Here is a 92,158-nt window from a genome sequence, read left to right on the forward strand (position 1 = left end):
TTAATATATACGGAAATGTTAAGGGGAGCTTTTCGTATATGTATATTGTTTCTTTAGAAACAATTAGGTGGCGAGAATAAAGTTTTTAAATAAGGGGTGTGAACATGGATTACGAAGTGATTGTAGTAGGCGGCGGACCTGTTGGGATGTGGTTAGCTGCTGAATTGGCATTGGCGAGGGTAAGCGTATGTGTAATTGAACGTTTAGAGGAGCCTATTGGCCAGTCGCGTGCGCTTACGCTACATCCACGGACGCTTGAGATGTTTGATATGCGTGGATTAAAGGAGCGGTTTATGAAGCGCGGCAGACCTATACGTACAGGTCACTTTTCAATGCTGAATACCCGCTTGGACTTTTCTGTGCTTGATAGTTCCTCCAATTATACGTTGTTTATTCCACAGGTGATTACAGAGCAAGTGATCGAGGAGCATGCGCTCAAGCTGGGAGTTGTCGTTCACCGTGGTATGGAAGTGGTATCTGTGCGAGAGCAAGGGCAGGGCGTAGAGGTGGTTAGTGTATGTGCATCTGGAGCACAAGCCAATGTATCGGTGATGACTGCTGCCTATGTCGTAGGAGCGGATGGGGCCGGGAGTATCGTGCGAAAACAAGCCGGGATTGCTTTTCCGGGCACGGATACGACTCTGACCGCTGTATTAGCGGATGTAGAGTTAGCCAATCCGCCTGAAAATGGCGTACATTCCGAATATAGTGAACGAGGTGGGGTGATGATTGCCCCTGTGTCTCCAGATATTTATCGGGTTATTTTGACTACACCTCGACTGATAAATGTCCCCAAAGACGTACCTGTGACGCTGGAAGAAGTGCGGACAGAACTGCGCGATCTGCTTGGTACAGATCTTGGCGTCACCAATCCTCGCTGGTTATCCCGATTCGGGAATGCAACGCGGCAAGCGCAGACATATCGAAAAGGAAGAATCCTACTAGCAGGTGATGCTGCGCATATTCACTTCCCGGCAGGTGGACAGGGAATGAATGTTGGCTTGCAAGAGGCGGCGAATCTGGGATGGAAGCTGGCAGGAGTGATTCGTGGCTGGGCTCCAGACACGCTGCTGAATAGTTATCATGACGAACGTTATCCGGTTAATACGCAGTTTTTACGGAATACCGAGGTTCAGACTCGCTTATTGGATTTTACGCCTGCTGTATTGGCACACCGCCAATTACACGAGGAATGGTTCCGCCATCCGGAAATTAATCGGTCTATGGCAGAGCAGATTAGTGCACTGGATGTATGTTATCCAGCGGCTGGCAATATACCGCAGCATCCGCTGAACGGAAAACGGTTTGCGGATTTTGAATTGCAGTTGCCTGACGGAGTGACATCGTATGCTTACGATCTTCTTCATGAAGGCCGCTTTGTACTTCTCCATCTTGCACAGGATTCTAAGGTATCGAATGAGTTTCGCCATATCTTCCTTTCACATATTTCATATGTGGAGGCCATAGCCGAAGAATTGCCCGTTGGATGGAGAGGTGTGCATACGGTTTTCATCCGTCCCGATGGGTATATCGCCTGGGCCATTTCGGTGGAACAAACGGATATAGCGAGTGTTATTAAGGATGGCATTGTCACGTTAATATAAAGGAAAAAGGTATGATCATGACCATATTGTTTCCTGTGAAACAAATGTGGGCTATAATGAAAGGAGGAGTATGCCAAAGGAGTGACTACTTGTTCGTATGGAGAAGGCGACATCGGTTCAGCATGTCTATGATTTGCTTATTAAGATGAATCACCAGCTGGAGCAGCATCAGCAGAGAGAGAGCATGACCTTTCTCGAAGAAATCCGCGAGCACTTTGACGGAATGACTTCGCTCAATATGACGGATGTGCACGTTATGGATTGTATTGGGAGGCATGAGCCGATCAATGTTACGACATTAGCGGAACGAATGGAGCTGAGCAAAGGTACCATTTCGAAAGTTAGCACCAAGCTGCTCAAGGAAGGCTGGATTCGCAGAACCCAGCTGAACGACAACAAGAAAGAAATTTATTTTCGGCTAACCCCGTTAGGGAAAAAGCTCTTTCTTGTACATGAGCGGCTGCATGCTAAGGTACAGCATCAGTTATTTCAATTTTTAGATCGTTATAGCTCGGAAGAACTACATGTCTTGAAGCGTCTGCTGTCCGATGGCGTAGGTTTCTTGGAAGCTATGGAGTAGCAGAACAAGAATCTTAATACAAGAGACATTTAAATCATCGACAATGTGCACCTGTTTCATCTCTGTGTGATAGCCACATGGGGAGATGCAGGTGCTTTTCTTTTAATGCAATAGTCGTTTTGCTTCCATATAGAGCACCTGGACGAACTTTTTCGTATTAATGCGGGCTTGGGACAGTGAAGGCTCCACATTGTTTTGCAACTCCAGCATTTTTTTGCGGATTTCTGTAAAATCAAAAAATTTGGATGCATAATTTTCAAACTTAGGATGGGTATAGTCGGTCAATCCGAGCGATACTATATGGCTTAATGTCTGGAAAATGGCGCGGCGGACACGCTGCTCCGATGCCTTGATTTCCTTGCTCAACTCTATTGCTGAGGCCGAGTCTCCTAATCGTTTGGACGCTATATTCGCAAATATATCCTTTAGCGAGGGAAACAGATAGGGCGATAGATTGCCGGTTTCTTCCTCATATTGCTCCAGATATTCCAGCATATCCAGTAAATCCACACTTCCGGCTTCGCCGATCATTCCCATCTCGGAGAGCAGAAACTGCCCTGAACTGACAATGTTTCGGGTCGGTTCCAGTGTCGCTGATGGGCTATTCGATGTGAACATCGACAGTCCTTGCAGTGTGCGCTGGATATCTGTAATGGACTGTTGCATGCGCAGGCGTTCGGTCACCTTTTGGATAACTGCAATAATTTCCAGTCGATTCAAGGGCTTGGCAATATAATATTCAATACCTAGCGAGTATGCCTCACCGATCATGTTTTTGGATTCAATCCGAGAAATCATAATGATTTTTCCGCTAAATTGATCACCAAGTGCACGCACGGTCTGAATGCCGTCACGAAGCGGCATCAGCAGATCAATCAGTAACACATCAATTCGGTTCAACTCCAGCAGGCTGCTATTCACGTAGGAACCGTCCTCCGCTTCCCCAACGACCTCCCCTAAACCCTCGTCTTCAATAATGTCTGCCAGCATAGAACGAATCCCCTGATCGTCATCTACTATATAAAAACGCATCCGGGCTATCTTCCTTTCTCCGTCAGTTTCCGTAAAGGCAATATGACTCTAAAAGTGGTCTGTGATCTATCTGTGTGCTCATCTTCATTTTGTAGTAGTTCAAGCGTTCCATCAAGGCTCTCCGCGACTTCACGCACATAAAATAAACCCATGCCGGTCGAAGGTTGTCCTCCCTCATCATACTTGGTCGTGTATCCCGGTGTGAAGATCATTTCCCGTTTACGCTGAGGAATACCTGGACCGTTATCGGTGACACTAAAGGATATTATATCCTCTTGTCCCGGTAGAAAATGAATGGAAACGTCAATCCTTCCGCTGTCCTTCATCGCTTCCACTGAATTGGATGTCAGATTGTTAATCAGCGTGAGAACTGTATAAACATGCAGTTTAGGCAACAAAGGATCGAAATTCAGCGTGAAACGGATAGACTTGCCCAGCGATTGGGCGTATTTGCTGTTCGTTCGGACGATCAGCTCACCAAGTTCCTGTGAAGTCATATAATGCACGTCGCTTTCCGAATCAATGAGCTTGGACAAACCGGCAAAGATCCGCTGGCTGTCTTTTTTAATCTCATGGACCTGTCCGGAAATACGTAGCGCCTGTCTGGCGTAATGCTCTCTATCTTTCAGAGATTCATCCTGCTGCAGTTCACGGTAGAGTTCATAGCTTTCACGGGTAATCCGCTCTGCGTGCGATAGAGTTTTGCCTAACTGGACTGACTCCTCGTACAGGTCCGACACCAGAAGTAAAATTCGCTCTGTCTGCTGTCTTTGTGCCTCTTCATGCTGAACAGATTGATTTAATCGAATCATATTATAGAACCCAAGCACGAAGAAGCTGCGGATCATGGCCATAAAAGCCACTTTGCTGATCTTCATGATGTCCCAGAAATCGCCGTCAATGCTTCGCCGGACACTAAGTTCCGCCACACTTGCGGCAACCTCAATCCCCACCGAGAGGAGGCCTACGCGCAGTGCGCGGTAAGGCTCGGCATTAATGTTAAGGACCTGAAAGAGCAGGCCATAAACCATGTAATAAAAAAAGGTAGGTCCATGCAAGGTCACCAACGCTTCAAAGGAAGACCCGGGATGGAGATAATGATTGAGTGAAATGCGAAAAGCGACTACTGCGATCCCGACAAGCACACCCGAGAGTGCAGGCGGAATTTGACGTATGGATAACAGAAAGAAAAAAAACACAGGCGTACCGAAGCTGAGACGAAATGTATTATCGAACGGGTGAATATTCAACTCACCTGCCAGTGGTACAAAGATAAGCATCAGCAGGAAAAGAAGGGTATTTAGCTTCATCCCAATTCACCTCCGGATATTTGTTTCAGAAAGGCAATGTAAGATAAATTCACAGGCTCAACATTAATGTTTGTGAATTTATAGAAAAAAAGAAATACATGTGTAGATAACTGTCGGTTTTTATAGTTCGGATTGTAGTATAAATAACATCATTTGAATATTAAGAGCTGCATACTGCAAAAATATACAAACCAGCCAGGGGGGACATGAAGTGAAAAAGATTAATTTAACAATGCAAATCTTTATCGGTCTGGCTTTAGGTATTATTGTTGGTGCCTTATTTTACGGCAATTCAGGGGTGGAAGTCTACTTAAAGCCGATCGGTGATATTTTCATCCGCTTAATTAAGATGATTGTCGTACCTATTGTGATCTCAACGCTCATTATCGGTGTAGCCGGCGTCGGAGATATGAAGAAACTGGGGAAACTCGGCGGGAAGTCGATTCTGTACTTTGAAATTGTAACAACCATTGCAATCCTATTTGGTCTGCTTGTTGCCAATCTGGTTCGACCCGGTGAGGGCGTGGACATGTCCCACCTGGCCAAAAGCGATATCCATTCCTATGTGGAGACTGCAGAAAAGTCTGGCCATAACTTTATAGATACAATTGTGCATATTGTACCTACCAATGTTATTCAAGCTCTGGGCGAAGGAGATATGCTGGCTATTATATTCTTCTCCGTGTTGTTTGGACTAGGAGTAGCTGCGATTGGTAACAAGGGCAAGCCTGTGCTGAACTTCTTTGAAGGTGTAGCCGACGCCATGTTCTGGGTAACCAATCAGGTTATGCGCTTGGCTCCGTTTGGCGTATTTGCACTGATTGGAACGACAGTGGCCAAGTTTGGATTAGCTTCGTTATGGCCGTTATTGAAGCTTGTCCTGTCAGTGTACGGCTCCATGTTACTGTTCATTGTGATTGTTTTTGGAATTATCGCCAAGCTTTGCGGTACCCGTCTCTGGACCATGGTTAAAATTTTGAAAAGTGAGCTGTTGCTTGCGTATTCGACGGCCAGCTCGGAAAGTGTCCTGCCTAAGATCATGGAGAAGATGGAGAAATTCGGATGTCCGAAGGGAATCACGTCCTTTGTCATTCCGATCGGATATTCTTTTAATCTGGATGGCTCCACTCTGTATCAGGCACTAGCTGCCATTTTTATTGCCCAAATGTATGGCATTGATATGCCGATCACGACCCAAATCACGCTTGTACTCGTACTGATTATTTCCTCCAAAGGGATTGCTGGTGTGCCGGGTGCTTCCTTTGTCGTGTTGCTCGCTACGCTGGGAGCAGTGAATCTCCCGCTGGAAGGTCTGGCCTTTATCGCTGGTATTGATCGTATTCTGGATATGGCGCGTACGGTAGTCAATGTTTTAGGGAACTCACTTGCGGCTGTAGTCATGTCCAAATGGGAAGGCCAATATGATAAAGAAAAAGGCGAGGAATACGTTGCCTCAATTAAATAAGATACATTGAACCGTATAGTGGATAAAAAGAGCACCTTTGCGAAGTAATGCAGAGGTGTTCTTTTTGTTTCCAGACTTGTTAACACACTTCCTTTTTCGACATTTTTCGATGTTTTTTGTATGGATATATAGGTATATGGGCATGAAAAATAAGCCTTAGTACCTATGTGATTATAGAATTATTTATAATGATTCTTAATAAAATACCGATATTAAATTATACCGTTTTATATATTGGCTTAGAAGGGAAGATCATGCATGTTTCTCAAGAAAAATGAGTCTCAATCACTTGCTCCTTTAGTAGAAGAAAGCCGCAAACTTTCACAGAGAATACAGCAAAAGGATTATGCTGCTGCAATACAAGTCTCCTCAGCATCTCCTGAGGTTCAAGAAATCGCAAACAATGTTAACCAAGCGATAGAGTCCATGAAAAATGATGCTCAGCATGTTGATATCCGTTTGAAGCTTGTTACCAAGGCGATAGAGATTGGATTATGGGACATGGAGGTCATTGCGGGTGATCCTGTCAATCCCAATAATACGTTCACATGGTCGGAAGAATTCCGTTCTATGCTGGGATATCAGAGCGAAAAAGAATTCCCCAATGTATTGGACAGCTGGTCATCTCGACTGCACCCCGAAGATTATGACAGGTCTTTGGCAGAATTGTCTGATCATTTGCTGGATTTTACGGGAAAGACGCCATATGACGTACAGTATCGTTTGAAGCTGAAGCATGGAGAATACCGCTGGTTCCGGGCTACCGGAACGACGATCCGCGACGAGAAGGGAGTGCCGCTTCGGATTGCGGGCGCTCTGCTGGATGTGCACGATCAGAAGATTAAGTCGGAGGAGCTTCAGGCTCTAGTTACAAGATACGACCTCATTAACCTCGTGTTGGTTGAAGCTCCTTACGATGTAAATATTATCGGAGGGGACATAGAGAATCCGGATAATACATTTTGGTGGTCACCGCAATTCCGCGAAACGCTGGGTTTTAAGGACGAGCAGGATTTTCCAAGCAAGCTTAGCAGCTGGGCTTCAATCCTGTATCCTGAGGATGCTGAAATGGCGATTAAAGTTTTGAATGATCATTTAAATGATTATACGGGGCGCACACCGTACGAAATGGAATGCCGTTTAGTGCGTAAGAATGGTGAACATCGCTGGTACTATTGCAGTGGGAAAACATTGCGCGATAGCAGGGGAGTACCTATTCGCATTGCCGGAACAATCCGTGATATCACAGTGGAAAAGGAAAAGCAGGCTGTGGCGGATGAGCTTACGCTCAAAATTCAGCATCTCTCTGATTCCATTACAGAAATGGTGAACGGTGTTAACTCGGTTAGTAACCAGGCACAGGAATTGGCTACCGCTCAAGAGCAATCGACAGAGGCAGCGAATCAAGCCAAAGTCAGTGCAGAAGAGACGCAAAACATTTCGAACTTCATTAAAGAGATTGCGAATCAAACGAATCTGTTGGGTCTGAATGCTGCAATCGAGGCATCGCGAGCAGGCGAGCAGGGACGTGGTTTTGCAGTAGTTGCAGATGAAGTGAGAAAACTTGCCATCCATAGTGCTGATGCGACCGGGAATATCGAGACCAGCCTGGACGAAATGAAAACACTCATTGAGCGAATTCTGCACAACATCGGGAACATGTCTACGCTGACACAAACACAAGCCGCGCTAACGCAGCAAGTGAATGCATCTACGGACGAGATCAACAGTATGTCCAAAGCTTTGTTGGATTTTGCGAGAACGATGTAAGGTTTTAGATTTCAGGTGAATATTAGACCGGGCCATAGGCTCGGTCTCTTTACTGTTTTTGGTAGATGAACTATACTTTTGACGATCGATCTAAAAATGACCTCATAGTAACTTCATGTGGAAAAGAGGAAACGATTTGAGCCTACTTAGTTCAATATTGGTTGGAATTGTAGCGCTGGAGCACGTGTACATTTTAGTGTTGGAAATGTTTCTGTGGACGACTCCACGCGCGATTCGTACGTTCGGTACCTCGAAGGAACTGGCAGGAGTGACCAAATCTCTGGCAGCCAATCAGGGGCTGTATAACGGATTTCTGGCTGCTGGATTGGTCTGGGGCTTGTTCTATCCCGATCCTGTGATCGGGCGGCAAATCCAATTATTTTTTGTCATTTGCGTGGTAGTGGCTGCGGTGTATGGTGCATTAACTGCCAATAAATCTATTTTACTAAAGCAAGGCTTGCCTGCCATTCTGGCATTAATCAGTTTGCTGGTCTTCTAAATGACACTCTTAACGGGTGTCTTTTTTGCTCATTCGATCACATTTCGTTCATTAAAATGGGCATGGGACAAGGATAGCAGCGATACCGGCGAGCTGAAAGAAATTAGTCCCGGCCATTATGTGGCGTACCCGGTTGGCCGTTAGGTTAAGATCGATGGTACGGTGCACATAACCCATAGGAGGTAAAAAACGATGACTGAATCGACGAAAAGAGTACGTATTTCCCAGTGGGACGCGCTCATGCTGGAATCTTTACGTTCATTAGGCTGGTCCCATGAGGAACTCATCCATCGGGCGCAGCAAAATGAGCTGCCAACGGACGGACAGTTTGATTATACGGAACTGGCCACCGGGCTGGCGTCCAAAGAGCCGGAGGTGTTTGTCAACGCGGTAACAGACGGGTATCAGATCAAATATAATACGATCCGTGGCATTCGTTCGTGGATTGCCGTGGCGCCCGGACGTGAGCCTGAGCTGTCTCTGGAAGAAGGAAGCGAAGCTGTGACATCCGAACTGACGCAGGCTGAGTATGATCGGCTGGAGCAGGTGCTGTCGTTAGGCTGGGTCATTCAGGAAGCACGTCCCGCGACTGGCGATACTGCAGGATTGTACCGAATTGTGCCTGCTGCAAAGACGAATTAAATCGTGGGGAGGGAGTAACCCACTTTACCAGAAATTGAAACGAGCTGGCCAGGGAGGCCAGCTCGTTTTTTAATGCGATTCTTCTTCATCATTTTCATACTTGAGAAGATACGGTTACGGCTTGGCGCCTCATTCACAACCTTTCCATCTTTTCTCATACGGATATCATCGATTGAAATGATTAGAAAGGTTACATTTTTCACCATATATGACCGATAAAAGTATAGTAGTATTTATATTTTATGGAAAGTGAGGAAAGGGGATATTTTAAAACTGATGAGTGAACAAGAAATACATAGGAGTGAATATGGAGGTGGGACGATCGTCGCTGAACCGAACGCAATTTCACCACGTCCACAAAGAATTGTTTTGACCCTGGTTGCAGGATTGGCTTTCTTGATCTTTAGTTTCTCCCTTTCTCTAATCACAGGCATATTCCCTATCAGCTATGCGGAGTTATGGGAAGTTTTGTTTTCTTCCAATCCCGATCCCATATTAAAGGAAGTTGTATACCAAACTCGTATGCCATTTGCCTTGGATATGTTGTTGCTCGGAGGATGTCTGGCCGTATCAGGAACTCTTTTACAATTACGAACAGTTAATCGATTTGCATCACCAACCTTAACCGGACTTATGCCTGGGGCAATGGTGGGGCTATGTGTTGTCCTTTTATTGGGATTAGACATAGACTCTTTTGGTAGTATGGCCCTTTGTATTGCAGGAGCGGTATTTGGGGGATTCATTGTATTTAAATTAAATAGAATCCGTTTCATTCGAGGGCGGTCTGCGGGAATTCATTTATTCATGATTGGTTTCATTATGGATGTAGCCCTTCGTTCAATCTCTGGGTTTATTGTGCTACTTGGAGAAAATCAGCAAGAGTGGGCAATTTCTGTGGGAGGCTGGGGAATAAGGGAAGGATCATTCACGTTTTGGCTTGCCTTGGTTACACTTCTCGTTGCAGGATCTGTCTCCGCATTCCCCAAGCAGCTTAGACCACTGTACATTCCCTTTGCAATGGTGTTGACCGCCGCTACGGTGTGGGCGTGTGGTGCCATCGGATATATAGGACTTATTGTGCCTTATTTCATGCGTTGTATGATAGGAAACCGTCCGCGGCTTCTCATTTTGGGCTCCATCCTTTGGGGGGGAGGCCTATTAATGCTGGCCAAAGTCATTTCCGCTAGAATCAACGAGCCGGTTGGGTTGCCCTTAACCCCGGTGCTGGCCTGCGTTGGCATACCCTTCTTGGTCTTTATGGTGCGGGGAGAATGGAAAAGAAGCTCTCTGCTTGAGAAGTACTAGATTATCAAACGTAATATTTACCGGACAGCTAGACTGTTATCATACTGCTCTGCCAGCTCATCATACTCTCTTTTTTATGCTATATTTTATACATTAATAAAATAATCAGAGGGTTGAGGTGCAGCATGACATCAATGACTATTGTCGATCCATCCGTCAAACCAGGATTAACAGCTTTTCAGGCAAGTGCTGAAGATCAGGCTGAGGTTCACGAATTAATTTTAAAGACGGCTAGATGGCTGCACAGCAAGGGCTCCACGCAATGGGGCAAATTACTAAAAGGAGAAGATGATCACAATCTGGGTGGTGCTATTGCACGCGGAGAAGTGGTTATTTTCCGAACGTCAGAGGATCATCGCTTGGCAGGTGCAGTAATTTTGCAGCAGCAGCCCAGTGCTTGGGATAGTAGATTGTGGGGATTAGAGGAGACAGATTCTGAGGAAGGAACTTCCGTATATCTGCATCGTTTGGTTGTAGATCGAGATAATAGTGGGAAGGGACTGGGCCGTGAGCTCATGCAGTGGATTGAGCAAGGCATCCGTTTTGCAGGCAAGGATCGAATCCGTCTAGATTGTATTGCGGGCAATGACAAGCTTAGTGGGTTTTACAAACAATGCGGCTATACTTATATGGGCGAAACGAATGGCTATAACACTTTTGAAAAGATGCTAATAAAGTCATAGAAAAACGAATCCTAATTGAAGGAATACAAAAGAAGGAAGCAGGTGATCTGCATTCTTCTTTTTTTGTTGTGCAGACCTTTACGTCCTCGTGATGTCTTTCTTCTGGATTGCTGTCATATCAGATCCACTCAAAAGAAAAAAAATTATATAAAAATGAAAATGGGGATATCGCGCTTTCTCCTTCTACATATGATGATAGGGAAAGTTTGTAAGCGCTTCAAATGAAGGGTGATATACAACCATGCGAAGCTACAGGAGGCGGTTAAGGTGGATAATTACATGAGCTGGATAAAGATTGGATTTTTCCTCAGCGTTCTGTTTTTACTTGCAGCGGCATGCAGCACTTCTCCCAAGATAGAGAACACAGCTGGGCAAAAAGTGCGGCTTACGATGCAGGTTTGGGGTAATCCTGCGGAGGTGAAGGTGTATCAGCGGGCACTGGATGCATTTGAAAAAGAGAATCCGAATATCGAGGTTAAGCTGGTACCTGTACCAGGAGACCAATATGAGCAAAAGCTGTTGACACAGTTACAGGGAAGCCGCGGACCGGATGTCTTTTATTCCTATGAATCGACGATGGCGCGTTTGATCGGAGCAAAACAGGTGCAGCCTTTGGGTGAATTTTTAAAAAGTGACGCAAGTGACGTGAAGGCCGAGCATTTTCCGGAAGGATTATGGGGGCCGGCCAAGCGTGATGGGGAAATCTATGGAGTCACTCCTGACTCCAACCCGATGGTCATGTACTACAACAAAAAAGTATTCAAGGAAGCAGGCGTGAAGACACCGCAGGAATACTATGATGAGGGCAAGTGGAACTGGGACGCCTTTGAGGAGGTTACATCCAAGCTGAAGGCCGCCGGAAAGCAGGGCTATATTGCGGAAAACTGGTGGGCTCACTGGTATTCATGGGTGTGGTCGAATGGTGGCCGGATCTTTGATGAACAAGGCAAATATGTGCTGGACCACAATGAAAAGGGTAAGGAAGCCTTCGCTTTCATGCACGATATGGTGAAAAAGGGAAATGCGGTATACCTTGGTTCGCTTCCGAAAGGGCAGGGGGCAGATGCGATGTTCATGTCCAATCAAGTCGGCATGCTGGCGGCAGGAAGATGGCTGGAGCCCTTGTTTAGCCAAAATAAAAGCCTCGACTTTGATTATATCTACTGGCCCTCTAACACCGGTAAAAATGAACCTGTTGCCATTCCGGTTGCATATGTAGCTGTAAACAAAAATAGTCCGCATGTGCAAGAGGCCATGAAACTGGCAGCCTTCTACGTCTCTGTGAAAGGGCAGGAGGAGCGGCTGGTTGAAGGTGGCAATGCCATGGGTACGCTTGCTGCCGCAGACGAGAGCATCATGAAAAAGGCGACGATTGAGCACTCGGGCTATCTGACTGAGGGACGAGATAAAGGGCATGCTTATGGTTCTGCATTGGCGTATGATGCACAGGTGCCGGGGTTGAACTCCGATATCACGGAAACCATTGACCTGATGTTCCTGGGCAAGCAGGATGCTGCGACAACCATTGAAAAGTTGAATCAGATCATATCCAAGGCGGTCAAGTAAACACGGGATCGGCCGTGACCAGGGAGGAAGGTGACAAGATGCAGAAAAAGTATCAAGCGCTGTGGGGCTATCTGTTCATTGGCCCCCAGTTTCTTGGTCTGTTATGTTTTTCGCTGTTGCCCTTGCTATATGCGTTTTACTTAAGTTTTGTAAATTGGGATGGTTTCGGGGTACCTTTGTTTGTCGGCTTGGACAATTTTAAAGGTCAATTATCTGATCCTGACTTTTGGAAGGCACTTATCAATACGGTCTACTATATGGTGCTGGTCATTCCGGTGGGGATTGTGTTGGCTCTGCTCGTAGCCATCGTACTCAATAAAGTGAAGGGCAGGGAAATCTATCGCTTGTTTTTTTTCATGCCTGTCGTAACCAGTTCGGTATCGGTTGGGGTCATCTGGATGTGGATACTGAACGGCGAATTCGGCATTTTAAACCACTTGCTGCGAACGATTGGGATTGTAGGCCCGATGTGGCTTACCGATACGCATTGGGTAATCCCATCGATTGCTCTACTTAGCATATGGCTGGGACTGGGATACAACATGGTCATTTTTTTGGCAGGACTTCAGGGCATCTCCAAAAGCTATTACGAGGCAGCCGAAATTGACGGGGCCAGCAAGTTCCAGCAGCTAAGGTATATCACATTGCCGCTATTATCACCAACAACCTTTTTCGTCACCATTATGATGGTCATCAGCTCTTTCCAGGTGTTCGATCAGGCGTTCGTCATGACAAATGGCGGGCCGGCCAAAGCAAGCTATACGCTTGTGTATCACATTTACGATCAGGCATTCATAGATTTCACGATGGGAGAAAGTGCGGCAGCGGCAATGATTTTGTTCGTGATCATTCTCATATTTACACTGCTGCAATTTAAAATGCAAAAGAGGTGGGTGCACTATGGAGATTAGTTGCAGAGGCAGGATGTTCCTGCGCCATGTGCTGCTCGCTGTCGGCTCTTTAATCATGTTTTTTCCATTTCTGTGGACCATCCTCAGTTCTCTAAAGGATATCTCTCAAATTTTTGTCGTTCCGCCGCAATGGATTCCCGATCCGTTTGTATGGAGTAACTATCCGGCTTCGCTAGAGGCCATGCCCTTCGTGCAGGCTTACATGAATAGCTTTTACATTACGTTTATCATCGTGACAGCAACCCTGATTAGCGCTTCTATGGCGGCGTATGCTTTTGCTAAAATCCGTTTTCCAGGTTCAGATATATTGTTTATTTTGTTCCTCGCTACGATGATGGTGCCTAAGCAGGTAACGATGATTCCGTTATACTTGGTGATGGATCGTATCGGTTGGCTGGATACGCATTGGTCGCTGATCGTACCTGGAGCCTTGTTTAATGCATTCGCGGTCTTTTTGCTCCGTCAATTCGTCATGGGTATTCCACGCGATCTGGAGGAAGCAGCAGTCATGGACGGGGCGGGATACATTCGCATTTACTGGAGTGTCATTCTGCCACTCGTTCGTCCAGCATTGGCGGCGATCGGAATTTTCACCTTTTTGGGTGCCTGGAATAGCTTTCTTGATCCGCTGATCTATCTCAATACACCGGAGAAATTTACGGTTCCGCTTTTGCTCAACAATTTCAAAGGACTATATACCGCCGATTGGTCACTGATGATGGCAGGCACCACCATCTCTGTCGTTCCAGTGCTCATCGTCTACATCATTGCCCAAAAGCAAATTATTGAAGGCATTACCTTAACAGGCATCAAGGGGTAGGGGCGTTTCCCTACTCCTTTTTGTGCGATTTCCGATACTGTAACGGAGTACGCCCGGTGAAATGCTTGAATACACGGCCAAAGTGAGCGATGCTGTCAAAGCCCGTTTTTTCAGCAATGGCGGTCACTTTCCAGTTTGTTTCCTTCAAATATGCCCGAGCCTGCTGGACCCGTACATCCTGAAGATACTCGACCAGGGTAAAACCTGTGGTCTGCTTGAAGATGCGACACAGATATGTGCTGCTAATATAAAAATGTCCTGCCAGTTGCTCCAACGACAGCTTCTCGGCATAGTGGGCATGCAGGTACTCAATCACCGAGTACACACGTTGCTGCTGCTCGCTGCGTTCCGGCGCTATGGTGTCAGGAGCCGCTGATTGTATGCGGCGGATTCGGATCAGTAGCTGTAGCAACAGGCTTTGAAGATACATATGACGGTATGCATGCTCTTGATGGTATTCATCCAGCATTTGCTGGAACAGATGCTCCAGCTCGCGTTGTTCTTCCGCGGAGGGGCGAAGCAAAAAGCTTTTTTCAGGCAAAAGCAGGTGGCTCTGATCGCTGGATGGAGTAACAGACGTGGACGAGGCTACAAACGCTTCATCAAAGTTGATTAAAATTCGCTCATGGCTGCCGCTCCCCTTGTTACTCGTACGGTGAAAATCATGTTTGCTAATCCAGATCAGATCGCCCTTTTGTAGCGCGTATACACGTTGATTAATGTAATAGTAGCGCTCTCCTGCCAGCAGATAATAGATTTCATGCGCTTGATGGACATGGTCGGCAGACATGCTAAAAGGCACCATCCGAAGCGCTCGCTCGATGGCAAAAAGGGGTGTAGCGATCATAGCAGCGTTCTCCTTTATGAAAGCATTCATGAGAATAATATATGCATACTTTTTGGATGAATTCACAATAAAAGTGAAGATTTTGCTCTTTCTTATACTATAAAATATAAGTAATTCATGTAAAGGGTGTGAACCAATTGGCTAAAATCAAATATGCGCTTGTGGGCACCGGAGGAAGAGCTGAATTTTTTTACGGTGAAGTTGTTACCGTTTTCAAAGATACATCAGAGCTGGTCGCGTTCTGTGACGTCAATCAGACGAGAATGGATTATGCCAATCGGCTGTTGCAGGAGAAATACGAACACCATCCGATTCCAACCTATAAAGCCCACGAATTTGACCGAATGATCGCGGAGACGAAGCCGGATATCGTCATCGTCACCACCATTGACCGGGTGCATCATCGGTATATTATCCGGGCGATGGAGTTGGGCTGTGATGTCATTTCCGAGAAGCCGATGACGGTCGACGAAGACAAATGCCAAGACATTCTGGATGCCATAGACCGCACGGGACGGAAGCTGCGCGTCACCTTTAACTATCGCTATGCCCCGCATAATACGAAAATCCGTGAGGTTATCATGGACGGGACGCTGGGTGACATCTTGTCAGTCAATTTTGAATGGCTGCTGAATACCCAGCATGGCGCAGATTATTTCCGCCGCTGGCACCGGGACAAGCGCAATAGCGGCGGTCTGCTGGTGCATAAATCGACGCATCATTTTGATCTGATGAACTTCTGGCTTGGCTCAAAGCCGGAGACGGTATATGCGATGGGCGACTTGAAATTTTACGGCCGGGAAAATGCGGAGCAGCGTGGCGTGACGGAGTTCTATCAACGCGCTTACGGCAGCAAGGCGGCGGAAAATGACCCATTTGCCTTACACTTGGATCGTAACGAACATCTAAAAAACATGTATCTGGATGCGGAGCATGAGGATGGGTACGTGCGGGACCAAAGCGTATTTGGCGACAATATCAGTATCGAGGATACGCTGAGTGTCATGGTGAAGTATCAGAATAAAACGGTAATGAACTACTCACTGAACGCTTATATGCCTTGGGAGGGCTTTATCATCGTATTTAACGGCACCAAGGGACGGATGGAAGTTCGGGTATCCGAGCAATCCTATGTCAATTCCGGTGGCAGCAAGGCAGATGAGGGGGCGTTAAAAGAGAAAACCATCACGATCTATCCTCACTTTGCAGCACCTTACGAGGTCGAAGTAGAGGAAGGCGTGGGGGGACATGGCGGAGGAGATCCGGTCATGCTACGGGATATTTTCGATAAGCCGGCAGAGGATCGGTTTCATCGTGCGGCCTCTCATATCGACGGCGCGTGGTCCATTTTAACAGGCATCGCCGCCAACCGCTCTATGCGTACAGGCCAGCCGGTGAAGGTGGAGCAACTGGTGCGATTATAACGATTGTAAGCTAGGAAGCACCTTTAATAACAAGAAGCCCCTCCATTCAGATGAACAGAGGAGGCTTCTTGTTTGTATTAGATATAAATGCACTTTACATCGTAGGGCACTATATTTTATTATTTATCGGCCTTCAGCTCACGGGTTCCCAGTTGTTGTACAGGACGATGGTTATCGGGAAAAATGGCAGCAAACTGTTTAATTTGGTCTGCCGACATTTCAATAGGCTGTTCCAATACCGTCCAATTTACATGTTCTGTGCATGGCGGGGTAGTCAGCGACCCGTTGTAGCGAACGGAGTGCAGGTCTTTTGGCAGCAGCGCAGCGAGATTTACATCCTCATCCAGAACCGCTTCTTGGGAAATATCTTTTGGCAGTTTGGACCAGATGCGATTGAAAGCCTTGTTTTCTTTGCCGCTTTGAATAAGAACGCCTAAGACGGCTGTGCTTCCGGTGTCGCTTTGATGAACAAAATGAAGCTCCATTTCAGCATTTTTGCCATCTATTTGATGTTCGCTTGGATGATGAAAATGAAACTGCTTTAAAGTGAATGTAGTGCCGTCCACGACAATATCATTGCTGGGACTAGCTGCATTGACTTGGACGGTGTGCCCATTATTCAGTATGGATACTTTAGTGGTTGAATAATGAACCTGTAGCGGTTGCTGCGTATGCGAAGCTTCTAGATGGGAATGCTCTATGTTGATGGGAGACTGTTCCTGACCATTACCACAAGCAACAAAATCCTTTTCCAGCTCCCCCCAATGATCGGGTCCTTCATCCCCTTCGTAGGACCAGTGCGGGCTTTTCTGAACAACTGCATGTACGTTGTTAGCGGATGATGATGATGTTGCGCTAGTAGTACGAGAAGTGGCGGATGGTGTACATCCTGTTACCGACAATGCCAAGATTATGGAAAATATGCTGAACAAGCAACCTCTCCAGTGTTTTTTCATGTTTCTTTATCCTTCTTCCAAATAGATTATGTGAAACTTTTTACATTGTAAATTATTGTACAAAGTTCCTGCAAGGGTACAAGGACTTAGGAAAAAGGTAGAACTGGTTGCTTATTATTACCGGGTGTAGAGAGAATAATGGAGTGGTGAAATATTTGTTTGTCCTCTTTGGGGGAAGTAACTATAATAGTGGGGTGTGCATTACAAATTAATTCCATATCCACTCAAAGGAGAGATCTACATGAAAGCAGCGATTGTTACAAAAGACAAGAAAGTTAGTGTAGAAGAGAAACCTTTGCGCTCCCTGAAACATGGGGAAGCGTTAGTCCAAGTTGAATATTGCGGGGTTTGCCACACAGATTTACACGTAAAAAATGCAGATTTCGGTGATGTCACAGGCAGAGTTCTGGGACATGAAGGTATTGGGAAAGTCATTGAATTAGGTGAAGGAGTAACCAGCCTTAAAGTTGGCGATCGCGTAAGTATTGCCTGGATGTTCGAAAGCTGCGGTCACTGCGAATATTGTTTAACCGGACGAGAAACTTTGTGTCGTGAAGTTAAAAATGCCGGATACACGGTAGATGGTGCAATGGCAGAACAATGTATTGTCACAGCTGACTATGCGGTCAAAGTACCAGATAATCTTGATCCTGCTGCTGCAAGCAGTGTAACTTGCGCAGGGGTTACAACCTATAAAGCTGTTAAAGTGAGTGATATCAGACCAGGGCAATGGATCGGTATCTTCGGTATTGGCGGTTTGGGTAACCTGGCTGTACAATACGCCAAAAATGTGTTCAATGCTAAAGTTGTAGCCTTTGACATCAGTGATGAAAAACTCGAACTGGCCAAAAAAATTGGTGCTGACTATATTGTTAACAGCATGAAAGAAGATCCAGTCGCCCGAGCTAAGGAATTAACCAACGGTGCTGGTCTGGATGCAACCGTGGTTACTGCTGTTGCCAAAACACCTTTCAACCAAGCCATTGACGTTGTAAAGGCTGGCGCGCGTGTCGTAGCTGTAGGTCTTCCAACTGATAAGATGGATCTCGACATTCCGCGTCTGGTTCTGGACGGCATTCAAGTAATCGGCTCCTTGGTCGGTACTCGTGAAGACCTTAAAGAAGCATTCCAGTTCGCTGCAGAAGGTAAAGTTGTACCTCTTGTACAAAAACGTCCGCTTGAAGACATCAATGAGATCTTCGAAGAGATGGAGCATGGCAAAATCCAAGGACGTATGGTCATTGATTTCACAAAATAAAATGATGTCCAATTCGTAACTCTTGGAATTCTAAGAGAGAGAAAGCGCCTGCTGATCTATTGCAGACGCTTTTTTTACTTTACAGCTTATTCAGAATATTATCCTCCAAAACCGCGGATTTATCCCCGTATTCTTTAATAATATGTCTTTCTCCCCAGGCACAAAGTGAATCCAAAATGCTTTTCAAACTACATCCATATTCACTAAGCTCGTACTCCACTTTGGGTGGAACCTGATTATAGCTAATTCGATTGACAATGCCGTCTTCCTCTAATTCACGAAGCTGTTGAGTCAGCATTTTTTGTGTTATAGAAGGCATCATTCGCTTTAATTCACTTGTCCGCATTTTTCCATGGGTCAAATGACACAGAATCACACACTTCCATTTTCCCCCGATTACCTCTAATGTCGCCTCAACAGAGATATTGTATTTTTTCTTTCCCAATGCCGATCCCTCCGTGTATGTCACCTGTAGGGTACTTTTTGGTACCTATATCACTAAAAAGTACGTACTGTTCATAATTGATTGAATAACTCATAATAACATCTGCTGGTCGAAGATTACTATAGATAGGAGTGAAAAACATGTCGCCAGAATCCAAGCGAAGTATCTGGCCATTACTGGCTTTAGCCGTAAGCGCCTTTGCCATTGGGACAACTGAGTTCATCAGCGTAGGACTGCTTCCCCTGATCGCTGAAGACTTGCACATATCCGTAACGATGTCCGCACTAACCGTAACGCTGTATGCATTAGGGGTTACCATTGGGGCACCTGTGTTGACCTCATTAACATCGAGTGTTCCTCGTAAAACGCTGCTGCTGTGGATCATGATTGTATTTATAGCAGGCAACAGCCTTGCTGCGGTTTCTAGCGGAATCACCCTGCTGCTGATTGCACGTGTAATCTCGGCGTTCTCCCATGGGGTGTTCATGTCCATCGGGTCCACCATCGCGGCCGACCTTGTTCCCGATGATCGGCGGGCGAGTGCTATTTCTATTATGTTCTCTGGCTTGACCGTTGCCACCGTCACAGGGGTACCGTTGGGCACCTACGTTGGGCAGCAATGGGGTTGGCGGGCTGCATTTATGGCTATTGTGGTCGTCGGTGTTGTGGCCCTCATTGCCAATCTGATTCTGCTGCCCTCTACGCTTCGAAAAGGAAATAAGACTCCTTTCAGCGAGCAGGTCAAACTGGTTACGAATGGTCGCTTGCTACTTGCATTTATCATTACTGCCTTGGGATATGGTGGCACATTCGTCGTGTTTACTTATTTATCTCCATTACTTCATGACATAACCGGTTTTGGACAAAATACGGTAACGTTCATTCTCTTATTGTATGGAATCGCCATTGCTATCGGGAATGTTATCGGTGGAAAAGCTGCGAATCGCAGACCGCTTTCAGCTTTATTTTATATGTTTCTCATTCAAGCCGTGATCCTGTTTCTGCTGTGGTTTACCGTGCCATTTCAAACAGCAGGCCTGATAACGATTTTCTTTATGGGATTGCTTGCGTTTATGAATGTGCCTGGTCTACAGGTATATGTAGTCATGTTAGCCGAACGTTTTGCACCCAAAGCTGTCGATGTCGCCTCTGCTGTTAATATTGCGGCCTTCAACGCAGGGATCGCAATTGGAGCATATGTGGGAGGAATGGTGACGGATTCACTGGGTCTTATGCATACGACTTGGGTCGGTGGGGTAATGGTTTTTGTTGCGGTTCTACTGACAGCCTGGAGTCGTTTGCTCGAAAAAAGGGATACAACCGCCTTGGCAGGCTAAAACTTTTAAAAAATAGAGAGGAAGATACACAATGACACAAAACCTACAAAGCACAACAACATTGCACAACGGAGTTCGCATGCCTTGGTTTGGCATCGGAGTATTTAAAGTGGAAGAAGGTTCAGAGCTGGTCAATGCTGTAAAGGCTGCTGTAAAGCATGGCTACCGCAGTATAGATACAGCGGCAATCTATGCGAATGAAAACAGTGTAGGACAGGCTATTCAGGAAGCCCTCTCGGAGAATAATCTGTCGAGAGAAGATCTGTTCGTCACGTCCAAAGTGTGGAATGCAGATTTAGGCTATGAAGAGACACGAGCAGCTTATGAAGCGAGCCTGGACAAGTTGGGACTGGACTATCTGGATCTATATCTAATTCATTGGCCGGTTCAAGGGAAGTACAAAGAAGCATGGAGAGCGTTGGAGTCCTTGTATAAAGAAGGACGGATTAAGGCAATTGGACTCAGCAACTTCCAAATTCATCATTTGGAAGATCTCATGAAGGATGCAGAAATCAAGCCAATGGTCAATCAGGTGGAATTCCACCCGCAATTAACTCAAGCCGAGCTGCTGCAATTCTGTCAAAAGAACAACATCCAAATGGAAGCCTGGTCCCCGCTCATGCAAGGCCAATTGCTCGATCATCCGGTACTGCAAGACATAGCGAACAAGTACGGTAAATCGGTGGCTCAAGTGATTTTACGCTGGGATGTACAGCAAGGAGTCGTCACTATTCCCAAGTCCACCAAGGCACATCGAATCGTCGAAAATGCCGATATTTTTGACTTTGAATTGACGCGTGAGGATATGGATCAAATTCAGGCGTTAAATGCCAATCTTCGGGTAGGTCCAGATCCGGATAACTTCGATTTTTAAATTCAGTTCATCATGAAACGCCGTTTCCTTCTTCATGGAAGGGACGGCTTTTTGTGTATGATGAGTTTGGAGCTACAGCAATCCAATCCCGCCATATGGTATTATAGATTTATGTAAAATGAGAAGTTTTGGACACTTATGAAAATGAAAATCTCCGGGGGACCTCATGAATAAGACGATTGCAGATATAGCCCAAATGGCTGGTGTATCCAAAAGCACCGTATCCCGCTTTTTGAACGGCGGATCTGTCAGCCTGGATACAAAGCGTAAAATTGAAAAGGTGGTCAAAGCCACGGGGTATGTGCCCAATACCTTTGCCCAGAGTCTAAAGGCAAAACGAACCAACATTATCGGAACCGTCGTGCCACGGCTGGATTCTTTTGCCACATCTCATACGTTAATGGGGATTGATGAGGAGCTGCGTTCCCAGCATTACCAGATGTTGATCTCTAATACGAGTCAGGATGTAAAACGTGAAATCGAAGCGATCTATGAGTTCGCACGGCAAAAAATTTCAGGTATCATTCTGCTGGCTGCTCAAATTACAGACGACCATCTGACCGCGATTCGAGACATCAGTATTCCGGTATTGCTGGTGGGCCAACAACATGAGCAGATCCATAGTCTTATCCATGATGATTATCGTGCCGGATATGATATCGGTGCATATGTCCTGTCACAGGGCCACCGTGAAATTGCCTATGTCGGTGTGACTGAAAGGGATGTTGCTGTCGGTGTACAACGCAAAGAGGGCTTTAGGCAGGCTGTTCGCGATGCATTACCTGCTGCGTGTTATACGGACGAGGCGATGCGAGCCGCAGGATATGATATCAGATACTATGAAACCGGGTTTAAAATGTCCGATGCACGGATTGCTGCATCCGCTATTTTGGACAAATTCAAACCATCGTTAATGGTGTGTGCTACAGATAATATCGCGCTTGGGGTAATCAACGCGGCTTATTCCAGAGGAATTACCATTCCGTCGGATTTGTCGGTAACTGGCTTTGGGGGATACGATATTACGGAGGTCATTCACCCTGCGCTAACAACTGTTCAATATCCGTATATGGAGGCTGGACGTGTAGCAGCACAAAATATTGTACGGCTGGTAGAACATAAAACGGTAGAGCAAGTAACAGTCATGGATTATTCCCTTATTGAAAGAGAAAGCGTTGACAAACGTTAAACAAGTGGATTATAATTTCTTCGAAACCGGTTCCATTTTACTCTTGCAAATTGGAATCGGTTGCAAATCCATGGATGAGTATTTTTTTAATCGTATAGGAACCGGTTCCGTTATAATATTTTTTTCGTTTATTTGGAACCGGTTCCCTAAATCTAAGTTTTTAAAAAATGAGGTACACCTATGAAAATGACAAAAGAACAAAAGTATCGATTGATCGAGCAGGCAGAGCCTGGCGAAATAGCAAGCTTGCAGAAAAAGGTGGAGCAATGTCAGTGGCGACAGTCGTTTCATATCCAGCCACCGACAGGTTTACTCAATGATCCGAATGGATTTTCATATTATCAAGGTGAATACCATTTATTTTATCAGTGGTTCCCGCTCGGAACCGATCATGGGATGAAATATTGGTATCATTTGAAATCCAAAGATTTGGTCACATGGCATAGTGCAGGCATTGGCATCACACCTGGGGACGATTTCGACTCGCATGGGGCTTATTCCGGCAGCGCGCTAGAGCATGAGGACAAGTTATACATGATGTATACAGGAAATACAAGAGACGAAAACTGGATTAGACATCCTTATCAATGCATGGCTGTGATGGATGAGAGCGGTCGCATTACCAAGTGGGAGCATCCTGTTATTGACCATGTACCAGAAGGCTATACAGATCATTTTCGTGATCCCAAGCTGTGGAAGGACGGCGATAGTTTCTATTGTGTGATTGGTGCCCAGAGAACGAATTCAACAGGCTGCGTTGTCCTTTACCGTTCAACCGATCTTCATACTTGGCAGTTCGAGGGGGAACTGAACACTGGGCTGGAATTGTTTGGATATATGTGGGAATGTCCGGATTATTTTGAACTGAACGGAGCAGGGGTCTTGGTCTTTTCTCCACAGGGCTTGGAGCCTTCAGGGGACGAAAACCACAATATTTATCAATCGGGCTACGTCATCGGCAAACTGCTGAATACAGAGACAAGAACACTGGAGCATGGCGCATTCCACGAGCTCGATAGAGGCTTTGATTTCTATGCACCACAGACGATGATTGACCCGCAGGGGCGGCGTATTATGGTGGCCTGGATGGGGCTGCCGGATATCGAATACCCGACAGATCCGAACGGATGGGCCCATTGTCTGACGTTACCGAGAGAACTTACGCTTCATGAGGGAAAACTCTTGCAGCGGCCAATCCCAGAACTAACCACATTGCGTAGAAATAGTGAGGATCGGGTAGCTGATACGTTGTCTTCAGAGAGCAAAACCTATGAAGGATTTAAAGGTACAGCGTATGAGCTGATCTGTGAAGTAGATCTTTTGGATGCGAAGGCATTTGGTATCGAATTCCGTGCGAGTGAGACGGAGAAAACGGTGATAAAATATAACGCCGTCAGCCGCAAACTTGTATTGGACCGTTCGCAATCGGGTGAGCCTGTAGCCGCTGAGTATGGTGAAGTGCGGCAGTGTGCATGGGATAAAGATCATATCAAACTTCATCTGTTTGTAGATACATCTTCGGTTGAGATTTTCATCAATGATGGGGAAGAAGTGTTCACCAGTCGTATTTTTCCGCACCCAGAGAGTGACGAAATACGCTTTTTTGCCGACAAGGGAGAGGCTCTCTTCCAAGCGGTAAAATGGAATTTTACATGAGTAGGCTAATTCATCAAGTGGATCGTTAATCATCAAACATAACGGAATGAACGAGGGGATGAACATCATGGCGGAAAACAGAGAGATAGCTAAAGAAGTGATCGAGGCGATCGGTGGAAAGGAGAATATCGCTTCGTTTGCTCACTGTGCAACGCGCTTACGGATTATGGTGCATGATAAAGAGAAGATTGATCAGAAAAAAGTTGAAGAGATCGACAAGGTTAAGGGTGCTTTCTTCAATTCAGGTCAATATCAGATTATTTTTGGTACAGGAACGGTAAATCGGATTTTTGAAGAGGTTGAGAAGCTTGGCGTGACGGGTTCATCTAAAGAAGAGGTGAAGAGTCAGGCGAAAAAGGAGGGCAACGTCTTCCAGCGGTCCATTCGTACCTTTGGCGATGTGTTTGTACCGATTATTCCAGTGCTGGTCGCTACGGGGTTGTTCATGGGACTGCGCGGTTTGCTTACTCAGCCGCAAATTCTCGCTCTGCTCGGTATGACGCCGCAGGATATTTCACCTAACTTTTTATTATATACACAGGTATTAACGGATACGGCTTTTGCCTTTCTGCCTGCGTTAGTCGCATGGTCAGCCTTTAGAGTATTCGGCGGTAGTCCGGTGCTGGGTATCGTTCTCGGTCTGATGCTGGTAAACCCGGCTCTCCCTAACGCGTATAGTGTTGCGGACGGCTCAGCTCATCCGTTGACGATGTTCGGATTCATTCCAGTGGTGGGCTATCAGGGCTCAGTATTGCCAGCCTTCTTCGTGGGTTTGATCGGAGCCAAACTGGAGCGGGCGCTGCGTAAACGGGTGCCTGAAGCGCTGGATCTGATTCTGACACCGTTTTTAACACTGTTGATTATGATCACTTTGGGACTGTTTGCTATCGGTCCAGTGTTCCATTCACTTGAAGAATGGGTGCTGCACGGAACAATATTTGTACTTGATTTGCCTTTCGGTATTGCAGGGATCGTCATCGGCTTTTTGCATCAGATTATCGTCGTTACAGGTGTGCATCATATATTTAATTTTCTGGAGATCCAACTGCTTGAAAAGAACGGCGTAAATGCCTTCAATGCTATTATTACCTGCGCAATGGCTGCACAGGGAGCTGCCTGCCTGGCGGTTGGTCTGAAAACGAAGGACAGCAAGCTGAAAGCGTTGGCGCTTCCTTCTTCGTTCTCTGCTTTCCTGGGGATTACAGAGCCGGCTATCTTCGGAGTCAATCTGAGATATATGAAGCCTTTTGTCATGGGTCTCATCGGCGGAGCGGTTGGTGGTTTTATTGCTTCAGTCTTCCATTTGGCGGCTACAGGGATGGCGGTTACAGTTATTCCGGGTACGTTGCTCTACATGAACCATCAGCTTCCGCTTTACATTTTGGCGAACTTGGCTGCTATGGCTGTATCTTTTGTCCTGACTTGGATGTTTGGCTTTAGCGATAAAATGCTGGATAAAGTCAAAACAGCGGGTTCCTCCAAATAATATCATCCAGTCAGCCCAAATACACGCAGATTTATCGCGTAAGTATAATGATAATGGTCGCTTTTACATGAACTCCATGTAGGGCGACCATTTTTTTATCTATGATATTCCGCTTCAGGCTATCAGATTAGACGATGGAGGAACGTTCATCCAGAAATTCGGACGGCGAGCAGCCTGTTAAGCGTTTGAAGATCCGATGAAAATAGGAAACATCGCTATAGCCCACATACTCCGAAATTTCACGAATCGTTAGCCGCGACTCGGTTAGCATGTAGATGGCGGTTTTAATACGTTGCGTATGTACATGCTCGCTAATCGTTTGGCGTGTGACCTCACGCAGCAGTGTCGCCGCATAGTTGGGGGTTTTGCGGATGGCGTCGCCAAGCTCTTCTTTGGTTACCTTTTCCCTGTAGTGATTCTGTATATACTGTTTCATATGTTCCACATGCCGCTCTTTATCGCAAGAAATGGCGCCTTTGTCCCATTCCTGGTTCATATAAATCATGGCCTCGGTCAGCAGACAGTCAGCCATCAGAGTATAGTAGCTTGGGTGTTCTGTCCATTGATAATACATCGATTTGATCCGTTCATGCAGCATATCGTAGCATCCTGGTTTGATCAATAACGGCTGGTCTGTATTCAGTATGGGAAGTGCGCTGTTCGTACATGTTTTGCGGCAATGTATCACATACTTGGTATGGAAAAGCGTAGGGATACTCTTACCATAGTAATTCAGATGAGCGGGTAAAAGCAGTGCTTCACCCTTGCCAAGAATGAACTTGCAATCGTTCACCCAATATACACATTTGCCAAAGGTGACCAAAATGAACAGTAAGTCATCGTGGCCGCTATTTGCACCAGTCTTTTCATACCAGTCCACACCGTTGTCCTGCCGTATATCCACCAATGTAATCACGAAACTCACTCCCCGATGTCTTCAACATTCACTATACTGTAGTACATTCATCATACTATAGTTCATAGTCTTGGTGCACGGGTACAGGTAGAATAGAAGCATATAAGTTTAATGTAGATAGAGAAGCAAAGTGGAATAGAAGCCATACAGTAAAGACATTCAGGAGGATGACATTACTATGCTTAAAACGAAAATTATTTGTACTATGGGACCTGCCTGCGACTCCATTGATTTGTTAAAAGAAATGATCCAGGCTGGTATGACGGTAGCTCGCTTAAACATGGCTCATGGGGAGCTGGAGGATCATGTTAAACGTATTGAAAATGTAAGACAGGCAGCGAAGGAAATGAATACCTGTATCCCTGTCATGATGGATATTAAAGGACCGGAAATACGGATTGGCAAGCTGAAAGAGGCATCTGTTCTACTGAAGCCAGGCAGCCAGCTCATTCTGACCACGGAAGAGATTTTGGGGGACGAGCATCGTATTTCGGTGAATTACCCAGATATGCCGAAGGATATCAAAGCAGGTGACCGCATTCTCATCGACGACGGTTTGGTTGATCTGACTGTAACCTCCATCGAAGGAACCGAGATGATTTGTAATATCGTAAGCGGCGGTATTTTGAAGCCGAGAAAAGGTGTGAATCTGCCAGGGATTCATACAACTCTTCCAGGCGTGACAGAGCGCGACGTGAAGCACATTCAATTTGGGGTGGAGCAGCGTATCGAGCTTATTGCGGCTTCTTTTGTGCGTAAAGGCGACGACATCCGTGAAATCCGTGAGATTTTGAAGGGACATCATGCCGAGCACGTACAGATTTATTCCAAAATTGAAAATGCCGAGGGCATGGAAAACCTGGATGATATCATCGAAGCTTCGGACGGTATTATGGTAGCTCGTGGCGACCTGGGCGTGGAAGTGCCGATTCAAGACGTGCCTGTGATGCAAAAAGAAATGATCGACAAGTGTAATCTGGTCGGTAAGCCCGTTATTGTCGCTACTCACATGTTGGAGTCCATGCAGGTGAACCCGCGTCCGACGAGAGCTGAAGTTAGTGACGTGTTCAATGCCGTTATGCAGGGAGCTGACGTAGTGATGCTGTCGGGCGAATCTGCTGCAGGTAAATACCCTGTTGAATCCGTACGGACCATGGCTGCGGTAGCTGCCAGTGCAGAATCCCAATTGGATTACCAGGAGCAGTTCGATAAGCGCAGAGCACGCCAAAGCACCAACATTACTGAAGTCATTAGTCAGGGTGCGGTGAGTTCGTCTCTGGAGCTGGATGCCAAAGCGATTATTACCTCGACTGCCAGTGGATTCACGGCTCGTATGGTGTCCAAATATCGTCCGAAGGCACCGATCATTGCGGTTACTCCGAATAACACAGTATTCGCTAAAATTTGCCTCTTGTCCGGTGTATTCCCGATTAAAGGGGATAAGGTAGCCACAACGGATGAAATGTTCGAATCTTCCATCCGTAACGCGCTGAATGCAGGCTATATCCATAAAGGAGATACTGTAGTCCTGTCAGCAGGTGTTCCTGTCGCTGAGGCGGGCACTACCAATCTGATTCGGGTATATCAAGCGTAAGTTACATCAAATACAAAAAAAGGCGCTGATCCTCTATGGATTCAGCGCCTTTTTTATGTTCGGTCGTGTCCTAGGCTTATAGGCCGAACACACTTTTGGCAACGACTTGTGTCAGTTCTGCCTTATGGGCTTGGTATTGCTCAAGGGTAATGCTCTTATTGGCCAGTCGTTGATCCAACTGCTCCGTCAACTGAGCTACCTGTAAATCAACGATAGCCTGAGCATCCTGATTATTGGTTTGTGCAATATCAGCCAAGGTTTGACCATTATATAACGCATCATATAATTGCTCATCAGAGGATATACCCAGTGTTTTCAACAAGTCATCATCCTTGGAAGCTTCATTGTCCTGTACATGAAGGGCTCTCTCTGGAGCCAGTGCAGCAGCATTAGTCCGACTTCCCCAAGTGGATGACTGCCCAATAGATAACGCCAGCAACAGTGTGCAGATGACCAACATTCGTTTTCGATTCATAAGTGTAAATCTCCTTTTGTGTTTCATTAAATTTCTGACGGGGTGGAACGGTATATGGATATCCAACGGGAGTGATGTTTATGCCTTTAGCCCATCCGGCCTATGTAGTTACCAGATTCTTAAATACATCATACACGCCCAATCTTAGCGCCAGCTTAATACTCGTTTAAAATAAACTAAAAGAGAAGATTGTAAACAGGTAGCGCTAAAAAAATTCGCAGATGACAAAAAGAGGATATGAAAAAAACCTCCTTCACAAAAGTGAAAGAGGTTTTAGACAACTACATCAAATTACAATTTAGGGTTTTGCCCATACTTATTGTCGCCAGGCTGACTGTCTAGACATGTGAATACAAGCAGCACAATGCTCCCAAAAGGAACCAAAGCGATCAGAATCCACCACCCGGTTTTGCCCGTGTCGTGTAGTCTGCGGAAAAGAACTGCCAGAGACGGTAACAAAACAGCCAAGCCATAGATAAATGACAATACGAAAGGAAGTCCTAAGAGGAAATCCAACAAGTATAATACCAGGCCAGCTATCGCATTGAACAAAGTAAACATCCAGTATTCTGTACGTCTTGCTCTACCTTGGAATCCTACATAGTTTTGCAGCACTTTTAAATACCATTGCATAAATTTTCACCTCCTCATAAAATGTAAATATTTGTATTACAATTATCATAAAACAGTTATTTTTAAATATATCGGCAGGTAACATATAGGATTTTACTTGTCAAATTATAACTTTAAACTAGGAATTAAAGCAACACATTTATTAATGTTAATAATTAAATGAATTATTTATAAAAATATAAAATTACATATTGAATTTTCTATACCCATTGAATAATATAGAGATACGATTACCATCTGGTTTGAATCGTCCTTCTTAATAGAAGGAGGTTTTATTTTTCGAATTATTTGAAAGCGCTTTAATACAAAGGAGGAGATGATCAACATTTAATTTGAGAGTGAGGAAGTTAATACAAACATAATCCTGACCGTCTTATTCATTATTGTTTTATGTTATCAGGAATGTTCAAAACGAGAGGAGATTGATTTATGAAGCAATTATTTGTTCGTAAAGTAACGGCCGCTTCTCTGGCAGGTGCGCTGTTGTTGCCTGCTTCTCTGGTGGGCGCCGAGTCAACACTCAATTCAGATACAGCTGGGATTCAAAGTGTAGAGCAAACTTCCCTTCAAGCTCAAGGTCTGGAAAATGTTTTAAGCCAAAGTAAAAAGGCCGTCTCCTTCAAGGAGACTTCCGTACATGATCCATCCATCCTGAAAGTGAAAGACACATTTTACATTTTTGGCTCACATCTGGCGGCTGCCAAGTCCAAGGACCTTATGAATTGGGATACAATTGCGACAGGTGTGGCAAATGGTAATGCATTGATTCCCAACGTCAAAGAGGAATTAAAGGAAGCGCTGGATTGGGCGCAGACAGACACGCTGTGGGCAGCTGATGTCATTCAACTGGCGGATGGCAAGTTCTATATGTACTATAACGCTTGCAAAGGTGACTCCCCGCGTTCAGCTATGGGCCTAGCAGTTGCTGATAAAATTGAAGGACCTTATAAGAATAAAGGGATTTTTCTGAAATCCGGCATGTGGGGTCAACCGAGTGAAGATGGGACGATCTATGACGCAACCAAGCATCCCAATGCCGTAGACCCTGACACTTTCTATGATAAGAACGGCAAGCTGTGGATGGTATATGGCTCCTACTCCGGAGGCATTTTCATTTTGCAGATGGATGAAAAAACAGGGAAGCCTCTGCCAGGCCAAAGCTACGGGAAAAAGCTGACGGGCGGTAACCATGCTCGTATGGAGGGGCCGTACATACAATACAGTCCACAAACGGACTACTATTACTTGTTCCTATCCTATGGCGGATTGTCAGCGGATGGCGGATACAACCTGCGTGTGGCTCGGTCCAAAACACCAGATGGCCCTTTCTACGATGCTGAGGGCAACGACATGATCAAGGTTAAAGCGAATCCTGATAAACCTCTTTTTGATGACGCTTCCATTGAGCCATATGGTGTCAAGTTAATAGGTAATTACTTGATTCCAAGAGAAATTGGCGATCCGGGAACAGGGCTGGGTATGGGCTATGTGTCGCCTGGACACAACTCGGCTTATTATGATCCCAAGACGAAAAAGCATTTTGTCATTTTTCACTCCCGTTTTCCGGGGAGAGGCGAGCAGTTTGAAGTACGTGTACATGAAATGTTCATGAACGCCGACGGTTGGCCTGTAGTTGCTCCTTATCGCTATACAGGAGATGAGGATTCACTGAAAAAGCTGTCAGAGAAGGATGTCATCGGTCAATACTCGTATGTAAATCACGGGAAGGAAATTTCGGCCAATATTAAGCAAGCTGTTACCGTCAGTCTGGATCGCGGTGGCAAACTGTCTGGCGGAGTGAACGGTACATGGAAGCTGGGGGCAGACAATCAGCTGGAAATTACAGCAGATGGTGCGAAGTACAAAGGGGTATTCCTGCGGCACCGTGATCCAGACACGGGAGCCAAGACGCTTGCTTTTACCGCATTGTCCTCCAAGGGTGTTGCGGTATGGGGTTCGCTAAAGCCTGACCTGAAGGCCAGCAAGATTGTAGCTGCGGTGCAGAAGGATTTGAGCCTAGGCGATACGAGCAACGTTTTTTATGATCTCACGTTACCTACTCAAGCTGCACAAGATACCACTATTTCGTGGGAATCTTCCCGCCCCGAGATTATTTCTGTCACTGGTGAAGTGTACCGTCCAGAAGCTGGTTCCCAGCCTGCAGCAGTTACATTGACAGCGACTATTAAAAAGGACAAAGCGACTGCAAAGAAAAGTTTTACAGCCATTGTTCCTGAACAGGCTCAGGGTCCTCAGCTCGCATGTTACTCGTGGAGTGAGGATCAAGGCACCTCGGTTGTTGACAGCACATACAACCAACTCGACGGTAAGACCTATGGCGGTGCCACATGGGACAAAGACGGGAAGCTTGGCGGTGCTCTTGCCCTGAACGGCAAGGATGGTTACGTGCAGCTGCCCAATACGGTAACGGATGCGAAAGACTTTACCTTTTCCGCTTGGGTGAACTGGAAGGGCGGAGCAGCTTGGCAACGGATTTTTGACTTCGGCAACGGCCAGGCTCGCCATATGTTCCTCACCCCTTCTCAAGGAAGCGGTGTACTCCAGTTTACAATCCATGAAGGTACGGATCAGAGCTTGCTTTCCAAATCATCATTACCTCTAAACCAGTGGACCCATGTGGCGGTTACACTGGAGGGGAATACAGGGAAGCTGTATGTAAATGGTGAAGAAGTAGCTGTAAATGACGGTATTACCTTTAACCCCAATGAGTTGCTGACGAACGAGGCGTATCTTGGTAAAAGCCGCTTTGTTGCCGATGCCTACTTTAACGGTAGCCTGGATGAGGTACAGTTATATAACAAAGCGCTGACAGCAGAGGAAATTAAAGCACTGGCGGATTTGTAATTAAAATGAGCAAATAAAGCAGAAGATGAACTTTTTCTCAAGAAGTTCATCTCCTGCGCAACGTTGTGTATATTTATTTCTTGATTACTGGTATAATAGGAGGTAATTGCGGATATAATGTTTTAAGTAGGCGTTGATGATTCACTCTTGTCTGATGAAGACAGGTTGAAGCAGCAATAGATGACATGAGCACTCTGCATAAATTAAATTCTCCAGTGCTTGCGTTTTCAATACACTTATGGTAATATGAGTATATTGAAATTGTGACCTGAGATTCACATATTGTAGAGGGTTATTGTTTTAGGTTGAAATAACCTTGTGCAATATGTGAATTTTTATTTGTAAAAAATAAAGGTCATATAAATATATTTTGGAGGTAATTCCATGCAAACAGGTACAGTTAAATGGTTTAACGCAGAAAAAGGTTTCGGTTTCATCGAAGTTGAAGGTGGAAGCGATGTATTCGTACACTTCTCCGCAATCCAAGGCGAAGGTTTCAAATCTTTGGACGAAGGCCAACGCGTAGAATTCAACGTAGTTGAAGGAAACCGTGGACCACAAGCTGAGAACGTTGTAAAACTGTAATTTTAAATTACAGCCTACTTCAGATGCCCCGAACATAGCGTTTGGGGCATTTGTTTTTATCTGTTCACAAGACCGTTTTTGAACTGATTACATCTTATCGCTTTATAAATCATGAAGAAAGAGGGATGTTTATGTACAATTCACGGAAAAAGCCAATGGATGAGATTCCTGAGGAAATAACAACAGTTTGGAATTGCGCCAGTGATACATGCAACGGCTGGATGCGGGATAACTTCGCTTTTTCTGTCGAGCCGACATGCCCCATTTGCGGTTCTGCCATGGTGAAGGGCGAGAAAAAGCTGGCTGTTTTGAATAATACGAGCTTTAATCATACCAAACAATCCTAAGCGGATACATGTTTGTAGTGAAAGATGCCCCATAGCCATAACGGCGCTGAGGCGTCTTTTTTGTTTTTCTGAGAACAGGCTTTCAATTAGGGTGTAAAGAGGATGGGGATAGTATGCTCAGTAAGGTGGAATTAAATTCAGGTAGTGCTTCATAAAATACACCATGACCACTTCGTTCGAAAGGAATAAGCCTGGAACCGGCAATTCCTTTTTGAGTTTGGATCGCTAGGGGGAAGGGGCAGACTCGATCCAGCTTGCCGTGCAGAATCCACGTAGGCACGTGTATACATGGCAAATCGGGCCGTAAATCAGAGTCACGCAGTGAATACAAAGTACAAGCCATGCTATGAACCGAAGCCGCAAAGCCCTGATCACGTAACCAGTCACGTAAACTCTGGCTGACAGGATTGGCGAATAACATTTCGCCAAATGATGTTACCAGTTGCGGGCGATCTGTATAGGCTTGTTTGATGAGTTTATCTACCTCAGCGACAGGAGTACCGTAAGGAAAGTCGCTGGTTGGGGTGAATCGAGGCGTGGCAGCTCCGATCAAAATCAGCTGGTCAACACCCCATCCCCGGTGCCTACTCATGTAGCGCGTAACAATAGCTCCCCCCATGGAAAAGCCGATCAGTCGTATATGGCTTAATTGAAGGGCCTGTATAACAGCCAGGAGATCGTCTGCCAGTCGATCATAATGGTAGCCATGCCATGGTCGATCAGACTTCCCGAACCCCCTAAGATCTACTTGAATACAGCGGTATCCGTAAGCAGGCAACAGGGCGACCTGGTATTCGTACATTCGATGGTCCAGCGGCCAGCCGTGCACCATCAGAACAGGGATGCCTTCTCCTATATCTTCTACATACAGCTTAACGCCACGTTCCACTTCAATATAATATCCCATGATGCTCCCCCCTTTAAAAATCACGAAATTTCGTTCTCTCTCACATATATGTAGCCAGGGCTTAGCTCATTCGAAAAAGGGGTGAGATCGTCGCTATGCAGGTATGAAATTAGTAAAATATGTATGTCATCCTGCATGGGGATAGGATATACTTATGGAATGAAACAGCATTGGGAGAGTGGAACAATGACACCATCAAAAACATTAAAATGGATCACAGGCGGATTGGAGCTATTTTTTGCTATTCCTGTTTTGGGCGGGCTGCTCGTCATAAATTCTGCGTATACTGTATTGTTCTTTATGTTGATTTTCCACATTGTTACGTTGGTGCTATCGGTGACTAATAAAGAGGCTTATTATGGATCTATTTTAGGGATCGTGACCTCAGTTGTTGGGTGGATTCCATTTGTGGGCTGGTTAATGCACTTGCTCTCAGGCATATTTTTGATGATTACCGCAGCCCAACAGCCGCGAGATCACTATCGTAATCGCAATCCCTACGATGATTATCGCTACTAGGGTCAATATCGCGCCGAAATGATGAAAGATCCTGTGGAACAGGATCTTTTTTAGTTATGAAATCTTCCCATGATTATGGTGTTGTAGTATTGACCATCTGAGAGAATCTTGTCGTTTTTTAATAACCCTTCGATTTCAAACCCATGCTTTTTATAAAGCTCAATAGCTTTATTATTGGTTTCCAAAACTTGTAGAGTCATTTTCTGGATACCGTTGGAGTCTGCCCAGGAAATAGATTTTTTCAAAAGATTCGTACCGATTCCATAACCCCAGAAATCCTTTAGTACACACACACCGAATTCAACTTTATGAGCGAATCGACGCAGAAGATGACCTTCACATCTTGAAAATCCAACGACTTTATCATGAACGACCGCAACTAAAAATAGATTTTTGGCATGCTCTGTATCGGCTTTAATAAGCTGTTCAAAACCGGATGTACTTATGAATGCTTCTCCCTTCTCTCTGTCTAAATTTTCAGTCTCTCCATCAATTAGCACGCGGATTTCCGACAAGTTCATCGCATCCTGAATCATAGCCGATCTGATGGTATAGCTTACTCCTTGTACATTAAATTCCTGTTTATTTATTTTCATTACATACTCCCTTTACCTGAATCAGGATAAAAAATGTGATCTCTGGTTTATGTTAGTTTACCACATATTGTATGTAATGCATGAAAAATAAGCCTGTCCTCTTCTGTTGTATCGCAGTAGAGGACAGGCTTATTCATTCTCGATCCGTACAGGGAAGCCGGATGGAGATTTTATTATTATGGAGTGGCTGTATCAGATTAACAAATGGTTTTTACGAATATGACTTATCGAGCTACAGCTTTTGGAAAACAGAAGCTGTAGCTATTCTTGCTTAGCAGAGGCTTTAGCTGTATTTGTTTTGGCGGGAGCCTTGGCCGCCGCATCTGTTTTAGCAGGAGCTTTACCTGTTTCTCCTTTAGCCCCGTCTACTGGTGGCTTAGAGGGCTTAACGCCATTCACCATATCGGTAATCATTTGCTTCAGGTTGGAAACACGTTGATTATATTCGCTTGCGGTAATCTTGCCGTTTTGTTTTTCCGTAGCGAGTTTTGACTTCATATCCGAAACCATCACATCAATCACGGAGTTTACGCTCACGCCTTGTGCTTTGGCGATCGTAGCAAGGGATTTACCGGCTTTCAGCTGTGTATCCAACTGACTGGAGGACAATTTTAATAGTTTCAGGAGAGCCTTTTTCTCAGCATAGTTTCCTCCTGCGATTTGTGGACCGTTAGCATCACCGGGGTTTCCCTTAGGTGCCTGTGCTTTGTTTGCAGTGGAAGCCTTATCAGGTGTAGTTGAAGCAGCATGGGCTGCGCTTGTGGAGTACAGCGCTCCGCCTCCTAAAAATGCCAACGCCAACGTTCCGGCCAAAATTGCTTTCTTGGTGCTCTTCATCTTCATTTTCCACCTTTCGGTTATGGTTTGTTTGGTACGTGATACATCATAAGGGATTAACTTGAATGCTATCTGAGCGCAAGCTGAGCATTTACTGAATGAAATTTGGATGGCAGGACTAACTAACATTTTAACGAATTGTACTTGTATTAAGTGTATTAAGTGATATAATACACTACAGGCACGATAGATACAGCCTAATTAGGGGGAAACACCCATGGAAGAACAACGGGTTGGCTCGTTCCGATTTTTAATTGACTTTAGCCAGCCATTATATGAACAAATATTAAATCAAGTACGAAGCTCCATTGCTAAAGGGGAGATCGAAATGGGAAGCAAAATGCCATCTGTTCGTGATCTGGCGCAGGAATTGCGTATGAATCCGAATACTGTGATGCGGGCGTATCAGGAGTTGGAGCGGGACGGATTGACTGAGAAGCGGCGCGGCCTGGGTACGTATGTAACTTCGTCCAGTGAACGGATTGCCAGCTTTCGCGAACAATTGGCTATGACGTATATAGACCAGTTTCTCGGACAGATGAGCAGCCTGGGATTATCCTGGGAAGATGTACAGCATTATATAGAAAGCCGACAGGACGAAGATCACGAGGAAGGAGGCAAAAAGGCATGACAGAGTCTGTGGTAACCGCAAAGAAGCTGATAAAGCAATATGGAAATAAAAAAGCATTAGACCAACTGGATGTCGTCATTCCGACAGGACGTATTGTAGGTGTGCTTGGGCCCAATGGCTGCGGGAAGTCCAGCTTCTTTCGAGCCATCACGGGGTTGATTCAGCCGGACGGGGGCGAGCTTCAGGTGCTGGGCCAACAGCCAGGCTGGGAAACCAACCGGAATATATCCTATCTTCCTGACCGGGCACGCTGGTATCCCAATCATACAGTTCAGCAGACGCTGGAATGGGGGAAGTCCTTTTTGCCTGGCTTCAATATAAAGGATGCCTATAAACTTGCTGACCATATGGATGTGGAATTGGAGCTAAAGATGGCCGGGTTGAGTCGCGGACAGGAGGCACGTGTGCTGCTGATTCTGTGCCTGGCACGAGAAGTACCGCTTATGATCCTGGATGAACCTTTTGTAGGCATAGATGTTCTCTCTAGAGAAGCGATCGTAGCTGGGATTATTGATTATTTGGAGGATCGGCAACAATCCATACTCATTAGCACACATGATATTCAGGAAGTGGAAGGCTTGTTTGATTACACGGTCATGATGGACCGCGGGCGAGTGATATGGTCTGGTGAATCGGATGATCTGCGTGCAGAGCATGGCTCGCTGAATCAGGTGTTCCGCAATTTGTACAAAAGGGAGTGGAAGGCGTGAATTCATCCGGGCTGTTCAAAGATTTAATACGCCATGAATTTCGGAATAAAGGAAGTTGGAGAAAGCAAAGCCGTAATCGACTGCCCAGATCGTGGAGACTTGTATATTTCTCACTATTTCTAATTGCGGCGTTCGCGATTTCCTTGTACTTCGCTCTTCACAACCAACTCGAATTGACAAGGCTGTGGTATGTCACCCTGGGCCTGCCGTACATGATCGTTTTTATGGGTGTGGGAACACTCAGAAGAGAATGGGAAAATGATACCTACGGCTGGTGGCTGACCCTTCCTTATCCGCGTATGTGGTTGATTAGCGCCAAATGGATTGCTGCTATTTTACAAACCATTGTCGTGATATTGATCCTGTTTGTGGTAGGTTCTCTATACGCGCTGTTTATCTCATCGACCATACAGGCTTATACGTTTGCGGATGCAGCGTCTTTTATGATAGCCGGCTTGAACTGGTTTGTGATGATTATTGGTTTTACTCCGTTGGTTATTGCGGTGGGTCTGCTGACGGCTAGTACCAAATACAGCACTTTGCGGCCACTTAGCCCGATTCTGTGGATTCTTTTGATGGGTGGAGGGAGTATCTTTTATTGGTCAGGCGATCAGCGGATTTATGAGCAGTTTGATCGTGTCCAAAACGGACATTGGTTTCCTTTTACCTGGCATTTCCCGGTTGCGGTGTTGATTAGTTGGGTTGCTGCATATGCATTGATCCGCTTGAACGCTTATTTGCTGGAGAAAAAGCTGTCGATTTAACTTTGGATAAATGACTATATATTAGAAAGGAATTTCACCATGACGACAATCTTTATTTATGCGTTGATGGCTGTTCTGGTGGGGCTAATGATCTGGTTGAGAACCAAGAGACGAAGGGGCCCGGTAAAAGGAAATGGATTCCGGATTTTGCTTCCCATGTTTATTGCTTTCCCAGCTATGATGATATCGGTATATCAATTGATGCATATTCCTGGTCAAACGTACGCGCTCCCCGCCTTTTGGGAACTGTTGGTTGCTGGGTTATTAGGGGCTCTGTTTGGCTACGTTATTTTGCTGCATACGGCCTATGAAAGACGGGATGACGGTCTCATCTATCCCAAGCCGAACCAATATTTTAAATATATTATTATCGCTATTATTTTGATTCGCGTTGTTCTGACCCAATACCTCAGTAGTCTGGGTACGACCGAAATTAGCATGCTGGCTATTACGATGGCGCTGGTATATATCTCAATCTGGCGAATTGGGAGCTTTATCAAGTTCCGGAGAACGTTGTCCGTATAACAATATTAATGAGGTTAATAGCGGCTTTCTATTCAAAAAGCGTCTATTCGCTTGGTGATAGGAGCCGTTTTTTTGAGCTAACTTTATTAGTGCATGTTATTCATAATAAAATTATGGAGAGTATCATACATTGTTATTGCTTTCCATATCCTTTATTCTAAGGTTTGTGATTTGCGTGGCAACAGTCATAAGTATAAAAATTCAAAGGAGGGTTATTAAGGTTTCAAATGATTTAAATGGGGTTTAAAGTTAGATAGGGGGGAATGTTTATACTTCCGCGGTTAACTGCAACTATATTGATTACATAAAATTTCATTTCATACTCTATTTTACAGGTTGAGAGGGGCTTACATTCATGAAAAAACATACGGTTACTGCTGCACTTGCTGGCTTGCTTGTTCTGTCTTCTGCTGTACCGGCTTTAGCAGCCGACGTAAAACCTGCTACGGGTATCCAGGTTTGGGTAGATGGCAAGAAGGAGGCTTACAAAATTGCGCCTATCGTGAGAAACAAGCAGGTGTTGATCCCCCTGAGACAGTTGGCCACCAGTTTAGGAATTCCACTGGACGCCAAGCATATTACATTCAATACGGTGCGTCAAAGTACGACGATTCGTTATGATCAAGCGACGGTTGTACTAGTATCCGGCAGTCCGGAAGCACAAATCAACGGGATTAAGGTACCACTGTCCACCTCGACCATCTTGACCAAGCAAGGGGTAACCTATGTGCCGGTCGATGTCGTCAAAGAAGCGTGGGGCAAGCAAGTGATTTGGGATCCGGCCAGCCAAACCTTGCAAATCGGGGTGAGTAATAAGGATAAGGTTGTAGAGATTCTGAAAAGCTTTGAAACGGGTGATACGAAAGCAGCTGAGGCTTGGATCAGCAAAGATCAGTACATTCAGCATAATCCGAGCTTTGCTAGCGGGAGAGATGCCTTTTTGCAAGGGATTAGCCAATCGAAGGGAGCCAACGTACTGGTTGAAGTCCAGCGGGTTATTCAGGACGGCAATGATGTAGCAGTACATTATAAAAAGTCTATTGCAGGGAAAACGAGTATTGGTTTTGATATTTTCCGCTTCGATAGCAATGGTAAAATTGTTGAGCATTGGGACAACATGCAGGACTCAGCTCCAACCAATCCAAGTGGACATACCATGATTGACGGAACAACACAAATCACGGATCTCAACCAAACCGAGACGAACAAAACGCTGATCCGCAAGTTTGTAGATGATGTGCTGGTTGGCAAAAATCGTGCAGCATTGGAAAGCTATTATAGTGGGGATCAGTATATTCAGCATAATCCTCTTTTTGGTGATGGTGTATCCAGTCTGAAGCAAGCATTATCGGCAGCAGGTCAGGGAGCTTCTATTGGATATGATCAGGTGCATATGGTTCTTGGAGAAGGCAACTTCGTGCTGGTTGTAAGTGAATTGAAATCTCCTAAGGGGACTTCAGCTGCTGTCTATGATCTGTTTCGTGTGGAGAACGGCAAAATAGCCGAGCATTGGGATGTAGTTCAGGAGATTCCAGCTAAAACAGAGTGGAAAAATACGAACGGTAAATTTTAAAAATTGCCCATATAGTGCGATCTGATTGGCACTTTCCAGACCGTCCTGTTCTTGTTAAAATGATGCAAACATAGATCAGGGGGATGACGATGGAAGGTTTGAAGGAACGTGTGGGTTGCCTGCATGCGCATCACTCGAATATAGCTTATGTGGAACGGGCTTTTGCTTCTTATGAGGTGGAACTGGTACATTTTGTGGAACCGGGACTTATGCGCCGGGTCTCATCGGACCGGCACTTTTCTGCGGATGATGCCAGTCGCAAGGTAGAAGAGCAACTGAGTTGGATGTCTCAAAGCGATCTAGACGTTATTTTGATAACGTGCACGAATTATATTGCTTTGGCGGAGAAGGCTCAAGGGGCCGTGTCTACACCAATAGTCGCACTGGATGAACCCTTTTTTCATGAGATGTGCGATGATTTGCTGCCACGAACCTTGGTATTCACGAATCCAGCTACTGTAGAGGGCACGATGAAGCGTCTTTATCATACGGCCACTCTATTAGGCAAGCCGGAACTCTCTTCACTGATAGAGGTCAAGGTGGTGGAGAGCGCTTTTGAACTGATTATGCAGGGACGTAAAGATGAGTATGAGGAATTGCTGGTTCGCTCATTGCATGAGCTGAGGAATGCTGATCCAAGCAGAGAGCTGGCTGTCGCACAGCTATCCATGGTTGATGCTGCTTTGCAGGTGGAGCTGGAGACGGGGCGGACGATTGCCAATCCCTTACGGTCGTTGGCGAATTTAATTAAGGTTTTGTTAGGTTAAATAAGTATAGCTAAAAGAACTTCCAACCCATTTTTGGGACAGTGGAAGTTCTTTTTTTGGAGGTTGGCGGGTGGGGCACCTCTTTTGCTGTTCATTAGAGATTCTGTTGGTCTTGGGTGATGAATGCTGCGCCTGCCGATTCTCTTTGAACAAGCGTAACGTACAACCGCTCATGCTCCACGTCTTCCCCGGCAATGATTTTGAGAACCTGTTCGGCGGCTACAGCGCCCCATTTTCGTTTGGAATAGTCAATCGTTGTCAGCCGGGGCTGAATATATTGCGCTAGCTCGATATTATCAAAGCCGACGATATGAACATCCTTGCCAATGGTAAGATCTGACTGAGCCATTCGATTGTAAAAGCCTACGGCCATTTCATCATTGAGACAAAATACGGCTACAGGCTCCGAATCCGGGTCAGCCTGCTGCTGTAAAATGATCTCAGCCGCCTGCTCGCCGCCGGATTTCTCGAAATTGCCGCCTATTTCGACCATCTCGGCGACACCGCTGCGTTCAATGGTCTGCTTGACCGCCTGCATCCGCTGCCAGGAATCATAAGAACCTTCTGGTCCGGTCACAACATATAACTTGCGGTGTCCCAATTCCAATAGATGCTCTACTGCGAGCGCGGCACCTGCTTTGTTATCCAGCAGCACCTGATTAATGTTAGGATGATTCAGTTCACGGTCCAATACGACAATTTTATGTCCCCGCTCGGCGTAGTTTAGCAGCTCCTGACTATCAAACGTCTGATCCAGTACAATGGCTCCATCAATCATGCGTTCTGGCAGCATTCGATGTGATTGCTTTCCGCTGCATACAATGAGGTCATAGCCCTTTCGGTTCAATATTTCCTTGATGCCGTACAGCAAATCTCCATAAACGTCTCCGCGAAAATCAGTCAGGAATACGCCAATAATTTTGGTTTGCCTTTTTTTGAGATTCCGTGCGGCGGCATTTGGCACATAGTTAAGCTCTTTGGCAATGGCTAAAATACGTGCGCAAGTCTCTTCTGTTACCTTATCGCTACCGTTCAAAGCATATGAAACGGTAGATATGGAAACGCCCGCCTGTTTGGCGATATCTTTAATGCTGACCACAGCGTCACCTCCTTGTGTCCGTCTTATATCTGCTATTGTATATTCATTATTAACCACATATCTATTCCAAATGTCGTAGTTCTACATGCAAGCAGCAAAGGGCGATCCCGCAAGATCGCCATCCCTTTGTTGCCTATACCAGATTTCGCTTATGCATCATTCGATTTTATAAAATAATCTCCAGGCGGTGTACACCATCATGTTCTGCTAACGCCTGCTCGAAAGTCACGCGTTTGATACGCAAGGCACCGGAACGATAGCGATTATCATCGGCTGGCTCGCTTTCCAGAGGGGCACCGTTCAATACTGTACGACCTTGCTCACCGCTCGTATGCTCTTGCAGCATGCAATAGACGAAGGTGATTGGCTTCCCTGCAAAGGAAAATTTAAATTCCAATCCGTCGAGATCGTCTGGCAGCACAGGGTCCAGGATCAGGTCCTCGCCTGACTGACGAATACCAAGGACATTCGATATGAGCTGATTCATGTAGATTCCCGGACCGCTGGAATAGATTCTCCAGCCACCCTTGACGGGCACGGCTCCTTCCCGCAGTTCACCAAAGCGTTCCTGTGCTTCATAGCGGGTGTTAAATTTACCGTCCGAGCTGCTGAAATACGCGTTGCTTTGGCGCCATTCGGCATTCGGTACGGTCGCACGGATGCCGACCGGATTGATGAGCTTCAGGCTATGCCAAGCGTCATCCTTGCGTCCTAATTTGGCCATAGCTTCCACAAAGCGGATATGAGCATGCACATATTGCAGCCCGACCTCACGTCCAAAGTTGGCCGCTTGCTCTGCACGCTTGAAGTGCGAACTCACACCGCCGTCATATTGTGCAGGGCGGTTCATCAGACGCACACCATCCGGGCAGAGGAACTGCTCGCGGATGAGCTGCTCGTGAGCCAATGCTTGCTCAGGCGTGAGCAACTGGCTAATCATGCTGCGTGTCATCGGCAGCAAGCGGTAGTGGATTCCCGTCTCGGTGTCGGACGGATGGAGCATCAGCTTGGGTTGACCGGGCTCTTCCATATATACGAAGCCTGGAATAATTCCACTCTCCAGCATGTAGCGATTGAAGTCTTTACGGATGCCGTTCGCCATCTGATGTAGATCTTGTGCGATCTTATCAGCTTCGCTTACTACATCTGCAGGAGCTTGCTCCAACGCAGCAGCAAAGTTACGAACCACTTGGTAGGTGAGGGCAACCGTCCAGCTGCTCGCCATGTATTGCTTCAGCTGCGCATTGGCTGGCTGGAGCGTGTCGTCCCAATCGCCATCGCCATAAGCCGATAAGTACGTGTCATGCAGGAAATTTTCCCGAATATATTCGATTTCCTTCAGGGCATGTTCCATAAGGGTCGCAGTCTGCTTGGTATAATCGAAAGTATGCCGATGAGTGTAAGGCACATTTTCTCCCAGAATACTGTAATCACGGGTAGCGGTCAAATAATCGCCCAGTACCTTGAGTGGCCAAACGATAATATCCCCATGGCTTTCTTCTTGCTGCACGTGAGTATAGTTGTCAAACATAAACCATTGCGGCCAGTTTCCGCTGTCTTCATACTGATGGCTGAATACAGTTAACAAAATGGAACGAACCTCATCAAACTTTTGCACCGCCGAAAAATATTCCACAGGCCCCTGACATACATCGCGTGTTCCCCAGGCTGCTCCGCCGTATTGCTCCAGACCGTGAGGCACAGAGTAGTGGACGAGCATATTGTGGGTGTACCACCAAGCCACTGCGTTCACACGGAATAGCTCGCTGGTTTCCTGTTGGCCAAGCGTCAGATGGAAGCCATTCATAAGCTCGGCAAAATATTCCCGGTAGCGCTCACGCTCATCTTCAAAGGAGGCGTGAAGCTCTTTATGTGCTCGGTCCTTCCCGGTCGAACGGCCATGCAGCCAGCCCTGTACAGTGCAGGTCCATTCGCTGCTGTCGCCCAGTTCCAAAACGACCAGTGACGCATCAGGAGAGGCTCCACCCTGTAGCAGTGCTTGAGCATCACTCACCTGCTGTAACGAAGCGCCTGCTACGTGCATGCGGTACAAAAGGTCCGGATAAGCCTCGGCGCTTAGGGAGGCGGAATCAGCTCTAAAGAGCAGGTCGTCACCTTCGCGTTCCATATGAAACGGAAGCTCGTATTCGTTCACATGCATAGACATTTGCTGAGTGATCAGGAATGGGTAAGCTTTGCCGCTTGCCGAGCGCATGTGAAGCCGCACTTCTGGGCGATCGGCATTCGTATGGTTTGTAATAATGAATGTATCGTCAGCCGTTTTGTAATACCAGCGCACATAATTAAAGCCAATCTCGAACAGGGAAGGCATGGTGAGCAGGCGGTATTTTCCTTGAATTCCGACGTAGATACGTTGACCGGATGTCTTGGGAATATTGAGCGCATTACGCACGTTGGTGATCATTTTGTTGAAATTGGTATTACCGATCACGAGTTGGGAATTGAATACCCCGTACATATAGGAGGTGGTTGTAATGGTTTCTTCCTTACCTCCAGAGTAATGCCCACCCATTAAAATGTGCCCGTGAGGACGCTCTACACGAAGCTCTTTGGATTTGAGTACAACATGCTCATAGCTATCCGTAAAAAAGGAAAGTAGTTCATCGCCATCCCGTTCTTCTTCCTGGCGTTTCGGGAAAAGCTGATCCACTTCGGCATCGGTCAAGTCCAGCGTGCGCAGCGGTTCACCGATGGTTTGCGCTGTAGCTACACGTTCTGCCTGGAAGTCACTTGCGATGCGCGCTGGTATGATGGTCGCGGAAGCGTCCGCTAGAACGCCAACTACTTCATCGCGTGCTTTGGTTACCAGGTCCTGATACTCCAGCTTCGTCACTGCAGCCGGATGGCTCGGCTGGAACAGACCGTAAAACGTAAAGCGTGCTTCCCCGGCGAGTTTTACCCGCTCAGATTGCAGCGCTGTATAAGCGAATTCGTATTGATACACTTCATTGGCGAGCGAGTCGCGGCGCAGTGCTTCCGGCTCATTCGTTTCCTTGTAAGAAAGTCCAAAGAACTGAAATCCGTCAGTCGAGTATCCGACAGTACGAGTTAACGAGCCTTGTTGAATGTAAGGGAATGCCTGGCTTTGCGGCTGATTCTGACGTGAGCAAACGGTATAGCCTCTTTGTTCATCATGATAGACAGTATGGTCAATATATTGAGACAAATAAGCTTCATTACTGCGCACAGCAGCGGTATCGGCAATACCGATATCCTGACCGTACACAATATCTGCTTCAACGTCATCGCCCTGTAGGGTTACATCCCAGAACCATACTCCCAGGCGGCTTAGTGTGAAGGTCACCTGATAGCCTACACCGGCGGTGAAGCCTTCCCAAATAATCTGCTGATCCGTTTGTCTGATTACGCCGGGCGAACGAACTCCAAGCAGTGGAGTGATGCTTACGCCAGAAGGACGATACAGTCTCAGGTACAGATTATTCAAGGAACCATCGACTGAATTGGTCAACAGCTGGTTGATCATCGTTGAGCCGTGAGCGATCTTGTACACATCACCGCTGCTTAAGAAGGTAAAAGACAGGTCTCCGGCTCGCAGCAAAATATTTTGATCTAGACTTGTATTCATCAAAGGGAACGCCTCACTTTCCTGTTTCTTTTACTAACCGAAAACGGCCTTCTGTAGTATCTCGGCTGTTAGGTCCTGTAAAGACGGCAAATTCACCGCTGTCACTGTCGAAGCTCAAATCTGCATGATGATAGCGCAGCTGAGGCTCGGTCACTGTAAATTCCACTTCCTGGCTTTCGCCTGGGGCAAGCAGGACTTTGCAGAAATCTTTCAGTTCTTTCATCGGACGAACCGTATCACCGCTGATATCACGGACATAGAACTGAACCGTTTCCTCGACTGGACGTGTTCCTGTGTTCGTTACTTGTACTCTAACGGTCAGTTCTTGACCGGGAATAAGGGTATCGCCGGAAAGCTGTAAGCTGTCATAGGCTACATCGGTGTAGCTCAGGCCATAGCCGAACGGGAATAAAGGTTCGTTCGGTATATCTAGATACTGGGACACATAGCGTTCTGTCGTGTTCGGATCTAACTGTGGACGTCCTGTATTAAAATGATTGTAATACACAGGCACCTGCCCGACCGATTGCGGGAAGGACATCGTCAGACGACCCGTAGGTTGGGCATCACCGTATAACAAATCGGCAATTGCTGCGCCGCCTTCGCCACCAGGGAACCAGGCTTCCAGTACAGCGTCTGCTTCTTCGATGACACCGTGCAGATCCAATGGACGACCATTAAACAGTACGGCTACCATTGGTTTATTCAGTGTCTTCAGGCGCTTCACCAATTCCAATTGGGCCTGTGGCAGGCGAATATTCGAACGGCTGCCTGCTTCACCACTCATATCCGAGCGCTCACCAAGCGCTAATACGATGACCTCTGCTTGACTGGCAGCATGCAGAGCTTCTGTATATTGCTCCTCTGTTATGTCGTCTACAGAGCATCCTGCCGCTACGGTGAGCAGCGAGGAGGATATTTTCGAATGAAACCCGTCGACAACACGAATGGCTTCCTCTTGTGAACCGCTCCACGACCAAGAACCCAAAATATCGCCGCTCTCTGCAAAAGGTCCGATCAATGCAATACGTTGATTGCGATTCAATGGAAGCACGGAATCATTTTTGAGCAGCACGCATGATTTAATGGCTAGTTCTTTGGCAACCGCACGATGGGCTTCGCAGAACACAACTTCACGTTCACGCTCAGGGTCTGCGCCGCGTAGCGGATTCTCGAACAAGCCCAGCTTTTGCTTGAGCTTCAATATACGCATCACTGCTTCATCAACGAGGGCTTCATCCAGCTGTCCGCTGCGAATCAGCTCAGGCAGGTGTCCATTATAGCAGGAGGTCATCATTTCAATATCTACGCCTGCCAGCAATGCTTTCTTTGCTGCCTCCCGCTCATCTTCGGCGATGCCATGAGGAATAAGCTCTTTGATCGCGGCCCAATCCGAAATGAGTACACCGTCAAATCCCCATTCATCACGAAGCAGATCACGCATCAGGCGCTTATTGCCCGTTGCCGCTACGCCTTCTACGGTATTGAAGGACGTCATCACCATTTCGCAGCCTTCATCTAAAGCAGCTTTGTAGGAGGGGAGATAATACTCTCGCAGCTGCCATGCGGATACATCTACGGTATTGTAATCTCGTCCGCCTTCACCGGCTCCATATGCAGCAAAGTGCTTCACGCATGCGGCTACCCGCTCGGTATCATTCGTCAGATCTTTACCCTGAAATCCGCGCACAAACGCACGGGCAAATTGACTGTTGAGATAAGGGTCTTCCCCAGTGGATTCCATTACACGACCCCAGCGGGGGTCACGTACCAGATCGACCATAGGAGCGAATGTGACGTGAACACCAGATACGGCTGCTTCCCGGGCAGCGATAGTAGCGCTCTCTTCTGCAAGTTCCATATCCCATGAGCAACCAATAGCCAGCGGGATCGGGAAAATCGTTTTGAAGCCGTGTACAATATCTGCCATAATTAAAAGCGGAATACCCAGACGATTTTTACTCAAATGAGCCTGCTGAACACGAATCGCTTCCTGAGCTCCTGCAAGGCCGAGCACGGAACCAACATTGTGAACCGTTTGCTCGGTAATGCCGAGAGAAGCCATAGGACCAGTAATTTGGCCCTCTGTACCCGCTTCTTCAAAAAAGCCACCCACAAGCTGTAGCAGTTGGTCAACTTTTTCTTCAAGCGTCATGTTTTGTAAATAGGAATTCAGGTGTTGTTCCATCATAATCCTCCATAAGCTGTATGGTTGGTAGAACAGCTCTCTTTTTCAGATTCATGAGATTTTTTGGATAAGTTGATTCAAAAAAGTGCTGAACAGGCTAATAGCTAGTATAGAAGCATAATATTCTGTTGTATTATTAATCGAAACGTTTCTATTGTTGAACTCAGTTGGATTATATACGCTTTCAAATAGAGAGTCAAATGCAAAACGGAGGTCTTTTTATAGGATAAGTAGCGTAATAAAGATAAAATAAATGAAAAAAAGATGCGATTCTAAGTAAATAAAAAATAATATCCCTATTGAATACGGTTTCAATTTGTTCTATAATGACTATCGAAACGTTTCTATTGATGAGTATGGTCCTTAGGCTTTAAACATAATTGTTATAACGGTATGCTTTAACTGCTATGTATTTGCATGTATCAGAATTTTGCAAAACTCATGTACTTGAATCCGTTATTATATTGCATGATCGGTAAACAGATCATCTCGGGAGGAATTCGTATGATGAAAAGAACATTGGGGATCGTTTTGGCAAGCACCTTATTACTGGGGGGAGCGCTGGCAGGCTGTTCATCCAAGGATGATTCGTCAGGCAAAGATGCAAATGGTAAGACGACCATCACCATGTGGGGCATGGGAGCGGAAGGAAAGCTGCTGCCTGAGATCGTAAAAGATTTTGAGAAAGAAAATCCAGATATTCACGTTGATGTACAGGCGTTGCCTTGGGATAACGCTCATGACAAATTGCTCACAGCGGTTGCTTCAAAATCCGGTCCGGATGTTGTTCAGTTAGGTACGTCATGGGTGCCGGAATTAGCATCTGCGGGTGCATTAACAGATATCACGCCTTACATCAGCAAATACCCTGAGCTTGAAGCGAGAAATTTCTTCAAGGGCGCTGTGAGTACGGCTCAATTTGAAGGTAAACCGGTCGCCGTACCTTGGTACACTGAAACGCGAGTTTTATTCTATCGTTCGGACCTACTGAAACAGGTTGGATATAATGTAGCACCTAAAACGTGGGAGGAACTGTCCGATGCTGCTCAAAAGCTAGCGGCTCGGGGTAAAGGCAAATATGGTATCTCCTTTAGTGCAAAGGAGCAGTCCATGGGCTTTATGTTTGCTCTCCAGAACGGTTCCAAGCTGGTTGACGAGCAGGGCAATCCGCTATTTAACCAAGCACCGTTTGTAGATGCTGTGAAGTATGTAAATACCTTTTTCCAAAATGGCTCTAACGCAGTGGATATTGGAATTGATTCCGTTCAAGGTTTGCAAGGCGAGGGTATTGTTCCAATGTTTATCAGCGGTCCTTTCATGATTAAAGAAATCAAGAGCAAGGCACCAGAATTGGAAGGTAAGTGGAATATAGCGGAGCTTCCTGGCAAAGTAAACAACCTGTCCGTTTTGGGTGGAGCCAACCTTTCAATTATGAAATTCAGCAAGCACCCAGAGGAGTCGGCCAAATTCCTGGCTTACATGAGCAAACCAGAAACACAGCTGAAATGGATGGATCTGTCCAGTAACTTGCCTGCGACTACTAAATCGTGGGAAGATGCCAAACTGAAGAGTGATCCGATGCTTCGGACGATTCGCAAACAGTTGGATCATTCCGCAGCATTGCCGCAACTGGCCGCATGGGAAGAGGTTTCTCAACAATTCATCAAGAGCTTCGAACGTATTTACCGCGGTCATGCCGATGTACAGAAGGAAATGGATGACTTTAATCAGCAGGCTGCAAGTATAATGAAAAAATAATGATCCATATCCGTCATTGTCAAAGGGAGTGAAGGCATGAAAGGAAGCTCGCAGAAGCTTGCGCCATACTTGTTTATCGGTCCCTCCATCATCCTGTTAACGCTGTTTTCGTTGTTGCCGATACTACTGGCGCTCGTGATCAGCTTCACGGATATGGATCTGTCCGGACTCGTTAATTATGAAAGTATTCGCTTTATAGGATTGGAAAATTACACGAACGTGCTTTTGGACCCTTCCTTTTTGAAGTCCATTGGTAATACGTTGTTCTTTGTCATCATTGGTGTTCCGTTGGTGCTGATATTTTCGCTCAGCATCGCGATCCTGATTAACATGGGTAAATCACGTGCTTTCAAAATATTCCGCGTCGTGTTCTATCTGCCGTCCGTAACGAATGTAGTTGCGGTCGCAGTCGTTTGGAGCTATCTGTATAATCCGACGCTTGGATTATTCAACTACGTACTTGGTCTGATGAATTTAGGTCCCGTCCCATGGCTGACCGATCCAACAGTAGCGAAAATTTCGCTGATTGTGTTAGCGGTTTGGCGGGGCATCGGCTTAAACATGATTATTTTTATTGCGGCTATTAAAGGGATTCCGGGCTCTTATTATGAAGCGGCACAGCTTGACGGGGCCAATACATGGCAGCAAATTCGTTATATTACGCTTCCGCAGCTTCGTTACGCTATTTTCTTCGTGTCCATCACAACGATGATCGGCTGGCTGCAATTTTTCGAGGAACCTTTTGTCATGACCAAAGGGAAACCGCTGGACGGCACGCTAACGGCATCCTTGTTCATTTACAATAACGGCTTCCAATTTAGTAAATTCGGGTATGCCGCGGCGGGATCGTTCATTCTGTTCTTTGCGATCATCGCGGTAACGCTGATTCAGTTCCGTTTGCAAAATAAAGCGGAGTCCTGATAGAGAGAGGTGATGAACGTGAAAACAGCTGTTCAGCAAGCCCGCGCCAATACGCGCAGTGGTGAAAAAACATTTCAATGGTTCGTGGCGATTCTCCTGACTGTGGGAGGTCTGTTGATGGTGCTGCCTTTTGCGTGGATGATTTTATCCTCCTTTAAGACAGAGGGCGAGGTAACCAAAATTCCTCCAACCATCTGGCCGGAGCATTTTACACTGGATAATTTTAAAATCCTATTCGATAGCATGGCGTTTGGAACCTATCTGACGAATACGCTGATCATTGTCCTAGCTTCCTTCTTCGGATTATTCCTTAACGCCATGGCGGGTTATGGTTTTGCCAAATTTCAGTTTAAGGGCAAGGGCTTCCTGTTCTATTTGGTGCTGGCAACCATGATGATTCCAGGTCAAGTGACGATGATTCCCGTCTATTTGATTCTGAACCAGATGGGGTTGACCAACTCTATGCTGGGGATTGTCCTTCCTGGATTGGTGGGCGCGTTTGCGATCTTCCTCTTCCGGCAGTTCATGTCCGATATCCCAGAAGAACTGCTGGAGGCGACCCGTCTTGATGGAGCAGGTGAGTTCCGCACTTTTTTACAAATCGTGCTACCCATTTCGACGCCGATTATCGCGGTACAGGCCATCCTGACCTTCATCGGCGGCTGGAACAGCTTCTTATGGCCGCTCATTATTGCGAACGATGAAAAGCTGTACACCTTGTCCGTCGGTCTGTCACTGCTCAAGGGACAGAACGAAAGTCAATTTGCTCTGCAAATGGCGGGCTCGACCTTCATGGTCGTTCCGATCATGATTATCTTCATTATTTTCCAAAAGTATATTATCGAGAATTATACGATTTCGGGGATTAAGTAATAGCTTAATACGTAAATTGATAAAAACACAAAAACGGAGGACTTCCTAGTTTGGGCAAAAGAAGCCCTCCGTTTTTTGTGTATAAAAAAACGAAAATTCCTGGTCAGCTCATGTTCATTCTTAGAGAAGCTGCATCAGGATTTTGTTTATATATGGGGAACGGAAAAATGAAAGAATTAGAATTCAGATTGAGTGTTACGAAGGTGAATAAAAGTTTCGGTCTCCAGAATCATTAGGGTATGCATTACATTAACAACGACCGGCTTTTTTCAGCAAAGTGAACTATACTTTTATTATATTTATTTGAAAATATTTCAAAAATAATATGTTAACAAATTTTACATAATTACTTCAAAAAAAGTATAGAGGCCAATTAAAAAAATGATTATATTGGAAAAAAAATAAAAAAATACAAAAAATGAGGTGAATCAAATTGTTTGATCCTATTAACCAAGCAGCTGAAGGCAGTGTTTCTCCTATGACGTGTGTTTTTTGTGATACACGTGATCGTTGTGTAGGTTGTGATGCTACCGACTGGTTTTGTAGCAAAGAAAGTGGTCATTGGTGTACTAATAATGATAGCGATAAATTCGATTAATTGAAGTAAAACTCGCAACGATAGAGCTTTCAAACACAGGTAGTCAACTTAGGAGGTCTGGGAACTAATCTTCTTGGACTTCCTCCTATTTTGTAACTTTGAGAGGATGATTAATAGTGATTAGTGCTCCATTTGAAAAAAATCCCGTCAAAATCATAGAACAAAATGAAAAGTTACACTTATACAATATAAAAAACAAATGGGCTTTTTCAGATTGATGATGTCGTAGTAGATATATGCAATAGCGAAGGTAAGGAAATTGAAGAAATATATGAATTACTTAAGCATCGTTCTAGTAGAGAAGAGGTAGATAGGTTATTAGCCAGTCTGAAGGAAGCATCGGTTATATATAATAAAGATTTGTCTGTTCAAAAGGAATGTAAAAGTTGCAATGATGAGCAAGTGAGTCTATCATCTATAATCCTTATGCTGGTTCAAGAGTGTAATCTAAGATGCTCTTACTGTTATGGAGGAGACGGAGAATATAATGATCGAGGACGCATGGACACAGAGACCGCATTAAAAGCAGTTGATTATCTGTTTAATCATTCTGGCGAGGAAGAAGAACTGAATATTTGCTTTTTTGGAGGGGAGCCACTTCTGAACATTGAAGTGATTAAAGAAGTTGTAGCCTACACTAAGCTAAAACAAGAAAAATCAAATAAACGTGTTACATATAGTATGACAACGAACGGCACCTTGATTCCCAAAGAAATTGAAAATTTCTTATTAGATCATCATGTTTCTATTCAGATAAGTCTAGATGGTGATCAAATGACGCACGATTTCAATCGATATTATCAGAACAGAAAAGGTACCTATGAAATCATTTTAAATAGAACAGAAAGTTTAAGAAAAAAAGGTGCCATAACAGCAAGAGCTACGATTTCACCAGTACAATTGGATATAACACATACACTTACACATTTATTGGGGATTGGTATCCGCCATGTTGCGATGTATCCTGCAGTCGAGATGCTTAGTGAGGATGACTTTGAGAAGTATGCACAAGAATTCACCAAATTGGTTGTTCATTTTGAATCTTTGCTTCAGGTCAAAAAATATGGGGAAGCACGTCAAATATCGAACATTCTAAAATACTTGAAGATGATTCATTCTTCTTCTAAGCGAGATTATTTTTGTGGAGCGGTCTCGCATATGCTTGCCGTTGATGTGCATGGTAATCTTTATCCTTGTCAACGATTTGTTAATGAAAAGGATTACTCTTTAGGAAATGTAAGGGAAGGGATGGATGTAAGAAAGAAGAGTGGCATGCTTAGTGAGATGCGTTTAGAGAAGAGAACTGTATGCGGAGAATGTTGGGCTAAGAATCTATGTGGTGGAGGTTGTCCTCAAGAAAATATGGTGCTTAGTGGTTCAATTAATGAGCCAGTGGATAAATACTGTAACTTTACTCGTAGTGCAATAATGGATTGTATGAAATTGTATTTACGATTAACTAAAGAAGACAAGAAAAACCTGTTCTCTGCTAAGCGGCAGCGAGAGCAACTATTGGAGGATGCCTCATTTGACAATTGATATTCAAGCTTTAAGTAAGTCATATGGTTCTCACCAAGTACTTAACGAGCTTCATTTTCACATTGATAATGGTATATTCGGACTGCTCGGAGACAATGGAGCGGGTAAGACCACTTTAATGAAAATTCTTGCCACTTTACTTAGATTCGACCGAGGGGAAGTTGAAATATTCGGACATTCTTTGAAAAAAGAACCTGATGCTATTCGTTCTTTACTAGGTTACTTGCCTCAGTATTTTGATTTTTTTCCAAATGTGACTATTTTGGAATCCATGAACTATTTTGCGGCTTTAAAAGGTATTCAAGGTAAACATCATATTCAAGAGGAGACATCACAGCGATTAATTGAGGTGGGACTTATCGATCAAGTTGATAAAAAAATAAAACAGCTGTCTGGGGGAATGAAGCAGCGCTTAGGAATTGCTCAAGCTATGTTAGGACAGCCTAAGTTGTTAATTGTTGATGAGCCTACGGTTGGACTGGACCCCAAAGAACGAATTGCTTTTCGAAACTTGCTTCAAAATTATGGAGAAGACAGGATTATATTGTTATCTACTCATATTGTTCCTGACGTTTCAAGCACATGTGACAAACTACTCGTTTTAAAAGAAGGCCGTTGTCTGTACCAAGGGGCTATAGACGATATGATTCGAACTGTCGAGGGTAAAGTGTGGTTGGTTGATGTTGGAAAGCGTCAATTGGAACAATTAAGCCAACAAGCTCGAATCACTTCCATTGTGCGGAAGGAAGGAAGAGTTCAGGCTCGATTATTGTGTAACTACCCTCCAGATTGTTGTACAGAAGTCACACCCGAAACGGCTAATCTTGAGGATGCGTATCTGTACATTTCCGATCCGGAGGAGAGTTAGCAGAATGGGACAAGTAATCAGAGCCCTAGTTCAATTTGAAGTTTTGCTTATGAAAAAGAGTGTAGTGTTTTTTATAGCACTAACGTTCTCTTGTTTTTTAATTCCTTTATTTTTATATCTAGGAGCAGGGAATAAGAATAACACGTTATGGATATTTTTGCATCATGGACAAATGTTCTTTACCATATTACTAATGCCGTTAATGTATTCTGTTCTTTATGATGGCGAGAAGCAAAAAATGATCTCTTCTGTTATTATGCCTAAATTGCCTAAAGGAGCCCAATATTTTTATTGTAAGAGTTGTGTATTATGGGGAGTGGTTTGCTTATTTCAATTTGTCGCTTTAGCTATATTTTGTGTGGTTCAATGGACGACTCATGGTAAGGCTCCATTCTTGATACTGCTTCATCTAACAGTAGCAGGTGTAGCAACTATGGGATATTCTGTTCAAATTACTGTCATATTGAACTTGCTCTTACGTAAACAACTGTATGTGAACATTGTAATGCTCGTTTACCTTTTAATCAGTATTACTATCAACTTGCCTTACATTTCAATCTGGTTTAATCCAGATTGGATTATTTCCAATTTCTTCACACAGTCGTTTGCTTTTGGGCGAGTATTCCTATTTTTGCTTATGTGGGTATTGATGAAAGTCAGTAATCATCTATGGATGGCGAGGGTACAAGAATGAATGGAATTATAGTTCGTTTCTGGCTACAGCTTTTACTTCGAAGAGAACAAGCAGTAACCTTGCTGGTTTCCTTTAGTGTGGTTCTTTTATTCAATTTAATAATGAATGAAGGTATTGCAATAACTTATAGTGTTAACTTGTTATTTGTAGCTTTTTTTTCTTTACAGATTGCGAGTATACACAATCGTAATCATACAGAACCGTATATATATATTTCTGTCTTTCCTAATTATCGTCTAATCGCTTACCAGCTTTATGTTTCTTTAATTCTTTCGTTTCCTCTCTTGCTCATGATGGTAGGACTTTTATGGAAATCATTCGCTGATGTATCATTATGGAATTTGGTTATCATTGTATTTTTTTCTAGTGTTTTTTCATCGATGTTGGGTCTCTTCCTGGGGCAGGTAGTAAAGCATTATGGGTTGGCCTTCACTTTTCTCATTGCTTTTTACCTTCCTATAGGTTTAGTTTCCTGGTCTTTTAATGAAAAGTTACGTTACATATCTCCTGTAGTGAATATATTCAACCCCTATATGATCAACTGGCGAAATCTCTTTGGACTCTTAGGCTGTAGTTTATTATTTTACGGATTAGGCACATTGTTATCCAGTCGGCGCGGAGGCGGCAAAAAGTCTATAATCCCTTGGATTAGTACGGTCCTTGCTTGTAGTATATTGATGGGCGTATGGGGATATGAGAGGCTATTTAATGAGAATGTACAGACATCGTCGTTTCAAAAAATAACTGTGGGACAAACACAAGTAGAGTATAAGGGGATTAGTTCGTATCAGGCTAGGCAATTTGCCACCCTTTTTGAAACGCTGTATCAAGTGGCTAAGAAAAAGGAGACACACCCGATTCACTATACCTTGGAAATCACCCGAATACACTCCATGTCATCGTTCGAGCCGAAAATAATAGTGCAAAATCATAATAAACTTCAAATCAATATTTATTCAAATAAGCTTTTAGAGTTTAATTTCGGAATGGATTGGGCGAGTAAGTGGATTGATTACATTTTGCCACAATTGACCCACTTGTCCAATGAGCAAGTTGACGCTTTTAAACGCCTCAAAAATGAAATTATTTTGGAAGTTAGAGAAAAAAATCCCGAAAATATCTATACAATTCAGGTGACTGAGAGCTAAAATAGTGAGATTTCATGAAGAACGAATAATAGTAGATAAAAAGAAAGGGATGGATGCATGGAACGTTCGGAAAAACAAGTATTTAAACAATTTCAAAAATTCGTTGATAATAGACTGTGCCTCTACATATCTCATCGCTATACCTCTGTTTTATATGCAGATAAAATTTTAGTTATGGAAAAGGGTCAGATAGTAGAAGAAGGAACCCACCAAGAACTAATTGAAAGTAGAGGGTTTTACTATAATTTATTTTCTGACGAAATTCATACATTCCAGAAAGCGCTAGTTATTAATGATGTACGCTAACTGTGTATTGAGATTCAGGCAAATAGTGGGACTGCGAACAGAATTGTTTTTTACCTTATGAGAAGTAGACTATAACAAAAAAAAGCGGAGCTTCCCTTCGAGAGGCCCCGCTTTTGGGCTTCACATTGGACATTTTCTATATGAGTTAGCCAATATTGATGGGATAGTGCACGAATCTTTCTTTTCAGTCTGTAGATGCGGGTCGTTGTCGCCGTAACTGAAATATTATATTTGTCAGCGAGGAAGGACATAGACAGCGTTATATTGGGAGAGGTTGCTTACATATAACAAATTGATAGACGATAAAGGACTGCTTAACAGTGAAAAGGGAATGAAGAATTTGTGAAAAGCGATGATAAAATATACAAAAAAATACAAAAAAACCGATATACCTCTAGAATTACTATTTAGAAGAGAAATGGAGGTTTTAAGATGAATGTATCTTTTACATCATCTCACCAATCGTCGTTCCACACCACAGATAACAACCGACTTGAACTACGGCATCCCCTTTCCCCTCAGGCTGAAAGGAAGAGTATAGGCAAGCCGCAAAACAAGATTATTCAGCAATTGATAGAGCAGAAGCAAAATCTGATGGAGAGGCGTTCGGACTATATAAGTAATGCTCTAAAACGTGGCCTCGGTTCGGAAGCTGTAAAAGCCGAAATGGAAAAGATAGATAAGCAGATTCAACAAATTGACGAGAATATTCAGAAGCAATCAATAGAAGAACAAAAAAAAGCATTTGGAATGGATGAGGAAAGTAAAAAAGAAGCCCAGGAAGATAAAAAGGAACAATATACGCACAAGACTGCAGAGGAGCAGAAGCAAAGTCTCATGACTTATACGATGCATAGTATTGTATCAGCAAACAACCAGCTGAAGAATTCCAAAATCACTAAAAGGGCACAAATTACATTAGAAAGCGAAGCTAAAGGTTGGGAAAACACTAACCCTTCAAGATCAACTACTTTGCGTGAGAAGGCAGAAGGCCTTAATGAGAAAATTATGGAGATTGCCTCAAATATCAATGAGTGCATTAGAAAAGAAGTGAATGAGGAAGCGACGATAATAGATCGAGATGAACCAAAGGATGAGAAAGAATCAAGTATAGAGGTTGGTAGGGTGTGGACTGAACAAGAGATCAATGCCTATGTGGATTCGGCTAAAGACAAAGCTAAGAATGCAGGTGTGAAGATTAATATTGCAGTTTAATCGGACTATTATTGCTATTTAGTAAAGAGGCTATTTGCTCAATAGGTTTGTTTATAAAATGAAGTGTTCAAAAATACGTAACCAAATGCTTATCGTTTATTATTAAATACTTAATATATATATTAAGTATTTAATAATAATATTGACTATTCTAATTACGGTGTGTTATATTGGAAGCGTTAATAAAATGGCTTGTTAATTTTAGGTACAACAAATTTTATTTTCGCATTCAGAGAGGATGGTTTAGGTGGCAGCAGCTGTAAAAGCAAAGATGATTGTAGACAAATCTTTTCGTATTGCTGAAGTCGATAAACGCATTTATGGTTCTTTTGTAGAGCATCTCGGGCGTGCTGTATATGGTGGAATTTATGAGCCTACTCATTCGACTAGTGATGAAAGCGGTTTCCGTAATGATGTTAAAGAGCTGGTAAAAGAGCTGGATGTTCCTATTATACGCTATCCGGGCGGCAATTTTGTATCCGGTTACAATTGGGAGGATGGTGTCGGCCCTGTTGCATCCAGACCTAGACAGTTGGAGCTGGCGTGGAGAACAGTGGAGCCGAATGAAGTAGGAACGAATGAATTTTTTAAATGGGCCAAGGATGTTGGCTCTGAAGTAATGATGGCGGTAAATCTGGGTACGCGTGGAATTGATGCGGCGCGTAATCTGGTGGAATATTGCAATCATCAAGGAGGCTCCTATTGGAGTGATTTACGTCGTAGTCACGGTATAGAGCAGCCACATAAGATTAAAACCTGGTGTCTTGGCAATGAGATGGACGGACCGTGGCAGATTGGGCACAAGACAGCGGAGGAATATGGTCGTCTGGCTGTAGAATCTGCAAAAGCCATGAGGCTGATTGATCCTGACATTGAACTTGTATCCTGTGGAAGCTCCAGCTCCACGATGCCGACGTTCCCGGAATGGGAGGCAACCACACTGGATCATACGTACGAGGTAGCCGACTATATTTCCCTGCACCAATACTACGGCAACCATGACAATGATACGGCTAATTATCTGGCACGTTCCATGGACATGGATCATTTTATTCATACTGTCATTTCGACTTGTGATTATATCAAAGCGAAGAAACGTAGCAAGAAAAAAATGATGCTCAGCTTTGACGAATGGAACGTATGGTACCACTCCAATGATGCAGACAAAAAAATCGATCCATGGTCTGTGGCACCACCGCAGCTTGAGGATATTTACAACTTTGAGGATGCATTGTTGGTGGGCAGCATGTTGATTACGTTCTTCCGTCACGCGGACCGTGTAAAAATGGCTTGCCTGGCTCAACTGGTCAACGTTATTGCGCCAATCATGACCGAGAATAACGGAAAAGCGTGGAAGCAAACGATCTTCTATCCGTATCTGCATGCTTCCCGTTATGGTCGTGGGGTATCACTGATGCCTGTAGTGGATTCCGAAAAATACGATTCCAAGGACTTTACAGACATTCCTTATCTGGATAGCGCTGTGGTTTATGATGAAGAGGGAGACGCGCTGACTGTCTTTGCAGTGAACCGTCACTTGTCTGAATCGCTGGAGCTGACGGTAGATGTACGCAGTTTCGAAGGCTACCGTATTGTCGAGCATACCGTGCTGGAGCATGATGATCTCAAAGCGACCAATAGCCCAGCTGGAGAAAAGGTTACGCCTCATAACGGTGGCAATGCCAAGCTTGAAGACGGAATTGTAAAAGCTCATTTGGGCAAAGCCTCGTGGAATGTTATCCGTCTTGCTAAGTCTCATTAATTCTTTTGTATAAAAGGAACGGACTGGGTTATACCTAAAAAGCCCGCATTCTCTCTTGTAAGGCTTCTACAAGAGCAGGAATGCGGGTTTTTGTATAAAAATGAGCCATTTGTCCCTCCATCGATATAGTGCTCAAAAGGAAGAGGTAATTCCAATAAATATTATATTTATTCCTAAATTTAACTAGGCAAAGATGATCCTTAATCACTAAGTGTTCGTGCCTCGTACATTTTTATGAAGTTAATTAGACCCAGTGCCCACACTCCTGGGTGAAAAAAGACCCTGTTATACCGTTGTCAATGAATTGATATCTGAAATGAAGGTGTGTAATCCGACTTAAATCCACGTTATACTTTAAAAGATAGCTATTTTAAATAAAAGATGGCTGTAGCATTTCGTGAAAGGAATGATCTCTATGAGTCAAACAGACGAATATCGTTTTCAAGTAAATTTGGGCGGCATGATTGATATTTTGGCCAATCATTTATATAGCAGTCCACGGGTGTTTATACGTGAAATACTACAAAATGCAACAGATGCGATCACGGCTCGCAAGGAGCTACGAAAGACTGAAGCTGAAAGTAGATCATTGAAAGAAGACAATACCCTTGAAGATACAGTTTCTGAGAGTAACGACTATGAAGGCAAAGTCATCGTAGAGCTATCCGGTGCCGGGGATCAGCAGGTATTGATGATTCAGGATAACGGTATTGGATTGTCTGAAGAAGACATTCATCGGTTTCTGTCGATCATCGGGCAGTCTTCCAAGAAGGGGGCTGATTTGCTAACCTCGGAGACTTCATTTATCGGGCGTTTTGGGATTGGCTTGCTGTCTTGTTTTATGGTGAGCGATGAAATTGTAGTACTGACCCGTTCGGTGAAGGAAGGCATCTCTATGGAGTGGAGAGGGAAGCCGGATGGGACGTATACGATTCGTCGGTTAGAGACTGAGCTGCCTATAGGGACGCAAATTTATTTGCGCTGTAAGCCGGGGAGCGAGTTTTATTATGAGCCAGCGCAGGTGAAAGACTCCTTATTTTATTATGGAGCCTTGCTGCCATATCCTGTCCTGCTGTCTGTAGAAGGGGAGACTAAGCAGGTCAATCTTCCATCGACAAGCTGGATGCAGGACCCGGAACAATTACGGAGTCGACGCGGTGAGGTGCTGGATTTAGGTTATCGCCTAATGGGTGAGCGCTTCAGTGATTTTATACCGCTACGAACAGCATCGGGCAGAACCGGCGGGATTGCATTCATTTTGCCTCGCAGTGTTAATCTGAACAGCAAGCGGCTGCATCGGGTGTATCTGAAGCATATGCTCGTGTCCGACAAAGCGGAAAATGTATTGCCAGAATGGGCATTTTTCATTAAAAGCCTGATTTGGACAGACGAATTGCAACCAACGGCATCTCGTGAATACTTTTATGAAAATGAGCAGCTTGATGTGGTTCGTTCCGAATTGGGAACCTGTATTCGGGAAGAACTGCTTCGCATGGCGCAATATGAGCCAGACCGCTTGCAGCACTGGATTCGTTTGCACGAGCTATCCATGAAGGCGCTCGCGGTCGAGGATGATGAATTTCTGCGGATTATGCACCGCTGGTTTTCCTTCGAAAGTACTTTTGGGCGGCGCGAGCTGAGTGAACTGATCCGAGAGGCGGGCGGGCGTCCGCTCCATTACACGGCGACTGTGGATGAGTATCGCCAGATTACGCATGTGGCGGCAGCGCAATCGATGCTGGTGATCAACGGCGGATATATCTATGATTCAGAAATTTTGGATAAGCTGCACTGGATCGACGCTACCCTGCAAACAGAGCGACTCAGCCCTGAGGATGTATCTTTATCATTTACCGGGTTGACGCAGGAAGAGCACACCAAGTATTACGATGTGCTACGTGTGATGGATGCTGCTTTGCAGCCGATGCGCTGCCGTGCTGAGTTGAAGCGTTTTGAGCCTGCGAGCTTGCCTGTGCTGTACACCATTTCACAGGATGCACTAACCTTGCGCTCCATGGAACACACAGTTGAAGAGACCACTTCGCTTTTTTCCAATGTGCTCGATAGTCTAAAAGCGGGAGTCCAGCAGAACGCGGGCTATTCGACCTTGTATTTTAATTTAAGCAACCCGGTAGTGGCGCGGATTTTTGAAGCTACCGATACACAGATGATTACGGCTGCAACCGAAATGATGTATGTGAATGCGCTTATGATGGGTCACTATCCGATGAACCGCAGTGAGCTAGGGCTGATGAACCGGAGTGTGCTGCATTTTATCAATTGGGGATTAGGGAACGGACAGAATACGTAATTGCGTAATTAAAGGAGGATTCAAATGGAAGAGACGATATATGAAATGATGGAGCAGGCGCAGGATATGCACGGAGGGGCGGCAAAGCTGGCGATTCTGGAAGAGGCTGTTCGCCTGGCGGATACTTCAGGTTTGAAGGAGCTCGCTTATGAAATTCGGGGAGAGATTGTAGACTGTGCTATTTTTAACGGATATCCATTGAAGTCGCTGATTGCTTTTTCATGGCAGCTGGGTCAATTTGACCAAAATCCAGAGGAATACGACCCCGTTGAGCTGTTGTGGAACTATAAATGGATACTTGGAAAGGTGTGCAGTTTTCCGAATATATCAAAAACTCAAATCGAGGATCTGGTAGAGGATATGCGCAGACGTTATGCTGAATACGGGTATAATGAGCGACCATATTACTATTATAAGTTCCGCATCGCGATGGACATGGGTGAACTGGATGAAGCACGGCGGTATCTGGATATGTTCCGCGTAATTGAGCCAGACAGTATGAGTGATTGTGAAGCCTGTGAGCAGAGCCAGATGGTGCGATTCTATTACTTGACCGGAGAAGACGAGCAGGCGCTTGCCGTGGCAAAACCGATTTTATCGGGACGGATGAGATGTGCAGAAGTGCCGCATGTGACGCTCTCGCAGGTGCTATTGCCGCTGTATCGTCAAGGCGAGGTTGATCAGGCGAAGGAGCAGTATCGCAAAGGCTATCGCCTGGTTCGTGATGACCGTGACTTCCTGAAAACGATAGCAGAGCATATTGAGTATTTGACGGTTGCAAATCCGATTGAAGGAATCGGAGTGGTGGAACGTCATTTGCACATCGCATTGGACTATGAGAGCGGATTGGAGCAAATGTATTTTTACGCAGCGATGGTAGGGCTGCTGCAAAAGCTGGATACTTCGAGAAAACTTCGTTTGATTCGGATGCCTGCATCTTTTGAATGGGGCAAACAGGAACGTACGTTAGAAGAGATCATTGCGTACTTCAGACCACTGGCAGAGTCTGCGGCAGCTGAATTTGATCGACGGAATGGAAATGCATTTTATTCGAAATGGATTGGGAAGATTGTTCAACCGGCGTAGAAGAACAGGCGACTGTGGCGAATATTTTATACAGCCCAAACAATGAACGAGTAGAATATTCTTGTTTGAAATGACAGGAGGGATTATATCGTGACTATGACCCAGAAGGTAATTAATTTTGCGCATCGCGGAGCTTCCGGGGTATGTCCTGAAAATACGATGGCGGCTTTCCACCACGCGTTGGAACTGGGAGCAACAGGCATTGAAACGGATGTGCAGCGTACCCAAGATGGGCATTTGGTGCTGATTCACGATGAGTCGCTGGAGCGCACGACAGGTTGCCGGCTGGATGTAAGAGATATCACGCTGGAAGAATTAAATAAACTGGATGCAGGCAGTTGGTTTGATGAGAAATTTCGAGGCGAGCGGGTACCGATGCTGGATGAGTTACTGGAACTGGCCCAGTCCTCGGATACCATTATTAATCTGGAACTGAAAAATAGCATTCATCTCTATCCGGGGATGGAGGAAGAGGTCATTGCCGCTGTGAAGCGCTTTGGATTGGAAGAGCGGGTGATCTTATCCAGCTTCAATCATGAATCGCTCGCGCTCTGTGCGCAGATTGCCCCCGAGATCAAGACGGGAGCGCTCTATATTGAGATTATGGTTCGCCCATCGGAGTATGCAACCCAATTCGGGGCTACAGCACTTCATGCCTACAAGCAAGTGGTTACACCGGAAGCGGTGTCCGAGGCTTTGGCATTAGGCGTCGTCTACCACCCATGGACGGTGAATGAGCCGGAGGAAATGGAGCGTCTGCTGGAGGCCGGAGTGAACGGCATCATCACAGACTATCCTGATCGGTTGGCGCACATTCTAGCTGTCCACTCTTCCTAAGAGGAAGACGCAGTAAACCTACAGCTAAGGATTGTAGGGAAGTAGATGTAGCTATGTATTGAAAGAAAAAAGACTCTCCTACGTATTCGCTTTCACGAGACAAGGAGAGTCTTTTTTTGGCTTGAGCCGAAGTGAATATCATCACGACGATTTTGATTCCGTTCTACTTGATGCCGAGTCTCATACGATAGCTGAACAGGATATCCAGTGTTCTGCCTTCAAAATGATTCTCAACCAGCTTCACGAAGCGGGCTATATCGTCGTCAAGCGTTCGATTGCCAAGTTTGAACAGGCTCTGAATTCCTCCCTGGCTAAGAGCGAGCCCAGTATAACGAGCAGCGTCACATTGCTCACGATTGTGGAAGACAATCTCCCGAATATAGCGGAATTGCCCGCTATGATGAAGATTAGCTAGATGCTGATCCTTGCTCCATTTATGAGCCTGTTGCTCTACAGGAGCTTCCTGTTCCAAAACGGTATCAGCTTTGGTGATAAGCTCTGTATAAGCTTGCTCTATCTGCCATTGCAGCACAGGAGGCCAGTCACAGTCAAAGGCTGCGAACACGCCGCCTTGTGCCAAGACCCTGCCTGCTTCCTGGAGTGTGCTCTCGGGGTCCATCCAGTGAAAGGACTGAGAACAGGTGATGACATCTACAGTGCCGTCCTCAAAGGGCAGGTTGTTGGAGAACCCGCTTTCGAAGGAAATGGTACCTGTCATTGTCGTTCCTGCTCTCTCCAGCTTGCGCTGCGCTATTCCTCTCATGTCCGGGTTAGGCTCGATGCCGACGATTCGACGAGCGGTGTCTTTCCATATGAAAGTAGAGAGCCCAGTACCGCAACCAATATCGGCAACTAGCGCTACGTTCCGATCCAGATAGCGGCTGATGATTTCCACGACGAGTGATGGCGCTTCTGGACGGTGTTGATCGTAGTTGTCGGCAAAGCCATTGAAACGATCCACATTACTTTGCAGATTTCCCTCAGGTATCATCGGGGCTTTTCCTCCTTAGTTTCGGCCGGGCGACCGCGTAAATTCCGATGCTCTGTACTTTTACATTGTACAAGTTTATGTGCTTAACCAGCTACTTTCGTGATTTCACAACATCATCGGATTTCGGTAGGAGGAAATTTGTCTATTTAATCATTGAAGCAAGCGCCCACTCACGCATCATGGAGTCAAGCATTGGACGCAAATCTTCGCGCTGCATGCCCATGTGGAGCACTGCTTCCAGATAGCCAGCTTTATCACCAATATCGTAGCGTGTGCCCTCCAGTTCCAATGCAAGCAGCTGGTTTTGCAATGCTACTTGATGCAGAGCATCTGTCAATTGGTATTCACCGCCCGCTCCTGTGGACATGTTCTCCAATATGGAGAAAATAGAAGGCTCCAATACATAGCGACCAATGACGGCCTGCCGCGAAGGAGCATCTGCCGGGGATGGTTTTTCAACAAGTCCGCCGACTTCATGAATAAGGCCATTTTGGTGAGTGGAGTCAATAATGCCGTATTTACTTACATCCTGTTCTTCTACCGTGCGCACGCCGACTACTTGCTTGCCAGTGGCTTCGTATACATCCATCATCTGACGAATCGCCGGAGTGGAGGAATTCATAATATCATCGCCCAATAACACGGCGAAGGGCTCATCGCCAATGAACTGACGGGCGCAGCGTACCGCATGTCCTAAGCCGAGCGGTTCTTTTTGACGGATATAGTGGATGACTGCCTTGCCTCCGATGCTTTGAACTTCACGCAGAAGATCATATTTTCCCTTGCTCTCCAGTACTTGCTCCAGCTCTACAGACTTGTCAAAATGGTCTTCGATGGCTTTTTTATTACGCCCCGTAACGATAATGATGCTCTCAATTCCAGATTTGATGGCTTCTTCAACGATATATTGAATGGCTGGTTTATCTACGATTGGAAGCATCTCTTTTGGTAAAGCTTTCGTAGCTGGCAAAAAACGGGTTCCCAAACCGGCGGCAGGGATAACGGCTTTTGTAATTTTTCTCATAGAGATTCACTTTCCTTTCGGGATGGGGAACCGAACACCCAGTATCGGCTCCCGATATAATTGATGATCATTCCGGCTGCGGTGGCGATCAGCTTGCCTAAAGCAAGCGGCAGCTCGGTTTCAGTGTGAAGCACTTGCAGCAATAAGGAGGTTATCCCCAATACGATGAGGTTGATGACGATAAATTTGAGTAATTGACCTTTGTTTGTGTTGTTTGCTTGTTGTTTGCTGAATGTCCATTTGCTATTCAAAATATAACTGTTGGCTGTGCCGCAGCTGTACGAAATGATCTGCGCCACCACGACCGGCACTCCGGTCCAAGCCAGTAGCATAAAAATGATATAATCTACTCCTGTATTCACCAGACCTACGATGCCAAATCGGATCATAGGAAGCAGCTGGGCCATGCGACTTTTCATAGATTAGGCCCCATGACCGGATTGGGGTCCAGTATATACCGCGCTGTTGTCGCGTACTGTACGTCCGCCCGAAATCAGACTGTCACGGGCTCCTTTCATGTATAGGGACTCGCGTTGTTCAGGAACCTTCATAGCATGTGTCGGACCGTTATCGTATTGTCCACCCAGACGCTCACGGACAATGTAGAGTGGACGTGCTTTGGTTTCGTCATAAATCCGTCCAATATATTCACCCATAATACCGAGAATAATCAGAATCACTCCGTCGAAGATCAGGCTGATGCTAATCATGGATGACCAGCCTTTCATCACATAGGAATCGGTGAAAAAGTTAAGAAACAACACATACATCAGATACAGGAAGCCGGACATGGACAAAAGTGCGCCGATATAACCTGCCAGCTTGAGCGGCTTAATCGAAAAGGATGTGATCCCGTCGAGACTGAGCTTGATCATGCGTTTTAGCGGATACTTGGTTTCGCCTGCGAGCCGCTCATCGCGCTCATATTCAACAGCAGTTTGTTTAAAACCGATCCAACTGACCAGACCGCGTACGAATCGGTTATTTTCAGGCAGACGTTTCAATTCATCAATGACCTTGCGATCCATTAGGCGGAAGTCCCCGGTGTCGACCGGGATATTAATATCCGTTGATGCTTTAAGTACGCGGTAAAAGAGGCTGGCAGACCATTTCTTGAAGCGAGTTTCGCCATTGCGTTTGAGCCGTTTGGCGTAGACGACTTCATAGCCTTCCTTCCACTTGTTAGCCATCTCAACAATCAGTTCCGGCGGGTCCTGGAGGTCAGCGTCAATGACGACGACTGCCTCTCCAACCGCATAATCCATCCCGGCGGTAATTGCTAGCTGATGACCAAAGTTGCGAGAGAAATCAATCAATACAATCGTGTCATCTCTGAGACTGAATTCCTTGATGAGTTGGACGCTGCGGTCCGAACTTCCATCATTGACGAAGATCAGCTCGTAGGGCTCGCCCATTGAGCCCATGACTTGTTTCAGCCTCCGGTAGGTTTCCGTAATAACGGCTTCCTCGTTGTACATCGGGATAACTATGGAATAACGGATAGGTTCACTCATTCGTAGTTCCTCCTCATTTATAATGTGATTTCGTATAAAGTACCGCTTCCGCCACGCTCGTCTCCGCCAAATCCACCTTGACCATCCTGAGCGCTTGCGTTGGTGTTCGTGGTGTCGTTTCCGCTGTTCGTTGCTTTCACTGCTGTACTTGTTTCTGCTGTGGTTGTTGTTTTCCATTCATCTGTAGGGATTACTTTGCCGTGTTCCTTGATCCAAGCAGTGACTTCGGAGTTGCCGCCGTCCGGTCCACCGCCGCCACCAGAAATCATAAAGTATTTCACTTGCCCACTTTCGACCAGCGCCTTGATTTTATCGACGGTATAGACCGGATCGGAAGACACAAAACCGTTCATAATAATTACTTTTTGTCCGGCCTCGACCAGGTAAGGAGCGGCTGTTGAATAATTGCTTGCTGCGAAAAGATAGGTTTCACCTGTGTTATTTTTTTGCAAGTAGCTCAACGTTTTTTGATCTAAACTTTGGCTACCGTTCGGGCCTCCCATTCCTCTGGTACGGGTAAAAGCTTTTTGTTCCGTGTCTGTACTTGTTTGTGTGCTTGAAGTATTTCCAACAGAGTTGGAATTCTCTGCATTTTGAGTCTGGTTATTCATTTGAGTTCCTTCGGCTTGTTGACCATTGAAGCTTGCACCTCTATTGCCATCATTGCGGCCTGGCATTCCGCCACCGCCGTCGCCAAATTGAGTCGGTCCAGCTTGTGGGATCATGCTGTTCCCCCCGTAGACGATTGGTGTCAATGCCCAGTACACAGGGCCGATAAACATAGCGAGTACACTTGCGATAATGGCATATCTTGTGAACTTCTCGGATTTCATTCGTGCTACCACCAGGAGTGCTGTGCCGATGATCCCTAGGATCAATACCGCGATGGACCAGCCACTGCCGATGGTATCGTTGTAATTTTGTAGAATGAACCAGCTAAATACCGATGTTGCTAATACTGCCACGGGTAACAGCCAGGAGAGCCAGTTGGAACGCTCACGATACTGCTGCCACAATTCTACGAATCCTGCTCCGAAGAGCGCTGCAATCGGTGGTGCGAGCATAATTAGGTAATAATGATGGAAGAAACCTGCTACGCTGAAAAATGCAGCTACGGGAATCAACCAGGCGAGCCAGAAGATAACTTCTTTATGTTTCCGTGTGATATTACGGCGTCGAATACTGGCAAGCAGGCCGATGGAAGCAATGATTGCGAACGGAAGCAGCCAGCTGGCTTGGCCTGACAGGGAAGATTGGAACAACCGCAAAGGTCCCTTTTCACCAGTACCGAACATGCCGCCACCGGAATTTCCACCCGGGCCACCGCCTGGACCACCCTGGCCCTCTCCACCTTGTCCGTTCCCCCCGAATCCGCCGGGTGGTATTTGACCACCTGCACCGGGTCCGCCTGCTGCCATATTGTTGGCACCAGAGTCATCCGTAGTGGTAGTGCTGTTGGAGGATGTAGTCGTCTGGATCTGATCCGTGTTCGTAATGTTGCTATTCGTTGCAGCGTTATTGTTTTGCTCTGAGCGTTGACCGCCACGATTGCCACCTGTTCCCTGATCTCCTGTCAGGCGAGACAGGCCGTTATAACCGAAGGCCAAATTCAGTACAGAGTTGGTTCCGCTACTCCCCATATAAGGACGTTCATCGGCCGGAGTGGAATCCACTACGACTGCCCAAGAGAGCGATACAATCAGGAGAACCACTGCCGATCCTGCCAACGTTATTGCTTTTCGTTTCCAGTTATACTTGGAAGCCAGCAGATAGAACAGGCCCAACGCAGGAACGATCATATAGGCTTGCAACATTTTTTCGTTAAAGGCAATGCCGACGACTGCGAAAGCAGCCAGGATCAGCCCGGTTTTGCTATTTTTAAGGCCTCTGAACAATAGCCAAGTTGCGAGCAATAATGTGAAGACCAACATGGCGTCAATGTTATTCGTGCGGCTAACCGCTACGGCTATCGGTGTTGTTGCCATGGCGAAGGCAGCCAAACGTGCGGCCAGTGTACCAAAGCTCGGTTTGACGAGTAAGTAAACGAGCAAGACCGATCCGACCTGAGCCAGTGCCTGCGGCAGGATCACGCTCCATCCGTGAAGTCCGAATATATAGGCGCTCAACGTCTGAATCCAGAACACCACAGGCGGTTTGTCTACCGTTACCGATCCTGCAGAATCAAGTGAGGCGAAAAAGAAATTGTGAAAACTCTGCAGCATGCTTGCTACTGCCGTCGTGTAGTAGGTGTTTACGTACTTGTCTTGCCAGATGTTGTATCCGTTCAAAAATGCGGATATCAGCATAATGATGATCAGGGGGATGTCCGCCCTGGTCTTAAACCATTTCTTAATCATGTTCATTCCACTCCCTGTGAAAGTTTCTTTGTATTTATTCCGATCTTGGCCCGGTGAACTACCGGCTTGCTATTATCATGCCAGACGTACCTTAATGGGTTCTGAGCGCTCCCTGAACGTTAGCTGAAAGCTGGGGTGAAGTGCTTTTTTTACGGCAGGATTCAGGTATATTAGATACAGGTAAAAATGAATCGACTTTTAATATGATAAAAATGAAGCAATATGAAAGGGAAGATTAATAATGAATCCAATACACGGAGTTAAGATTATGCTGGCGGACGACGAGCCTCATATTTTGCAATTTTTAGAGCTTGGACTGATTAATGAAGGATATGAAGTCAGAACCGCTGAGAACGGGAGTGATGCACTCGATCTGGCAAGAGAGTTTCGTCCGCATGTAGCGGTGCTGGATGTAATGATGCCTGAAATGAACGGATTTGAGGTATGCCAAAGTCTCAAGGAGACAGAGGATAACATCGCAGTTATTATGCTGACCGCCAAGGATGATGTGGACGATCGGGTAAAAGGGCTCAAGCTCGGCGCGGATGATTATATCGTTAAGCCCTTCAGTTTTAATGAGCTGCTGGCTCGTATTGAAGCGCGTTTGCGAAATCAGTTCCCTGACCTGTTGGGGGAAGTGGTTCACGGACCCTTTCAAGTGGATGACCGACGAAAGGAGATTCGCTATCAGAGTCAGGTGCTGGAGCTATCGCCTACCGAATACGAACTATTGAAGTTTTTGGTGTTAAACCATGGAATCGTGCTGAGTAAAAGTCGTATTCTGGACCGAGTCTGGGGGTATGACTTTGGGGGAGAGGATAATATTGTGGAAGTGTACATTCGCTCCTTGCGAGAAAAACTCAAAGATAAGGAGCATCGGGTCATTCGGACGCTGCGTGGTGTTGGGTACCGAGTGGATCTGTTATGAAGGCGGGGAGGAAAAAACGGAGAAAATATGCGCTTCGTTCTCTCCGGTCCCAGCTTTTGGCCAGAACCTTACTCATTTTGGCATTGCTGCTGGTGTTGATCGGTTTTCTCCAATACTTTCTAATGAAAGATTTTCTGTATCGCAGTCGAGCAGACGCTATGAATACACAGCTGAATTCAATTCCTGTCGACTTATTGATTAAGGATTCACAGGAAAATAGTGGGGATGGAATCGCCGCTCCCCAAGATGATACCAATCGGAGAGGTAATCGACCGGGGCCGTTTCTGTTTTGGCCGGATATGTCGCTTGCTTCTATAGGTATAGACGGCACCTTCCAGAGCTTGTCCAACGAAAATGGGCTTAAACCGCCGCGCCTCACCACTCAGCAGTATCAAGCAATGCAGCAGAGCAAGCGCATGCGTCACGGCTATCAATTAATTACGGATGCACAGGGAAAAGAGCAGCTAGTTGTATTTCGTCCGCTCGGTCCACCAGACCGTTCGTCAGGGTTACTGCAAATGGGCGTATCCACGAATTCCATGCAAGAGCAGCTGATTAATCAACTCCGCACCTTTATTTTATTGTCTCTGATTGCACTTGCGATTGGTTTGGCGCTTATGCTTCCTGTGCTTCGCCGTACATTGGTGCCCCTTTCCAGAATGGTCGAGGCAGTCAAACGTATTGATGCGGGCAATTTGGACGAGCGCTTTGACGCAGAGCAGGGTCAGTATGAAGTAGATCGCCTGGCAGTTTCATTTAATGGAATGCTGGAGCGGCTGGAGCATTCTTTTGCTGCCGAGCGGGAATTGCAGATGCAAATGCGACGATTTATTGCGGATGCTTCTCATGAACTGCGTACCCCGCTCACATCCATCCACGGGTTTTTGGAAGTGCTACTTCGTGGAGCAGCATCCAATCCGAAGCAACTCCAATCAGCACTAGAAAGTATGTATGGTGAATCCAAGCGCATGAACAAGCTTGTCTCTGATTTGCTATTGTTGGCTAAGCTGGACCGAACACCGGAGTTGAAGCTGGAAGATATATCGCTAGATGCATTGCTGCTGGAAATGAAGCCACAGCTCCTTATGCTGGCAGGCACACGTAAGGTATTTTTTGATATGACGGCAGGTGTTCGGGTATTGGCAGAAGGCGATAAGATCAAACAGGTCGTACTTAACCTGTTTCACAATGCTGTTCAACATACCGATATAGAGCAGGGCGTGATCCATGTCAACCTATCGGCTGGTAAGAAGCTGGCAGATATTCAAATTCGTGATAATGGACCCGGCATGGGGAAGGAACAGCTGGAGCGGATATTTGAGCGATTTTATCGTGGAGATGAATCGCGTACACGCAGCTCAGGCGGAGCGGGCCTTGGTCTGGCTATTACGCAATCCATCGTGGAAGCACACGGAGGGAGCATTACAGCTGAAAGTACACTGGGAACGGGAAGTATATTTAAAGTAACGCTGCCTTTAGCAGGAACAGTATAGTATCGCAGATTATGGTCTAACATAAGAATAGCCCCCCGAACCGCGACTTTGGTTAAATAACGGCTCGGGGGGCTTTGTAATTGTTAGTTAATGAGTGCAGCTTTTTGTAAGAGCACATGCAGTACTTTGGCAGATGCCTCACGTGTTGTAGGTGCATTCGGTTGGAAGTAGGAAGAGCCTTTAATCGTGGCTCCGTTAATAATACCTGCCGCACTTACTTTTTCAATACTGTCCTTGGCATAGCCTGCAAAGGATGAAGTATCATGGTATGGTGTGCGTGCAGGACCATCGGCTGCTGTTTTGATTTGAAGCAGGTCTACTGCTTTGCCCAGCACAACAGCAATTTCTTGACGACTGATATTTGCTTGCGGATCAAACTTGTCGTTGTTGCGACCTGTAATCAATCCGGCCTCATAAGCGGCCGCCACATCCCCGGCATACCAGCTACCTGCCGAAATATCACTAAATGGTGCAGCAGTACCTGGTGTCAGGCCAAGTGCCCGGGTGACCAAGGCTGCAAATTCTGCACGCGTCACGTTTTGCTTCGGTGAAAATTTCGTGTCGGTTGTGCCGTTAATGAGCAATTTATTTGCAAGCGATTGAATCTCGGATTGGGCATACGACGATGAAATATCTTCAAAGCTAACAGGTCGTGTCGCCGCTGCATACGTCGAGAAGCCCGGACGGCTTACCTTAACGACGGTAGATCCATCAACTTGCTTGGTGAAGACGGATGGGACGGGATAGACATTTCCGTTCGCTGTATAGAGCACACCGGCTGTATTAGGATCAATTTGACCAGGTACGGTAAAGGATCGGCTAATAAATTGTCCTGGCGCAACTTTGAGCGGTTGGCTCTTACCGCCAGTGATTACGTTGGCCTCAAACCCTACCGGGGTGCCGATCACATTCGAGCCTTTAAGCTTGCTTGTAAATGTGCCGCTCGCCTCTGCTTGGCTACTGATGACCACTTCAATGCCCGCACCTTCAGGTGCATTTTTTAGAACAGATACTGGCAATGCCAGGGAAGAACCTGTATTACTCACAACCAGGCTGCTTCCTGCTGCGGCTTTGCCCAGCGTTGCCAGCTGTGACGAAGTGAGTGATGCTTTAGTCGTTTGGCCTGCTTGGCTAGTAGCCGACAATACAATAGCTGTCGGACTGGAGCCAGCTGTTGTCACAGCAGCCTGCAGGTCTGCATCAGCTACTGTCAGTGACTGTACATTATTGTTTAACGCAACGGCTGTAGGCACAGCTTTTACAGCTTGTCCTTGCTTCACTACGCTTTGCAGTGAAGGTGCAGATGTAGCGACAGGGGTGGATGTATTAGTTGCAGCAGAAGGTGTAGTATTGCTTCTGCCGCCACCTCCACCCCCTCCGCCGCCACTACTACCACCGGATGGGGCACTATTATCCACACGGATCGATTTAGTGGCAGTGAACAGTCTAGGACCATCGGTATTGCGTTCGACTTCTCCCTTTTCATTCAGTTCTGGAGAGCTGACTTCCAGCTTGTACACGCCATCCTTCAAGTGCTGAATAACAGGCTGACCGTTAGCATCCAGAACAGGCTTGCCATTGTCATCAAATTCAACGTAACTTCCGTTAATCCCCTTGAAGGAATATGCGCCTTGTTTGAGGCGAGCGTTAGCACCTTGTTCCTTGGTAGTGGCAATCCCATCAATCAGACCGATCAGCTTATCATCTAATCCATATACATAGAGCGCGATCTGATTGGTTTTATCTGTGGTCAGACGGAAAGTCAAATCTGTTGTGCGTTGCGCACCTGTGCGATTTGGGTAAATAATCGGGTTCGTGAAACTCAGGTCCTGCAAGCCGAAGCCTGTCGTTGGATTTTCTTTGCCGACATGCACAACGAAAGGAAGATGAAGTGTCGGCTGTCCAGCGCTTTTTAGAATAACCTCTCCTTCATATACACCAGTAGCTGCATTCGCACTGGGTTGTACAGACAGGAAGAACGGTTGCGATTTGCCCGGTTCTGCCGAGATGGCTCCATTCGCGCCAATACCCTGCAACTGAACGCTAATATTGCTCACATCGGGGGTAGCAATAGGCTTAGTCGGATCAGAGGTGACATTATCATGTAAAACGTAGCTGGCTTCATACTGCACAGGGTTTGCGGACAAGTTTTTGAGTTGAAGCTGGATCTGCTTCGCATCACTACCAGGTCGTAACAGCCCGAAGCTGGCGGAAGGATTATAATTCACAACCTCCTGCCGATTAAAGTTCTTGTCAAGAATCGTAATCTTTTCAACGGTTTCCAGCAGGGCTGGAGTCTGAATCGCATTCGCAATGTTTACAAGACCCGCACCTTGGGAATACACATCATATTGAGTTTTATCCTCATTAAAGAGTGTAACCGAAGTGTTTGCCAGAGCAGCGCGGATATCAAACGGTGTCCAGTTCGGATGCTGCTGCTTCAGCAGCACAGCCAGTCCAGCTACATGTGGGGATGCCATACTCGTTCCGTTGCTGCGTTTGTAAGCTTGCGCATAAGATGCATCCGGATAGAACTTGGCAAAGGCAGGGTACGTTGACATAATGCCAACCCCTGGTGCGCTCACATCCGGCTTGATGCTCAGCAGTTCATCGCCATTTGGTCCGCGGGAGCTAAATCCGGCCATGGTATTACCAGGATTGTCAGTACGACGATACTCTTCACCAAAAGTAATAAAGAATTTTTGTTTGTGGTTTTGGCTTTCAATGATTTGTCTTGCCAGTGCTCTACCTTCTTTTCCTATCATGTCAAAGGTAGGAATATAATCTACATTGTCTCCTTGATTCAAATTAATGTAACCGTCGTAACCAGGGATAGCTTCACTCAGATTGGCTTGTGTACTGTCGCTAGATTTCGCTTGACCATTAAAAATAATAATAGCCTTTGCACCATTTAGTTGTGCGTTCGCGATTTTATCTACGAAGCCCAAGACGCCACGCGATACGATTACAACCTTACCTTTTACATCTTTAGAAGTGAAATCATCTGGATATCCCAAGTTGGCATAAACTAATTCCAATGGTTCTGTCCCCAAAATAGAAGAAAAATCCTCGTGAAATGTTTGCCAACCCATCATGTTAAAATTGTAATAGGTATCTGATGTAACTGTTATCGGCTTTTCATCATCACCATAGGTTACAAGATTGACGGATGCTTTATTGGAATAGCTGTGGCTGGGGGAAGTGGCTGCACCAACGGAAATCGCCAGCTGAGATGTTGCGGGAGAACCCATGGAGTAAAAATAGGGCCCTTGTTGTGCAGCGTTACCGTTTGCGATGACCGCGACTACCCCAGAAAGTACCGCATTATTGATGGCAATGGCGTCTGGGGAGTTAGGATCTTTTTCAGAATCCGAGCCTAGCGACAAGTTGATGACATTCATGCCATCCTTGACAGCACGTTCAATACCGTCAATGACCTGTGCCGAGGAACCGGAGGAACGACCGGTCTTGGTATTGCGTCCAAGCACCTTATATACGTATAAGTCCGATTTATAGGCAATCCCTTTTTGTACAATATCTGAGGATTTATTCGCGGCTTTCCCGGCAATTGTACCGGAGACGTGAGTACCATGTGTCGTTCCACTAAAACCTGTGCCGTATGGATCATTCTCTTTTTCAAGGAACGGTTCCTCGTAAGGGTCGTTGTCCTGTTCAAAAGAGTCATAACCGCCTTTGTAGGCTTCTTTCAAATCCGGATGCTCATAATCGATACCGGTATCAATAACCCCGACCTTGATTCCCTCGCCATTCAATCCTTTGGCCCAGGCTTCAGGAACACCAATTTGGTCCAGTGGCGCATTGTCATAAGTGGCTTCGTTGGCTGTAAGTGTTGGCGGGTCCTGCACGGGGATGGAATAATACGTTTTGTTTTCGTGAATGGATTTAACGCCTGGCAGTTTAGCCAACTCTGGAATTTTATTGGCTGGCACCGTAACCTCCAGTCCGTTAAGCACCGTGTTGTACTGGTAATTAACTTGAAGAGAAATACCGTGCTCAGCGGCTTGGTCTACGAACGTGGTTTGCTCGGTGGCGATCGCAGATTCGGCCTTTTGCTCGGATTGAGCGGTGAAAGCTTTGGCGCTTGAACGTGCCGCATATTTGTCCACAGCTAGCGGCTCACCATCAAGCTGTACGATGACTCTGACCTGACGGGAGGAGTCTGTGCTCAGCTCAGGTGAGATAAAGGCCGGAGCCGCCTCAATAGTTAATGCTTCCTGAGCTTTTAAAAATGAATTGATTTGCAGATCTGCAGGAGCGGCAGAACTGAAAGACGGCAGAGATAAGCTTACCGTCAGGGCAAGAGCGAGTGATACGACAGGTATTTTTTGCAAAATGATCGGCTTTTTCAAAGATTTCCCTCTTTTCAATCAAAATATGATATCTCTACATACTAGGATTTGAAGCCACTGCCGTTGTTCTCACGCCTCCCTTAATATCTAAAATAATAGAATTGACCACTGGTGACTAACTTGCCAGTTTTGAGGCATATCTTACCATATTGGTGGGATATATTACTATATGTTTTTTATATTTTTAGAAAAAATAAGGTTAACTTCACATATAGATTCCATGGAAATGTTATGAATTTACTAGATTATTTTTGAAATCAATCGAAGGGGAATGGGAGAATGCAAGATTTAATGATATAATCTGCATTGGAATTGTTGAGGTTACACAATCACGTAAAATGCTTAAGGTGAAGGAGTCGATTATGTTGGCAAAAACATTGATTTTCGGGCATAAAAATCCGGATACGGATACCATTTGCTCAGCTATTGCTTATGCAGACTTGAAAACCAAACTGGGCGCGGACGTAGAGCCGGTTCGTCTGGGAGAGGTTAACGGGGAAACGCAGTATGCGCTGGATTATTTCAAAGTGAGCGCGCCGCGTCTGGTTGAGCAGGTTGCTACTGAAACAGACAGCGTCATTCTGGTCGATCATAATGAACGCCAGCAAAGCGCAACGGACATTGACAAGGTGCGCGTAACTGAAGTCATCGATCACCACCGGATCGCTAACTTTGAAACAAGCCAGCCGCTGTACTTCCGCGCTGAGCCAGTAGGTTGCACAGCCACCATTTTGAACAAGCTCTACAAGGAAAACGGTGTAGCCATTCCCAAAGAAATCGCAGGTCTGATGTTGTCCGCGATTATTTCTGATTCCCTGTTGTTCAAGTCTCCGACCTGCACAGATCAGGACGTAGCCGCTGCTCGCGAACTGGCTGAAATTGCTGGTGTGGATGCAGATCGTTACGGTTTTGACTTGCTTAAAGCGGGTGCTGATTTGAGTGGTCACACGATTGAGCAGTTAGTAAGCTTGGACGCAAAAGAATTCCAGATGAATGGACGCAAAGTAGAAATTGCACAAGTGAACGCAGTAGACGTAAACGATGTGCTGTCCCGTCAAGCTGATTTGGAAGCTGCATTGGCCCAAACCATTGCAGCTAAAAATCTTGATCTGTTCTTGTTCGTCGTAACAGACATTGTGAACAGTGATTCCATTGGTATTGCGCTGGGAAGCCAAGCCCAAGCAGTTGAAAAAGCCTACAATGTACAGTTGGATGACAATAAAGCTGTTCTGAAAGGCGTCGTATCGCGCAAATCGCAAATTGTGCCTGTATTGACAGAAGCTTTTAACAGTTTGTAATGATATAAAATAAGCCTCCTGAACCCGACTGCATGAAGGCAGTGGTAGCAGGAGGCTTATTTTTATTTCCTCAGATCTTCCAGAACGTCCTCGATACGAAATTCAAATGTCAATTTCAACTGATCGCTCATCAGGTGCCAGGCACTTTCAGCTACAGCGAGATCCCCGCTATGAGTAAAAGCATGTGCGGCACCCATGTATTTCTTATACATTACGGGTACATCCGCTTCAATCAGCCGCTTGGCATACAACTCAGCTTCATCAGCCAAGGAGTCCAGCTCGGCCGTTATGATCAGCGCAGGAGGGAGATCATGTAGCGATTCTGCATAAATAGGAGAAGCCAACGGATTTCGCGCCTCATCTAGCGAGCGCAAATAGCTTTCATTGAAGATTTTTGCCACGCGAGGCGGAATCGCCTTCTCAAATTGGGGCTTCAGCTTGGGATCTGTAGCGATATCCAGTGATGGGTAATCCAGCACCTGATACACAATCGGGAATTCCTTGCGGTCTCGGGCCATAAGACACAGTGCTGCTGCAAGATTACCTCCTGCGCTATGTCCGCCGACCGCAATGCGTTGAGGATCGATGTTCAGCACGTTAGGATGCTTGTACACCCATTGGGTCACATCATAGCTTTCCTGTAGCGGAATAGGGAATTTGTGCTCCGGGGCCAAGCGATAATCAACATTAACGACGACACAATTCGCACGTTCGGCAATGACCGGGCACCAGGGGTCATCCATTTCAGCGCTGCCCATAATGAATCCGCTACCATGAAAATTGACGAATACTGGGAGTGGATCAGCAGACCTGAGGGAAGGCTCATATACAATCACCCTGGAATCACCTACAGAGGTGGGGATCATCCTCTCTGTCCGATGTACTTTGGGAGAATGCGAAGGTTTAAAATCGGATGCTGTTATCATCCGGCCAGCCGATCTGCGGGCAAGTTTGACGAACAGATTTTGTCTCAGTCTTCGCACTACTTGTCTTTCTCCTCTCTGAGGGCGCTGGGGGTGGTTAGACGCGAACCTTTAACATCTTCAAAAGCATCTCGTACGCGTGACAAATAGGTCTGAAACTGGCAGAGTTCCGCTTCAGTAAAGTCTGACATCAGACGTGAAGCCAGCCCTATAAAAAAAGGGTCCATCTGCTGAATTTTACTTCTTCCTTTATCATTCAGGGAAACAAACACTCCCCGCTTGTCATTGGGATCGTCGTATTTATTAATGAATCCTTCTTGTTCAAGAGAAATGACCATAGAACTGATTGCTGCTCGGCTGACACCCATCTTTTCAGCTAAAGCAGAAGGAGAGGACATTTCATCTCTTTGCGCAGAAAGTACACAAAGTGCAATATATTGCCCGTAGGAGAGACCAAATTCACGCGAACGTTTTTCCATATTTTTTCTTATTTCGTACGTTATAGAAAATAAATCTACCAAAACACCAATCGGCTTATTGCCACCTGGAAATAGATTATAGGCCAGTTGACGAATTTCGGAGTCCAAAAAAAAGAACATGCGATCCACCTCGATGTAGTTAATTAGTTAACTGTAATTTAATTAACCACTGGTTGCAATGATTTATACAAACTTTGTTCTGCATTTTTTGAAAAAGTATCGGTAAAACGTCACTTCCAAGGTCCGATGCACTGTTCAATACCTTGATCCACAAGAGCTTGGATGGAGGGCTGCCGCAAGGTACGTCCTTCTTGCCAGCGCCACTCACTATATTGAATCTTGGCGGTAAACATGGGCTTTACCCAAAATGCGTCTTGATGCCGATCCGGTTTATTAATAAAAGGTCGCTCCGATATGGTATGTGGCAAGAGGCGCTCAGTTAGCTGACGCCAATCTCCACGAGTCAGCTTACCTGTACCCACGTGCCCGATATAGCGCAGCATTCCTTGTCTATCATACTGGCCCAGCAATACAGCGTTGATAACGCCTCCGTTTAGGGTATAGCCACCGATAACGGCAATGATATCACCATAATTTTTGACCTTGACCCATCGTCTGTCCTGTCCGCCCAATGTGTATGGACTATCCAGTTTTTTGCACACAATACCTTCCATTCCTTGGCTGCACATAACCTGAAATAGAGCTTGTCCATCAGGATGAGCGGGAGCCAGTTGGATCCGTTCATTCGGTAGGATGATCTGATGCAGCAGTTCAAGCCTTTCCTGTAACGGTTTGCGATGAACCCATTCCCCATTTAGATAAACAATATCGAACAACATGTAAGTAGCGGGTACGGCTGTATAGGCTGCCTGAATTCGATCCGTCCGGCGAATCAGATCCCGGCGCATAATTTCATGGAACGACGGTTTACCGTCGGCACCAAGTGCGATCATCTCCCCGTCCAGTATGACTGAATCTGCCCTGCAGTAGGAGGAGAAGTGAGCAAGCTCCGGATACAATAGCGTTCGTTCATGCTGCTTGCGATTGAACAGACGCGTGCTGCCCTGATCGTGATACGTTAAAATTCTTGTACCGTCCCATTTTATTTCGTAACGCCAAAGGCCTGCATCTACAGGGACTTTTTCGCTCAGTTCCGGTTCAAACGGGATGACAGGCTTCATTTCCGTGCCCAACACAGCACCTCCCTTTACCTTAATTGGAATAAATATAGTGTCGACGATAGTTCCTTTTTTATGTATGTGATGTTTCGTCGTCCCCTAAATAGGGGAATGATAAGGATATCTAGCGTGGGCATCAAGTGATTGCAGTATTCGTTCGCATGGAGTTGTACCGGCATTTTCTTCAGTCAGAAAGGGGATTGGTCTCATGAGACAAATTCGCGAGGAGGACCATGCAGTAGTCATGGTGGATGATGGACAGGTAGTTGCAGAAGTAGGTTATAAATCCGTAGATGACCACTCTTTGGTCATTGACCATACATTTGTATCCGAGCAGTTACGGGGTCAAAAAATTGGCAAGGAGCTTATCGACAAAGTTGTTGCTATGGCAAGGGAACAGCATAAAAAGGTGATCCCTGCTTGCTCGTACGCGCTGGCTCTGTTCAAGCGTCATCAGGAATACAGTGACGTCTGGCAGCAATAGATATGATATCATGGCAGCGTATTGCATAGCCGACACAACACCGGAGTGGGGAACGATCCCTTTTCGGTGTTTTTTTATGTGCATAAAGCTTGTAAAATGAATGCATTCTACCGTTGATATGGGGAGATAAGAGCGATTCCCAAATGATGAAGCATATTTTCAGGAGAATCGCTGTGAAATTGTTCATACTGTTGTCACTTCACAGGCTATCTATGAGTTCTATATAATATATTATGGTTATGACCGCAAAAATAACGAAAACCTGATATTTAAACGAAGGAGACGCTCATGATGAATAAAGCGAGTGAGGACAAGCAGTACGTTCCAACGAGCAATCGTAATTTTACAGCCTTGATTATCACCGTTTCCATTATAGCCAATGTGATTATTTTGCTGCTGTTCTTTTCGCCGATCGGATACCAGGGGAGTGTTAGTTTTGATCTCACTATTTTCCCGAGGTTGAATGCGATTTTTAACAGCTTCACATTTATTTTCCTGGTGGCTGCATTGGTTGCGATTTTCAAGAAAAACATTAAGGTGCATAAAACCTTTATTCTGCTGGCCTTCGCCAGTACCGTTTTGTTTTTATTTTCCTACCTAACCTTCCATTACATTTCGCCGGAAACTGCAAAATATGGTGGTGTGGGTATCCTGCGGCCGATTTACTTTACGCTGTTGATTTCGCACAGTATACTGGCTGCGATTATCGTACCGCTGGCGCTATTCACAGTTGTATGGGGATGGACGATGCAGGTAGCAAAACATCGTAAAATTGCCCGTTGGACGATGCCTATTTGGCTATATGTGAGCTTGACTGGGGTTTTGGTGTACGTTTTCATGGCTCCATATTATTAATAGATGTCAATCCTCTGTAGGTTGATTTGGAAAACATGGCGTCTCTGTTGAAGAGGCGTCTTTTTTGTATCCAATAAAAGAAAAATTATTCCTTCTAAATTTATTTTATTGAAAAAATGTTCCTTCTATAACGGTATTTCTGTTATAATTTACCTTAATCAACTAAGAACAAGGGGGTCACCATGTGACAAAGAAAGCGAAAGGCAGGTTACGGTTGCTTGTATCTATGCTGGCACTGGTTGTACTGCTGAGCGGCTGCGGTGGCGGAGGCTCAAAGCCGGAAAAGGTAGACGGAGGGAAAGTGACACTGCAATTTTGGACCATTGCGCTACAACCTACATTTACCCCGTATTTTAATCGGGTCATTGCCGATTATGAGCAGAAGAACCCTAATGTCAAAATTGATTGGAAGGATTACCCGTATGATGCAGTGACCAATAAGTTATTGACGAGTATTGCTAGCAACAGCAGCCCGGATGTAGTGAATCTCAATACGGAATTTGCCAGCCAAATGGGCTCTAAGGGTGCTGTTGTTGATATGAATGAACACTTGTCGCCCGAGGAAAAGGCTGCTTATTTCGAGGGTATTTATAATTCTACGGTTATTAACGGTAAAGCTTATGCACTACCCTGGTATACCGGCACGGAAGTACTTTACATGAATACAAAGCTGGTTAAAGCTGCTGGATTGGACCCTGCTCATCCGCCCAAAACGCGGGAGGAATTGTCAGAATGGGGCCGCCAAATCAATAGAAAAATCGGTAAGGCTGGCTATGCTCAGCAGCTCGTATCCAAGCTTTTTGCGGTTGATGGTATTCCCATTCTAAATAAAGAGAAGACAGCAGCTGCATTCAACACTCCAGACGCAGTCACCATGATTGATAATCTAAAAAAACAGATGGAAGATGGTGTCGTGCTCAAGGAAGATGCTGATTTTTCACAGCAAGTGAAATATTATGCCGGCGAGCAGGTTGCCTTTGAGCTGGCAGGTCCGACGTTCATCAATTTTATCAAAACGGCGGCGCCGGACGTATATAAGAATACGATTGCTGTTCCGGTCCCAACCGGCAAAGCTGATGTGCGACTCTCCAACTCTATGGACCTGGTCGTACCTACCAAGTCTGCACATATAGACGAGGCGGTGAAATTTGCTGTTTTCTTAACAAATGCTGAGAGTCAAACGGCTTTTTCTAAAGAGGCCAATACCCTACCTTCCACGAAAGAATCCATTAAAGACTCGTATTTTACTCAGTCTGACCAATCATTAGAAGCACAAGCCAAGGTAGTATCTGCACAAAGCTTGGATAAGGCGACAGATTATATGGTCGGTGTGCCTAATGCCAAGGATGTGAACAGCGCGATCGCGCGAGCCTTGCAAAATATTTTATTGAACGGAAGAGATACGAAGGAGACGCTTACTGCCCTGGAGCAGGAAGTAAACGATATTTTAAAGCAATAGGTATGACAGGGGAGTAATGCGAATACTCCCCTGTTCATTTATCAAAATCAGGTGGTGATGCAGCATGATCAAATGGTTGAGGTCGGAGTCCTTTACGGCCTGGGCCTTTATGACGCCGGGACTGTTATTGCTTGCCGTCTTTGTATTTTGGCCTATTATTTACAGCATTCCGCTGGCATTGACGGACTACTCTGTCATATCAGATACCCATTTTGTCGGCTTGGATAATTTTGAAGCAGCGTTTAAGGACCGTAACTTTCTTATTTCGATTTGGAATTCATTGTTATACGTGCTCATTGTCCCCTTTCTTCAACTTTTCTCTATCCTGATGGCTGTGCTGGTGAACAGCCGTATCCCTGGAATTAAAATATTTCGTACGACCTACTACATCCCTGTTGTGACTTCGATGGTAGCTGTGGCCTTAATTTGGAGTTGGCTGTTGGGCAATAACAGCGTAGTGAACTATTTGCTTATACAAGCAGGTTTGATAAGCAAAGACATACACTGGCTATCGGACAGTAATTTAGCCTTGTATGTACTGATGTTCATCACGATGTGGAAGGGACTCGGGTATTATATGATGCTCTATCTGGCAGGATTACAAAACATTCCTCATGATCTATACGAAGCCGCTAGGGTGGACGGAGCAAGTCGATGGCGTTTGATTATTCATATTACGCTTCCGCTGCTAAAACCTTACGTTTTATTCTGTACCCTCATATCGCTTATGGCAGCTATTCGTGTTTTTGATGAGGTATATGTGTTAACCAAGGGTGGACCGGGAACGGCCACGTTGACATCCAGCTTGTATATTTTTCAAAAGGGGATGGAGCAGTTTAATTTTGGGTACGCTTCGGCACTTGGCTTAATTGTCGGTGCAATGATTGCAGTACTTAGTATTATCGTATTCCGATTCAATAGGAAAGGCGGTGTCAATCCCTATTGATGAATCTACAGAATGATAAAATGCTACACTCGTCTCTTCCTAAAAAGGAGAGCAGTCGCATCATGCGTAGTCTTGGTCGAGTGCTCAGAATGACGATAATGTATTTGCTTTTAGTGCTGCTAGCCCTCTTTTTAATGGGACCGTTTCTATGGCTGCTTAGTGTATCCCTCATGCCAGGCCGTAATATTTTTTCAACGCCGCCTGCAATCTTCCCGACCTTTATTGATTTCGACAACTATGTTCAGGTGTGGCAGTTCATGGATTTTCCTAAATATATGCTGAATACAGTCATCATTACGGTGTTGGGCGTTGTGCTCAATGTGATACTGGCCAGTTTGACGGGATATCCCCTGGCTGTATTTCGTTTTAAAGGTAAAAATGTGGTGTTTACGTTGCTGATTGCTACAATGATTATTCCTTCTTATACGGCATTTATTGTGCATTATCTGACCATTCAAGGACTTCATCTGGGCAATACATATATGGGTGTAGTGTTGCCTGGGGCAGTCTCTGTATTCAACATTTTTCTAATGCGGCAGACGTTTATTCATATCCCCGCCGACGTGCGTGATTCGGGTAAAATGGACGGTGCTTCGGAGTTTCGAATCTGGTGGCAGTTGGTGCTTCCGCTGGTCAAGCCGGCGCTTGCTGTTATTTCTCTGTTGGAGGCCATGTCGTTCTGGAACAGCTTCCTGTGGCCTATCGTTATTCTGAACGATACGGAGCTATACCCGCTGGCAGCTGCACTTACGTATCTCAATGGTCAGTTTGCTTATAATTTTGGCTGGATTGCTGCAGGCACAATGATTTCGGTATTGCCGATCATTATATTGTTCCTGTTCACACAGCGCTATTATATGGAAGGCTTGGCGGGAGCGGTAAAAGGATAATTAAGAAGTCTCGGCTACGGAGAGTCCGTAAATGGAAGGAGACGATTGCGATGGAACTGTCCAAAGGAATGCGGCCTAATTCGGGTGTAGGGCTAACACCGCAGGAGATTCAATATTATTTTCGTGATGTGTATGACAGTGGGGACAAACTGGTTATCTCTGAACCGAACCTGATCTGTGAACTGTCCTCGCGCTTCGCAATGAACCAGAAATATGAAGGTGCACTGGACCCCGAGGGACCGATCAGGCTCATTGCACCTCCGGGACCCGGTGTTCCGACTGAAACAAGGGGAAGCGTGCAGTTGGTACTTGAATATGACGGAACGCTTACTGCAGATGGATATCGTTTGGACATTCAGAAGGAAGGTAGAATTGAAATCCATGCGTCCAATAAAAGAGGGCTCAAGTACGGCATGGATGCCCTGCATCTCCTGCTTCAAGTAGAACAGGAACGATGTACGCTACCGGTGATATCTATTCGAGATGAGCCTTCCTTTCCGGTCAGAGGAATCATTGAAGGCTTCTACGGAAAACCGTGGAGTTTCGCGGATCGGTTGGATGCCGTCCATTTTATGGCTGCGCATCGGATGAACACGTTCATGTACGCTCCCAAGGACGATCCATATCATCGTGAGCTATGGAGGGAACCGTACCCTGAGGAGACGTTTGCCCAAATCCGCGAATTAAAGGAAGCCTGTGAACGGCACGAGGTTGATTTTCATTATTGTATCAGTCCAGGGAATGACCTGAGTTTTGGCAGCGATGAAGATTTCCTCAAATTAACGGAAAAGCTGGCGGCCATGATGGCGATTGGCGTGCGCCATTTTTCTATATTAATGGATGACATTGATTATGTCCTTAAAGGAGAAAATCGACATTTGCTGGGCCGCTCGGGCCACGCCCATGTCTTTTTGACGAATAAGGTTCATACATGGTTGGCTGAACGGCTGCCTGAATTTACGCTGACAGTCTGTCCTTCGGAATATTGGTCCTATTGGGATACCGAATACAAAAAGGATTTCCGGGAGCGATTGCATCCGGAGATTAAGGTGTTCTGGACGGGATACTTTGTTTTTGCTCCACAGATTAGTCGCCAGCATGCTGCCGATAATCATGCGTTCTATGGGCATGAGCTGTGGTTGTGGGATAACATCCCGGTGAATGATTGTGACCATGATCGGTTATTCCTCGATCCACTGCGCGGACGGTATTCCGGTCTTCCAGATTGCGGACATACCGGCATGGTAGCCAACCCGATGAACCAGTGGGAGTGCTCCAAAGTGACGCTCATTACGATGTCCCACTATATGTGGAACAGTGAGCGGTATATGCCAGAGCTGTCCTGGGAATGGGCTGTGCGGGAGTTAGCGGGGGAGCATACAGATGAACTGATGTTTTTCTGTCGCCAAAACAAGAACAGCCGACTGGGCGGCAGCACGTATGAGGATGTGGACCTTGCCTTGCAAATGCGCGATATCCCTGCGCTGGATATATACTTCGAGCGGCTGCTTTACGTCGTGAGCGTCCTACAGAATATATCTGCCGATGATCCGGCGGCAGGCTTCGTGGCACAGGCTGCGCCTTGGCTGGAACGTGCCGAGTTGGACGTGAGCCTGTGGCAAGTGCTGCGCCAAGCTGCGCTCGGTAGCGAGCGCCAGAAGGATGTGCAGTCGCTAGGAAATCTCATGCAGAGCGAAGCAACTGACGGACAAGAACCGCCGCCTCTGACGGACGAGGTCGTGGACGAACTACGACGCAGTATTACGGCTTGCCTGGAAGCGGAGGCTCGGCTGGGAAGCAATCCGGCGATCCGTGCCGCCGTGCAGTGGGGCTATGTCGATCAGGATGAACAAGGCAAACATCGACTGATCTTGTGAGAATTTGTATGGAATAAAGAACCAAGGCAGCATAGCTGCCCTGAAAATAACCATTTGCCGTTAGGATAACGGTAATTTTCAGGAGAGGTGGAGCGTATGGTGAAGCCAAATACTCGATTACTTTTTGTGCCGCTGGATGAGCGGCCCTGTAATTATCAATTTCCTTACTTACTGGCACAGGGCACAGACCTTGAAATGGAGCGCCCTCCATTGGAATGGATGGGACAAAAGAAAACCCCTGGCGATACGACCAGATTATGGGCATGGCTCGAAGAACGTGCGGCGAGTGCTGATGGAGCTATTATTGCGATGGATACGCTGCTGTACGGGGGGATCGTACCCTCTCGGCTGCACGGAATGTCGAGTGGGCAGGTCAGGAACAGGGCTAATCGTCTTCGCAGGTTAAAGCAACTATACCCGCAACTGACTCTGTATGCATTTCAATTGATTATGCGTTGTCCGCAGTACTCTTTAGCTGATGAGGAACCAGACTACTATGCTGATTGGGGCCGTGAGATATTCAGAAAGGGTTTCATTGAGCATCGTCAGGAGCTAGCGATTGCTACCGCAGAAGAGTTGCTGGAATTAGCGGACATCGATGAGCGTTTGCCTATAGAGATTTTGGATGATTATCTAGGGCGTCGCCGTGTGAATTTGGAAGCCAATCAAGTAGCACTGGAACTGGTAGCAGAAGGCGTGATTGATTTTATGATCATCCCACAGGATGATTCGGCTCCCTACGGCTATACCGCCAAGGATCAACAACGGCTAAGAAGTCGTATTTCCGAGCTTGGGTTAGATTTGAAAGTATATATGTACCCAGGGGCAGACGAAGTGGGTTGTACGTTGCTAGCTCGTTGGGTGAATCAGACGAATCATGTAGTTCCACTGGTGTATCCTCGATTGTCTGCTTTGCAGGGAGCATTTGTAGTCCCGCTTTTTGAGGATCGTTATTTTTACGAGACGTTAAAGTATCAGATTATAGCGGCAGGTGGGCTGATTGCTTCCTCAGCAGCGGAGGCTGATTTGATTTTGCTGGCGAACACGCCCGGAGACACGATGGCAGAAGCTTCATCCCAGCAGCATGCGATGGCCGGATATGATGTACATCGGAATCTGGTAGAGCTAGTTGAGTACGGTGCTCATATGCAGCATGATGCCAATAAAAATATTGCAATTGCGGATGTAGCCTACGCCAACGGAGCCGATCTCAAGCTACTTAGACTATTGAGGCAAAAGGGATTGCTATTTAAGCTGGCAGGCTATGCAGGCTGGAATACTAGTTCTAACACGCTCGGTACTGTCATTGCTCAGTCTATGCTTTATGTCCGCTATGGTCCTACGGAGGAACACCTGGATTTTCTGGGGCTACGCTACGCTGAGGATGCCTGTTATTGCGCCGTGGTACGTACAGCTATGAATAATGGAATTGTGGAGCAGATGGGTTTTAACAAGTTTATGCTCGATGGCTCTAGAGGGTCGGTAGCTGCAGTCATTCGCGGACGGCTGGAGCAGGCACTCGATGAATATGTAAACGGGCCGGAAGGTCGCGTGGAAATTACAGATTGCTACATGCCGTGGAACCGTACCTTTGAAGTTGGATTGACTGTACGGCATTATGCCGAGGGGAGGGAGTGAATCCTATGGGAATGGAAGGTGTATTATCCAAGGTTCGGCATGGACTGATCGTTTCCTGTCAGGCGCTACCAGGCGAACCGTTGCATGGAGCAGATTCTATGGTCAAAATGGCGCGTGCTGCACAGGAGGGTGGAGCTGTAGCGATTCGTGCCAATGGTGCATCGGATGTACGTGCGATTAAACAGGCGATCCCTCTACCAGTCATTGGTTTGATTAAACGGGATTATAATGATTCTGATATTTACATTACGCCTACCCTCCGTGAAATGGAGGAACTGGTGGAGGCAGGTGCGGATATCATTGCGCTGGATGCCACATTGAGACCGCGCCCAGCGGGGTGTAAGTTGAAACACCTCATAGATTACGCCCATGAGCACGGAGTCGCTTCCATGGCGGATATATCGACACTAGAGGAAGCACTTCATGCGGCTTCCCTTGGTATAGGCTGCGTATCCACGACGTTATCCGGTTATACGCCATATTCTACTCAGATAGAGGGTCCGGATCTGGAATTGGTTCGGAGAGCATCAGAGCTGGTTCCTGTTCCTGTCATTGCAGAGGGCAGAATCCATGATCCGGCACAAGTAGAGGAAGCGTTTCGGCTGGGTGCACATGCAGTGGTTGTAGGCTCGGCGATTACTAGACCCCAATTGATTACGCAGCGGTTTGCCGATGCCGCAAGGAAGGCAGTGAAATGCATCTATGGAGATGAACGACCGAATTAACACGTATTATCCTTCATTAACGAAATCGGAGCAAAAGGTCGCTTTGTGCGTACTGGAGTGCCCCGCTGACATCATATATTTCTCCGTGACGGAGCTGGCTGACTTTGCAGGTACAGGCGAAACGACTGTTATGCGTTTTTGCCGGAAAATTGGTTTTAAAGGGTATCAGGATTTCCGACTGTCGTTGGCGCAAAACCAGACTTATCGCAAAACCGATATGAGCGAGGAGAACAACGACCCAGATAACGAACATGATATTACCCGCACGGTGTATCACAATATGCTCGATATATTGCATTCCAGTATGGGGCTCTTGGATCGTTCGGAGCTTAGTCGTGCGATAGCGTGTCTCGATCAAGCGGGTTATGTTCAATTTTTCGGGGTAGGTGCATCGGGCATTTCCGCGCAGGATGCTAAAAACCGCTTCTTGCGGATTGGGCGGCGCGCCGAGGCTGTGGCAGACGGACATATTCAGTCGATGATGGCGGTGTCCATGAGCGCTGGTGATGTCGCTATTGGCATCAGTGTATCAGGAAGTACACTGGATACCAACGACATGCTGTACAAGGCCAAGCAGAACGGTGCAACAGTTATCGCAATTACGAATTATGCAAAATCACCTATTACCTCCATTGCAGATATTGTTTTACTGACCGCAGGGAAGGAAGCTCCGATAGAAGGCGGTTCAATCGGCGCCAAAATCTCACAGCTATTCGTGATTGACCTCATCTGTGAAGGACTTGCTCGCAAGCACACGAGTCACACCAAACAAATGAAGGAAAAAACAGCGAGAGCGGTGATTGAACGAAGTTATTAAAATTCTGCGATTGTGGATTGGAATACGGCACGCTCCGACAGTTCATCATGTTTTTCTATCTATAGAAGGTTTGTGCTAAGAGCTCGTAAGCTTTTATGTGGGGGAACAAGGAGGATATGGTGGTGGCAGTTGCATTGAACAAAGTCATTGGGATCGACATTGGAGGGACTTCCGTAAAGGCCGCCATAGTGGCACGGGATGGATCGTTACTTGATGAAATTCGAATGGATACAGATGCCTCCCGTGGGCGTGAATGGGTGTTGTCGCGTGTGTCTGAGTCTGTATTCAGACTGATGCGTTCTTTTGGAGATACCAGTGTGAGTACCCCTGTAGGTATAGGCGCTTTAGGTATTGCTACTGCTGGCAGAGTGAATGTGGAGAGCGGTGAAGTTGTGTACGCTACAGATAACCTACCTGGCTGGCAGGGTACATCCTTGGTGAGGTGGGCTAGAGAAAAGCTGGCTTTACGTGCGGTTGCTGATAATGATGCGAACGCTGCGTTACTTGGAGAAGCTTGGCAGGGGGCCGGGAAGGGTAAGCAACGCCTGGCCATGCTCACCTTGGGAACAGGGGTCGGAGGCGCGTATATGGAAAATGGCCTCTTGTGTAGAGGTGCTCATTGGAGCGGCGGCGATTGGGGGCACAGTATTTTGTTTCCTGGAGGTCACCCCTGCAATTGCGGGAAAAAGGGATGTGCTGAGCAATACGTATCAGGTAGCGCCCTGTTACGTCGAGGTAGTGAATGCACCGGAAAACTGTATTGTTCTGGGAACGAGATTGTGGAAGAGGCCGCTCACGGCAACCTGAAGACAATTCAGGCACTAGATGACTACACAGCAGATTTAGCTGTTCTTCTGGCTAATATATCGGTGACTCTTGATCCTGAGTTGATCATTGTTGGGGGAGGAGTAGCGGACGCGGGAGATGTCTGGTGGCCCTTGCTGGAAAAGCATCTGAACCGACTGGGAGTTCAGACAGAAGTAAGTCGGGCAATGTTGGGAAACCGCGCTGGATTCATTGGCGCTGCCAGGCTTGCTTTTGAGATGACGGAATCTTAGTAAAAATGAAAGGGGAACGAACCATGACGCAAAAACGGCTTGATGCCGATATTGTTGTGATTGGCGGAGGTCTGGGTGGGACATCGGCAGCCCTTGCAGCGGCGAAAGCTGGTATGAGAGTCATCATGACAGAGGAGACGGACTGGCTGGGAGGGCAATTAACTTCACAGGCTGTTCCTCCGGATGAGCACCGCTGGATCGAACAGTTTGGTTGCACAGCAACGTATCGTGAGTTCCGCAATCGTGTACGCGACTACTACCGTCAGAACTATCCATTAACTGAAGAAGCGTACAATGATCCGATTCTTAATCCTGGGAACGGCTGGGTAAGTCGTCTGGCTCATGAACCACGGGTAGCTCTACAGGTGCTTGAGGATATGCTTGCTCCTTATTTAAATACGGGACGTGTTCGTGTATATTATCACACCGTGCCTATTGCTGCTCAGACAGATGGAGATTCTATCACTTCTGTTACCGTCCGCACCTCGTATAATCCTGATCATAAGAGTGGCCTCAGAGTGCTGCATGGAACGTTTTATCTGGATGCCACAGAGTGTGGTGATCTCCTTCCCATGGCGGGTGTGGAGCATACGAGTGGAGCGGAGTCCCGAGCTGCAACGGGGGAGCCTCATGCACTGGAGTATGCTAATCCTCTTGATATGCAATCTATCACGCATGTGGCTGCTGTAGACTACATTCCTCAGGAAAGCTTCATTATAGAGCGACCGCAACAATACGATTTCTGGAGAAATTATATCCCGTCCTTTTCCCGTTTTCCGATTTTGAGCTGGTTTGCAACAGATGCAGATGATACCAGTAAGCTGAAACAGTTCACATTATTCCCTAACGATCAGGGTATTGTATCCTTATGGGATTATCGTCGTATCGTAGATCCTTCCATATGGAGCGAACCGCTAAACGATGGTGAGGTTACTCTTTTAAACTGGGCTCAAAATGATTATTACCTGGGACCATTGATTGGTGTCACCGCTCAGGAGCAGGTAAGGCATCGAGAAGGAGCGCGTGAGTTGACTCGTTCATTAATATATTGGCTTCAAACTGAGGCTCCCCGATTAGATGGAGGTTTCGGCTATCCAGGAATTCGACCACGGGGTGATTTTCTTGGCACTTCTGACGGTCT

Annotated in this window: 79 protein-coding genes (1 of these 79 running past the window's edge); 56 read left to right on the forward strand and 23 right to left on the reverse strand. The window is 45.9% G+C overall.

Going from position 1 to position 92,158, the window contains the following annotated elements:
• The first annotated feature begins 104 nt into the window (after window positions 1-104).
• Both EGM68_RS01775 and EGM68_RS01780 read left to right on the forward strand, forming a co-directional pair.
• Entirely contained in the window at window positions 105-1,604 is a 1,500-nt protein-coding gene (locus EGM68_RS01775; RefSeq protein WP_129548562.1) for a monooxygenase, read from the forward strand.
• A 97-nt stretch (window positions 1,605-1,701) separates the two neighbouring features.
• A complete protein-coding gene (locus EGM68_RS01780) occupies window positions 1,702-2,184 on the forward strand; it encodes a MarR family transcriptional regulator (RefSeq protein ID WP_013368941.1) in 483 nt (160 codons plus the stop codon).
• Window positions 2,185-2,286: 102 nt separating this feature from the next.
• On the opposite strand, the gene EGM68_RS01785 is transcribed toward EGM68_RS01780, so the two are convergent.
• Both EGM68_RS01785 and EGM68_RS01790 read right to left on the reverse strand, forming a co-directional pair.
• On the reverse strand, window positions 2,287-3,216 hold the full coding sequence (locus EGM68_RS01785) for a response regulator (protein WP_013368942.1): 930 nt from the start codon (window positions 3,214-3,216) through the stop codon (window positions 2,287-2,289).
• A gap of 5 nt (window positions 3,217-3,221) precedes the next feature.
• Entirely contained in the window at window positions 3,222-4,526 is a 1,305-nt protein-coding gene (locus EGM68_RS01790; protein ID WP_040102352.1) for a sensor histidine kinase, read from the reverse strand.
• A 211-nt stretch (window positions 4,527-4,737) separates the two neighbouring features.
• Here EGM68_RS01790 and EGM68_RS01795 point away from each other — a divergent pair, with 211 nt between their 5' ends.
• The 9 genes from EGM68_RS01795 (at window position 4,738) to EGM68_RS01840 (ending at window position 14,187) form a co-directional block, all read left to right on the forward strand.
• Window positions 4,738-5,991 (forward strand): cation:dicarboxylate symporter family transporter, encoded by a 1,254-nt coding sequence (locus tag EGM68_RS01795; protein WP_040102351.1) that lies wholly within the window; start codon window positions 4,738-4,740, stop codon window positions 5,989-5,991.
• Window positions 5,992-6,249: 258 nt separating this feature from the next.
• Window positions 6,250-7,761, forward strand: coding sequence for a methyl-accepting chemotaxis protein (locus tag EGM68_RS26335; RefSeq protein WP_090737345.1), 1,512 nt, complete (start codon window positions 6,250-6,252; stop codon window positions 7,759-7,761).
• 136 nt (window positions 7,762-7,897) lie between these two features.
• Window positions 7,898-8,260 (forward strand): DUF1304 domain-containing protein, encoded by a 363-nt coding sequence (locus EGM68_RS01805; protein WP_013368946.1) that lies wholly within the window; start codon window positions 7,898-7,900, stop codon window positions 8,258-8,260.
• A gap of 192 nt (window positions 8,261-8,452) precedes the next feature.
• Window positions 8,453-8,902 carry a hypothetical protein gene (locus tag EGM68_RS01810; RefSeq protein ID WP_090737344.1) on the forward strand — a complete coding sequence of 150 codons (450 nt, stop codon included), beginning with the start codon at window positions 8,453-8,455 and terminating at the stop codon, window positions 8,900-8,902.
• Between the two features lie 276 nt (window positions 8,903-9,178).
• Window positions 9,179-10,207, forward strand: a complete 1,029-nt coding sequence (locus tag EGM68_RS01820; protein ID WP_090737340.1) for an iron ABC transporter permease — start codon at window positions 9,179-9,181, stop codon at window positions 10,205-10,207.
• 125 nt (window positions 10,208-10,332) lie between these two features.
• On the forward strand, window positions 10,333-10,890 hold the full coding sequence (locus EGM68_RS01825; protein ID WP_014599394.1) for a GNAT family N-acetyltransferase: 558 nt from the start codon (window positions 10,333-10,335) through the stop codon (window positions 10,888-10,890).
• Window positions 10,891-11,157: 267 nt separating this feature from the next.
• Window positions 11,158-12,456, forward strand: coding sequence for an ABC transporter substrate-binding protein (locus EGM68_RS01830; RefSeq protein ID WP_013368952.1), 1,299 nt, complete (start codon window positions 11,158-11,160; stop codon window positions 12,454-12,456).
• A gap of 38 nt (window positions 12,457-12,494) precedes the next feature.
• A complete protein-coding gene (locus EGM68_RS01835; protein ID WP_090737338.1) occupies window positions 12,495-13,367 on the forward strand; it encodes a carbohydrate ABC transporter permease in 873 nt (290 codons plus the stop codon).
• Window positions 13,357-14,187 carry a carbohydrate ABC transporter permease gene (locus EGM68_RS01840; RefSeq protein WP_013368954.1) on the forward strand — a complete coding sequence of 277 codons (831 nt, stop codon included), beginning with the start codon at window positions 13,357-13,359 and terminating at the stop codon, window positions 14,185-14,187. The genes EGM68_RS01835 and EGM68_RS01840 overlap by 11 nt, the downstream gene beginning before the upstream one ends.
• A gap of 10 nt (window positions 14,188-14,197) precedes the next feature.
• Here EGM68_RS01840 and EGM68_RS01845 read toward each other — a convergent pair whose 3' ends face one another.
• Window positions 14,198-15,034 (reverse strand): helix-turn-helix transcriptional regulator, encoded by an 837-nt coding sequence (locus EGM68_RS01845; protein WP_058831166.1) that lies wholly within the window; start codon window positions 15,032-15,034, stop codon window positions 14,198-14,200.
• A 137-nt stretch (window positions 15,035-15,171) separates the two neighbouring features.
• Between EGM68_RS01845 and EGM68_RS01850 the strand changes: the two genes are divergently transcribed.
• Window positions 15,172-16,458, forward strand: coding sequence for a Gfo/Idh/MocA family protein (locus tag EGM68_RS01850; protein ID WP_058831167.1), 1,287 nt, complete (start codon window positions 15,172-15,174; stop codon window positions 16,456-16,458).
• Between the two features lie 119 nt (window positions 16,459-16,577).
• Here the strand turns inward: EGM68_RS01850 and EGM68_RS01855 are convergent, their stop codons facing one another.
• The gene (locus EGM68_RS01855; RefSeq protein ID WP_090737334.1) at window positions 16,578-17,414 is read right to left on the reverse strand and encodes a carbonic anhydrase; all 837 of its coding nucleotides are present in this window, start codon (window positions 17,412-17,414) and stop codon (window positions 16,578-16,580) included.
• Window positions 17,415-17,655: 241 nt separating this feature from the next.
• Between EGM68_RS01855 and adhP the strand changes: the two genes are divergently transcribed.
• On the forward strand, window positions 17,656-18,672 hold the full coding sequence (gene adhP / locus EGM68_RS01860) for an alcohol dehydrogenase AdhP (RefSeq protein ID WP_013368958.1): 1,017 nt from the start codon (window positions 17,656-17,658) through the stop codon (window positions 18,670-18,672).
• 79 nt (window positions 18,673-18,751) lie between these two features.
• On the opposite strand, the gene EGM68_RS01865 is transcribed toward adhP, so the two are convergent.
• Complete coding sequence (locus EGM68_RS01865) at window positions 18,752-19,117, reverse strand: winged helix-turn-helix transcriptional regulator (protein ID WP_013368959.1); 366 nt, start codon at window positions 19,115-19,117, stop codon at window positions 18,752-18,754.
• Between the two features lie 140 nt (window positions 19,118-19,257).
• Between EGM68_RS01865 and EGM68_RS01870 the strand changes: the two genes are divergently transcribed.
• The 5 genes from EGM68_RS01870 (at window position 19,258) to EGM68_RS01890 (ending at window position 25,659) form a co-directional block, all read left to right on the forward strand.
• The gene (locus EGM68_RS01870; protein ID WP_090737332.1) at window positions 19,258-20,454 is read left to right on the forward strand and encodes an MFS transporter; all 1,197 of its coding nucleotides are present in this window, start codon (window positions 19,258-19,260) and stop codon (window positions 20,452-20,454) included.
• Window positions 20,455-20,485: 31 nt separating this feature from the next.
• A complete protein-coding gene (locus EGM68_RS01875) occupies window positions 20,486-21,328 on the forward strand; it encodes an aldo/keto reductase (RefSeq protein ID WP_090737331.1) in 843 nt (280 codons plus the stop codon).
• Window positions 21,329-21,494: 166 nt separating this feature from the next.
• On the forward strand, window positions 21,495-22,517 hold the full coding sequence (locus tag EGM68_RS01880) for a LacI family DNA-binding transcriptional regulator (RefSeq protein ID WP_090737329.1): 1,023 nt from the start codon (window positions 21,495-21,497) through the stop codon (window positions 22,515-22,517).
• A 180-nt stretch (window positions 22,518-22,697) separates the two neighbouring features.
• Entirely contained in the window at window positions 22,698-24,173 is a 1,476-nt protein-coding gene (locus tag EGM68_RS01885) for a glycoside hydrolase family 32 protein (RefSeq protein WP_090737325.1), read from the forward strand.
• A 67-nt stretch (window positions 24,174-24,240) separates the two neighbouring features.
• On the forward strand, window positions 24,241-25,659 hold the full coding sequence (locus tag EGM68_RS01890) for a sucrose-specific PTS transporter subunit IIBC (RefSeq protein WP_013368965.1): 1,419 nt from the start codon (window positions 24,241-24,243) through the stop codon (window positions 25,657-25,659).
• A 127-nt stretch (window positions 25,660-25,786) separates the two neighbouring features.
• Here EGM68_RS01890 and EGM68_RS01895 read toward each other — a convergent pair whose 3' ends face one another.
• A complete protein-coding gene (locus tag EGM68_RS01895) occupies window positions 25,787-26,575 on the reverse strand; it encodes a helix-turn-helix domain-containing protein (protein ID WP_058831171.1) in 789 nt (262 codons plus the stop codon).
• A 178-nt stretch (window positions 26,576-26,753) separates the two neighbouring features.
• Here EGM68_RS01895 and pyk point away from each other — a divergent pair, with 178 nt between their 5' ends.
• The gene (gene pyk, locus EGM68_RS01900; protein WP_016820210.1) at window positions 26,754-28,169 is read left to right on the forward strand and encodes a pyruvate kinase; all 1,416 of its coding nucleotides are present in this window, start codon (window positions 26,754-26,756) and stop codon (window positions 28,167-28,169) included.
• A 76-nt stretch (window positions 28,170-28,245) separates the two neighbouring features.
• On the opposite strand, the gene EGM68_RS01905 is transcribed toward pyk, so the two are convergent.
• Together EGM68_RS01905 and EGM68_RS01910 are read right to left on the reverse strand one after the other, a co-directional pair.
• On the reverse strand, window positions 28,246-28,644 hold the full coding sequence (locus EGM68_RS01905; protein ID WP_058712128.1) for a hypothetical protein: 399 nt from the start codon (window positions 28,642-28,644) through the stop codon (window positions 28,246-28,248).
• A gap of 291 nt (window positions 28,645-28,935) precedes the next feature.
• Window positions 28,936-29,277: a DUF805 domain-containing protein gene (locus EGM68_RS01910; RefSeq protein WP_013368969.1), complete on the reverse strand. Its 342-nt coding sequence runs from the start codon at window positions 29,275-29,277 to the stop codon at window positions 28,936-28,938.
• Window positions 29,278-29,706: 429 nt separating this feature from the next.
• Between EGM68_RS01910 and abnB the strand changes: the two genes are divergently transcribed.
• The 3 genes from abnB (at window position 29,707) to EGM68_RS01925 (ending at window position 33,074) form a co-directional block, all read left to right on the forward strand.
• A complete protein-coding gene (gene abnB, locus EGM68_RS01915; protein WP_129548563.1) occupies window positions 29,707-32,142 on the forward strand; it encodes an arabinan endo-1,5-alpha-L-arabinosidase AbnB in 2,436 nt (811 codons plus the stop codon).
• A gap of 384 nt (window positions 32,143-32,526) precedes the next feature.
• Window positions 32,527-32,727 carry a cold-shock protein gene (locus EGM68_RS01920; protein ID WP_007428290.1) on the forward strand — a complete coding sequence of 67 codons (201 nt, stop codon included), beginning with the start codon at window positions 32,527-32,529 and terminating at the stop codon, window positions 32,725-32,727.
• Window positions 32,728-32,858: 131 nt separating this feature from the next.
• Window positions 32,859-33,074 (forward strand): cold-shock protein, encoded by a 216-nt coding sequence (locus EGM68_RS01925; protein WP_013308357.1) that lies wholly within the window; start codon window positions 32,859-32,861, stop codon window positions 33,072-33,074.
• Window positions 33,075-33,156: 82 nt separating this feature from the next.
• Here the strand turns inward: EGM68_RS01925 and EGM68_RS01930 are convergent, their stop codons facing one another.
• Window positions 33,157-33,981, reverse strand: coding sequence for an alpha/beta fold hydrolase (locus EGM68_RS01930; RefSeq protein ID WP_058711935.1), 825 nt, complete (start codon window positions 33,979-33,981; stop codon window positions 33,157-33,159).
• A gap of 186 nt (window positions 33,982-34,167) precedes the next feature.
• Between EGM68_RS01930 and EGM68_RS01935 the strand changes: the two genes are divergently transcribed.
• Complete coding sequence (locus EGM68_RS01935) at window positions 34,168-34,500, forward strand: hypothetical protein (protein ID WP_025674377.1); 333 nt, start codon at window positions 34,168-34,170, stop codon at window positions 34,498-34,500.
• A gap of 50 nt (window positions 34,501-34,550) precedes the next feature.
• Here the strand turns inward: EGM68_RS01935 and EGM68_RS01940 are convergent, their stop codons facing one another.
• A complete protein-coding gene (locus EGM68_RS01940; RefSeq protein ID WP_025674379.1) occupies window positions 34,551-35,096 on the reverse strand; it encodes a GNAT family N-acetyltransferase in 546 nt (181 codons plus the stop codon).
• 261 nt (window positions 35,097-35,357) lie between these two features.
• On the reverse strand, window positions 35,358-35,933 hold the full coding sequence (locus EGM68_RS01945; protein ID WP_129548564.1) for a hypothetical protein: 576 nt from the start codon (window positions 35,931-35,933) through the stop codon (window positions 35,358-35,360).
• A gap of 217 nt (window positions 35,934-36,150) precedes the next feature.
• Here EGM68_RS01945 and EGM68_RS01950 point away from each other — a divergent pair, with 217 nt between their 5' ends.
• The 6 genes from EGM68_RS01950 to EGM68_RS01975 all read left to right on the forward strand — a co-directional run bounded on the left by EGM68_RS01950 (window position 36,151) and on the right by EGM68_RS01975 (window position 40,903).
• Window positions 36,151-36,564 (forward strand): GntR family transcriptional regulator, encoded by a 414-nt coding sequence (locus EGM68_RS01950; protein WP_064795640.1) that lies wholly within the window; start codon window positions 36,151-36,153, stop codon window positions 36,562-36,564.
• A complete protein-coding gene (locus EGM68_RS01955; RefSeq protein WP_025674383.1) occupies window positions 36,561-37,274 on the forward strand; it encodes an ABC transporter ATP-binding protein in 714 nt (237 codons plus the stop codon). The genes EGM68_RS01950 and EGM68_RS01955 overlap by 4 nt, the downstream gene beginning before the upstream one ends.
• Window positions 37,271-38,038 (forward strand): ABC transporter permease subunit, encoded by a 768-nt coding sequence (locus EGM68_RS01960; protein ID WP_025674385.1) that lies wholly within the window; start codon window positions 37,271-37,273, stop codon window positions 38,036-38,038. The genes EGM68_RS01955 and EGM68_RS01960 overlap by 4 nt, the downstream gene beginning before the upstream one ends.
• Before the next feature lie 39 nt (window positions 38,039-38,077).
• A complete protein-coding gene (locus EGM68_RS01965; RefSeq protein WP_025674386.1) occupies window positions 38,078-38,563 on the forward strand; it encodes a CcdC protein domain-containing protein in 486 nt (161 codons plus the stop codon).
• A 355-nt stretch (window positions 38,564-38,918) separates the two neighbouring features.
• The gene (locus EGM68_RS01970) at window positions 38,919-40,136 is read left to right on the forward strand and encodes a stalk domain-containing protein (protein WP_129548565.1); all 1,218 of its coding nucleotides are present in this window, start codon (window positions 38,919-38,921) and stop codon (window positions 40,134-40,136) included.
• Window positions 40,137-40,225: 89 nt separating this feature from the next.
• Window positions 40,226-40,903, forward strand: a complete 678-nt coding sequence (locus EGM68_RS01975; RefSeq protein WP_129548566.1) for a hypothetical protein — start codon at window positions 40,226-40,228, stop codon at window positions 40,901-40,903.
• A 94-nt stretch (window positions 40,904-40,997) separates the two neighbouring features.
• On the opposite strand, the gene EGM68_RS01980 is transcribed toward EGM68_RS01975, so the two are convergent.
• From EGM68_RS01980 to EGM68_RS01990, 3 genes are all read right to left on the reverse strand, one after another.
• A complete protein-coding gene (locus tag EGM68_RS01980; RefSeq protein WP_129548567.1) occupies window positions 40,998-42,002 on the reverse strand; it encodes a LacI family DNA-binding transcriptional regulator in 1,005 nt (334 codons plus the stop codon).
• Between the two features lie 166 nt (window positions 42,003-42,168).
• Window positions 42,169-45,609, reverse strand: coding sequence for a GH36-type glycosyl hydrolase domain-containing protein (locus EGM68_RS01985; protein ID WP_129548568.1), 3,441 nt, complete (start codon window positions 45,607-45,609; stop codon window positions 42,169-42,171).
• A gap of 13 nt (window positions 45,610-45,622) precedes the next feature.
• Window positions 45,623-47,797, reverse strand: a complete 2,175-nt coding sequence (locus tag EGM68_RS01990; protein WP_080771871.1) for a glycoside hydrolase family 3 N-terminal domain-containing protein — start codon at window positions 47,795-47,797, stop codon at window positions 45,623-45,625.
• A gap of 504 nt (window positions 47,798-48,301) precedes the next feature.
• Between EGM68_RS01990 and EGM68_RS01995 the strand changes: the two genes are divergently transcribed.
• From EGM68_RS01995 to EGM68_RS02060, 13 genes are all read left to right on the forward strand, one after another.
• Window positions 48,302-49,555, forward strand: a complete 1,254-nt coding sequence (locus EGM68_RS01995; protein WP_040102342.1) for a sugar ABC transporter substrate-binding protein — start codon at window positions 48,302-48,304, stop codon at window positions 49,553-49,555.
• A gap of 36 nt (window positions 49,556-49,591) precedes the next feature.
• Window positions 49,592-50,476 (forward strand): carbohydrate ABC transporter permease, encoded by an 885-nt coding sequence (locus EGM68_RS02000; RefSeq protein WP_013368986.1) that lies wholly within the window; start codon window positions 49,592-49,594, stop codon window positions 50,474-50,476.
• 18 nt (window positions 50,477-50,494) lie between these two features.
• Window positions 50,495-51,349 carry a carbohydrate ABC transporter permease gene (locus EGM68_RS02005; RefSeq protein WP_013368987.1) on the forward strand — a complete coding sequence of 285 codons (855 nt, stop codon included), beginning with the start codon at window positions 50,495-50,497 and terminating at the stop codon, window positions 51,347-51,349.
• A 1,024-nt stretch (window positions 51,350-52,373) separates the two neighbouring features.
• Entirely contained in the window at window positions 52,374-53,486 is a 1,113-nt protein-coding gene (gene papB, locus EGM68_RS02010) for a PapB family radical SAM/SPASM ranthipeptide maturase (RefSeq protein WP_240664163.1), read from the forward strand.
• Window positions 53,467-54,354 (forward strand): ABC transporter ATP-binding protein, encoded by an 888-nt coding sequence (locus EGM68_RS02015; protein ID WP_043885855.1) that lies wholly within the window; start codon window positions 53,467-53,469, stop codon window positions 54,352-54,354. The genes papB and EGM68_RS02015 overlap by 20 nt, the downstream gene beginning before the upstream one ends.
• A 4-nt stretch (window positions 54,355-54,358) precedes the next feature.
• A complete protein-coding gene (locus tag EGM68_RS02020; protein ID WP_013368991.1) occupies window positions 54,359-55,048 on the forward strand; it encodes an ABC transporter permease in 690 nt (229 codons plus the stop codon).
• A complete protein-coding gene (locus EGM68_RS02025) occupies window positions 55,045-56,196 on the forward strand; it encodes a hypothetical protein (protein ID WP_129548569.1) in 1,152 nt (383 codons plus the stop codon). Before EGM68_RS02020 ends, EGM68_RS02025 begins: the two co-directional genes overlap by 4 nt.
• Before the next feature lie 57 nt (window positions 56,197-56,253).
• Entirely contained in the window at window positions 56,254-56,502 is a 249-nt protein-coding gene (locus tag EGM68_RS02030; protein ID WP_240664119.1) for a hypothetical protein, read from the forward strand.
• 432 nt (window positions 56,503-56,934) lie between these two features.
• Window positions 56,935-57,717: a muscle M-line assembly protein unc-89 Uncoordinated protein 89 gene (locus EGM68_RS02040; RefSeq protein ID WP_129548570.1), complete on the forward strand. Its 783-nt coding sequence runs from the start codon at window positions 56,935-56,937 to the stop codon at window positions 57,715-57,717.
• Window positions 57,718-57,964: 247 nt separating this feature from the next.
• Window positions 57,965-59,479, forward strand: coding sequence for an arabinosylfuranosidase ArfA (gene arfA, locus EGM68_RS02045; protein WP_129548571.1), 1,515 nt, complete (start codon window positions 57,965-57,967; stop codon window positions 59,477-59,479).
• Window positions 59,480-59,894: 415 nt separating this feature from the next.
• Complete coding sequence (locus EGM68_RS02050) at window positions 59,895-61,790, forward strand: HSP90 family protein (RefSeq protein ID WP_129548572.1); 1,896 nt, start codon at window positions 59,895-59,897, stop codon at window positions 61,788-61,790.
• Window positions 61,791-61,814: 24 nt separating this feature from the next.
• Window positions 61,815-62,876 carry a hypothetical protein gene (locus tag EGM68_RS02055; RefSeq protein WP_129548573.1) on the forward strand — a complete coding sequence of 354 codons (1,062 nt, stop codon included), beginning with the start codon at window positions 61,815-61,817 and terminating at the stop codon, window positions 62,874-62,876.
• Window positions 62,877-62,966: 90 nt separating this feature from the next.
• Window positions 62,967-63,713, forward strand: a complete 747-nt coding sequence (locus tag EGM68_RS02060; RefSeq protein ID WP_129548574.1) for a glycerophosphodiester phosphodiesterase — start codon at window positions 62,967-62,969, stop codon at window positions 63,711-63,713.
• Between the two features lie 163 nt (window positions 63,714-63,876).
• Here the strand turns inward: EGM68_RS02060 and EGM68_RS02065 are convergent, their stop codons facing one another.
• The 5 genes from EGM68_RS02065 to EGM68_RS02085 form a co-directional block, all read right to left on the reverse strand.
• On the reverse strand, window positions 63,877-64,704 hold the full coding sequence (locus tag EGM68_RS02065; protein ID WP_058711947.1) for a class I SAM-dependent methyltransferase: 828 nt from the start codon (window positions 64,702-64,704) through the stop codon (window positions 63,877-63,879).
• A gap of 142 nt (window positions 64,705-64,846) precedes the next feature.
• Complete coding sequence (gene galU / locus EGM68_RS02070) at window positions 64,847-65,728, reverse strand: UTP--glucose-1-phosphate uridylyltransferase GalU (protein ID WP_040102337.1); 882 nt, start codon at window positions 65,726-65,728, stop codon at window positions 64,847-64,849.
• Entirely contained in the window at window positions 65,725-66,147 is a 423-nt protein-coding gene (locus EGM68_RS02075; protein WP_040102336.1) for a GtrA family protein, read from the reverse strand. Before EGM68_RS02075 ends, galU begins: the two co-directional genes overlap by 4 nt.
• Before the next feature lie 3 nt (window positions 66,148-66,150).
• Window positions 66,151-67,242: a glycosyltransferase family 2 protein gene (locus EGM68_RS02080; protein ID WP_025674428.1), complete on the reverse strand. Its 1,092-nt coding sequence runs from the start codon at window positions 67,240-67,242 to the stop codon at window positions 66,151-66,153.
• A gap of 17 nt (window positions 67,243-67,259) precedes the next feature.
• Window positions 67,260-69,599: an ArnT family glycosyltransferase gene (locus EGM68_RS02085; RefSeq protein WP_129548575.1), complete on the reverse strand. Its 2,340-nt coding sequence runs from the start codon at window positions 69,597-69,599 to the stop codon at window positions 67,260-67,262.
• A 241-nt stretch (window positions 69,600-69,840) separates the two neighbouring features.
• On the opposite strand from EGM68_RS02085, the gene EGM68_RS02090 reads away from it, so the two are divergent.
• Both EGM68_RS02090 and EGM68_RS02095 read left to right on the forward strand, forming a co-directional pair.
• Complete coding sequence (locus EGM68_RS02090; RefSeq protein ID WP_014599406.1) at window positions 69,841-70,527, forward strand: response regulator transcription factor; 687 nt, start codon at window positions 69,841-69,843, stop codon at window positions 70,525-70,527.
• On the forward strand, window positions 70,524-72,020 hold the full coding sequence (locus EGM68_RS02095) for a sensor histidine kinase (RefSeq protein WP_129548576.1): 1,497 nt from the start codon (window positions 70,524-70,526) through the stop codon (window positions 72,018-72,020). The genes EGM68_RS02090 and EGM68_RS02095 overlap by 4 nt, the downstream gene beginning before the upstream one ends.
• 83 nt (window positions 72,021-72,103) lie before the next feature.
• Here EGM68_RS02095 and EGM68_RS02100 read toward each other — a convergent pair whose 3' ends face one another.
• Window positions 72,104-76,390, reverse strand: coding sequence for a S8 family serine peptidase (locus EGM68_RS02100; RefSeq protein ID WP_129548577.1), 4,287 nt, complete (start codon window positions 76,388-76,390; stop codon window positions 72,104-72,106).
• A 362-nt stretch (window positions 76,391-76,752) separates the two neighbouring features.
• Here EGM68_RS02100 and EGM68_RS02105 point away from each other — a divergent pair, with 362 nt between their 5' ends.
• On the forward strand, window positions 76,753-77,688 hold the full coding sequence (locus tag EGM68_RS02105; RefSeq protein ID WP_013369007.1) for a manganese-dependent inorganic pyrophosphatase: 936 nt from the start codon (window positions 76,753-76,755) through the stop codon (window positions 77,686-77,688).
• 62 nt (window positions 77,689-77,750) lie between these two features.
• Here EGM68_RS02105 and EGM68_RS02110 read toward each other — a convergent pair whose 3' ends face one another.
• The 3 genes from EGM68_RS02110 to EGM68_RS02120 form a co-directional block, all read right to left on the reverse strand.
• Complete coding sequence (locus tag EGM68_RS02110; protein WP_129550279.1) at window positions 77,751-78,614, reverse strand: alpha/beta hydrolase; 864 nt, start codon at window positions 78,612-78,614, stop codon at window positions 77,751-77,753.
• A 56-nt stretch (window positions 78,615-78,670) separates the two neighbouring features.
• Window positions 78,671-79,210 (reverse strand): MarR family winged helix-turn-helix transcriptional regulator, encoded by a 540-nt coding sequence (locus tag EGM68_RS02115; RefSeq protein WP_025674441.1) that lies wholly within the window; start codon window positions 79,208-79,210, stop codon window positions 78,671-78,673.
• 110 nt (window positions 79,211-79,320) lie between these two features.
• Window positions 79,321-80,283 carry an ATP-dependent DNA ligase gene (locus EGM68_RS02120; RefSeq protein ID WP_129548578.1) on the reverse strand — a complete coding sequence of 321 codons (963 nt, stop codon included), beginning with the start codon at window positions 80,281-80,283 and terminating at the stop codon, window positions 79,321-79,323.
• Window positions 80,284-80,476: 193 nt separating this feature from the next.
• Between EGM68_RS02120 and EGM68_RS02125 the strand changes: the two genes are divergently transcribed.
• The 11 genes from EGM68_RS02125 to EGM68_RS02175 all read left to right on the forward strand — a co-directional run.
• Window positions 80,477-80,752: a GNAT family N-acetyltransferase gene (locus tag EGM68_RS02125; RefSeq protein ID WP_013369011.1), complete on the forward strand. Its 276-nt coding sequence runs from the start codon at window positions 80,477-80,479 to the stop codon at window positions 80,750-80,752.
• A gap of 288 nt (window positions 80,753-81,040) precedes the next feature.
• Window positions 81,041-81,607 carry a DUF420 domain-containing protein gene (locus EGM68_RS02130; RefSeq protein WP_013369012.1) on the forward strand — a complete coding sequence of 189 codons (567 nt, stop codon included), beginning with the start codon at window positions 81,041-81,043 and terminating at the stop codon, window positions 81,605-81,607.
• A 184-nt stretch (window positions 81,608-81,791) separates the two neighbouring features.
• On the forward strand, window positions 81,792-83,066 hold the full coding sequence (locus EGM68_RS02135; RefSeq protein ID WP_025674444.1) for an ABC transporter substrate-binding protein: 1,275 nt from the start codon (window positions 81,792-81,794) through the stop codon (window positions 83,064-83,066).
• A 64-nt stretch (window positions 83,067-83,130) separates the two neighbouring features.
• Window positions 83,131-84,012 carry a carbohydrate ABC transporter permease gene (locus tag EGM68_RS02140; RefSeq protein ID WP_013369014.1) on the forward strand — a complete coding sequence of 294 codons (882 nt, stop codon included), beginning with the start codon at window positions 83,131-83,133 and terminating at the stop codon, window positions 84,010-84,012.
• Window positions 84,012-84,902, forward strand: coding sequence for a carbohydrate ABC transporter permease (locus EGM68_RS02145; protein ID WP_025674445.1), 891 nt, complete (start codon window positions 84,012-84,014; stop codon window positions 84,900-84,902). The genes EGM68_RS02140 and EGM68_RS02145 overlap by 1 nt, the downstream gene beginning before the upstream one ends.
• A gap of 50 nt (window positions 84,903-84,952) precedes the next feature.
• Window positions 84,953-86,779, forward strand: a complete 1,827-nt coding sequence (locus tag EGM68_RS02150) for a protein O-GlcNAcase (protein WP_129548579.1) — start codon at window positions 84,953-84,955, stop codon at window positions 86,777-86,779.
• 96 nt (window positions 86,780-86,875) lie between these two features.
• Window positions 86,876-88,417 carry a DUF4127 family protein gene (locus tag EGM68_RS02155; RefSeq protein ID WP_058710652.1) on the forward strand — a complete coding sequence of 514 codons (1,542 nt, stop codon included), beginning with the start codon at window positions 86,876-86,878 and terminating at the stop codon, window positions 88,415-88,417.
• Between the two features lie 5 nt (window positions 88,418-88,422).
• Complete coding sequence (locus tag EGM68_RS02160; protein ID WP_013369018.1) at window positions 88,423-89,142, forward strand: N-acetylmannosamine-6-phosphate 2-epimerase; 720 nt, start codon at window positions 88,423-88,425, stop codon at window positions 89,140-89,142.
• Complete coding sequence (locus tag EGM68_RS02165; protein ID WP_129548580.1) at window positions 89,120-89,959, forward strand: MurR/RpiR family transcriptional regulator; 840 nt, start codon at window positions 89,120-89,122, stop codon at window positions 89,957-89,959. The genes EGM68_RS02160 and EGM68_RS02165 overlap by 23 nt, the downstream gene beginning before the upstream one ends.
• 116 nt (window positions 89,960-90,075) lie before the next feature.
• The gene (locus EGM68_RS02170; protein ID WP_240664164.1) at window positions 90,076-91,017 is read left to right on the forward strand and encodes an ROK family protein; all 942 of its coding nucleotides are present in this window, start codon (window positions 90,076-90,078) and stop codon (window positions 91,015-91,017) included.
• 23 nt (window positions 91,018-91,040) lie between these two features.
• Window positions 91,041-92,158, forward strand: partial view of an FAD-dependent oxidoreductase gene (locus EGM68_RS02175; RefSeq protein ID WP_129548582.1) — the 5' portion only. Its footprint extends 493 nt past the window's final position; 1,118 of the gene's 1,611 nt are visible here — the first part of the coding sequence; its start codon is at window positions 91,041-91,043; its stop codon lies beyond the right edge, outside the window.

It is taken from the genome of Paenibacillus sp. M-152, from assembly GCF_003856555.1.
Lineage (GTDB): Bacteria > Bacillota > Bacilli > Paenibacillales > Paenibacillaceae > Paenibacillus > Paenibacillus polymyxa_C.

Excerpts from the sequence above, each read along its gene's own strand:
- EGM68_RS02115 (WP_025674441.1), bottom strand. The coding sequence starts at position 79,210 with ATGTTCTTTTTTTTGGACTCCGAAATTCGTCAACTGGCCTATAATCTA.
- EGM68_RS01810 (WP_090737344.1), top strand. The coding sequence starts at position 8,453 with ATGACTGAATCGACGAAAAGAGTACGTATTTCCCAGTGGGACGCGCTC.
- EGM68_RS01890 (WP_013368965.1), top strand. The coding sequence starts at position 24,241 with ATGGCGGAAAACAGAGAGATAGCTAAAGAAGTGATCGAGGCGATCGGT.
- EGM68_RS01945 (WP_129548564.1), bottom strand. The coding sequence starts at position 35,933 with ATGAAGAGCACCAAGAAAGCAATTTTGGCCGGAACGTTGGCGTTGGCA.
- EGM68_RS01845 (WP_058831166.1), bottom strand. The coding sequence starts at position 15,034 with ATGATCGCTACACCCCTTTTTGCCATCGAGCGAGCGCTTCGGATGGTG.
- EGM68_RS01880 (WP_090737329.1), top strand. The coding sequence starts at position 21,495 with ATGAATAAGACGATTGCAGATATAGCCCAAATGGCTGGTGTATCCAAA.
- EGM68_RS02095 (WP_129548576.1), top strand. The coding sequence starts at position 70,524 with ATGAAGGCGGGGAGGAAAAAACGGAGAAAATATGCGCTTCGTTCTCTC.
- EGM68_RS02020 (WP_013368991.1), top strand. The coding sequence starts at position 54,359 with ATGGGACAAGTAATCAGAGCCCTAGTTCAATTTGAAGTTTTGCTTATG.
- EGM68_RS02030 (WP_240664119.1), top strand. The coding sequence starts at position 56,254 with ATGGAACGTTCGGAAAAACAAGTATTTAAACAATTTCAAAAATTCGTT.
- EGM68_RS02155 (WP_058710652.1), top strand. The coding sequence starts at position 86,876 with ATGGTGAAGCCAAATACTCGATTACTTTTTGTGCCGCTGGATGAGCGG.
- EGM68_RS02105 (WP_013369007.1), top strand. The coding sequence starts at position 76,753 with ATGTTGGCAAAAACATTGATTTTCGGGCATAAAAATCCGGATACGGAT.
- EGM68_RS01920 (WP_007428290.1), top strand. The coding sequence starts at position 32,527 with ATGCAAACAGGTACAGTTAAATGGTTTAACGCAGAAAAAGGTTTCGGT.
- EGM68_RS01835 (WP_090737338.1), top strand. The coding sequence starts at position 12,495 with ATGCAGAAAAAGTATCAAGCGCTGTGGGGCTATCTGTTCATTGGCCCC.
- EGM68_RS02050 (WP_129548572.1), top strand. The coding sequence starts at position 59,895 with ATGAGTCAAACAGACGAATATCGTTTTCAAGTAAATTTGGGCGGCATG.
- pyk (WP_016820210.1), top strand. The coding sequence starts at position 26,754 with ATGCTTAAAACGAAAATTATTTGTACTATGGGACCTGCCTGCGACTCC.
- EGM68_RS02125 (WP_013369011.1), top strand. The coding sequence starts at position 80,477 with ATGAGACAAATTCGCGAGGAGGACCATGCAGTAGTCATGGTGGATGAT.
- EGM68_RS02150 (WP_129548579.1), top strand. The coding sequence starts at position 84,953 with ATGGAACTGTCCAAAGGAATGCGGCCTAATTCGGGTGTAGGGCTAACA.
- EGM68_RS02055 (WP_129548573.1), top strand. The coding sequence starts at position 61,815 with ATGGAAGAGACGATATATGAAATGATGGAGCAGGCGCAGGATATGCAC.
- abnB (WP_129548563.1), top strand. The coding sequence starts at position 29,707 with ATGAAGCAATTATTTGTTCGTAAAGTAACGGCCGCTTCTCTGGCAGGT.
- EGM68_RS02040 (WP_129548570.1), top strand. The coding sequence starts at position 56,935 with ATGAATGTATCTTTTACATCATCTCACCAATCGTCGTTCCACACCACA.
- EGM68_RS02000 (WP_013368986.1), top strand. The coding sequence starts at position 49,592 with ATGAAAGGAAGCTCGCAGAAGCTTGCGCCATACTTGTTTATCGGTCCC.
- EGM68_RS01875 (WP_090737331.1), top strand. The coding sequence starts at position 20,486 with ATGACACAAAACCTACAAAGCACAACAACATTGCACAACGGAGTTCGC.
- EGM68_RS01935 (WP_025674377.1), top strand. The coding sequence starts at position 34,168 with ATGACACCATCAAAAACATTAAAATGGATCACAGGCGGATTGGAGCTA.
- adhP (WP_013368958.1), top strand. The coding sequence starts at position 17,656 with ATGAAAGCAGCGATTGTTACAAAAGACAAGAAAGTTAGTGTAGAAGAG.
- EGM68_RS01855 (WP_090737334.1), bottom strand. The coding sequence starts at position 17,414 with ATGAAAAAACACTGGAGAGGTTGCTTGTTCAGCATATTTTCCATAATC.
- EGM68_RS01970 (WP_129548565.1), top strand. The coding sequence starts at position 38,919 with ATGAAAAAACATACGGTTACTGCTGCACTTGCTGGCTTGCTTGTTCTG.
- EGM68_RS01950 (WP_064795640.1), top strand. The coding sequence starts at position 36,151 with ATGGAAGAACAACGGGTTGGCTCGTTCCGATTTTTAATTGACTTTAGC.
- EGM68_RS02110 (WP_129550279.1), bottom strand. The coding sequence starts at position 78,614 with ATGATAACAGCATCCGATTTTAAACCTTCGCATTCTCCCAAAGTACAT.
- EGM68_RS26335 (WP_090737345.1), top strand. The coding sequence starts at position 6,250 with ATGTTTCTCAAGAAAAATGAGTCTCAATCACTTGCTCCTTTAGTAGAA.
- galU (WP_040102337.1), bottom strand. The coding sequence starts at position 65,728 with ATGAGAAAAATTACAAAAGCCGTTATCCCTGCCGCCGGTTTGGGAACC.
- EGM68_RS01985 (WP_129548568.1), bottom strand. The coding sequence starts at position 45,609 with ATGAATACAAGTCTAGATCAAAATATTTTGCTGCGAGCCGGAGACCTG.
- EGM68_RS01825 (WP_014599394.1), top strand. The coding sequence starts at position 10,333 with ATGACATCAATGACTATTGTCGATCCATCCGTCAAACCAGGATTAACA.
- EGM68_RS02130 (WP_013369012.1), top strand. The coding sequence starts at position 81,041 with ATGATGAATAAAGCGAGTGAGGACAAGCAGTACGTTCCAACGAGCAAT.
- EGM68_RS01955 (WP_025674383.1), top strand. The coding sequence starts at position 36,561 with ATGACAGAGTCTGTGGTAACCGCAAAGAAGCTGATAAAGCAATATGGA.
- EGM68_RS02075 (WP_040102336.1), bottom strand. The coding sequence starts at position 66,147 with ATGAAAAGTCGCATGGCCCAGCTGCTTCCTATGATCCGATTTGGCATC.
- EGM68_RS02080 (WP_025674428.1), bottom strand. The coding sequence starts at position 67,242 with ATGAGTGAACCTATCCGTTATTCCATAGTTATCCCGATGTACAACGAG.
- EGM68_RS01790 (WP_040102352.1), bottom strand. The coding sequence starts at position 4,526 with ATGAAGCTAAATACCCTTCTTTTCCTGCTGATGCTTATCTTTGTACCA.
- EGM68_RS02015 (WP_043885855.1), top strand. The coding sequence starts at position 53,467 with ATGCCTCATTTGACAATTGATATTCAAGCTTTAAGTAAGTCATATGGT.
- EGM68_RS02145 (WP_025674445.1), top strand. The coding sequence starts at position 84,012 with ATGAATCTACAGAATGATAAAATGCTACACTCGTCTCTTCCTAAAAAG.
- EGM68_RS01930 (WP_058711935.1), bottom strand. The coding sequence starts at position 33,981 with ATGGGATATTATATTGAAGTGGAACGTGGCGTTAAGCTGTATGTAGAA.
- EGM68_RS01840 (WP_013368954.1), top strand. The coding sequence starts at position 13,357 with ATGGAGATTAGTTGCAGAGGCAGGATGTTCCTGCGCCATGTGCTGCTC.
- EGM68_RS01820 (WP_090737340.1), top strand. The coding sequence starts at position 9,179 with ATGAGTGAACAAGAAATACATAGGAGTGAATATGGAGGTGGGACGATC.
- EGM68_RS01905 (WP_058712128.1), bottom strand. The coding sequence starts at position 28,644 with ATGAATCGAAAACGAATGTTGGTCATCTGCACACTGTTGCTGGCGTTA.
- EGM68_RS01940 (WP_025674379.1), bottom strand. The coding sequence starts at position 35,096 with ATGAAAATAAATAAACAGGAATTTAATGTACAAGGAGTAAGCTATACC.
- EGM68_RS01990 (WP_080771871.1), bottom strand. The coding sequence starts at position 47,797 with ATGGAACAACACCTGAATTCCTATTTACAAAACATGACGCTTGAAGAA.
- EGM68_RS01995 (WP_040102342.1), top strand. The coding sequence starts at position 48,302 with ATGATGAAAAGAACATTGGGGATCGTTTTGGCAAGCACCTTATTACTG.
- EGM68_RS01870 (WP_090737332.1), top strand. The coding sequence starts at position 19,258 with ATGTCGCCAGAATCCAAGCGAAGTATCTGGCCATTACTGGCTTTAGCC.
- EGM68_RS01885 (WP_090737325.1), top strand. The coding sequence starts at position 22,698 with ATGAAAATGACAAAAGAACAAAAGTATCGATTGATCGAGCAGGCAGAG.
- EGM68_RS01925 (WP_013308357.1), top strand. The coding sequence starts at position 32,859 with ATGTACAATTCACGGAAAAAGCCAATGGATGAGATTCCTGAGGAAATA.
- EGM68_RS02090 (WP_014599406.1), top strand. The coding sequence starts at position 69,841 with ATGAATCCAATACACGGAGTTAAGATTATGCTGGCGGACGACGAGCCT.
- EGM68_RS02170 (WP_240664164.1), top strand. The coding sequence starts at position 90,076 with ATGGTGGTGGCAGTTGCATTGAACAAAGTCATTGGGATCGACATTGGA.
- EGM68_RS02065 (WP_058711947.1), bottom strand. The coding sequence starts at position 64,704 with ATGATACCTGAGGGAAATCTGCAAAGTAATGTGGATCGTTTCAATGGC.
- EGM68_RS01965 (WP_025674386.1), top strand. The coding sequence starts at position 38,078 with ATGACGACAATCTTTATTTATGCGTTGATGGCTGTTCTGGTGGGGCTA.
- papB (WP_240664163.1), top strand. The coding sequence starts at position 52,374 with ATGCTGGTTCAAGAGTGTAATCTAAGATGCTCTTACTGTTATGGAGGA.
- EGM68_RS02160 (WP_013369018.1), top strand. The coding sequence starts at position 88,423 with ATGGGAATGGAAGGTGTATTATCCAAGGTTCGGCATGGACTGATCGTT.
- EGM68_RS02085 (WP_129548575.1), bottom strand. The coding sequence starts at position 69,599 with ATGATTAAGAAATGGTTTAAGACCAGGGCGGACATCCCCCTGATCATC.
- EGM68_RS02025 (WP_129548569.1), top strand. The coding sequence starts at position 55,045 with ATGAATGGAATTATAGTTCGTTTCTGGCTACAGCTTTTACTTCGAAGA.
- EGM68_RS01775 (WP_129548562.1), top strand. The coding sequence starts at position 105 with ATGGATTACGAAGTGATTGTAGTAGGCGGCGGACCTGTTGGGATGTGG.
- EGM68_RS01910 (WP_013368969.1), bottom strand. The coding sequence starts at position 29,277 with ATGCAATGGTATTTAAAAGTGCTGCAAAACTATGTAGGATTCCAAGGT.
- EGM68_RS02165 (WP_129548580.1), top strand. The coding sequence starts at position 89,120 with ATGGAGATGAACGACCGAATTAACACGTATTATCCTTCATTAACGAAA.
- EGM68_RS01785 (WP_013368942.1), bottom strand. The coding sequence starts at position 3,216 with ATGCGTTTTTATATAGTAGATGACGATCAGGGGATTCGTTCTATGCTG.
- EGM68_RS01975 (WP_129548566.1), top strand. The coding sequence starts at position 40,226 with ATGGAAGGTTTGAAGGAACGTGTGGGTTGCCTGCATGCGCATCACTCG.
- EGM68_RS02140 (WP_013369014.1), top strand. The coding sequence starts at position 83,131 with ATGATCAAATGGTTGAGGTCGGAGTCCTTTACGGCCTGGGCCTTTATG.
- EGM68_RS01780 (WP_013368941.1), top strand. The coding sequence starts at position 1,702 with ATGGAGAAGGCGACATCGGTTCAGCATGTCTATGATTTGCTTATTAAG.